This is a genomic window from Burkholderia sola (assembly GCF_905400185.1).
In the GTDB taxonomy this organism is placed as follows: Bacteria; Pseudomonadota; Gammaproteobacteria; order Burkholderiales; family Burkholderiaceae; genus Burkholderia; species Burkholderia sola.
The window spans coordinates 623,994-736,225 of sequence record NZ_FR989676.1 but is presented as its reverse complement, the minus strand read 5'-3'; the positions used below and the strand labels follow the sequence as shown (position 1 = coordinate 736,225).

The following is a 112,232-nucleotide window of genomic DNA, read 5'->3' as shown; positions in this document are numbered from 1 at the left end:
CGCGTACAGGTTGTCGAATGCGTCGCCTTCGCGGAACAGCGCTTCGCCGCGCTTGACCGGGCGCGCCGCGCAGATGACCGACTCGAGGCGGCTGAGCGCTTCGGGCGCCAGGCCCTGCGGCATGCACAGGTGCCGCATCGCGCACGACGAGCAGTGTGCGGCCTGGCGGGGAGCCCAGCTACCGGTATGGGGCGCGGCGGCGGGGCGGGTGGCGACGGGCGTCAGCATGATCGTTTACTCCGGCATTGGATCGACGAAATCATTGTCCCACCGCAAGTTGCCGCTGTCGGGTGACAAAACGTCGCGACCGGCCGCGCGTGCCGAACGCCGCTCAGGCAGCCGGCTCGTCCGCGCTGGCGGCCGTCGGGATCAGCAGCACCGGCAGCGTCGCGTGGCGCACGCATTGTTCGGCGATGCTGCCGAGCACGAGGCGGCGGAAGCCGCGGCGGCCGTGCGTGCCGAGCACGAGCAGATCGGCGCCGAACGCTTTCGCGCCGTCGAGGATCAGCGACGACACGTCGTTGAGCGACGTCGCTTCGTTCAGCCGCGTTTCGCCTTTCACGCCGGCGGCCTGCATCAGCTTCGCGAAATCCTGCGCGAGCGCGTTGCCCTGCGCGACGAGCTGATCGCGCAGCACGGACGGATCGTAGCCGGGCACGTTGTAGTAGATCGCGGCGTTCTCGACGACGTAGAACGGCTGCAGCTCCGCGCCGTGCGATTTCGCGAGCGCCAGCGCGGCATCGAACGCATGGCGGGACGTGTCGCTGCCGTCGACGGCAACCAGAATTCGCTTGTACATAGTGTCTCCGAGTGGCGGGTTGAAACGAAGTCGGCCGGATGGCCGATCGGGGTGGGCAATACGCAACGCTGCGAGGCAGGGTAAACCAACGGTCGCGATCGTGCAGCGAGGCGCCTGCCGGGCCGTGCGACCGCGCTGTCGCTGTCTGTGCCGGCCCTGCGTGGCCATGCGCGCAACGCGTGCTGCATCGCGCGATGGGTGTCGTATGGTTCGGCTGCGTCGTCGGCGAAAACGCATGCGCGCGCATCGACCCGGCCCGGCAACCATGCCGATGCGCCGTACGTCTCGCCATTGAATCGCAATCGCGCCGTGACGCGATGACTTCGGTCAACGCATGCGCGTCGACACGATGCACGGCATGCATGATTGCGAATCCCGATACCAATACGCGGAATCGTTCACTGCTGCATTGTGCGAACGAGTCCCGGCCCGCGCTCCGGTCGCGCGCGGATGCACCGCCATCGATCACCGTCATCGACCGATCGCGATTCCCAATCGAACGATCGATTCAAACGCCGCGCCGGCTATCCTGGCACAACGGTCAACTCGATCACGCGCGCCGGCCGGCGGCCGTGGCCGGGCCAATACGCGCTGCCGTACATCCGGTGAACGGGACCGAACGGCGTGTCGCCTGCAGACGGCGCGTCGAAGCCTTTCTCGATCACCCTGTAGCCGGCGCGTAGCGCGAACGCCGGATGGTTGCCGTCGGGGCGACTGTCGAATCCGGCCAAACCGTCGCCGGCTTCCGGCATCGCATTGACGAGCGATGCGTTGCTGCGCGTGATCTGGTCGGGCGAGATCGGCCCGACGCCGGCGAGGCGCGACGCTTCGCGGTGCTTGCCGTCGGTGTCGACCGTGCTGTCGTGCGTGTCGTCGTTGTCGAGTTCGATGCTGCGCGGATGCGCACCCCGTGTTTGAGCGGACGATTCCATCGCGGCTCTCCTGGCGGCGACACGCTCCGGATCGAAGCAAATCCCGTTCCGGGCACGACGGGAAAAGGCGCGCGGGCGATCGCCGCGGTCGCGCGACGCGCACTGATTTGTCATGATTTATTTCAGCTAGAAGACGCGTTTTCTACAGAGTATGATTCTTTTCCTGCGAAGCGGCGACAGGGGATGAAGTCTCGCCGCCTCTGCCCGCGCCGGGGCGCCGCAGCACCCTTAAAGACGGGTAGCGAACAACAAAGCAAGGGACTAGAGGTGGCGGACTCATGCAAGCGACTACTGCCTTCACGCATCGCGGTTATCTGTTGAATTGCGCGCCCGCACGCGCCAGTGACGGTTCGTTCAAGCCCTACGTCGTGATCTCCCGATCGAGCGACGGGGAACTCGTGGCGAACCGGTTTTTTCCGATCGAGCTCCAGTTCAACGACGAAGGCGACGCGATCGCGCACGCGCGCGACTGGGCCGTGCGCTGGATCGACGCGAGCAGCATCGCGATGTGACGCCGTCGCCCGCGAGCAGCGTCGGCCGTCCGGCCGATCCCCGGGGGCGCCGCTCCCGGACAAAAAACGCGGTAATCTTGCGGAACCCGTCACTTTATTAGCGGCCGCGCAACCGCGCTCGGCTGTCTGCATTGGCCTATGTCGACATCACCCGCCCGTCAGTGGGGCCTCGAAGAAATCGTCGCCGGCTTGCGCGAGTCGCGCGAGGAACTCCATCGCACGCGCCATCCGCGCGGCATCCGCGAGCTGCCGTCGCGCGATGCAATCTGCAAGATTGTGACCGGCCTGCGCGCGTCGATGTTTCCGACGCACTACGGTGCGCCCGACCTGACCGACGAAAGCGTCGACTACTACGTCGGCCACACGCTCGAAAGCACGCTGCGCGTGTTGTCCGAGCAGATTCGCCGCGCGCTGCCGTTCCTGCCCGAGCATGTCGACACGCCGTTCGCCGAGCTCGACGAACGCGCGTTCGAGATCGCGCGCGAGTTCGGCCGGCAGTTGCCGGCGATCCGCGCGCTGCTCGTCAGCGACATCCAGGCCGCGTACGCGGGCGATCCGGCCGCGCAGCACATCACCGAGATCCTGCTGTGCTACCCCGGCGTGTTCGCGATGATGCACCATCGGCTCGCGCACGCGCTGCACCAGCTTGGCGTGCCGTTGCTCGCGCGGTTCATCAATGAAATCGCGCACTCGGCCACCGGCATCGACATTCATCCGGGCGCGCAGATCGGCCCGAGCTTCTTCATCGACCACGGCACCGGTGTCGTGATCGGCGAAACCGCGATCATCGGCGAACGCGTGCGCGTGTACCAGGCCGTCACGCTCGGCGCGAAAAGTTTCCCGGCGGATGGCGAAGGCGCGCTGGTGAAGGGCAATGCGCGGCACCCGATCGTCGAGGATGACGTGGTGATCTACGCGGGCGCGACGATTCTCGGCCGCGTGACGATCGGGCGCGGCTCGGTGATCGGCGGCAACGTGTGGCTCACGCACAGCGTGCCGCCCGGCACGAGCGTCGCGCAGGGCAAGGTTCGCGAGGGCGGGAGCGCGGAGAAGCCGTAACGTGGCGGCGGGCGAATGCGCGGGGGTGGTTCTGCACAACGCGGCGCACGACGCGTAATGGATCGGCGGCCGGCCCGCCGTCGGGCGTTATCGGGCGTGAGCGGCGCGAAGCTTGTTCGACCCGTCGCACGAAGGCGGCGCGCAGCCGCCTTCGTTCATCGAAGCGTCAGTGCTTGCCGTCCGGCGAGCGGTGCTTGTACAGCACGTCCTGATCGACGCGGATCAGGTTCTGGCCCGCATCGACGACGAAATCCACGCCGTTGTACGCATTGCCCGTCAGCAACAGGATCGCGCTCGCGACGTCGTCGGGGCCCGCGATGCGCGCGAGCGGCGTCGATGCGCGGCTCGCGTGTTCGAAGTCGGCCTGCGTCTGGTCGTCGCTCGGCAGCATCAGCCCCGGGAACACCGCATTCACGCGCAACACCGGCGCGGACGACAGCGCGAGCATCTGCGTGAGGTTGCCGAGCGCGGCCTTCGCGACCGTGTAGCTGAAATGGTCGCGGTGAAAGTTTTCCTTGATCTTCTGGTCGACCACGTTCACGACGACGCCCTGCGTGCCGGCCGCGCGGGCCCGCTCGTAGAACGCGCGCGTGAGCAGGATCGGCGCGCGGCAGTTGACGGCCCACGCGTGGTCGAACGCCGCGAGATCGAAGCTCGGGAAATGGTCCTGCCAGAACACCGACGCGTTGTTGACCAGCACGTCGAGGCGCCCGAAGCGCGCATACACCTGGTCGATCAGCGCGGTGATCTGCGCGGCATCGGACAGGTCGGCCTGCAGCGCGACCGAATCGTGCCCGCGTTCGGCGATCGTTCGCGCAGCGGCCTGCGCGGCATCGGCCGAACGGTCGTAGTGCACCGCGGTGCGATAGCCGTGCGCGGCGAAATACTCGGCGAACGCGCGCCCGGCCCGGCGCGCGGCGCCGGTCACGAGCACGACCGGCGCGTGCGCCGTTTGCTTCGTCTGCTCCATCAGGTATTCGTCAGGTTGACCGAGGAAGGATTCGCGACGATCGACAGGAATTCGCGACGCGTCGACGGATCGGTGCGGAACGTACCGAGCATGCGCGACGTGACCATCTCGACGCCCGGCTTGTGCACGCCGCGCGTCGAGATGCACTGGTGCGCGGCTTCGAGGATCACGCCGACGCCCTTCGGCTGCAGCACGTCGAACAGCGTGTCGGCGATCTGCACGGTCATCTTTTCCTGGATCTGCAGGCGCTTCGCGAATGCGTCGACGAGGCGCGCGAGCTTCGAAATGCCGACGACGCGATGGTTCGGCAGATACGCGACGTGCGCGCGGCCGATGATCGGCACCATGTGATGCTCGCAGTAGCTCTCGAAGCGGATGTCCTTCAGCACGATCATTTCGTCGTAGCCGTCGACCTCGCTGAACGTGCGCGCGAGGATGTCGCGCGGCTCCAGCGCATAGCCGGCGAAGAACTGCTCGTAGGCGCGCACGACGCGTGCGGGCGTGTCGAGCAAGCCTTCGCGCGCGGGATCGTCGCCGGCCCAGCGCAACAGCACGCGGACGGCGTCTTCTGCTTCTTCACGGCTCGGCCGCGAGGCGACCGGCTCGGGCTGTGTGGTTTTCTTTCCCTTACCCATGTAGTGGCTCCATCGAAGGCCGCCTGCGGCGGCCGATATCCGGCCATTGTTTCATGCTTTCGCCGGTCGTGTGTGCGGGCCGCCGCGCCCGCTTCTTTACTTCGGCCATTCGTCCTGCTCGTCGTTGAACAGCGACGCGACGACGCCGCGCAGCCATGCGGTGCGCGGATCGTTGTGGTACTTGCGATGCCAGTGCTGTTTCAGGTCGAAGCGCGGCAGCGCGAGCGGCGGCTCGACGGGCACGATGAACGCGTGCTCGGCCGCGTACGCATAGCCGATCGCATGCGGCACCGTCGCGATCAGGTCGGTGCGGCTCAGGATGAACGGCAGACTCATGAAGTGCGGCGTTTCGAGCACCGCGCGGCGCTGCATGCGCTGCTTCGCCAGATATTTCTCGAGCACCTCCTGGCTGCGGCCTTCGGCGCGCACGACGGCGTGGCCGCACGTGAGGAACTGCTCGACCGTGAACGGCGGCGTCTGCTCGAACGGATGGCCGCGCCGCATCAGGCAGACGAACCGGTGCGTGAACAGCCGCTGCTGGAAGAAGTTGTTGCCGTCGAGATCGGGGAAGTAGCCGACCGCGAGATCGATCGACCCGGCTTCGAGGCCGCGTCCGACTTCGTCGTGCGCGAGCGAGACCGAACGCAGGTTCGCGTGCGGCGCAAGCGTCGCGAACGCCTGCAGCAGCTTCGGCAGGAACACGATCTCGCCGACGTCGGACAGCGCGATCGAGAACGTATGCGTGCTCGCGGCCGGGTCGAAGTCGTGCGGCGCGACGAGGCCGCGCTCGATCTGCGCGAGCGCGTCGCGGGCGGCCGGCAGCAGCGCGAGCGCGCGCGGCGTCGGCTCCATCCCGCGCGACGTGCGCACGAACAGCGGATCGCCGAAGTATTCGCGCAGCCGGCCGAGCGCCGTGCTCACGCGCGGCTGGCTCACGCCGAGCAGGTCGCCCGCGCGGCTGACGTTGCGCGTGTCGTCGAGTGCGACGAGGTAGGGAATCAGGTTCAGGTCGAGCGGGTCCATCGCCGGGGCCGGTATCTTCAAAACGTATACAACATATCTCCTGAATCGCGTTGCCGCATAGTCGGGAAAGCGCTCAAATGTGTTCCATTATTCGAACCAAAGTTCTGGAGACGAACAATGCGCACCCAAGTCGCGATCATCGGCGCCGGTCCGTCCGGCCTTCTGCTTTCCCACCTGCTGCGCCTGCAAGGCGTCGATTCCATCCTCGTCGAAGCGCGCTCGCGCGAATACTGCGAGAACCGCATCCGCGCCGGTGTGCTGGAGCAGGGCACGGTCGACACGCTGAACGAAGCCGGCCTCGGCGACCGGATGCGCCGCGAAGGGCTCGAACATCACGGCATCGAGCTGCTGTTCGATGGCCAGCGCCACCGCATCGACCTGTCCGAACTGACCGGCGGGCGCGCGATCACCGTCTACAGCCAGCATGAAGTCGTGCGCGACCTGATCGCGGCCGGCGTCGAGCACGGCCATCAGATGCACTTCGAAGTGAGCGACGTCGCGCTGCACGACGTCGAAAGCGAGCACCCGTTCGTCACGTTCAAGCACGCGGACGGCCGCGCGGACCGCATCGACTGCGATTACATCGCCGGCTGCGACGGCTTCCACGGCATCGCACGCCAGACGATTCCCGCCGAGCGGCTGAACACGTTCGAGCGCGTCTACCCGTTCGCGTGGCTCGGCATCCTCGCTGACGCGGCGCCGTCGCTCGACGAGCTCGTGTATGCGCATCACGACAACGGTTTCGCGTTGTTCTCGATGCGCTCGCCGACGGTCACGCGCCTGTACCTGCAGTGCAAGCCGGATGAAGACCTCGCCGAATGGTCCGACGCGCGGATCTGGGACGAACTGCACACGCGTTTCTCGAACGACACCGGCTGGACGCCGACCGAGGGCCGGATCACGCAGAAGAGCGTGACGCCGATGCGCAGCTTCGTGTCGGAGACGATGCAGCACGGCCGCCTGTTCCTCGCCGGCGACGCCGCGCACATCGTGCCGCCGACCGGCGCGAAGGGGATGAACCTCGCGGTGGCCGACGTCCGCGCGCTGTCGCGCGCGCTCGGCGCGCGCTACCGGACGGGCGACGCGACGCCGCTCGAGCGCTATTCGGCGACCTGCCTCGAACGCGTGTGGCGCGCCGAGCACTTTTCTTACTTCATGACGAACATGCTGCATGCGTCGCCGGACGACTCCCCGTTCGTCAATCGCCTGAAGTTTGCCGAGCTGAAATACGTGACGCGTTCGCGGGCCGCCGCGCAGTCGCTCGCCGAAAACTACGTCGGCTTGCCGTTCGACGACGCGACGCCCCCCGAGCGAACCCGCCTTGACAACGCGCTGTGCGCGACTCTATGATCGGCCATCGTTCGCTAATCGAATCAAGGTTCGAATAGCGAACAAAAGCCGAGGGTCGACGAAGGCCTCCGGCGCGGCACGCGGCACGCGCGTGTCCCCTCGACAGGCCGCGCACGAGCCGCGGGTTCGCATCAGGAAGAGACATGGTCAACAAGATTTTCGAATCGCTTCAGTCGGCGGTTGCCGACGTCCACGATGGCGCGACAATCATGATCGGCGGCTTCGGCACGGCCGGCATGCCGTCCGAGCTGATCGACGCGCTGATCGAACAGGGCGCGCGCGACCTGACGATCGTCAACAACAACGCGGGCAACGGCGAGACGGGTCTCGCGGCGCTGCTGAAGGCGAAGCAGGTGCGCAAGATCATCTGCTCGTTCCCGCGCCAGAGCGACTCGCAGGTGTTCGACGCGCTGTACCGTGCGGGCGAGATCGAGCTGGAGCTCGTGCCGCAGGGCAACCTCGCGGAGCGCATCCGCGCGGCGGGCGCCGGCATCGGCGGCTTCTTCACGCCGACGGGCTACGGCACCAAGCTTGCGGAAGGCAAGGAAACGCGCGTGATCGACGGCAAGCCGTACGTGTTCGAGACGCCGATCCACGCCGATTTCGCGCTCGTGAAGGCGTACAAGGGCGATCGCTGGGGCAACCTCGTGTATCGCAAGACCGCGCGCAACTTCGGGCCGATCATGGCCAGCGCGGCGAAGGTCGCGATCGTCCAGGTGTCGGAAGTCGTGCCGCTCGGCGGGCTGAACCCGGAACACATCGTGACGCCGGGCATTTTCGTGCAGCGGATCGTCGAGGTGCCGCAGGCCGCGCACGCGGCCGAGCTGGCCGCCGAACACGCTGCATCGCAAGCCGCCTGACCGCCTGGAGGAAAACCGACATGAAACGACTGACCCGCGATGAAATGGCCAAGCGCGTCGCCCAGGACATCCCCGAAGGCGCGTACGTGAACCTCGGCATCGGCGTGCCGACGCTGGTGGCGAACCACCTTGACCCGAGCAAGGAGATCTTCCTGCACAGCGAGAACGGCCTGCTCGGCATGGGCCCGGCGCCCGCGCCCGGCGAGGAAGACGACGAGCTGATCAACGCCGGCAAGCAGCACGTGACGCTGCTCACCGGCGGCGCGTATTTCCACCACTCGGATTCGTTCGCGATGATGCGCGGCGGCCACCTCGACTACTGCGTGCTCGGCGCGTTCCAGGTATCGGCGAACGGCGACCTCGCGAACTGGCATACGGGTGCGCCCGATGCGATTCCGGCCGTCGGCGGCGCGATGGACCTCGCGATCGGCGCGAAGCAGGTGTTCGTGATGATGGAGCACCTGACGAAGCAGGGCGAGAGCAAGATCGTCGCGCAGTGCTCGTATCCGGTCACCGGCGTGCAATGCGTGAGCCGTATCTATACGGATCTCGCCGTGCTCGACGTGACGGCCGATGGCCTCGCGGTGAGCGAGATCTTCACCGACCTGTCGTTCGACGAGTTGCAGAAGCTGACCGGCGTGCCGCTGATCGACGCGACGCAGAAGGCAGCCGCCTGAACGGCAAGCGTGCCGGTGCGCGCTTTCGTGCGCACGCCGGCACGCTTGGGTAGACAATAGGCGCACGCCGTTTCCCCATTCCGATGCCATGCTCGAAGACAGCGCCCGCCTGACCTCCCTGATCTGCGGCACCGAGCCGCTCAACCGGATCTGGTCGCCTCGCGCGACGATCCAGCGGATGCTCGACGTCGAGGCCGCGCTCGCGCGCGCGCTCGCCGCGCAGCGAGTGATTCCCGCCACCGCGGTCGCGCCGATCGAACGCGCGTGCGACGCCGGCCGGCTCGACGCCGATGCGCTCGCGCACGGCGCGGCGCTCGGCGGCAATCTCGCGATTCCGCTCGTCAAGCAACTCACCGCGCAAGTGAAGGCCGACGACCCCGAGGCCGCGAAGTTCGTGCACTGGGGCGCGACGAGCCAGGACATCATCGATACCGCGACCGTGCTGCAGTTGCGCGACACGCTCGACGTGCTCGAATCGCTGCTCGACGAAGCCTGCGCGTCGCTCGCGGCGCTCGCGCGCACGCACCGCGCGACGCCGATGATCGGCCGCACGTGGCTGCAGCAGGCGCTGCCGATCACGCTCGGCCTCAAATTCGCCCAATGGCTCGATGCGCTGCTGCGCCATCGCGCGCGCTTCGTCGAGTTGCGCGAGCGCGCGCTCGTGCTGCAGTTCGGCGGCGCGGCCGGCACGCTCGCGAGCCTGCGCGAGCATGCGGCCGGCGTGAGCGCCGCGCTCGCGGCCGACCTGAAGCTCGCGTTGCCGGCCGTGCCGTGGCATACGCAGCGTGACCGCATCGCGGAAGCCGCGTCGTGCTTCGGGATGCTGACCGGCACGCTCGGCAAGATCGCACGCGACGTGTCGTTGCAGATGCAGACCGAAGTGGGCGAGCTCGGCGAACCGGCGGCCGCCGGCAAGGGCGGCTCGTCGACGATGCCGCACAAGCGCAACCCGGTCGGCTGCGCGGCCGTGCTGACGGCCGCCGTGCGTGCGCCGAACTTCGTCGCGACCGTGTTCGCGGGGATGGTGCAGGAGCACGAGCGCGCCCTCGGCGGCTGGCAGGCCGAATGGGATGCGCTGCCCGATCTCGCGCGCCTGACGGGCGGCGCGCTCGCGCAGATCGCGCAGATCGTCGCGGGCCTCGACGTCAATACCGACCGCCTCGCCGCGAACCTCGACCTGACGCACGGGCTGATCCTCGGCGAAGCCGTGATGCTCGCACTCGGCGACAAGATCGGCCGGCTCGATGCGCACCACGTCGTCGAGCATGCGTCGAAGGAAGCCGTGCGCACCGGGGCGACGCTGTTCGACGTGCTCGCCGCCGATGCGACCGTGTCGGCCCACCTGTCGCGCGACGCGCTCGCGCGGCTGCTCGATCCCGCCCTTTACGTCGGCGAGGCACAGGCCTACGTCGACGCCGTGCTCGCGCTGCACGCGGGCGCGAAACAACCAGGAGAACATTGATGCCTTTCGCCACTGTCAACGGCGTGAAACTGCATTACCGGATCGACCGTGCCGCACGCGACGACGCGCCGTGGCTCGTCTTCTCGAACTCGCTCGGCGCCGACCTGCAGATGTGGGCGCCGCAGATTCGCCCGCTCACGCAGCACTTCAATATCCTGCGCTACGACACGCGCGGCCACGGCCATTCCGACGCGCCGGCCGGTTCGTACACGATCGAACAGCTGGCCGGCGACGTGATCGGCCTGCTCGACCACGTCGGCATCGACTGCGCGCATTTCTGCGGGATCTCGATGGGTGGATTGACGGGCGCCGCGCTCGCCGCGCGCTACCCGTCGCGCATCGTGCGCGCGGTGCTGTCGAATACCTCGGCCAAGATCGGCTCGCCGGAAGTGTGGGCGCCGCGTGCGCAGAAGGCGCGCGCAGAAGGGATGGCCGCGCTCGCCGACGCCGTGCTGCCGCGCTGGTTCACCGACGCATTCGTCGACCGCGAGCCGCGCCTGTTCGACGCGATCCGCGACACCTTCGTGCATACCGACAAGGACGGCTACGCGGCGAACTGCGACGCGCTGAACGCGGCCGACCTGCGCGAGGAAGTGAAGGGCATCGCACTGCCGGTGCTTGTCGTGACCGGCGCGAAGGACATGTCGACGCCGCCCGATCAGGGCCGCGCGCTCGCCGCCGCGATTCCCGGTGCGCTGCACGTCGAATTCGACGCCGCGCACATTTCGAACATCGAGTGCACCGACGGTTTCAACCGCGCGCTGCTCGATTTCCTGACTGCGTGAGGCACCGGCGATGGACGACCAGGAACGTTATGAAGCAGGGATGAAGGTGCGTCGCGCGGTGCTTGGCGACGCGCACGTCGACCGTTCGCTCGAGAATCGTACCGAAGTGACGGAGGAATTTCAGAACCTGATCACGCGCTATGCGTGGGGCGAGATCTGGACACGCGACGGCCTGCCGCGCCATACGCGCAGCCTGCTGACCATCGCGATGATGGTCGCGCTGAACCGCGGCGAGGAGCTGGCGCTGCACCTGCGCGCCGCGCGCAACAACGGCGTGACGCGCGACGAGATCAAGGAAGTGCTGCTGCAGACCGCGATCTATTGCGGCGTGCCGGCCGCGAATTCCGCGTTCCATCTCGCGGACAAGATCTTCAAGGAACAAGATGGGGCCGGTTAAGTGCTGGCGGTAATCTGATCGATTGGCCCGCCGAGGTTGGCGGGCCGTCGTCGATGAAGAACGCGCCGGCAGCGAATCGGTGCGTGAACGAAGGAAAGGCGCGGCCACGAGGCCGCGCTTGTTGCATCTATATCAATGTTGGATGCGACCGGATCGAGCGCTGACGCGCCCACGCCGGCCGACAAGGAGACAAGCGATGAATCGCACACCCGTGGTCGATGTCCAGACCTTCATCAACGAGCAGCCGTTCGGCGGCTTTCAATGGCTCGTATTCCTCATGTGTTTCGTGATCGTGCTGCTCGACGGCTTCGATACGGCCGCGATCGGCTTCATCGCGCCGTCGCTGCTCGGCGAATGGAACCTCACGAAGCCCGATCTCGCGCCGGTGCTCAGCGCCGCGCTGTTCGGCCTGGCGTGCGGCGCGCTCGTGTCGGGCCCGCTGTCCGACCGGCTCGGCCGCCGCTCGCTGCTGCTCGGTTCAGTGTTCCTGTTCGGGGTCGCATGCCTGATGTCCGCGTTCTCGAACACGATCGGACACCTGACGATCCTGCGCTTCATCACCGGCGTCGGGCTCGGCGCAGCGATGCCGAACGCGGTCACGATGATGGGCGAGTTCTGCCCGGACAAGCGCCGCGCGACCGTGATCAACCTGATGTTCTGCGGCTTTCCGCTCGGCGCCGCGTTCGGCGGTTTCCTGGCCGCATGGATGATTCCGCATTTCGGCTGGCGCAGCGTGCTGATGCTCGGCGGCGTGACGCCGCTGCTGCTCGGCGTGCTGTTGCTGCTGAAGATGCCGGAATCGGTGCGCTTCATGGTCGCGAGCGGCCGGTCCATCGACAAGATCCGCGCCACGCTCGCACGGATCTCGCGCGACGCGCTGAACGCCGGCTCGTTCGTGCTGACCGAAGCCGCGCCGCAGACCGGCGGCAAGGGCCTCGGCGTCGTGCTGTCGCGCTCGTACCTCGTCGGCTCGGTGATGCTGTGGCTCGCATACTTCATGGGCCTCGTGATCTTCTACGCGTCGATCAACTGGATGCCGATTCTGCTGAAGGATGCGGGCCTGACGCCGAAGAGCGCGACGCTGATCTCCGCGCTGTTCCCGCTCGGCGGCGTGGGCGCGGTGCTGTGCGGCGTGCTGATGGACCGCTTCAACGCGAACCGCGTGATCGCCGTGTGCTACGCGCTGACGGCTGTGAGCGTATATGCGATCGGGCAGGCGGCCGGCAACGTCGGGTTGCTGGTGCTGGTCGTGTTCGTGGCCGGCGTGCTGATGAATACCGCGCAATCGTCGATGCCGGCGCTGGCCGCCGCGTTCTATCCGACCGAAGGGCGCGGCACGGGCGTCGCATGGATGCTCGGCGTCGGTCGTTTCGGCGGGATCGCGGGGTCGTTCCTCGTCGCCGAACTGACGCGCCGGCACTTCTCGTTCGCGGGCGTGTTCGCGACGATTGCCGTCGCGGGCGTGCTGGCCTGCGCTGCGCTACTGATCAAGCAGATGGCGCGGCCGCATGGCGTCGCGCAGCCGGCAGGCAAGATCGAGTCGCTCGGGCATTGAGCGGCGTACGGGCCGGTGCGGTGCGCCGGCCCAGTGCATGACGGATTCGGGTCGGTTGCAAGCCAATCGACCGACGCACGACAGCAGACCGGGCCGCCTTCGCGGCCCGTCGGCATTCCGGCCGTCGCACCGTTACTCCTCCGCGTCGTGTTCCTTGACGAAGTTGCGCAGATACGCGCGCAACGCGGCTTCCCGGCTGCGATGATCGTCGTGGTTCGCGGCGCCCATTTCCTCCTCGTCGCCGAACAGCGTCGGCGGCGCGCAGTAAGTGCCGACTTCGATGTTCTCGCGCAGCACGCGGATGTCGTGCGTGAGCGGGTGATACTCGGCGATCCAGTGCATGCCCTCGATGTGCTCGCCCGCTCTCAGCATTGGCTTCATCAGCAATCTCCATGCAGAGCAGCGGTGCAACCGCCGAAGCGGTCGCACGCGCCCGTACCGAAAGGGTACGCCTGCCGCACGCGAAGCTCAACGGGCGCGCTTGTGAGCGCTTACTGCGGCAGCAGATGGGCGACGAGCGGGTACAGCGACAGGATCAGCAGCACGGCCATCGTCACGTTGAAGATGCGCAGCGCGCGGGGATTCGACAGGAAGCGCCGCAAGCCGAGGCCGAATGCCGCCCACAGGCAGATGCACGGGAAGCCGATCAGGATGAACACGACGGACATCCATGCGGCGTTCATCCCGTAGTCGGCGGACAGCTGGACCGTCGTCGCGGCGGTCAGCACCATCATCCACGCTTTCGGATTGACCCACTGGAACGCGGCGGCTTCGATGAACGTCATCGGCCGCGGCTTGGCGCCGTGCGCCTTCACTTCGCCCGACGTGCCGATGCGCCACGCGAGGTACAGCAGATAGGCGACGCTCGCGGCTTCGAGGATCGTGTACAGCAGCGGCAGGCGCTTGAACGCCTCGCCGAGGCCGAAGCCGACGCAGAGCATCAGGATCGCGACGCCGATGCTGATGCCGAACAGGTGCGGCATCGTGCGGCGGAAACCGAAGTTGACGCCGGACGCGAGCAGCATCGTGTTGTTCGGGCCAGGCGTGATCGACGTGACGAGCGCGAACAGCATGCCGGCCGGCAGCGCGCTGAGGGTGAGGAATTCCATCGCGGATTCTCCATTTGTGTTCGAGGCTGGGATGGAGTCAGTGTAGCGACGGTTTTCTGTACAGTACCGGTACAGTTTGCTTGGCGGATGCCGGTACGGGGAGGGAGGGCGCTAGGGTGACGTGCTCAACACGTGTTGTTTCTCAAAAAAGATGTCCGCAGTCTCAATATATTGTCTTTGAATAAAAGACGGCAACCTATGTGTTGCGGATGAGATTAGACTCGCTCCGCAGGAACTCGCGGGTCAATATTTGGTGGGATGGGATTTTGACGCAATATTAGATCGACACCCGGAGCAGCTGCGCCAGCACCTTACGTAGTTGCAACACAACGCAGCACGGGGTGCAGAATCTGCAAGTACAATTGTGAATTCTCGAACTTACTTCGTCGACTTTCTCGCATTCCCATGCTGATTTCGAGCCTAACAATGCCGCCCGAAGCCTTCGCGCATCTCGGACTGCAAAAAATACATATGACACGCTTAGGTCGATTTGTCGCGATCGCAGGCAAGAACGGCGCAGGGAAGTCTAGACTACTTCGCGGCTTGGAATCGGTCGTGTCAGCGCGTACAGCCGAGCGCCTCGGAGACCCTCAGGGATGTCTTCGAGATGCGATGTCCTGGCAAGCGAATATTGATGCGAAGCCTCAAGCAGAGCACGTTCCCGCTTGGCAGGCGCAGGTAGATGTTCACACTTTTGCATATGCTGCGTGCACGGAATTTGTCCAATCACCAGAAGCGGAGGCGTTTCGCCTCCTGAATTTTGTACCAAAAGTACTGGAACTGGATGATCCTCGAAAGAAGGCTTTCGGCGATATTGCGACGCGATCGAAAGATGCAACTAGCATTGGACACCGTGAGTTTCATACCACTGCACTGTTCTACATTCAGAATCTCATTAGCGAGTACCATGATGTAACTCACCAGCACTTCGGTGGAAGCGAAGATGAGAAGCTTAGAATCGAAGCGAGGCATGCTTCCTTTCAGGAACTCATCACACATATGCTTGGTGAGCCGATCCGTCGACAAGTAGGCACCGGCTATCCGATGATATTTGGGCTTCTTCTGGGAGACGCGCAACTCTCAGATGGCCAGAAGGTCATGCTGCAGCTATGTGTTGCCCTTCACTCGCAGGAGCAGAACCTCGAACGAACCGTCTTGGTCTTCGACGAGCCGGAGAACCACTTGCATCCGTCAGCCGTGGTTGACGTCGTGAAAGCTGTGTATGAAAGAACGACGACGACGCAGATTTGGGTTGCCACACATTCCGTCCCGTTGCTGGCGTATATGTCGCGGATTGATCCCATGTGTCTCTGGTACATGGAGAAGGGGGCGATCTCTCATGCTGGAAAAAATCCCGAAATCGTTCTAGGAAGCCTACTCGGTGGCGAAGACGGAATATCCGAACTTCGGGCATTCACTAACCTGCCAGTAGAACTTGCGTCAGTCCGCTACGCTAGCGAAAGCTTGCTCCCTCCACAAGTGATCGCTGGAGGAGAGGGTGACCCTCAGGTCACACAAATTCAAAGACAACTTGCACTCCTGAAGCGCGACTTGGCGTTGCCGATCTTGGACTTTGGAGCTGGCCGAGGAAGGCTGCTGGAGGGGCTGGCAGCGCTGATTGAGGACGCGAGTGGCGTGGTTCGTGACACCCTTGACTACTATGCGTTCGATGAGTACAGAGACAGTCACGATGACTGCGCTGCGGTCATATCGGAGCATTTTGGAACGGATGAGCGTCTGTTCCATAAGCAAGACGACTTTTTCGCCGTAAAGGACAAAGGTAGCATATCAGTTGTTGTGTTGACCAACGTTCTTCATGAAATACCGCCGAGAGTGTGGGTGGGCCTTTTTGGTGCAGGGTCACTGATTTACGAGAGCCTCGCCGACGATGGCTATGTTCTCATCGTAGAGGACGAACGGATTCCGATTGGCGAAAAAGCGCACGAGAATGGGTTCCTTGTTTTGGACACGGTGCATCTAAAGACCATGTTTGGCGCTACAGAGAAAGATATTTCTGAGAAGCGATTCGTCGCCGACGACGCACGCGGAGACGGAAGACTCAAGGCGCATCTGATTTCCAAAATCTTGCTTTCCAATGTATCGACCGTGGGCGTCAAGAAGGCGATCGAGGAGTTGCGCAATACTGCGAAGCGGGAAATCAAGAGTCTCAGGTCTAAGGATCCAACGTACAAGAACGGTCAGCTCCATGGATTCTGGACGCAGCAGTTCGCGAATGCAGCGTTGACGTTGGACGAATAGAGACGGCTTCCATCTGTTACGCGCGGTCGCTTTGCGTAGGGTATAGGTAGGACCGGATGGTGGCCATGCATTTGCTCGTAATGGCCTTCCTGAGTGTGTTCGGCTACAAGCGCCAGCAATGCAAAGCGGAGGCGTTTGCCTATGCGGCGTCCATGGTTCAAAACCCTGCGTGCTGGTCAATCGTGAGCTGGCTGCCACGGCACGACCTGGCTACGACCAAGGCAGTCCGTCAAATGGTAGAGAACATTGCGCCGTACTTGCCGGCCGGTTCCACCGTCAATCTAGTCGGATTCCGATGATCGTCATTAACGCGGGCCGCGGATGTCGGCGTCCGGACTGAAATGCAACAGACAGGTGGTGTGTTTTGCCACAGACACCTGCGTTCATCGCGGCATCATTCCGGTTCGTGACGGCTTGCTCGAGATCAAGGCGAAGCGCTCCAGGTTGTAAGCGATGTCTACGAGGTGCAACGCAAAAATAAAAGATGCCGGGCACGATCCGACCGCGGCGGTGCGCCACGCCAGCGGCACCGTGCCGTCCCGCCGGAAGCTGGCAAGGGTAATGGCGGCCCAGGCCAACAGGGGGATGATGCCCACGTTCTCCACGGCCCGGATGAAGAGCGAGAGTCGCCCGCGGGTCTGAGCGACAACATCGATGACGTAGCACTCGGTTTCGGTTGTGTGATGAGTCAACCTTGTTCCGTTCGTGTCTTGGGTCTTCCATCCTCAGCATCATGGGGCCGCCACGAAATTGCGGCGAACTGGCTGAATGAAATGAGCAGCTTGCTCGATGTCGGAGGACGAAATTCCCAAAGACAGCTCTTCCGAGAATTTTGTGGCCCAAGGACATCTTTTCTGAGACGACTCCGGTCGGCTTGTCTCAAAAAAGTTGTCCAAGTCATTAATTTATATAGGGTGCAAAAAACACCCTTTCTGCGAGCCCGCAAGTGTGTCGCCTCGCCGGTGTGAGCGGCTCGCGGGTGGTATCAGCTATATTCAGCGGATTCTTATCCTCACGGTATCCGTTCAATGGAATCAACACGCAAGACAGTGTGCGTCGTCGCGCCCGCAGGTGTGCCCGATCCGCAAGGAATAGCGCGCGGCATCGCGCTCGTCGAAAGCTGGGGCTTCAAGGTCACGACGGGCGCGCATCTCGGCAATCGGTACCGCTATTTTGCCGGTACCGCCGAGGAGCGCGCGGACGACCTGCGGCGCGCCTTGATGGATCCGTCAATCGATATCGTCTGGCTCGCGCGAGGGGGATTCGGTTGCGCGCATCTGCTCGAGCGCCTGCCCGACGAGATCGCGACGCCGAAGACGATCGTCGGTTTTTCCGACGCGACGTCGCTATTCTGCGCGCTTGCAGACCGGCCCGGCGTGCGCTTGTTGCATGGTCCGACATTCCACAGCCTGGCGACCAAGGTCGACGACGCGACGCGTGCCGACATGCGCGCCGTGCTGACCGGTGGCAAACGCGCACCGCTGAGCCTGCGGCATGTGTCCGGCGCCCCTGATGCGGTGCGGGGACGTCTGTGCGGCGGCAACGTGACGGTGCTCGCGAGCGTCGCGGGTACACGCTGGTCGCTTCGCTCACGCGATGCGATCGTACTGCTGGAAGACGTGACGGAATTCGGCTACCGGCTCGACCGCAGCCTGACGCAACTGCGTCTGAGCGGCGCGTTCGACGGGGCCCGCGCGTTCGTGCTCGGGCAGTTCACGCGCTGCCCGATCCCGGATGGCGCGGATTTCACGCTCGAGCAGATGCTTGTCGACGTGCTGGGCGGCTTCGGCCTGCCGATCTACTCGGGTCTGCCGATCGGACATGAACACCGCAACATCACTTGGCAATACGGCAACCAGGCTGCCATCGAGAACGGCGCGATCCGGTTCGTCGCGTAGCGTCGAATCTAGAAGGACGGGAACGCGCGTCCGCAGTCCCAATCTGTTGTCTTTGAATTGATGATGAAAACGCCTCGAAATAATCTGCTTTAACCGCCGCAATTTTTGGAGTTTTACGTCTGCCCCTTACCCCTCGCCGTACCCCTCCCTCCGCCGGAATCCCGCCAGACGAACGCAACCAGATCCACTTCGACCGCAGCGTATCGAGGCAGCCGGAATGCACTGAGTGACGTTCTTGCGTGCACGCCCGCTTCGCCGAACACGGAATGCACCACCTCCGACGCGCCATCGGCGACGGCACTGTGTTCTTCGAATTCAGGATCGCTTTGCATATAGACGCCGAGGCGCGGAACGGCCCGGACCCGCTCGAGGGTGCCGAGCGACCGTTGTAACAGCGCGATGCAGCGAGCGGCACAGATCATCGCGCCGCGCCGACCGCTGTCCACCGACACGTCCGATCCGATCAAACCGCGAACGGCGATTTCGCCGTTGAGCTTCGGAATTTGTCCACTGACGAAGATCTGGTTGTCACAGCGCACGAGCGGCGCGTACCGCCCGGCCGCACCAAAATCCTCGTCCACGGCGAGTCCCAGCGCATCGGCAATGCCGCGGAATATCGCGTCCCGGTTCATGTCGATCGTCTCCGTTTCGTCGTCCGGCATCGCGGTATTCATTGATACACCGGCGGAGACTCGCGGGACGTGTCCGTCGAATGCGCGATCGCGTGGCCGCCATACGCAACAGCCGCCGCGTCCCAGCCGACGTCGATGTGCGACGCCATGACCTGCAGGTCGCGCCAGTGACGTTGTGCAGGATGGGCGTCGAATGCCACGGCGGTGCCCATGCTGCCGATCAGTCGCCGGATCGCGTCGACGCAAAGCTGTGCGATGAACGCGCGATCACGCCTGATGCGGACCGTCTCGGCAGGCGACACCGCGCGTCGCGCGATGCCGGCCGTGTGCAAGGTGCGGACCAGCGCGTCGTAGAGACGACCGGCGCAGGCGAGCTCCGCGTCGCTTTTCGCGATGTGCCCGCAAAGCACCGCGTCGCCGCTTCTACCGCGGCTGCGGAGCGTATCGATGCAGTGCCGGTATGCGCCCTGTGCGCAGCCCAGAATCGGTCCGATGATCCACGTCGTGCTGTACGGGATGAGCGGCACGTCGTACAGATACGCGTCGGGATGCAGGTCGGCGCCGGCGGGATGCGGGCCAAAATAGTTCGAGCGAGCGAACACCCACTCGTCCGACACGTACAGCTTGTCGAATGCAATATCCCTGGAGCCTGTCGCGCGCATGCCGGACACGTGCCACGTGTCGAGCACACGGACGTCTTCGCGTCGAACCACGACCTTGAAGATCTCCTGGGCCTCCGGTGCGTCCGTCCCGCCGAGTCGTGCCGAGACGATTACCCAGGTTGCGTGATCGATGCCCGAGCTGTAGCGCCAGATGCCGTTCAACCGGAATCCGCTGCCGTCCCTGACGAACGTGCCGTTCTGAACCGTGGCCGTCGCGAACAGCTGTCGCGGCCCGTTCGCGAAGATGATGTCCTGACAGGCGGCGGGCAGGCGCGCCGCAGTCGTCACATGTCCGCCGACGACACTCAACATCCAGGCCGTGGACGCGCATGCGGTGGCCGCGAGCCGGGCAGCTTCGACGAGTGTCGGGAAGTCCTGCTGCAATCCGCCGTAGCGGCGCGGCGTCAGCAGGTGGAGGAGCCCGGTATCGTGCAGTTCGGCGATGGTCTCGGGCGACAGGCGCGCGAGCTGATCGGCCGCCTGTGCGCGAGCCTGCCAGTGCGGGAGCAGTTGTTCGATGCGTCGTCCGATCTGCGTGCGCTCGAGTTCGAGCCCGTCCACGCATGACCGGATCGTATCCATTGCCGGCAAGTCATCATGCAGCTGCATCACGTCGCGTCTCCTCGCGGCCCGGCTACTCTGCGCGGTACGGGGTGCTCGAAGCAGAACACGGGCTCGATGCAGGGTTCGCCGAGCAGCGAGACGAATGCCTCGATCGATCGTGCGTCGTTGGAGGCGACGAACTCGTGAAAATTCGTCCCGTTCCAGAGCAGATAGACATGTTCGAATTGCTCGTGAATCGACGCGACGAGCGTATCGAACGTCACCTGCCCGTTTTGCATCTGCGACAGCATCTGGTTGCGCTTCCAGTCGATTTCCTCGCGGCTGAAGTAATGGCGCTTGTGCAGTTCGTCCTTGACGCGTTCGCGCTTGTCATACTCGTCGAGCGAATCGCAGTTGAGCTTCTCGAGGAAGAAGATCAATCCGTTCGGTTTGAGCAGGCGCGCGACGTGACGAATCTGGTCCGCGCGATCCACGCCATAGAACTGAAATGCGGCAGTCTCGTAGATGTAGTCGAACGTGCCGGAGAAGCGGTCGAGGCGCGCATGTTCGCGGAACAGCCGAGGGGTGACGTGGGCGAATGCCTGCGGGTGGAACGCCGAGAAGTCGTGATTGGCGAACCGGTTGAACGTCGTTTCGTTGGCCGGATTGGGCGAGTTCGTGAACGTGCGGATCAGGCCGTTCGATCGTTTTGCCAGCGTTCTGCCGTTGGTGCCGTCGAAGGCATCGACCTCGTAAAACTCGAAGTGCTGATCCGCGTGCTGCCTGCGACGTTCGGAATACCGCGTGAGCGCGACGCCGACGCGCGACATTTCCTCCAGTATGGCTGGCACGCTGGCAAGGAAATGCGTGAACAGCGGCCCGGCTTCGGCGACCATCAGGTCGTGATAGGCAAGCACGTCCGGATCGCGCAGCAAATGGCGGATGCGGCTCGCGACCGATTGCTTCGGCACCTGCGTCGCGCCCGTCGCCAGGCTGTGAAAATAACTTGCCATCCGGATCATCGGCGCGCTTTCCAGGTACTGCTCCGCGCCGTCCTCGATTCCGCTTGACGTCATGGTTGACCTCTTTGCATGTGGTATCAGTTCAAACCCTGGGCGGACGCCTTGCCGCCGAACGTTCTTGGCAGTGCTCGCAGAAAGTCGATGCTTGCCGGAACCGCAGCGGAATCCAGATGGCGGCGACAATGATCGAGCAGTTCGATTGCATTGGCCGCAGATGTCGCAGCGGGAACGACATAGGCTTTGGGGACGTGTGCGCCGTCGGATCGGGAAACCGGTACGACGAGCGCCTCCGCAACGGATTCGTGGTCGAGCAATACCCGCTCGACGGCGCGCGGATTCACCGGCACGCCGTCTCGATCGAACAGGTCGCCTTTCCTGCATTGAAAGAACAGGAATCCTTCCTCGTCCATCGCGAACAGATCACCGGTCATGAACACGCGCGATTCACCGAAACATCCTTTGCGAATGACGCGGGCGGTATCGCTTTCGCGCTCCCAGTATTTCTCCATCAGCAGATCGCCGGCTACCGCCAGTTCACCGACCTGCCAGGGCTGGACCACGAGCGCATCGTCGTTGCCGACGAGGTAGGTCCTGATGCCCGGAATGGCTTTGCCGACTGAGCCGATACGTCTATCGAGTTCGGCGGGCGGCAGGTAGGCGATGCGTTTGCACTCGGTCGAACCGTAGTTGCAGTAGATCAGGACAGCCGGTAGCGCACGCCTGAGCAGGCGAATGTACTTGCCGGGCAACGCCTGTCCACTGGTCGAGACATACCGCAGCGATTGCAGTCTCGAGGCAGGCAGGTCGCCCGATTCGCACAGACGGAAAAGCGCCGGCGGAAAGACGTGCAGGCCGGTTACGCCGTGTCGCTCAATGATGTCGACGATGGCGGCGCCCGACGCGGGCAACGCCGTCTCGACCACGGCACGGCCCCCGAACAGCAGCGGCATGACCGTGTTGTAAAAGCCGTAGTCCGAACTCAAGCCCGGGGAGAAACTGAGCACGATGTCGCGTTCGCTATTGGCGAGATAGCCGGAGACGGAGCGGAATGCGGCAATCATGTTCCGGTGCGTGACGAGCACGCCCTTCGAATCGCCGGTCGAGCCGGATGTGTAGAAGATCGTTGCGGCGTCATCCACGGAGGGATTGACCGCTTCGGATGCGCCGTCGGTCGCGAAGCAGACGACATAGTCCGACAGGTCGCCGCGGGTCGCGTCGATTGTGACCGCGCGATGACGGGACGCGATGCGCGGCGAGGTCGATCGCGATGCCACGAGCGCGCTGGCGCCGCAATCCGCGATCTGCTGCTCCAGTTCGGCGGTGTCGATCGTGTGCCTGATGCATGCCAGGATGCATCCCGCCTTCAGGATGCCGAATGCAGCCGCCACCGCATGCACGGACATCTCCGAATAGAGCGCGACGCGCGCGCCGGCGGGAATGCCGAGACGGTGAAGCGTATCGGCTATCGTCGACATCACGTCCAGCAATTCGCCGTAGGTTGCCGAACGTCCGTCGACCGCCAGCGCGATTTTGTCTCGCCGGCTGCTCGCGCTGCGCTCGAAGTATGTCGGGAGTCGTTCGATCATGGCATCAGCCTTCATGCGAGGACGCCGAGGCCGACGAGGGGCCGTGGTCTTTTCGAATGCGGGGCGCGAGCGAGACCAGCAACCCGAGGCAACCCATGCACACGGACAGCACCATGATCACCGTGTCTGGTCCGAAACGCGTCGAGAACACGCCTACCGCGACGCCCGCGAGCGGCTGTGTCATGTTGTTGAGGAGGATGACGACGCCCGTCGTCTTGCCGTAGTCACGCGCGGGGATGATCTTCTGCCGCGTGCTCCGGATGTACACGTTGAACATCTTGTCGAACCCGACGATCAGCAGGAAGCCGAAAACGTACCCCGCAATTCCCGGGCTGGCTGCCGCGATAACGCCGCCGACACAGATCGAACCGAAGCCGACGAGGCCGAGGATGCGCCGCGGGACATGCAACCTCGCCGTCATCAGCAGAATCGCGATCGTCACGCACGCGCCTGCCGTTTGCAGTCCTGCGTAATAGCGTCCGCTTTCGTGATGAAAGCCGGTGACCATCGCGGCGGATGTCGCGAGCGTGACGCCGATCACGAGGTTCTCCGCGGCAGCCAGCATGATGACGGACTTGAGGCCCGGGAGATGGACGACGTGAGACAAGGCCGTCCTGATCGGCTTGAACCAGGTGCCGTGCGTGCCTTCCGGCATCACGAATTCGAACGCGCTGGCCTTTTGCCAATAGGCGAGCGCGACGTCGGCCGTGACGAACAGCACGGCGGCGGCCGCGACGACGAATTCCCAGCGCCACCAGGACAGCAGGATCGCCGCGAGCATGGGGCCGAGCACCAGGCCAAGCTGGTCGGCCAATTGCGAATACGACAGCACTTTTTCGAAGCGATGGCTGCTGAATATCTGCGGCAGCATCACCTCGCGCGCAACGATGCCCTGACTCGTCAGCATGCCGCACAACGCGGACAGCGCGATCAGCCATCCGATGCCGCCGACGAGGTCGTAGGCGGCGACGCCCGCGACGCATACCGCCGCGCGGAGAATCTGACTGACGCGCATCAGCTTCGTGGGCGAATACCGGTCGCAAAGCGCGCCTAGAAACGGGAAGCACAGGTATCTCGGCAGTGTTTCGAGCGAAAACGCGATGCCCGACCAGGACACGCGTCCTGTCATCTGAAAGATGACCAGCGGCACGAGAAACAACAGAATCTGGTCGGCGAGGCGGGCAAGGAAAAGCGAATGGAAAAAGGCTTGATGCTGGGCGCGCACGAACGGTCACCTTTCTTTTGCGCGGAGCACGCGATGCATGCGCGCTCCTGCGGACGTTGCCGGGAGGGCTGCTACCCCGGGGCCTCCCGGAATGAGCGTATCGAGCCTTAGTAAGCGGATGCTTCTGCAGACGCCAGGTTATGCCGTTCGTGTCCCTTGAGCGGGGGATTGAAGACGCTGACAAGCACTAGATCCCCGTCTTTGCCGCCGCGCAGGTAATGCTGGTCGTGCTGATCGAGCACGTAGAGGGTGCCCGGGCGGATCGGAAAGACGTTCCCGTTCATGTCCTCGACCTCGCCTTCGCCCGCAATGCAATAACAGGCTTCGAGATGGTTGCGGTATTGCAGTAGCGATTCCGTACCCGCACGCACCACCGTATGGCACACGCCGTATCCCATGCCGTCCTTTTCCGTCAACAAGCGATGGCTTGTGCCGGATCCCCATTCGACAAGCAGTCCATCTTTTTCGACATCTCTCAGGTTCCTGACGAACATATTCGCACTCCTTTCTTTTATGTAAGAAATTATTGTCCTGCTCTCGGTGGAAGCGAAGCCACGAAAAAGCAAGCCAGTGCCCGTAACAGGATGGCCGGCTAAATCATGTAGTTTTTCAACATTAACCGCTGGCGGCGTAGCTGGTCAAGCGCGGAATATGAGGGAATTTATGGTGATTACGTAAATCTGTCTTGATGGTGTTGGGGGCTGCGCTGGAGAGGGGCGATGTAGTTTTTCTACATATCCGTGGGTTGCCTGACTTTCAAAGCTGTCTTGATGAGGGGTGTTTTCATAGTTTGGGAAGGGTTGAATGTTCTATCTTCGATGGATGTATTAAACCCGGCATTTTTGCGAGTCGCGTGATCCTCTAATTATCGAATTGATCGCTGATCACGACCCGGCTACAACTACCCGCCCTGCGCCGCCTCAATCCTTGCACTTATGCTGCGGCAGTACCCAAAGCATCCGCCCGACCGCTTCGGCCTGATTCCGCGAATGGGTCTTTTCATAGATCGCCCGCAATTGAGTACGCACCGTCGCTAGCGACACACCCGCGCTGGCCGCACACTCATCAGGCGTCTTGCCGTTGATCAGTGCCTCAGCCACCGCCGCTTCGGCGCTCGACAAACCGAACGACTGCCGCAACTGTTGTGCGACGACGAGCGGCGCCGCGCCGCGTCGCCTGACCGTGACCAGCAGCGTCGCATCGCCGAACGTCGCATGGAGCGCCTGTCCGGACAGCGCCGCGATGCTGAGAAAAACTTCATGCGCGGCCACCAGCGTGCCCGAAAGCGCAACGCTCTCGCTCTTGCGAGTCTTCGCGACACGTGTCAACGCCGCCTTGAGTGCATCGTTCTGCGGCGCGCTCGTCGCGCTCAGGTAGCCGTTCTCGAGCTTGAGGCAGGTGGTGACGCGCAGCATCGACTCTGCCGCCCGGTTGACGAAGACGACATGCGCGTGCCTGTCCAGCGCAAAGACGGAGAGGCCCAGCTCCTCCATCAGTTCGGCGCCGAGCGTGGCGTCGCGATGCAGCACGCGCGCGTCTCGCCACAGGTTGATCGAGCGTTGCAGATGCCCGGCCATACCGGTCAGCGTCGCGCGTTCCTCCGGCGAATACGGCGCGCGGCCATGCGCTCGCAGTAGCCCGAGCAGAATGTTGTCGCTGCCGGGGCGCGCGAAGCGAATCCCCATCAGGTAGCGAAATCCCGACGGAATCTGAAAGTCCTGGAAGAACTCGCTGCGTTCGACGTCGCGGTCGGTGAGGTGATCCTGACAGCAAACGAATTCGCCGAGCGGCGCGTTCTCGACGAAGCCGCGGCGTGGATCGAGCGCACCGTAATACTGGTCGTAGCGGGCGATGATCTCGTCGAATTCCGCGCGCGGCGAATAGATCGAGAATTGCGGGGCATTGCGCGCGGCGTCCCAACTGAACATGTGAAAAACGTTTGCGCCGAGCGATTCGGATACCCGATGAAAAACTTCGAGAAAACCGTCCGGCTGCAGCGCGGCCTCATAGAGGTCCCCGATGAGTTGGTCCCGTTGCATGCTTCCCCCGTCGCTTCGCGATCTTCGTATGTGGTTTTTGTCTGACGATATTGCTTCGAATACCGAATTTTCAGGATTTTTTTCAGGCTAACACAGGTTGTTTGCGTTTCATGCGGTGTTATTTGCCGATTTTCATCCACGTGAATGATGATCGCGAAAATCGGCTTTGCGAGAATCCCTGCCATCCAGCGTGCATGAGCGGTGCATATGACACGCATCAACCAGAAGGATGTCGGGGGAAACGCAATGAAACTCACGCCTGTCGTATCCGGTATTGCAGCGCTCGTCCTGTCGGCTTGCGGTGGTAGCGACAGTTCTTCGCCACCGCCCGGGCAGCCGGCGGCTCAGACGGTCAGCGGCGTCGCGGCGGCCGGCGCTGCGATGCAGGCCGCCACCGTGAAGCTGGTCGATGCGAACGGCAAGACGGTCGACTGCCCGGCCGATGCGTCAACCGGCGCGTTTCATTGCGCGGTGACCGGCTTGACCGCGCCTTTTGCGTTGTCCGCATACGGCAACGTCGCCGATTCGCAGGCCACGTTGATCGCGCTCAGCGCCACGGCGGGCACGCAGACGATCAACATCACGCCGATCACGAACGCGATCGCGGCCACGATCGTCGGCGGCGACCCGACGAAGCTGCTGGCCGACACTGGTTTGCTGCAAAGCAAGGTCACGGCCCAGGCCGTTGCCGGCACGGTGCAGGCGTATTCGACGGTGTTGGCCGACCTGCTCGCCGCCACCGGCAATACGGGCGTCGACCTGATTTCCGGCCCGTTGACCGCAGGTGCGCCGGGGCTCGACCGGTTGCTCGACCAAGTGAAGATCAACGTGCTGCCGGATGGCGGCATCCAGATCAGCTCGGTGGCGGGCGCGTCCAGCGATACGCCGGTGCAGCTTCAGCTCGCGCCCGGCGTCGCGCCGCAGGCGAGCGACAAGGCCAGCCTGCCTGCTGCCGCGACGATCAATGGCGCGGTGGTGTCGAACCTGCCGAGCGCCAGCGATCTGGCGGCATTGCAGCGCGCGCTCAACCAGTGTTTCGCCGGGTCGACCGGCGCTGCGCGCACGGGCGGCAGCGTATCGGCGTGCGGCCAGATCTTCGTCGACGATGTCGCGTCCGGCGCGCTGAATGCAGGCGTGCCCGCCGCGTATCTGAACAACGGGATGTCGGTCGACCAGGAGTTCGGTGCGCCGGCCGGCGGCACGCCGGGCATCGTGGCCGACGATGCGATGAACAACGCCAGCTTCAGCCTGCCGGAAGTCATCCGCGTCGTCGCGAGCGACACGATGTGGATCAAGCTCGCGTGGACCCGCAGCGACGGCATTCGCGACGGCATGCAGCAACACGTGCAGCTCGCGGTGCGGCCGGGCAGTCTCGCGAATGGCGATACCGGCTGGCGCGTGATCGGCAACCAGCGCGCGGTATTGAGCAAGGTCAACGCGAACGCGCAGAAGTGGGACTGGTTGAACCCGGCCAATCCGTCGACGGGCACCAACGCGTTCGTCGATTCGCTCAACCTGCAGGTGGGCGCCGTCGACGCGTCCGGCACCGCGGTGGACTTCGCGATCGTCAACGGCCCCGGCTTGCGCAACGGCGTGTTTCTCCAGCCGTCGAGCGGCACCTGCGACACGCTGAACATCCGCGCGCAGATCGCCAGCGGGCAGACGCCGGCGCAGCTCGCCGCACTGGCGAAAAGTGCGCAGTGCCGCAACAACTTCCGCCTGGCCGGCGTCGCGCAGGACCCGGCGAACCAGGGCTTGTTCACGTGGCCCGGCGACGCACCGCGCAACAATACCGCGTGGGCGAAGCCGCAACTGAGCGCCGCCGAGCTGGCCGACATCAAGCCGTTCAGCGCCTATACGATCGACGTCTACCAGAACGGCAACACGTCGACGCCGGCCAGGCACTACACGGTGCGCTTGCGCACGCCGTCGCCGTCGCCCGATGCGCTGCGTCAGTACGCGTGGCACGACCTCGCGCAGTCCACGCGCGACAAGCTGACGCCGGGCTCTGCCGCCACGTTCGCGGGCGGCGCGACCTTCCCGCTGGCGTGGACGTCGAAAGCGGGGCTGCCGTTCGTCAAGCGCGGCAACGTGCAGATTCGCGCAACCGCGACCGGGCAGACAACGGCGACGTTCGTCAACGGTACTGCATCGGCGCCGCTCGTCCAGCCGGGTGCGGCGGTGACGCTCAACGTGCCGGGCGATCAGGGCGTCGCGTTCCCGTCGGTGGCCGGCTGGGGCGGCAACACGGACTTCTCGTTCGTGAGCCTGAGCTGGTCCGATCCGGGCGACACGGCTTTCACCGAGTCTTTCGAGTACGACCGGTAACGGGCAGCCGGGCCGATGCGTGCGGCGAACGCGCGGCCGGCGGGACGATTCGCGATCCCGTCGGCGCGTTTCCGCTCGCCGGCCTTGGCGTGATGGCGGAGCCCATCCGTGCGCCCACACGGCATGGACGGGTATCGGGATGTCGGCGGATGAGCCGCTGCGGCGCATGCCCCGGCGACGATGCGCGCTACCAGGCCGCCGCCACCCGTGCCTTCAGACACTTGAACCCCAGCCTCACGGCGCCGACCCCGCCCGCGACCGGAATCCGCGGCAACAGAAACGGATCGTCGTTCGCACCGGCACATCCGCGCCGGGTCGTCGTCGCATTGCCGTAACCGGCAGCGATGACCTGATCGCGCACGCGCGCATCCAGATCACCGTACGGATAGCAGAACGATTCGACGCATTGGCCGCTCAGCCTTTCGAGTTTCCGCTTCGATTCGGTGAGCTGAAAGTCCGAGACAGGCGACGGCACATACGACAGCGCGACGTGATCGAGCGTATGCGAGCCGATTTCATGACCGTGATCGCGCCACGCGAGCATGTCCGCGCACGTCATCAGCGGCGAACGCGCAGTCGGCGCGCCTGCGTCCCAGTCGTTCGCGCCGCCGAACCGGCCGGCGACGAAGTAGCACGTCGCGGTGAACCCGAGCGCGTCGAGCACGGGCATTGCATGCGTGAGCACATTGAGAAAGCCGTCGTCGAACGAAATGCCGAAGACCTTGCCCTGCCGCTCCCCGCGCAGGTACGGCTGCAGCTCGCGCACGCTCAGGCCGCGATAGCCGAGCCGCCTGAACAGCGTCATCTGGCGGCGGAACGCGTCGGGCGCGACGCTCAGGCCGCGCAGCCGGTCGGTCGGCGGCGGCAGCGGGCGGATCTGGTGATACATCAGGATCGGATAGCGTGAGGTGCGCGCAAGCATGGGTGGATCGCAGGAAGGCGGGATTAAACGGCCTTGCGGAAAATCCGCAGGGTCTTGAAGTCGCACTCCTGCGTGCGCAGGTCCCAGTACTTCTTCCAGATATTCATGGCCATTTCGTGGTTCTCAACGGGGTCACCCAGCGCGACGGGTTGTGTCGAACCGATTTCTGATAGACGGAGAGGGTCGCGTCGATGAACGCATCGAACGAGAATTCGCGGCGGCCTTTCAGCCGCGCGCTGCGCCCCATCGCCCGGATGCAACCGGGCGCCTGCACGATCGCGCGCAGGATCGCTTCGATCGCCGCGGGCTCGCGCGGCGGGACGACCCAGCCGTCCACGCCCGGTTCGACGTTTTCGGGCAGCCCGCCCACCCGCGTCACGATCGCGGGGCAGCCGAGCGACATCGCTTCGCGGCATGCATACGACAGGCTCTCGTGGTACGACAGCACGAACGACACGTCGATGATCGAGAACGGCGCCCGCACATCGTCGAGCCGCCCGGTGAACGCGGTGCGCGACGCCATGCCGTGCCGCGCGAGCTGCTCGCGCTGCTCGCGGGACGGCTCCGCGCCGACCAGCAGCACGCGAAACCGCTCGCGCTCGGCTTCGGGCAGGCGGCCGAGCGCCGCGATCAGGTCCATCCAGCCTTTTTCGGGCGCGGTGCCGGCGCTGCTGCCCAGCACGATCGCGTCCGCGCCGGATGCCCCGAACCGCGCGATCTTGCGGCGGCGGATCTCGTCGGCCGCCAGTCGTTCGGCAGCCGGCCGGCGCACGCCGTGCTTGACCACGGTGACGTTTCCGTACGGCGAGCGCAGCGCGAGCATGCTCGCGACGTAGTCGCTGACCGCGATCGTATGGTCGGTGGCGAGCCGCGCGCGCAGCAGGTTGCCGAAACTGTCGGCGCGATAGGTATTGTGCTTGGTCAGCACGACCGCGGGCCGATACCGGCAGCCGAGCAGCGCGAGCATCACCTGCCGGTGATCGGCGGACCCGTTCACGTGGATCACGTCGAAGCGCTCGCCGGCGATCCGCTGGCGCAGCCGCAGAATCTCCCGGCACAGCCGGTTCCAGCGCGGCTTGAATTCCATGTCGAAGATCGCCACGTCGGGACTGTCCTGCAGGAGTCGCGACAGGCGGCTGCCTTCCGGCGACGCCACGGTCACGCGATGATGGCGGCTCATCGCGACCGCGAGATCGCGGACGTAGGTGTCCTGGCCGCCGCCGTAATCGCCGTGGAAGTTGGTGTACAGAATGTTCATCACGATGCCGCTTTTTTTCGGTCATTCATTTCGAAGGATTGCTGATGAAATGAATGACTCGACCTGATGGAAGCAATGACGTGAACGCGGTGCCGCGTTTCCGGCTCGAGATTGCGTGTTGGCGTCAAGCGCCGGCGTCAACGCGAATCATTTCCAAATATTACAGATCGGTTACGTGTCGTAGTGTCGATGTCTGCGCATCTTTGTGAGAATGTGTCGCGATCGCTGCGTCGCGTCGCGTCGTGCGCGACGAGACTCCTTTCCCGACGACATCAGGACGCAAATCAACCGGCGCGGCTTTCGGAATTGAAAGCTGGTGCGCCATTTGCGTTAGAATGCCCCCCCTGTCCGCCCGGGTGACCGCCGGAGACCGCCCGCAGCGGACAGATCGCCGGCATGTCGACACAGGTTTCGATTCGCAGCCGGACGCGAATGATTGGCCCGCCGTTAGCAACATACGCTTTGTAATTTGGACGACTAATGAAGAAGAAACACAACATTACCAAGTACATCGTTGTCGCGATGATGCTTGGTATTGCCGTGGGTTACGCGTGCCATAGCGCGTTTCCCGACCCGAAGATGGCGAAGGAAGTCGCCGGCTACGTATCGCTGCTGTCCGACATATTCCTGCGCTTGATCAAGATGATCATCGCGCCGCTGGTGTTTGCGACGCTGACCGTCGGCATCGCGCAGATGGGCGATGGCGGCGCGGTGGGCCGCGTGGGCGTCAAGGCGTTCGGCTGGTTCGTCATCGCGTCGTTCACGTCGCTGCTGCTCGGCCTGCTGACCGCGACGATCCTGCAGCCGGGCAGCCACCTGAGCCTGCCGCTGCCGCCGTCCGATGCGGCGCTCAACCTGAAGACGGGCGCGTTCACGCTGAAGGATTTCGTCGTGCACCTGGTGCCGAAGTCGATCGCCGAGGCGATGGCGAACAACGAAATCCTGCAGATCGTCGTGTTCTCGATCTTCTTCGGCACCGCGCTGTCCGCGCTCGGCGAAGCGGGCAAGCGCCTGACCGGCGTGATCGACGATCTCGCGCAGGTGATGCTGAAGGTGACGGGCGCGGTGATGGGGTTCGCGCCGGTCGCGGTGTTCGCGGCGCTGGCGTCGACGATCACGACCGAAGGGCTCGGCATCCTGCTCACGTTCGCGAAGTTCATGGCAAGCTTCTATCTGGCGCTCGCGTTGCTGTGGGCCGTGCTGACGCTCGCCGGCGTGACGTTCCTCGGCAAGCGCGCGTTCACGCTGCTCCGGCTGATTCGCGAGCCGTTCCTGCTGTCGTTCGCGACGGCCAGCTCCGAGGCCGCATATCCGAAGCTGCTGGACGCACTCGACCGTTTCGGCGTGAACCGCAAGATCTCGAGCTTCGTGCTGCCGATCGGCTATTCGTTCAACCTCGACGGCTCGATGATGTACTGCACGTTCGCGGTGCTGTTCATCGCACAGGTGTACGGCATCCATCTGCCGCTCGGCACGCAGATCACGATGCTGCTGATGCTGATGGTGACGTCGAAGGGGATGGCCGGCGTGCCGCGCGCGTCGCTGGTCGTGATCGCGGCGACGCTCAACCAGTTCAACCTGCCCGAAGCCGGGTTGCTGCTGATCATGGGCGTCGACATGTTCCTCGACATGGGGCGCTCGGCCACCAACGCGGTCGGCAACTCGATCGCGGCGGCCGTGGTCGCGAAATGGGAGGGGCAGCTCGACGCGCCGCGCGACGACGACGAATCGGACGGCGCGCGCGTAGCCGAAGTGAAGGTGCGTGAAACGTCGGCATGATGCACTGCAACGCGGCGGTGCAACGCCGCGTTGCCCGACCCGCGACACATGATATGCGTCGGCCTGGATTCGATACGGATTCAGGCTGGCGATTTGCGTTGGGCGCAGTAGCTTTTTCGATACTTCCGAAATGGCATTCGCCGTTTCAATTGATCGACGTCAAATTGGCGGCGATATTCCGTCAGGCAAGTGCCTGATTTTCCCGATTCCCGATCCGCCGCGGAAGTGACCATTCACTGACGCATAGTCGCGCTCGTCGCAAGCGCGGGCGATTCGCAATTTTTTTCGATTTATATAACGCTATTCTCGCCCTGCGCATTTTCGAATGCATGCCGTACGTCATACCGACCGCGCCGGATGATTCGGGGAAGAATTTACATCTCGCGGACTTCAAGCCATCTGGCCGGCCGATCCCTTATGTGAATGTTTGCCCCGTTCAGGAGAGCATCCGTCATGGTCGCCAGACAACGAATCCGGGCCGCGCTTGTCGCCGCGGCAATCGCCGCATTTGCGCCTCCTACGCACGCAGCCAACACCACCGACTGGATCGCGAACACGTACGGCACGCTCGCGGCGCACGTCGGCAACGTCGCGCGCGCGATGTGGGTCGCGCCCGAAGGCGTGATCTACACCGCATCGATGTGGGACGAGGATGAAGGCGGCGTCGCGATCTACCAGAACGGCAAGAGCCTCGGCTCGATCGGCGCGCATTCGGAATTCCAGGGCAGCGCGATCACCGGCAATGCAACGTCGCTGTTCGTCGCGCTGCAGCCGGGCAAGACGTATGGCAGCGGCGCGGTGGGGCGCTACAACCGCGCGACCAAGTATCGCGACCTCGTGATCCAGATCAGCGCGGCGACCAACCAGCCGCGCATCGACGTCGTCACCGGGCTCGCGACGGCCGGCTCGCTGCTCTATGCGAGCGACTTCTACGGCAATCGCGTGCGCGTGTTCACGACCGATGGCGTGTGGCAGCGGGATATCGCCGTGTCGGCGCCGGGCGCGCTCGCGGTGGACGGCGCGGGCAACGTGTGGGTCGCGCAGAAAAGCGCCGGCTCGATCGTCGGCTTCAGCCCGACCGGCGCGCTGCTCAATACGATCCGGATGCCGGCCGGCTCGCATCCGTCGGCGCTGTATGTCGATGCGGCGGCCGGACAATTGCTGGTGGGCGACGAAGGCCCCGACCAGAACATCAAGCGTTATTCGATCTCGGGCCGGCCGGCGCTCGCCGGCACGTTCGGTGTGCGCGGCGGCTATCTCGACACGACGACGGGCATCAAGGGCCAGGTCGGCGCGCAACGCTTCACGCGCATCGCCGGGATCGGCAAGGACACCGGCGGCAACCTCTACGTGCTCAACAACCCGTGGGGCGGCAGCTGGGATCTCGGCCGCAACGGCGCGACCGACATTCATGCGTACGGCAGCAGCGGCAACTTGCGCTGGACGCTGCAGTCGCTGAACTTCGAAGGCATCGCCGCGCCGGACCCGGTCACGGACGGCGCGCTGTTCTACGGCGGCACGCACATCTACAGCGGCAGCGCGGGCGGCAAGTTCGTCGCGAACACCGTCGATCCGTTCACGTATCCGTCGGACCCGCGCATCAACATGAGCGACACGCAGCGTGACGAACACTTCGGGCTGCTCACGTCGGTCGGTGCGAACCGGATTCTCGTCGCGGCCGGCCAGAACCCGCCGGTCTTCTACTTCTATCACTTCAACGCGGCGAACGGTTACGTCGCGATTCCGGACGGCTCGATTCCGGGCCCCGCGTTCAATACCACGCAGCGCGTGACGGGCGGCTTCAGCGTCGACAGCCAGGGCGGCGTATGGGCCGGGCTCGACAAGACCGGCGCGATCACGCATTACCCGCTGACCGGCTTCGACGCGAACGGCAAGCCGTCGTGGGGGCCGGGCGTCGCGACCCGCATTCCGGCCAGCATCCTGCCGCTCACGCGCATCGTCTATCTCGCGGACAGCGACACGATGGTGCTCGCGCAGGGCGCGGTCGGGACCAACGACTGGACGTCGATCGGCACGCGCATCGAGGTGTATCACGGCTGGCGCGCGGGCAACACGACGAAGCCGGACCCGGTGATCACGCTGCCGCACAGCGGCGCGAAATCGATCGACGCGGCGGGCAACCACCTGTTCGTCGGCTACTGGTTCAGCAGCAGCGGGCCGCTGTGGCCGAACGTCGACGCGTTCAACCTCAACACCGGCAATCTCGACACGACGCTGGTCAACGCGAGCCCCGCGACCGTCGATACCAGCAGCGCGATCGATGCGATGTACAGCATCCGCGCGTACCGCCGCTCGAACGGCGAATACGTGGTGATGAAGAACAACGTGAAGGGGAACAGCATCACCGTGTACCGGTGGACGCCGTGACGGTTTGAACATGCGGCCGCCTTGGGCAGCGGCCGTAGTCGCGAAGTCGTGAAAGCAATCGTGCGCGCAATCGATGCGATTCCGCGGGATTGTTGCGCAACGCGCACGCAATGAACCGCGGGCACCATGCGCGCGGCGCCGTGTCGGACCCGCTTCCCGAACCTCCCGACGTGGAAATGCGGTTCCGTGCACAATGGCAGCGACTCCCGCAGACGGTGTGCGGGCGTGCACGATGAACCGGCGCGGCTACCCCTGCCGCGTTTCTTATGCTCGAAGCGACCCAACCGATGAAGATGAAAACGACACCGAATCGCCTGTTGACGATCGTCGCGCTGGCCGGCGCACTGAGCGGCGCTGCCCACGCGCAGACGGCGGCGACCGTCGCGACCGTCAACGGCACGCCGATCACGCAGGCCGACGTCGATACGCTGCTGCGCGCGTCCGGGCAGCCCGATTCGCCGCAGATCCGTCAGGCGATCAAGAATCAGCTGATCACGCGCGTGCTGGTTCAGCAGGCGGCCGAGAAGGCAAACTACGCGGACAAGCCCGAGGTCAAGGCGGCGATGCAGCAGGCGAAGGTGACGGCCGAGGTGCAGCTGTACCTGCGCGACAACGTGAAGCCGGAGCCGGTCACCGACGAGCAGGTCAAGGCGCGCTACGACGAACTCGTCGCGGCGCTCGGCAAGAACGAGTACAAGCCGCGCGTGATCGTCGTCAAGGATCCGGTGGCGGCGGCGACCGTGCTGAGCGAGCTGAAAGCGGGCAAGTCGTTCGACGGGCTGGCGCGCCAGTACAGCCTGGCGCCGAGCCGCGATACCGGCGGCGAGCTGCCGTGGGTGAGCTTCAACACGCCGGCCGCGGAAGGCAAGACGGCCGGGCTGCCGCTGCCGGTCGCGCAGGCGCTCGAGAAACTGCCGGTCGGCGCGGTGACGAAGGATTCGATTCCGGTCGATGGCGCGCGCGCGATCGTGAAGCTGGATGCGAAGCGGCCGACGCAGGTGCCGGGTTTCGAAACCGCGAAGCCGACGCTTCAGCAGCAGTTGCAGGCGATCGCGGCCGAGAAGGCGAGTGCGCAGATGATCGGCAATCTGCTGAGGGACGCGAAGATCACGCAGTAACGGTAATGCGGCGGTGTCGAATCGCCGCGCGTCACGCGCGCCAGATCATGTTCGCGCTGGTGTCGGTCTCCGACGCGACGCGGAAGCCGAGTCGTTCGTAGAGTCGCCGCGCCGGATTGCCGTGCAGCACGCTGAGCGACACCGGCACGTGCGCGCGTGCGGCGTTGGTCAGCAATGCGTGCAGCACGGCCTCGCCGATTCCGTGGCCCTGGCGCGCGGGAAGGATCTGGATCTGATGGACGTGCCATTCGCCGGCGTCGCGCGTCACCTTCAGCAGGCCGATCGCGTCGGCGCCTTCGCAGACGATCATCGCATCGTCGAAGTTCGTGCGGATGCGCCGGTCGTGCGCGTCATCGTCGGTCGGCGCGCCGACGCGCTGCAGGTGCTCGGTCATCGTCAGTCGACGGAGCGTCAGCAGGAACGGGAGATCTTCCTGGGAAGCAGCACGCAGATGGATCGCCGGTTTCATGAGTGATGAACGGTTGCGTCGGGCGCGAGGCCACGGCGTGGATCACAGGCCCGACAACGGAATCTGCAGGCCGGCCGGGCGATGTTCGAGGACATCGGTGACCTCGTATTCGGTTTTTGCGCCGTCCGAAGTTTGCCACTGTTGCATACGGACATTGCACAACAGCACGTCACCCTTGCTGAAACTGATCTGGCTGTTGTTCACGCGCGACAGGAAGCCGGCATCGGAGATCGTCGCGTGAATCGTCGACGTGCCGTCGTACAGTCGCCACTTGTTATCGTCCTTGAACGCGAGCGACACGATCGAGAACGCCATCTTGCGATGTTCGTCGAGCAGAAGCGCATCGGTTGGCTCCGGCGCGCGAAACCATGCGATCTCGTTGCGGGCGACCGTCTCGTACACCTCGGTGTCGGTGCCGGCCGCGAAAATCTCGATGCCTTCGCGCGCGAGCGGTGCCAGCACTTGCGCGGTGGCACGGCGAACGCGGACGTCGCGCAGCAGCGTGAGCACGGGCAGGTCGATTTCGAGTGTGTCGCCGTCGACGTCCAGCACGGCGGTGTGGTCCTGCATCCGCACATGCGTGATTTCGCGTCCGCGCAGCCATTTGAGGACGGCGAACAGCCCCTTCCTCGCGTTGGGTGCGGCAATGCCGAGCGCGGTCAGGATCGTGACCGCATTGGCGAGCGCCGTGCCTTCGTTGCCGCTCAGCATGTCGCGCATGCGGCCGAGCAGCGACGTCGCGAGCGTGAAGTCGATGCCGAAGCTGCCGGTCTTGAAGCTGCCGCGCACGTTGACCTGCGGCCGCACCCGATCGCCGCATAGTGCGCGCGTCGACGCGTCGAGCAAAGCGCCGAACGCGAGCAGCGCGGGCGCGAGTTCGCGCACATCCATCTCGGACGAATCGAGCGTGGGCCCGTCGTACGTCACGCGAAATCGGCTCATCGCGTCGAAGGGGCCGATTTCGGCCGGGGCGGTACTGTTTCCATTGCGTGCTGTCATGTCGAGTGCTGGCAGGAGAGGGGGACGATACCCGAAACGAACGCTTCCGGATGCCCTTCATGTTGAACGCGAATGACTGTTTGCAGGCGATTTGGCCGTCTGGACAAGACGGTTTTTCGACAGGTCCCGATAGCGCCCGGCAAGCAACGAACTTGTCCGGTCCCGTGCATGCGGTGAACGCAGCGATGGCGCCGAGGAGGGCGCGGCGGGATCCGGATGCGAATCCATTTCCGGTTGCTGCGACCATGAATCAGTTGGAAGCGCGGTGCACGCAGATCGAGGCAATGCAACGCCAATTGAACGGTGAGCAATTCCTCGCCGTGCGGGAAAAAGGCTAGCCCCGAAAGAAGGGTCGCGCGATCGTGCGGCTCCCGGCGAGTTCGATCAATCGTACTCGACACGGGATGCGAAGGCCGGATATTGCCGAGCCATGTCCTGCAGGCAGTTGCGCATCAGCCTCGCGTCGCGCGGAAAGCGGCGTTCGAATTCCGACCAGCCTTTCAGCCGAAGAATGAGCGGCATATCGACCAGCGCGGTAATGGCGTCCCGGAACGCATCCCAGTTTCTTCCATACCAATCCGGGAAACTCAACTGCTTCATCAGCCGCACGTGCAACTGTTCAGTCGATTCGATATCGTCGAGCTCGATTTCCACCCGCGTGTCGCGTGCCATCATGTTCTCCGACGGACCGGTCGCGAAACATTCAATTCATTTCGCGCGCCGTACCGAGCATCATAGCGCGCGCTTCCGGCGGCCGCGCAATCCGCTCCCGGACCGCCGGCGCCGCCAGGCACGTCGCGACGGCCTCGTACCCCGGCGCGCCGGGGTAAGGCGCCACGCGCGCAGGCGGGCTGTGATTGGCCGGGCACAACAGGATGGTTTCGTCGGGGCCGACCGCCGCGAGATCGAGGATCGCCGCCGAGCGCGTCAGCACGAACAGCGGCCGCATGCCGGCGGCCGCGCATGCGCGCAGATGCGCGATCAACGCGTGTTGCGTGGCCTGATCGAGATCCTGTTCGATCATGTCGACAATCAGTACGCGCGGACCTGCCGCTTCGACGCTGACGAGCAGCGCGGTCAGCGCCGCCGACGGCGTCGCGCCGTTGCCGGCGAGCAACGCCGCGGTGCGGTCGACGCGCGACTTCAGTTCCGGATCGGCACGCAATGCATCGAATGCCGCGGCACAGTCGTCGTCCAGCCGATCGAGGCCGACGAACACGGCGCCCGGCAACGCATCGGCCAGCCGAAGCGCGAGCCGCGTCTTGCCGCTCCCGAGCGAACCGATGATGTAGTTCAACGGCCGGATATCGCGACACTCGAACCGTTCGCCGCCCCACGGCCACGGCAGGTCGAACGCGACGCCCGCGCTGCCAGGGTCGACCAGCCGGGTGAGTTCGCCGTCTGTCGGCATCCGTCCCCGTGCCAGGCCGGCACGCATCGCGCGCACGCTGTCGAGCTTGCCAACGAGATCCTGAATCCCGCGATCGAGCGCCGCTTCGTGAGCAGCCAGCGCGGCATCGAGACTGCGCGCGTCGCCGCCGAGCACGTTCGCTATCTGCGCGAGACCGAGGCCGAGCTTGCGCAGCGCCGCGATGTCGGCGGCGCGGGCGAGATCGTCCGGGCCGTACGCGCGGTATCCGGCCGGCGTCCGTTCGGGCATGACGAGGCCGTGCCGCTCGTACAGCCGTAGCGCCTTGATCGAGATGCCGAGCCGCGCGGCGGCGGCCGATGCGTTCAAGCGGAGTGTGTCCGTACCCATCCGTCACCTCTTTGCTGTCGATTCGTTGCGGTCAGCATAAAGGCAGTCCCAAGGGTCGGGTCAAGCGCGATCGCTCCAACGCTCAGTCGCCGGCCGCGAACTCGTCGCGCAGCGCGCGATACAACCGTCGATAGCGCGCGAGCCGGCCCGCCAGCAGATCGACCGACGCGGGATCGGGCGCGACCGTCTCCGTGACGGGCGGCGCGACACAGACTTCTTCCAGGCTGTCGTCCGTCGCCGCCAGTCGCGCGAGCCGCGCGGCGCCGAGTGCCGCGCCGACCGCGCCATCCGCATGGCGCTGCATCGCGAGCCCGGTCGCATTCGCGCACAACCGCGCCCAGAACGCGCTTTTCGAGCCGCCGCCGATGAACGACACCGCGTCGAGCGTCGTGCCGGCCGCGCGTAGCGCGCCGTAGCCGTCGGCCATCGCGAACGCGACGCCTTCCATGACCGCATACGCGAGATCGTCCGCATCGTGTTCGTTCGACAGCCCGAAGAACACGCCGCGCGCATGCGCGTCGTTGTGCGGCGTACGCTCGCCGCCGAGATACGGCAGGAACAGCGGCGCGCGAGCTGGATCGGCGTGCTCGGCGCGGGCGGCCAGCACGCCGGGCGTCGTGCCGTGCGCGCGCGCGAGCCAGTCGAGGCTCGCGGCCGCCGACAGGATCACGCTCATCTGGTGCCAGCGCCCTTCCACGCAGTGGCAGAACGCGTGCACGGCCGCGTCCGGGTTCGGCGCGAAGCGGTCGTTGCCCGCGAACAGCACGCCCGACGTGCCGAGCGACAGGAAGCCGCTGCCGGCGCCCGTGACGCCCATGCCGATCGCGGACGCCGCGTTGTCGCCGGCGCCGCCGGCGATCGTCACGGGCCCGGCGATCCCCCATTCGCGCCGCAGCGCGTCGCGCAACTGCGCGGCGGCCGCGTTGCCTTCGACGAGGCGCGGCATCTGCGCGCGCGACAGCTCGGTCGCGGCAAGCATCCGGTCGGACCAGTCGCGGCGCGCGCAGTCGAGCCACAGCGTGCCCGACGCGTCGGACATATCGGACACGAATTCGCCGGACAGGCGCCAGATCAGGTAGTCCTTCGGCAGCAGCACCTTGTGCACCGCACGAAACACGGCCGGCTCGTATTTCGCGAGCCACAGCAGCTTCGGTGCGGTGAAGCCGGGCATCGCCATGTTGCCGGTGATCGCGCGCGATTCCGGCACCAGCGCCTCGAGTTCCACGCATTCGGTACCGGCGCGCGTGTCGTTCCACAGGATCGCGGGGCGCAGCACCTGGTCCGCGCGGTCGATCAGCGTCGCGCCGTGCATCTGCCCGGACAGCGCGATGCCGCGCAGCGCGGCGAAGCCGGCCGGATGCGCGGCGCGCACCGACGCGATCGCGTCGAGCATCGCGTGCCACCACGCCTGGGGGCTTTGTTCGGACCAGTGCGGACGCGGCCGGCTGATCGACAGGCTGGCCGAGCCGGTCGCGAGGGGGACCGATCGGGAATCGGTGAGCAGAACCTTGACCTCGGACGTGCCGAGATCGATGCCGAGATATGTCACGTATGAAGCATCCTGTCTGGGGCGCGCGGCGGCACGCGTCGCGGGGGCGGCGCGTCGTCGCGGCCGTGCGGTTCGTTGAGCCGGTGCAGCGCGCGGAACTTCGACGGCGGCACCTGCTTCATCGCGAGAAACTGACGGTTGAAGTTCGACAGGTTGTTGAAGCCAACCCGGTAGCAGATGTCGGTCACCGTCAGGTCGGAAAACATCAGCAGCTCGCACGCCTCGTTGATGCGCAACCGGTTCAGGTAGCGCACGAACGACGAGCCGGTGTGACGCCGGAAAAACCGCGTGAAGGTGCTGACGCTCATGCCGGCGAACGCGGCGACGTCGGTTTCGCGCAGCATGCCGGGCAGGTTCTGCTGCAGGTACGACAGCACCTGGTTGATCGTCGACGACATGTAGTGCTGCGCGTCGCTGCGGTAGCCGGGCCCCGCGAGCACGCGCCGCTCGCGGCACGACGACAGCCGGTCGAACAGCGACATCAGGATCTCGACGCGCCGGCAGCCGTGCGCGTCAGCGAGTTCGAGCATCAGCGGCGCGACCTCGACGCCCACGCGGTCGGGAAACTGCACGCCGCGCGCCGCGTCGTCGATCAGGTCGATCACCGGCTGCAGCTCGCTGAACGCGCCGACCATCTTTTCGATCGCATCGCGCGAGAACTGCAGCACGACGTCGCGCGACGGTACGCGTTCGCCGTCGGCGAGCTCGCTGACCCAGTTGTGCGGCAGGTTCGGCCCGGTGACGATCAGGTTGCCGGGCCCGAAGTCGCCGATGTGGTCGCCGACGAACACCTTGCCGCGCGACGCCTGGATCAGGTGAATCTCGTACTCGGGATGGAAGTGCCACTTCGCGACCGAATGCGGATAGTCGTGGACCCACGCGCGGAACGATTCGTCGCGGTGGGTGGGAACGATCTCGAGATCCGGGTTCATCGTGTGCTCCGTCGGGGCGTGCCGGCGCGCTACGGACGGGACATCGACCAGCTCGTCGCGGCAGGCGGCGTGGCGCGCGTCGCGGCCGCCGGCGGCACCGCGTGCGCGATCGGGTTCGGGTCCGGCAGCGTGACGTTGCGCTCGGTGCCGGCGTCGAACAGATGCAGCGCTTCTTCGTCGAAGCGAAACGCTACCACGGCGCCCGGCGCCGGGGCCATCGGGGCCGGCACGAGGGCCGCGCACGGCTGGCCGCGCCAGTCCAGCGTGACGAGCGCCTCGGCGCCGAGCAACTCGACGAGCTCGACCGTGCCGGTCAGCGCGAGCGTGCCCGGGGGCGGATCGCCTTCCGCGACGAGCCGCAGGTGATTCGGTCGGATCGCGGCCTTGACCTGCTGGCCGTGCTGCAGCCGCGCGAAGCGCGACGACGCGAGCGGCCAGCGCGCGCCGTTGCAGTCGACCCACACGTTCGCGCCGACCCGCTCGATCGTGCCGTCCGCGAAGTTCATCGCAGGCGTGCCGACGAACCCGGCCGCGAACACCGTGTGCGGCTGGCCGTACAGTTCGGCCGGCGTGCCGATCTGCTCGATGTGGCCGCCGCGCATCAGCACGACGCGATCGGCGAGCGTCATCGCTTCGAGCTGATCGTGCGTGACGTACAGCGTGGTCGTCTTCAGTTGCCGATGCAGCCGCTTGATGTCGCCGCGCAACTGCGTGCGCAGCTTCGCGTCGAGGTTGGACAGCGGCTCGTCGAACAGGAACACGGCCGGCGTCTTGATCATCGCGCGCGCGATCGCCGCGCGCTGCTGCTGGCCGCCCGACATCGCGCGCGGGCGGCGGTCGAGCAGCGCGTCGAGGCTCAGGGTGCGCGCGACGTCGCGCACGCGGCGGTCGATCTCGTCGGCCGGCACCTTCAGCCGCCGCAGGCCGAACGCGATGTTGTCGTACACCGTCATGTGCGGGTACAGCGCATAGTTCTGGAACACCATCGCGACATTGCGCTCGCGCGACGGCAGGTCGTTGACGACCGCGTCGCCGATCACGAGCTCGCCGCCGGTGATCGCCTCGAGGCCCGCGATCATCCGCAGCATCGTCGACTTGCCGCAGCCGGACGGGCCGAGCAGCACGATGAATTCGCCGTCGGCGATCTCGAGGTCGAGCGGATGCAGCACGGCGGGGCCGCCGTCGTAGTGCTTCGACAAACCTTTGCAGGTGATCTGGGCCATGGCTCAATCCATTTCGATCTGAATCTTGACGTCGCGCGGGTGGCCGCTCGCCGCTTCCTCGAACGCGCGCACGCCTTCGGAAAACGGGAACGTGCGCGAGATGAACGGCTTCACGTCGATCGCGCCGGACGCGATCAGCGCGAGCGCGCGCGGAAAGATGTTCGCGTAGCGGAATACCGATTCGATGCGGCCTTCCTTCGCTTGCAGCGCGACCACGTCGAGCGGCACCGGCGCGACCGGCATCCCGATCAGCACCGCGCAGCCGCCCGGGCACATCAGGCCGACGAGGCCCGCGTACGCGTTCGTGCTGCCGCTCGCCTCGAACACGACGTCCGCGCCCCAGCCGCCGGATGCCTCGGCCACCGCGTCGGCCAGCGGCCGCGTACGCACGTCGACGGTCGTGACGGCCGGGTTGTCGGCGAACAGCGCGAGCTTGTCCGGCACGACGTCGGCGAGGATCACGCGCGCGGCGCCGCCGGCGAGCGCGGCGAGCGCCGTCATCGCGCCGATCGTGCCCGCGCCGATCACGACCGCGAGATCGCCCGGCTTCATCGCCGCCTTCTTCGCGGCCTGCAGGCCGATCGACAGCGGCTCGACGATCGCGCCTTCGGCGAACGACACGTTGTCGGGCAACCGGTACGTGAACGCGGCCGGATGCACGACGAACGGCGTCAGGCAGCCGTGGATGGGCGGCGTCGCCCAGAAGCGCACGTCGGGATCGAGGTTGTAGAGCCCGCGCAGCGTCGCGGGCGAATCGAGGCGCGGTACGCCGGGCTCCATGCACACGCGGTCGCCGACGCGCAGGTGCGTGACGCCGGAGCCGGTCTCGACGACGGTGCCGGACGCTTCGTGGCCGAGCACCATCGGCGCGTCGACGCGGAACGGGCCGATCCCGCCGTGCACGTAGTAATGCACGTCGCTGCCGCAGACGCCGACCGTATGCACCTTGATCCGGACGTCGCCGGGGCCGACCGCTTGCGGCAGGTCGATGTCGCGCAGCGCGAGTTCGCGTGTGCGTTCGAGGACGAGTGCTTTCAACGTGTTCTCCTTATTTTCCCTTGACGATCGAATTGAGCAGCCGGCTCAGCATGCCGACGAAGACGAGCGGCGGCAGCGCGAGCAGCACCGTCGACGCGTTGATCACGCCCCACGGCACTTCCTGCCCGAGCGACGTGAACGCGGACGCGACCACCGGCAGCGTCGCGCTGCGCGACGACGTGAGCGCGAGCGCGATCATCAGTTCGTTCCACACCAGCACGAAGCTGAACACGATGCCGCCGAGCAGCGTGCTCGCGCACACCGGCAGCGCGATGTGCCAGAACACCGCGTACGGGCCGTAGCCGTCGAGCGCGGCGGCTTCCTCGATCTCGCGCGGCAGCCGGCGGAACACGGGAATCGATAGCCACGTGATGGTCGACAGCGTGACGAGCAGGTACGTGACGATCATCGACAGCTTCGTGTCGTACAGCCCGAGATCGACCCAGATCGCGATCAGCGGCAGCGCGACCGCGACGGGCGGCAGGAAGCGCAGCGACAGCAGGAAGAACTGGATGTCGCGCTTGCCGCGCACCGGATAGCGCGCGATCGCATACGCGGCCGGCACGCCGAGCACCGCGCCGATCAGCACGGCCGCGCCGACGATCGCGATGCTGTTGCCGAGCCCGATCAGCACCTCGGGGCTCGACAGCACCTGCTCGTAGTTTGCGAGCGTCGGCGTGAAGAAGAAGCGCGGCACGGGCGTGACGATGTCGAGCAGGTGCTTGAGCGAATTGAGCACGGCCCAGAACAGCGGGAACGCGGCGACGAGCAGGATCGCGCCGGCGATCGCGACGGTGGAAACGGCGGCGGCACCGCGCCGGGCCATCAGTCGTCCCATTTGTTGACCCTCTTCCAGATGAGCGTGAACACGAGCGTGGTCGCGACCATCATCAGCACGGCCATGCCCGACGCATACGACACCTTGCCGGCGAGGCCGATGCCCTGCTGGTACGCGTAGAGATCGAGCGTCTCGGTCGCGATGCCCGGGCCGCCCTTCGTCATCACGTAGATCAGGTCGAACGAGCGCAGCGACTCGACCATCTTGATGAACACGAGGCTCACGAGCGGCGCCTTCAGCATCGGCAGCGCGATGTACGCATGCACCTGCCACGTCGTCGCGTAGTCGAGCCGCGCGGCTTCGAGCGGCTCGGGCGGCAGCGTCTCCAGCAGCTTCAGGATCACGACCGCGAAGAACAACCCCCACTGCCACACGTCGACGAGCGCGACCGCGTATAGCGCGAGATGCGGATCGGCGAGAAACGCGGTGTGTTCGACGCCGAGCGCGCCGAGCAGCCAGCTCAGGATGCCGGTGAGCGGCGCATACATGAACTTCCAGATGAACGCGGCCGACACGCGCGGCAGCAGCACCGGCATGATCAGCACCAGCGACGCGAAGCGGCGCCAGCGGCCGTGCACGCGCTCGAACAGGAACACCGCGAGCGCGATCCCGACCAGCACCGCGCCCGCGACCGTGACGACTTCCCACAGCACCGACACCTCGATCGCGTTCAGGAAGCGCCGGTCCGACGCGAGCCGCACGAAGTTGCGCAGGCCGACGAATTCGCTGTCCGGGTAGCGCAGCACGCGGTTGCGCAGCGCGAGGTTGATCGCGGCGATCGTCGGGACGAGGCTCAGGACCGCGAGCAGCGCGAGCGTCGGCGCGAGGAACACCCACGGCAGGCTCGTGCGGTCGCGGCGCGCGCGGCCGCGCCGGGTCGACGGTGCGGGAGAGGCCGGGCGGACGCCGAGCGCACGTCCGCCGGCGCCGTCATTTGCGAGCGCCATGTTCGAGCGCGTCCTTCGCATACTGGTCCGCGTCGTCGAGTGTGCCGCGGATATCCGTCTGCGTGCCGGTGAACACCTGTTCGAGCGCGATGCCGAGGTTGTCGCCGATATCCGGCCACTGCGGCGTACGCCAGATCGTCACCTGCGTGACGGGATTCGTGTCGTTCAGGCCGGCCTGGATCTGCGGCGCGACGTGCTGCTTGAAGTACGGGCTGCCGATCGTGCTCGAGCGGTTGTAGTCGCTGAACACGCCGTTGCGTAGCCGCGCCTGTTCCTGATCCTTGCTGGTCGCCCATGCGATGAAGCGGCCGGCGGCCATCCGCGTGCAGTCGTCCTTCGCGCCGACCGCCGAGATCGCGAAGCCGTGGCCATACGCGGCCGACGGCAGCGGTGCGGGCGGCCGCGTGTAGCCGACCTTGCCGGCCACGCTCGACTTGCTCGTATCCTCCATCCAGTCCGCGAACGGCGTCGATTCGATCATGAACGCGACCTTGCCCGAGCGAAACGCTTCGAGCGCGTTGCTCCAGTCGTAGGTCGCCGAACCCGGCGGCGCGTACTTGAACAGGTCGCTGTAGAGCTGCGTGGCCTTCACCGCGCCCGGCGAATTGAACGCGGGCTGGCCGCCCTTGTCGGTCCATGTGCCACCCATGCCGAGCATGAACGGCGACCAGCGCCACACGTTCATCCCCGAGCCGCGCTGGCCGCGCGCGACCCAGCCGTACAGCTTCGGCGGCGCGTTGAGCTGCTTGATCGCGGCGACGAGCTGGTCGAGCGTCTTCGGCACCGGAATGTGCGCGGCGTCGAGCAGGTCACGGCGATAGAACAGGAAGTCGCCGCCGCCGATCAGCGGCGCGAAGTACGCGACGCCGTTGTAGCTCGCGACCGCGCGGCGGCCGGGCAGGAAGTCGTCGTAGTCGTAGTCCTTCGGGTAGTACTTGAGGAGCGGCACGATCCAGTTGGCCGACGCGAATTCGGCGACGTTCGCCTCGTCGACGTAGTAGATCTGGTAGGAACCCGCGCCAGTCGACGCGTCGAGCCGCGATTTCGCGCGGCGGTCGTTCTCGCCGAAATAGCTGATCTCGACCTTCGTGCCGTTCTTCTTTTCGTAGTCGGCCAGCGACTTTTCCATTACCGACAGGCCGAGGCTCTTCTGCGCGAGCACCCGAAGGGTCGGCACTTTGCAGGTTTGCGCGGCCACGATGCCCGGCAGACAGGCGCCGAGCAGCACGCCGGCTGCGACGATTCGCATCTTGTTCACCCGTGTCTCCTTGATTCTGCTTGTTCGAATGCCACCGATGGCGGCAGGAACAATGGTGTGACGCGGGCGAGGCGATCACCACATCAAAAGAGTTCGGGAACCGATACTTTTTGCTCAGGGTTGGTCGTGCGATGCACAAAATGTGGTGGTCGGGCGCAAACCGCGCGCGTCAGCGGCGAGGCTCGCGCGTTACGCCGCGAAGCGCTCGCCTTCGGGCGTCGGCACGAGATCGTCGGGCCACTGCACCTCGAACCGCGTGCCGCCCGCGCCGGTCGGCAGGCACAGCGCTTCGCCGCGATGGGCATGCGCGATCGCCGCGACGACGGCGAGCCCGAGGCCGGTGCCGCCGGGTTGCGACTCGTCGACGCGCCGGAACGCCTGGAACACGTGCGGCGCGAACTCGGCCGGGATGCCGGGGCCGTCGTCCTCGACGCGCAGCCGGCACATGCCGTCTTCGATGCGCGTCTGGATCCGGATCGCGCCGGGCGCCGCATGGCGGCGCGCGTTCTCCAGCAGTGCGAGCAACGCCTGGCGGATGCGGACCGGGTCGCAGCGCATGCGCCGCGGGTCGAGATCGAGTTCCGGATGCTGGCCGGCGGCCTGCAGCGCGTGCGCGAACACGTCGACCACCGCGCGCACGTCGGCGGCGAGATCGGTGTCGCGGATCTCGATGCTCAGGTGGCCGCTGTCGGCGAGGCTGACCACGCGCAGATCCTCGATCAGACGCGTCAGCCCTTCGACCTGTGCGAGCAGGCTGCGGTACAGCGCGTCGCTCGGCGTGAACACGCCTTCGGCGAGCCCCTGCAAGCGGCCGCGCAGGACGGTCACCGGCGTGCGCAGTTCGTGCGCGATCGCCGCGTTCCAGAAGGTTTGCTCGTCGGTCACGCGCTGCAGCTCGCTCGCGAGCGCGTTGAAGTTGTCGGCGAGGAGCGCTGCCTCCTTCAACGAACGGTCGCCGGCGACCGCGCGCGCGCCGAGATCGCCGCGCGCGACGCGGCGGATGCTGTCCGTCACCGAATTCAGCGGCACGAGGATGCGGCGCGACAGGTTGATCGCGACGATGACCGCGATCAGCAGGCCGACCAGTGTGGTCGAGGTGATCCACACCCACTCCGGCCCGCTCGGGAGCCAGCTTTCCGGCTTGAACGACTCCGGCGAGTACTGGTACAGCAGGTAGTAGAACGCGTAGGCCGTCACGACGATCAGCACCGTGACGCCGAAGGCGATCGCGCCCATCGTCAGCGCGATCTGGCGGCTCAGGCCGTCTAGTCTCACTCGCCGCTCCACAGTTTGTAGCCGACGCCGCGCACGCTGGCCGGCACGCCCGCGACGCCGAGATCGTCGAGTTTCTTGCGCAGCTTGCTGACGTGGCTGTCGACCGTGCGCTCCAGCGCATCGCCTTCCGGCAGGCAGGTCGCCATCAGCTCGGCGCGGCTGAACACGCGGCGCGGCGCGCGCGCGAGTTGCGCGAGCAGCTTGAATTCGGTGAGCGTCAGCACGAGCGTGTGGCGCGCGCCGTCGACTTCGACCGTCGCTTCGTGGTGCTCGAGATCGATCTCGAACGGCGCGGCGCGCAGCACGCGCTGCTCTTCCTGGCGCGAGCCGGCCATCGACCGGCGCAGCACCGCCTGCGCGCGCGCGACGACTTCGGCGGGGTTGAACGGCTTGACCACGTAGTCGTCGGCGCCGATGCGCAGCCCGGTCAGCTTGTCGATGTCCTGGTCGAGCGCGGTCAGCATGATGACGGGCGTGTCGCCGCGGTGGCGGATCTCGGCGAGCACCTTCCAGCCGTCGACGTGCGGCATCTGCACGTCGAGCAACACGAGGTCCGGCTTCAGCGACAGGTGGAGTTCGAGCGCGCGGCGGCCGTCGGCGGCGTGCACGGTGCGCAGGCCGTTGCGCGCGAAATAGGCGGTCAGGATCTCGGCGATCTCGGGTTCGTCTTCGGCGATGAGGATGAGCGCTTGCGCGCCTTGGCCGGCGCCGGGAGATGAGGGAAATTCGGGCATGGCCACTCGTTCGGATTCAGCGGGGTTCCATCGAATCGCCATACTACCGTACGGCCAAATCCATCGAATGAAGACGAACGGGGCGCGCGCGTTGACGCGCAAGGCGCTCTGTTGCGCGATGCAGATGGATTATCCGGTGACGCACCCGCACATCGGCGAGACGTTGTGTTCGCAAGAAATGGCGCACCTGATCATGCGCCGCACCTGTGCGTGTCCGTGGATGGCTGGACCGCAAGCGAGCGGACGCCCAAGTAAGCGTACGCGATGCCGTCGCGTTTTCCTTTACGGCTTACTTTCGCGTGTAAAGAAGTCACGGCGGCAGATCGGAAGTCGATCGGAACGCGCGTGCCCATGCAGCGGCACGCGCGGCCGTGTTCAGATGCGACCGAGCAGCACCAGTATCACGACAATGACGACGATCAGCCCGACGGTCCCCGATGGCCAGTAACCCCAGCTTCGGCTGTGCGGCCATGCAGGAAATGCTCCGATGAGCAGCAGAATCAGAACGATGATGAGGATCGTACCGAGCATCGCATCCCTCCAGAATTTATTCGACACGGTGTGCGCTGTCGCAATTCGCGTGCCGCGACGTGGGGACAGATGAAACCGGCGCAAGCGCATCGTATGAATCCGCGTAATTCATGCGATGAATACTGTTGGATTCAGAAAATAAATTTCAAAAATGCAGGCCCGGTCGCTATGCTGGGCCTTCGTTTTCCTCAGGCGAGCGCAATGGCTGAACTCTTTCTGGTACGGCATGGGCAGGCGTCGTTCGGCACCGACGACTACGACCGGCTGTCCGCGGCGGGCGACCAGCAGGGCGTGTGGCTCGGCGAATACTTCGCGCGGCAGGGCCTGACGTTCGACCGCGTGATCTGCGGCACGATGAACCGCCATGCGCAGACGGTCGCCGCGATTCTGCGCGGGATGGGCCGCGAAGGCGTCGTGGTCGATCGCCATCCGGGTCTGAACGAATACGATTTCCACGGGCTGTTCGCGGCAGCCGCCAGCGACTATCCGGAGATCGCGCGGCTTGCGGCCGGCTCGATGAAGGAACACTTCCGCGCGCTCCGGCAGGTGCTGCAGCTGTGGACCGAGGACAAGCTCGGCGAGGCGGCCCCCGAAACCTGGACCCATTTCCAGCAGCGTGTGGCCGACGCGCGCGCGGCGATCCGCGAGGGCGGCGGCCAGCGCGTGCTCGCGGTGAGTTCCGGCGGCCCGATCGCGGTCACCGTGCAGCAGGTGCTCGCCGCGCCGCCGTCGAGCGCGATCGCGCTGAACCTGCAGATCCGCAACAGCAGTCTTTCGCAGTTTTTCTTCAACGCCGACGCGTTTCACCTCGCGTCGTTCAACGGCATCCCGCATCTGGAGGACCCCGAACGACACGCGCTGCGCACCTACGGCTGACCCACGAACGATCGCGACGATGACGAATCCTTCCCAGCAACTCGACGTAGCCCGCCTTACGCGCTATCTGGAAACCCACGTGCCGGGCTTCGAAGGCCCGGTCGACACGGAGAAGTTTGCCGGCGGCCAGTCGAATCCGACTTTCCTGCTGAATGCGAAGAGCGGCCGCTACGTGCTGCGCCGCCAGCCGCCGGGCGAGCTGCTGAAGTCCGCGCACGCGGTCGACCGCGAATTCCGCGTGCTCACCGCGCTGTCGGGCACCGCGGTGCCGGTCGCGCACCCGTATCACCTCTGCGTTGACCGCGACGTGATCGGCAGCCTGTTCTACGTGATGAGTTTCGAGGACGGCCGGATCTTCTGGGACCCCGCGCTGCCGGAACTGCCGAAGGCCGAGCGCGCGACCTGCTACGACGCGCTGCTGCAGACGATGGCCGCGCTGCACGACGTCGATGTCGACGCGGTGGGCCTCGCCGACTACGGCCGGCCGGGCAACTACTTCGAGCGGCAGATCGGCGTGTGGACGAAGCAGTATCGCGCGGCCGAAACCGGGCGCCTCGACGCGATGGAGACGCTGATCGACTGGCTGCCGAAGGCATGCCCCGAGGACACGGGCCGGCCGGCGCTGGTGCACGGCGACTTCCGGATCGACAACCTGATGTTCGCGCGGGACGGCTATCGCGTGCAGGCCGTGCTCGACTGGGAACTGTCGACGCTCGGCAACCCGCTCGCCGATCTCGCGTATTTCTGCATGTGCCTGCGGCTACCGTCCGGCGGCCAGGTGCGCGGGCTCGCGGGCCAGGATCGTGCCGAACTCGGCATTCCGGACGAAGCGGCGATCGTCGCGCGCTACTGCGAACTGCGCGGCATCGCGCCGATCCGCGACTGGCATTTCTACCTCGCCTTCAGTTTCTTCCGGCTAGCGGCGATCGCGCAGGGCGTGAAGGCGCGCGCGTTGCAGGGCAACGCATCGAGCGAGCAGGCGCTGCGCGTCGGCGAAATGGCCGGCCGGCTGGCCGAACTGGCCGTCGGCGTGATCGACGCGCATCGCTGATATCGCCACGCGGCGACACGACAACTCAATCAATGGAGGAGCACAGCAACATGGCAACGAATCTGTTCGACCTGACGGGCAAGATCGCGCTGGTGACAGGCGCGAGCCGCGGCATCGGCGAGGAAATCGCCAAGCTGCTCGCGGAGCAGGGCGCGTACGTGATCGTGTCGAGCCGCAAGCTCGACGACTGCCAGGCCGTGGCCGACGCGATCGTCGCGGCGGGCGGCCGCGCCGAGGCGCTGGCGTGCCACGTCGGGCGCCTGGAGGACATCGCCGCGACGTTCGAGCACATCCGCGGCAAGCACGGCCGCCTCGACATCCTCGTGAACAACGCGGCCGCGAACCCGTTTTTCGGGCACATCCTCGATACCGATCTCGCCGCGTACGAGAAGACCGTCGACGTGAACATCCGCGGCTACTTCTTCATGTCGGTCGAAGCCGGCAAGCTGATGAAGACACACGGCGGCGGCGCGATCGTCAACACGGCATCGGTGAATGCGCTGCAGCCGGGCGACCGGCAAGGCATCTACTCGATCACGAAGGCGGCCGTCGTCAACATGACGAAGGCGTTCGCGAAGGAATGCGGGCCGCTCGGCATCCGCGTGAACGCGTTGCTGCCGGGGCTCACGAAGACGAAGTTCGCGGGCGCGCTGTTCGCGGACAAGGACATCTACGACGCGTGGATGACGAAGATCCCGCTGCGCCGCCACGCGGAGCCGCGCGAAATGGCCGGCACCGTGCTGTATCTCGTGTCGGACGCGGCGAGCTACACGAACGGCGAATGCATCGTCGTCGACGGTGGCCTGACGATCTGAGCGCACGATGAGACTCGACAGCTACGCCGGCCAGGCCGTGATGATCACCGGCGCCGCGAGCGGCTTCGGCGCGCTGCTCGCGAGCGAGCTCGCCGCGATGGGTGCGCGGCTCGCGCTCGGCGACCTGAACGGCGATGCGCTCGAACGCGTGGCCGCGCCGCTGCGCGCGGCCGGCGCCGACGTCGTCGCGCGGCACTGCGACGTGCGCGTCGAAACGGACGTCGCATCGCTGGTGCATGAGGCCGTCGCGCGCTTCGGGCGGCTCGACGTCGGCATCAACAACGCGGGCATCGCCCCGCCGATGAAGGCGCTGATCGACACCGACGAAGCCGATCTCGACCTGAGCTTCGCGGTGAATGCAAAAGGCGTGTTCTTCGGGATGAAGCACCAGATCCGCCAGATGCTCGCGCAGCGCGAGGGCGTGATCCTGAACGTCGCGTCGATGGCCGGGCTCGGCGGCGCGCCGAAGCTGGCCGCGTATGCGGCGTCGAAACATGCGGTGGTCGGGCTCACGAAGACGGCCGCGCTCGAATACGCGCGCCACGGCATCCGCGTGAACGCGGTGTGCCCGTTCTACAGCACGACGTCGATGGTTACCGACAGCGAGATCGGCGAGCGCCAGGATTTTCTGGCGCAGGGCTCGCCGATGAAGCGGCTCGGCCGGCCCGACGAAATCGTCGCGACGATGCTGATGCTGTGCGCGCAGGAAAACACGTATCTGACCGGGCAGGCCGTCGCCGTTGACGGCGGCGTCTCGGCCTTCTGAACCGAACGAACGGAATACGGAATCTCGAGGAGTCGATCATGGACTTTGGCTACACCCCGAAAGTGGAAGCACTGCGCGAACGCGTGAGCGCATTCATGGATGCGCACATCGTGCCGCGTATCCGCCAGTGGAACGAAGAGGTGCACGCCGGCAAGTATCCGGTGTCGTTCATGGAGGAACTGAAGGAGCGCGCGAAAGCGGAGGGGCTGTGGAACCTGTTCCTGCCGCACCTGAAGGACGACGAGCCGGGCACGGGCCTGACGAACCTCGAATACGCGCCGCTCGCCGAAATCATGGGGCGCGTGAGCTGGGCGTCGGAAGTGTTCAACTGCAATGCGCCGGACACCGGCAACATGGAGCTGCTGCACATGTTCGCGACGCCCGAGCAGCGCGAACAGTGGCTGCTGCCGCTGCTGCGCGGCGAAATCCGCTCGGCGTTCGCGATGACGGAGCCCGACGTCGCGTCGTCGGATGCGACCAACATCACGACGCGCATCGAGCGCGCGGGCGACGAGTACGTGATCAACGGCCGCAAGTGGTTCATCACGAACGCCGCGCATCCGAACTGCAAGATCTTCATCGTGATGGGCAAGACCGATCCCGACGCCGAATCGCACCAGCAGCAGAGCATGATCCTCGTGCCGCGCGACACGCCGGGCGTGACGGTCGTGCGCAACATCACGGTGGTCAATCACCACGCGCCGGAAGGGCACTGCGAGATCACGTTCGACAACGTGCGCGTGCCGGCGCGCAACCTGCTCGGTGAGGAAGGCAGCGGCTTCGCGCTCGCGCAGGCGCGCCTCGGGCCGGGCCGCATTCACCACTGCATGCGCTCGATCGGCGCGGCCGAGCTGGCGCTGGCGCTGATGGTCGACCGCGCGCAGTCGCGCGTCGCGTTCGGCAAGCCGCTGAACCGGCACGGCACCGTCGGCGAATGGATCGCGCGCTCGCGTATCGAGATCGACCAGGCACGCCTGCTGGTGCTGAAGGCCGCGTGGATGATCGACAAGGTCGGCGCGAAGGCCGCGCGCAAGGAGATCTCGATGATCAAGGCGCTCGTGCCGACCGTTTATACGGACGTGTGCGATCGCGCGATGCAGGTATTCGGCGCAGCGGGCCTGAGCCCCGATACGCCGCTCGCCGACCTGTGGACCTGGGGCCGCGCGCTGCGCTTCGCCGACGGCCCGGACGAGGTCCACCTGCAGGCGATCGCGCGGATGGAGATCAAGGGCGGCGAACCCGGTGCGACCGCGCCGTACCTGACGCCGCCGCCGCGCGGCTGAGCGGGGCGACATGGACGAACGAATGGCGCCCGCCGTAAGATCTCGGCAAGGAGATCCGGCGATGCGCCTTTCGAAGATTGATCTGAACCTGTTCGTCGTATTCGAGGCGATCTACAACAAGCGCAACCTGACGCGCGCGGCCGAGGTGCTGAACCTCACGCAGCCGGCCGTCAGCAACGCGCTGGCGCGGCTGCGCAAGACGCTGAACGATCCGCTGTTCGTCAGCACGCCGGCCGGGATGATGCCGACGCCGATGGCCGAGAACATCGTCGGCCGCGTGCGCGAGGCGCTGCAACTGCTCGATTCGAGCGCGCACGAAGGCGACGTGTTCGATCCGGCTTCGTCCGAGCGCGTGTTCCGGCTCAGCATGAGCGACCTGACCGAAGCGCTGCTGCTGCCGGCGCTCGGCGAGCTGCTACAGACGCATGCGCCCGGCATGCACGTGCGCAGCTACACGATGGACCGCCGCGAGGTCGCGACCGCGCTCGCGAACGGCTCGGTCGACATCGCGATCGACGCGCCGCTGATCGGCGATCCGCATCTGCACCAGGCGCTGCTCGTGCAGGACCGCTACGCGTGCATGATCCGCGACGATCATCCGTTCAAGGGCGACACGCTGACCCTGGACGACTACCTGTCGATGGGGCACATCCACGTATCGAGCCGCCGCAAGGGCAGCGGGCACGTCGACGCGGAACTGACGCGGCTCGGGCTGCGCCGCAACATCCAGATGCGCGTGCAGCACTACATGGTCGCGCCGCTGATCGCGATGCGCGGCGATCTCGCGCTGACGGCGCCGCTGCGGCTGCTGCAGCGCTATCCGGCGCGCATTCTGGAACTGCCGTTCGAGATGCCGGGACTCGACTACTTCTGCTACTGGCATCGCAGCGCCGATCAGGATCAGGGCAGCCAGTGGCTGCGCGGGCAGTTGATGGCGCTGATGGGCGGGATCGGCGAGGTGCGGTGAACGGTGGGGCGTGCGCGTCGCAAGTTCGCCCGCGCTTGCCGGCTCGATGGCTCAATACGAATCGTCGTCGAAGCGCGACGCTGCGGGCCGGCGCTTCAGGTCCTTCAGCCAGTCGCGGACCCTGTCCGGATCGTCGAACTCGCGCAGCGCGACGGTCAGGTCGTGGTTGCTGCGCTGCATGCCGGCAATGTCGCGCGTCAGCATGCGCATCACCGTATCGGGCGCGACCTTGGTGGACGACGCGATGCCGTAGGTTCGCCTGAAATCGTTCTCGACGTGCCCGATCTCCTGGTCGAGCTCGCGGAGCTGTTCCTCCAGGATGCCGTTGTAGTGCGTCAGCCGCGCTTCGCTCAGGCCGTCGATCGCGCGCCGGTCGATCTGTTCGATCTCCAGTTGCAGCTCCAGCAAGTGCAGGAGGTTGCCTTTCGCATACGCGTGGTTGACACGCTGCATCAGCACGGTCTTGCGCGCCTGTTCCTCGGGATCGGTTTCGCGATCGGGATGCAGCGCGCTGGCGAGCTTGCGATAGACGTCGCGGAGCGACTTGCTCGATTCGGCCTGCTCGGCTTCGCGTCGCGCCTGCGCGGCCGATTGCCGGGGCGCTTTCTTGCGCTTCGCGCGCTGGGCTTCGCGGGCCTCGTGGGCGGCCATGTCGCGCTTGTACTGTTCGTCGAATTCGGCTTGGATGCGGGCGGCGAGTTCGTCGGGCGACAGCGTGTCGAGATCGTCCGCTGGTTCGGCGGCGGGTTCCGTTTCCGGTTCCGGTTCCGGCTTCGTCCGTGCGGAGGCCGTCGCTGCGGCGCCGTCGTCGTCGTCGGACGGGCAGTGCCGGTTGTAGATGATTTTCAACGTCGCGTCGTCGCTGACGCCGAGCAAGTCGCGCGCCATGTCGGCGATCAGCGCGGATAGCGCGCGCTGCTCGGCTTTGCTCAGACCTTTCTGCAGGAACGCGTCGTCGAGCAGGTTGAGCAACCGGATTCGCAACGCCGTCGACGCCTGTTCGAGCGGCAGCAGCGCGTCGACGAACTTTTTCTGGAAGGCCGGCATGACCGCGTCCCATGCGCCGAGCCGCTCGCGCCGCGCCTCGATCTGCTCGACGAGCGCATTGAAGGTTTGCTGGGCTTTCGACAGGCTGGCTGTCTCGTGGCCGGGTGCGATGGCGACCGCGGCACCGCGACGTGCGGTCATGATGAGTGTCCTCCGGCCGCGGCGGGACGCGCGGCAGGCCGGTATTTTAGCCGGACGGGCGACGCGCGTTCCGGACGGCGATGCGTCGATGCCGATGCGTTACAGCACGGCCATCGACTCCGTCATGTTCTGCTTCATATAGTCGAGGAAGCGCTTCTGGAACAGCATCGTGTGTTCGTGCGCGGCCCGCTCGGCGGCATCGGCGTCGCGTCGCGCAATCGCATCGATCAGTTCGTCGTGGTCGCGACCCAGCTTCGCGGCCGTCGGCGAACTGACGGTGAAGTCGAAATGCAGGTGAAGCAGGCGCTGCCCTTCGCCGAGCAGTCGTTCGTAGTAGCCGACGAAGTACGGGTTGTTCGCGGCGTGGGCGATCGCCATGTGGAGCGCCTTGTTGGTTTCCGACATCGCCTGAAAGTCGCCGCTATCGACGGCGGCCATATAGACGTCGTCGGCCTTGCGGATTTTCGCGAGATCGGCTTCGGAGCGCTGCGTGGCTGCGAGCCGTGTGACCGCGCGCTGGATCAGGTCGAGCGCCGAGATGTATTTCGGGAATTCCTCGATCTCGAACGGCGTGACGAGCGTCGTGCGGTTCGGCAGGATCGTGACGAGCCCTTCGCTGCTCAGCCGTGCGATGGCGTCGCGCACCGGCGAACGCGACAGGCCGAACTGCGCGGCCAGCGAGATTTCGTCGAGCTGCACGCCCGGCTTCAGCTTCAGCGTCAGGATCTGCTTGCGCAATTCCTCATACACGTACCGCCCGCCGTGCCGGCGGCCGCCCCCTTCGGTTTCAACGGCCTCTTTGCTCATCTCGCTACCCTTCCTGTAATCGGCCCGGTTCGCCGGGCGCGCTCTGGAGTTTAGCATTGCGTCCTCACGTGCCCGACGCGGCCGACGGCCCGAATCCGTCGCCCCACGTGTCGCTGAGCATGAACCCGGCGGCGAGCGGATCGTCGGGGTCGACGCCGAGCTGCTGGAACCCGAATACCCATGCGCGTCCGGTCACGCGCGGCAGCACGGCCGGCCGGCCGCCCACTTCGGTCGTGCCGAGCAGCTCGATGCGGAATTCGCCGCCGATCGTCGACCGCGACGTAAGGACGTCGCCGACCGCCACGCGTCCGCGCGCGGCGAGCGTCGCCAGATTGGCCGAGCTGCCGGTTCCGCACGGCGAGCGGTCGACGCGGCCAGGCGGCAGCGTCGTGCAGGTCTGATAGACCGTATCGTCGACGCGGTTGCGGAACATCACGTACGCAACCTCGTCGATCTCCGGGAACAGCGGATGCCGAACGGCGACCTGCCGGTTGATGATCTCCTTGAGCCGCACGCCATGCGTCGCGAGTTGCCGCGCGTTGCCCGGCGCGATGTCGAGTCCGATCTGGCCGACGTCGACGAGCGCGTAGTACACGCCGCCGAATGCGATGTCGACCTTGATCGTGCCGAACGCCGGCATGTGGATGTCGACGTCCAGCTGTTCGACGAACGCCGGTACCATGTCGAGCGACACGCCGACGCAGCGGCCGTCGCGGCATGCGGCCCGAGCGGTGACGAGCCCGGCCGGCGTGTCGAGCACGACGGTGGTCTCGGGCTCCTGCATCGGCACCATGCCGAGTTCGAGCAGCGCGGTCACGACGCAGATGCAGTTGCTGCCCGACATCGGGTGTGCCCTGTCGGCCTGCAGCACGATGAAGCCGGCGTGCGCGTCCGGCCGCGTCGGCGGCAGCAGCAGGTTGACCGACATCTGCAGGCAGCCGCGTGGTTCGAGCACGACCAGGCGCCGCAGGCTATCGTCGGTCTCGTTGATGTGGTTCATCTTGTCGAGCATGGTCTTGCCCGGCACGTCGAGGACGCCGCCGGTGACGACCTTGCCGACCTCGCCCTCGCAATGCACGTCGACGAGCTGCAGCGTTTTGTTCCAGCGCATGATCGATTCACCTTCTGCTTACTTGAGGTACCAGCCCCACGGCTTGTCGCTGTCGTAGCGCGTGATCTGCTTGATTTCCAGGTAATTGTTCAGGCCCCACTCGCCGAGTTCGCGCCCGATTCCGCTCTGCTTGTAGCCGCCCCACGGCGCCTCCGTGAACGTCGGCTGCGAGCAGTTGATCCATACGATACCCGCGCGCATCGCGCGTGCCACGCGCTCGCAGCGCGGCAGGTCGGCCGACATCACGGCTGCCGCGAGACCAAAGCGCGAATCGTTGGCCGAGCGAATCGCTTCGTCTTCCGTATCGAACGGCCGCACGCACACGACCGGCCCGAAAATTTCCTCGCGCCAGATCCAGCTGTCTTCCGGCACGTCGGAGAACACGGCGGGCTCGATGAAGTAGCCGCGCTCGAGATGCGCGGGTCGGCCGCCGCCCGTCACGAGGCGTGCGCCTTCCTCCCGGCCGCGCGCGATGGCTTCCCGTACCTTGTCGTATTGCCCGCGGCTCACGAGCGGGCCGAGCAGCACGCCGTCGTCGCGACCGTTGCCGATCGTGATCTTGCGTGCTTCCTGCGCGAGCCGCTCGACGAGCGGCGCGTACAGCGAGCGTTCGACGAGCACGCGCGACGTGGCTGAACACACTTCGCCCTGATTCCAGAAGATGCCGAACAGGATCCATTCGACGGCCGCTTCGAGGTCGCTGTCGCCGAACACGATGAACGGCGACTTGCCGCCCAGTTCGAGGCTCACGTTCTTGATGTCGCGTGCGGCGGCCTGCATGATCCGGCTGCCGGTCGGCACGCTGCCGGTGAACGCGAGCTTGTCGATGCCCGGATGCTCGGCGAGCGGCGCACCGGCGTCCGCGCCGAGGCCGGTGACGACGTTCAGCACGCCGGCCGGCAGCCCGGCCGCGTCGGCGATGCCGGCCAGTTCCAGCGCGGTCAGCGGCGTCAGTTCGGACGGCTTCAGCACCATCGTGCAGCCGGCCGCGAGCGCGGGCGCGACCTTCCATGCGGCCATCAGCAGCGGGAAATTCCACGGGATGATCGCGCCGGCCACGCCGATCGGCTCCTTGCGGACGACTGTACTGAAACGCTCGTCCGCAAGCGGCACCGGCGTTTCGGCGCTCCCGTCGAGCTGCTCGGCGAGCCCGGCATAAAAGTCGAAGCAACCGGCCGCATCACCGAGATCCCAGAGGGCCTCGGACAGCGGCTTGCCGTTGTCGCGCACTTCCAGCTCGGCGAGTTCGGGCAGGCGGTCGCGGATGCCTTGCGCGATCGCGCGCAGCACGACGGCGCGCTGCGTGCCGGTCATGCGCGGCCACGGGCCGTTGTCGAACGCGCGGCGCGCGGCGTTGACCGCGGCGTCGATGTCCTCGGCGGTGGCGGCGGCCACTTTCGCGACCACGGTTTCGTCGCCCGGATCGAGCGTGTCGAAGGTACGGCCCTGAACGGGCGCCACCCAGCGGCCGTCGATGAAAAGTCGTTCGTAGGATTGCATGAGGCGTCTCGTAGGTCAGGCGAATCGATAAGCGCTGAATGGCGACAGGTCCTGCCGCGTCGGGCGGCCGGCCGTGAGATCGCCGACCAGGCGGCCCGTGGTTGCGCCGAGCGTGAGGCCGAGCTGGCCGTGGCCGAATGCCATGATCACGTTCGACAGCCGTTTCGACCGGTCGATCACCGGTTTCGTGTCGGGTAGGAACGGCCGATAGCCGACGCCGTATTCGACGCGAGCGGTCTGCAACTCGGGCAGGATGCGTTTGGCCTTCTCCAGGATGATGTCCGCTCGCCGGAAGTTCGGCGCCGCATCGCGGCCCGCGAACTCGATGGTGCCGCCGATCTGCAATCCGCGCGTCATCGGGCTGAAGCAGAAGCCGCCGTCCGCATAGATCACGGAGTGACGGAATTCGACCCCCGGGTCGGCGAGTAGTGCCTGGTAGCCGGCGATACCCGCGAGCGGCACGCGCACGCCGAGCGGGCCGAAGAACTTTCGCGAACCGTTTCCGGCCGCGACGATCACGTGATCGGCCGCGATGCGCTCGCCATTGACCAGTGTCACACCGGTCGCACGTCCGTCGGCTTCGTCGATGCGCGCGGCGTTCGCGCGAATGCGGCGTCCGCCTTGCGCCTCGAAGCTGGCGGTGAGCGCCGCAATGAAGCCTTCGGTATCGTTGACCGCGCGCCAGTCGGGAAACAGCAGCCCGTGCTGGAACCTGCCTGCGAGCGCGGGTTCGAGATCGCCGATGTCGACGGCCGTCAGCCGCTGCGATGAGAAGCCGAGCGACTGCCGCAGTTCGAGATGCGGCAGTTCGTGCGCGATGCCGGCGGGATCGTCGAATACTTCGAGCACCGGGCGCTGGCCGAGCAGCGCGCGATCGCCGCATGCGTCGAGCAGCGGCGCGTAGTCGGAATAGACGTCGTGCGTGAGCGTCGCCATGGCCTGCGCGATCGATACGATCTTCGCGTGACGGGCCGACGTGACGAACCGGAAGAACCACGGCAGGATGCCCGGCAGCGCGCCGGGTCGCAGCGCGAGCGGCCCCTTCTGGTCCATCAGCCAGCGCGGCACCTTCATCAGGATGCCTGGCTTCGACAGCGGGATCACCTCGCTGACCGCCATCTGGCCGCAGCTCCATTTCGCGGTGCTGTCGCCTGGCGCGGCCGGATCGATCAGCGCGACCGCACGACTGTCGCGCTGCAGATAGAGCGCGCAGCACACGCCGACGATTCCGCCGCCGATCACGACGGCGGTTTCCTGGCGGGCCGTAGCGGGCGCCGCGGGCGCATGTTGTCGCGGGATCGCATTCAATTGACGAACTCCTGCAGGCTGAAGCCGTGCGCATACGGTTGGGACGAATCCACACGATACTGCGCGCGCCCGGTGACCCATGCGCGTCCTTCAATGCTCGGCCGCACCGCGTCGAGCCCGCTGTCCAGACGTGCGACCGACTCCACGCGGCCGATGAAGCGGCTGCCGATCAGGCTCTCATGACAATACGCATCACCGGCCTTCAGCCAGCCGCGCGCGAAGCGCTGTGCGACGCGGGCCGAGCTGCCGGTGCCGCACGGCGAACGATCGACAAGGCTGTCGCCGGCGATCACCACCGCGCGCCCGTCTGCATCGGCCGCGATCGGCTTGCCTGTCCACATGCAATGCCGCACCCCGCGAATCGCGGGATGATCGGGGTGCACGACGTCGAGCGACGCGTTCACCGCGCGTTGCACGTCGCGGCCCCACGCCAGCAGTTCGCCCGGCGTGAAATGCTCGCAGCCGGGGAAGTTCGGCTGGACCTCGACGATCGGATAGAAGTTGCCGCCGTATGCGATATCGACGGCCAGCGTGCCGAGCGCGGGAACGTCGATCTCGACGTCGCGCGCGAGCAGGAAGCTCGGCACGTTGGTGAAGCGCACCGAGCTCACGCGGGCGCCGTCCATCTCGTAGCGCGCGACGATCTGCCCGGCCGGTACGTCGACCGTGACCGTGCCCGGCTGCTTCGGCACGACGAGCCGCTCCTCGATCGCGAAAGCGATCGAGCCGATCGTGGCATGGCCGCACATCGGCAGGCAGCCTGACGTCTCGATGAACAGCAGGCTGCAATCCGCGTTGTCGCTGACCGGCGGATAGAGGAGCGTGCCCGACATGTGCGCATGGCCGCGCGGCTCCAGCATCAGCGTGCGGCGCACCCAATCGTGATGCGCGACGAAGTCCTCGCGGCGTGCGTTCATCGTCGCACCCTGCACTGCCGGTGCACCGTCGATGACCATGCGTACCGGCATGCCCTCGGTATGGCCTTCGATACAGGTGAAGCTGTGAATCGTCATGTTGAGGTTCCTCGGTCGGCGCACCGACACCATGCCGCACGGTGCCGGTGCGCGTACGCGTTACGCCTGCGATGCCTCGAAGATCGCGCGGAACTCGGCCTTCTCCCGATCGGTCAGCGGCTGCAGCGGCATGCGTGCGTTGCCGACCTTGAAGCCGGCGAGCTCGCAGCCGTACTTCACCTTCTGGATGAACTTGCCCGACTCCATGCTCGCCATTACCGGGAACAGCGAGCGCATCACGTTCTGCGCACCGGCGATGTCGCCGGCCGAGAACTTGTCGTGGAAGCTCACGACCTGTTTCGCGAAGCAGTTCGCGGGCCCGCAGATCCAGCTCGTCGCGCCCCACAGGAAGAAGTCGAGCGCCTGGTCGTCGGAGCCGCACGACAGTTGATAGTGATCGCGGTACTTGCCGCCGATCTCGATCGCGCGCAGCAGGTTGCCGCTGCTTTCCTTGATGCCGATCACGCGCGGATGATCCTTGAACGCGTCGAGTACGCCGAAGCCGACCTCGACGTTCGTGCGCACCGGGTAGTTGTACAGGATCACGTTCACGTCCGTCACGGCCGCGAGAATTGCGTCGTAGTGGCCGATCAGCTCGTCCTGCGACGGCAGCGCGTAGTACGGCGGCGCGATCAGGATGTTCGTGTAACCGGCATCGCGCGCCTGGCGAACCTGCTCGACTACTTCGCGCGTCGACGAACCGTTCGCGCCGGCGATCAGCGTGCCGCGGCTGCCTACCACTTCGCGCACCGTCTTCATCACCGCGCGGCGCTCGTCGTTGGCAAGCGCATAGTATTCGCCGGTCGAACCGAGCGGCACGAAGCCGCTGACGCCTGCGGCGAGCTGATATTCGAGGATCGACGCGAGCGTGTCGTGATCGACCGCGCCCGATGCATCGAACGGCGTGACGAGGGCGGGCAGAATGCCTTTCAGTTGCATGAGATTTCTCCGGCTTGAGGAAAGCGTTGCGAGTTAGTAGGCATAGCGCCTGAGCATCCTGGACTCCACTACGCCGACCAGGCGGGTCAGCGGAAAGGCGACGAGGAAATAGATGACGGCGACCGTCGTCAGAAACTCGACGGGCCGTGCGGTGCTGTTCGACACGTTCTGACCGACGAACATCAGGTCGGCGATGCCCACCGATGAAATGAGCGCGCTCTCCTTGAACAGGCTCACGACGTTCGACAGCAGCGGGGGAATCGCACGCAGCAGCGCCTGCGGAAAAATCACATAGACGATCTTCACGTGCGGCGACAGGCTGAGTGCGATGCACGCGTCGTGCTGCTCGCCGGCGATCGACTTCAGCGACCCGCGAAACGTCTCGCTCGTGATCGCGGCCATGTACAGCGTCAGCGAGATCAGTACCGACAGGTACGGCGGGATCGGCAAGCGCAGCACGACCGGAAAGCAGAAGAACACCCAGAACAGCTGGATCAGAAGCGGCGTGCCGCGGAAGAATTCGACGAATGCGACGACCGGCCCGCGCAGCCAGCGCGACGGCGACATTCGCAACAGGCTCAGCACGAAGCCGAGCAAGCTGCCGACGAGCGCGCACGTCGCGGTGAACGCCAGCGTCAATCCGAGGCCCTTTGCGAGTACGAGCCAGTACGGCCAGACGATGGAAAAATCGAGATTCACGACGGACTCCTCAGCGCTGGACGGCGACGTCCTGGCGGCGCTCGATGACGTTGACGAGTTTTGCGATCGGCAGCGACAGCGCGAAATACACGAGCGCGACGACCGAATAGGTTTCGAGCGGCCGGTACGCTTCGGTCGCGATGCTCTTCGCGACGTACATCAGGTCGCCCACGGCGACGATCGCGACCAGCGCGCTTTGCTGCAAGCTGCCGATACCGTTGGTCAGCAGTACGGGCATCGCGCTGCGCAGCGCCTGCGGCAGCACGACGAAGATCGTGCGCTGCCACGGCCGCAGGCCGAGCGCGACCGCCGCATCGAGATGTTCCTTCGGCACTGCCTGCACCCCGGCGCGATAGGCTTCCGCATTGAACGCAGTCAGATTCAAGCCAAGCGCGAGCACGCCCATCGTGATCGGGTCGATGAACACGTCGACCATCATCGGAATGCAGTAGAAGAACCAGATGATCTGCAGCAGCGCAGGCGTGCAACGGAAGAATTCGATGAAGAGCTGGGCGGGCCAGCGCACCAGGAGCCAGCGGCTCATCGCGAGCAGGCACAGCACGAAACCGAGCACGAGGCCCATCGCGTTCGCGGCGATGGCGAGCACAACGGTGACCTTCAATCCGTCGAGCAGTGTACCGACGCTGCCGGCGAGGAAGCTGAAATCGAAGTGGTAGTTCATGGCTTCGGCCTCAGTCGAGATGCAGCACTTTCTCGAGGAACTCGCGCGTGCGGGACTCCTTCGGACATTTGAAGATCTGATCCGGCGTGCCTTGCTCGACGATCTTGCCGTTCGCGCAGAACACGACGCGCGTTGCGATGTCACGCGCGAAGTGCATGTCGTGCGTGACGATGATCATCGCCATCTTCTGCTCGGCGAGCTGCAGCATCACGTTCTGTACTTCGACGACCATCTCCGGATCGAGCGCGGACGTCACTTCGTCGAACAGCATCAGCTTCGGTTCGAGCATCAGCGCGCGCGCGATCGCCACGCGCTGCTTCTGGCCGCCGGACAGTTGGCTCGGGTATGCATGCAGCTTGCTTTCGAGGCCCAGGCGCGCGAGATACGTGCGTGCGCGCTCGGTTGCCTCCGCCTTCGACAGCCCACCGACGCGTACCGGCGCAAGGATCAGGTTGCCGAGCACCGACAGGTGCGGAAACAGCGTGTAGTGCTGGAACACCATGCCGACCTGTTTCTGCAGCTTCGCATCGATGCGCCAGCCGCCGCGCGCGTCGCCGCCGCGGATGTACGGTGCGCCCTGGAACGCGATTTCGCCGCGCTGGATGCCTTCGAGGCCCATCATCACGCGCAGCAGCGAGCTCTTGCCGCTACCGCTCGGACCGATGATCACGAGCCGGTCGTCGGCGCGCATGTCGAGATTCATGTCGTCCATCACGACGAGGTTCGGGCCGTACGCCTTGTGCACGTCGCGCAGCCGCACGAAATCACCGTCCGGTGCGGACGCGGCGAAGCGCGTGGTCGAAAGGGGATGCATGGCCGACCTGACGGCCGTCGTTTGAGGCGACAACATGACAGTCTCTCCAGCGGCGCCCGATGTCGGCGCGCAATGTGCAAATCGGAATATCGACACCCGGCGGCATCCGCCGGGCCCGTCGGCGCGGTCGGCGTTTATTTGCCCGGCACGAGCATCGCCTGCACGGACGTCTTGATCAGGCGGTTCACCGCGCCCGACTTGATCTGTTGCGACAGGTAGTCGTTGAGGGTGTCGAGGTCGGCTTTCGGCGTGTCCTTGCGCAGGCCGAACGCCACTTCCTGCTGCGCGAGCGGCGGCGCGGGGTTGAAGCTGGCTGCCCAATCCGGGTGCGCCTCGGTCAGCAGCATGTTGGTGATGTTCGCGTCGGCGAGCAGGTCGGCACGCTTCGAGATCAGCGACAGGCGAGTCTCGTCGTTGCCCGGCAGCCGCATGATCCGCGCCTGTTTCAGTTCCGCCGAAATCGCCTTGTCCTGCGACGTGCCGGACATCACTGCGACCGTCACGTTCGGCTTGTCGATATCGGCGATGGAGCGAAGGTTCTTCGGCACGCGCGGGTTGTTCTTGTTGTAGACGAACGAGACGTTGTAGTCGGTCGCCGGCGCGGAGAACGCGACGGCCTTTTCACGCTCGGGCGTGTCGTTCAGCGCGAGCGACAGGTCCCACTTGTCCGATTGCAGGCCGGCCACGATGTTGTCCCAGCTCGTATCGACGAATTCGACCTTCACCTTCAGCACGTTCTGCCCGAAATCGCGGCACAGATCCGAGAAGAAGCCGCTGTAGGCGCCCGTTTTCGGGTCGCGCATCACATACGGCGGCGCGACGGCGGCGCCGCAGCGCAGGACGCCCGCCTTTTTCACGGCGGCCCAGGCGTCGGGCCCGGCGGCATGCGACGGCGCGGTGGCGACGAGCGATGCCGCGACCGTGCTGCACGCGACGATTTGACGGGTGAAACGAGACAGTCGATTCATGGTGACCTCACTTGAGATGGGTAAACCCGTATGCCTTCTGCTTTCCACACACTAATGTGTGTTTTATTGTGTGCAGCGTTGTGTGCATATTAGAGGGGCAAAAATCAGCGTGTCAACGGGAAGTTGTGCTGGGAGGCGGTCGGGTTTTCCCAGGGGCGCGTGCGGAGGCGCGGGGAGGGACGAGCGGAGAAAGCGGGGCGACGCGGGGCCGAGGACGGCTACGCGAGGATGGGAAGAGGAAGCGCAGGGATTGGCTGCGGGCCGGTCGTTCCCGCCGTAGTCATTCGCTGAACGAGCGACTTTCGCGCAAACGCTCCGTTGGTACGACGGAGCGCGGCCACTTGATTCGATTGAAGTGATATCCGGCCGTCATTCAACACGTTTTTCAGGACGCGCGCCGCCTGCGCCATAGCGCAGGCCGTCGATAAACAGCGCCACCAATCTCCGGGCGTCCGGTGGCTTGGGGCATTCGAGCGGGCCGCACAGGGCTCCCACCGCGCACAAGAGTTCATCCGCCTGGATGCCTGCGCGAAGTTCCCCCGCGGCGATCGCATCATCGAGGAGTGTCTGAACGACGGGGCGAAGTCGCTGCAGGAAGTAGGATGCGGCACGCGAACCGGTCCGCCTGGCATTGCTCGGCGCGGACGGCCCGAGCGGGACCTTCTCGAACGCGGACGGCCCACTCCCCTGGTGAGGTGGCCGTACGGGACATGAAGAAGGTGGGTCAACGGCCCGCTTTGCACCATCATGTGACGAGATGCAAATGCGGCGGCGGACCCCGTGACGTCCGATGCCTGCCGAAGCGCAACTCCCGCGACCGGCGCTCGATGGACACAACGGCAGGTCGCGCCCGCCCCGCCGGCCGGCGACACGTTAGCGCTTCACCGCCGCAACCGCCGGCGCACCCGAGAACGTGCCCGGTGCGCCGGTCGAGCCGTAAGCGGCTTCGCTGCGCTTGTGTTCGGCGAGGCGCTTCGCGGCCAGGCGTTCCTGCGCGGCGACGATGTCGTCCGGGTAGTTGTCGCCGTCGCCGGTCGACGGGTTGTAGCCGACGGATTCGAGGTCGAGCAACTCCTGGCGCACTTGCGCACGGGTGAGCGTCGAGTGCGATGCCTGTGCGTACGACACGGTCGGTGCGGCGAGCAGAGCGGTAGCGGCGACGGCGGCGATGGTAACGATGATCGATTTCACGATTTCCTCAGACAGTTTCGTTGCGGTTCGGCGCCGCTGCGGCAGGCCGGACCGATGGAGCAAGTTTAGGAACCCGGAACGGCCGGATAAACGGCGATTCCTGGCGAGCCGTGTTCCGGAACGCGCGAGAGTGAGCGACGCGCATGCCGCGGCGATCACGCATCCGCGGTGGCCGCGACAGCGCCTTGCGCATGGACGATGCCCGACGGGCGCGGCGCGGCCAGCGACGGCAGCCGGAAGCGCGCGGCCGCGAGATCGACGAACGCCCGCACCTTGCCGGGCAGGAATTCGCGGCCCGGATACACGAGCGACACGGTGACGCCGTCGTTCACGATCCGGTAATCGTCGAGCACGCGCATCAGCGTGCCGATGCGCAGGTCGCTCGCGACCACGTACTCGGGCAGCAGCGCGATGCCGCTGCCGGCGAGCGCGAGCTGGCGCTGCATCAGCGTGCTGTTCACCGTGATCGGTGCGTCGAGCGCGATCGTATCGATCGTGCCGTTCGGGCCGGCCCAGCGATGCGTGCGGGCGCCGGTCGCGAGACCGACGATCCGGTGCGCGGCCAGATCGACCGGCCGGCGTGGCGCGGCCGCGTCCAGCAGATAGCCGGGCGACGCGACGGCGACGAGCGACGCATGAGCGAGCGTGCGCGACACGACCGAAACCGACGTGATCATCGTGTCGGCGACGATGCCGGCGTCGAAGCCGCCGCCGAGCAGGTCGACTTCCGATTCGGTCAACGTGATGTGCAGCGACACGTCCGAATGGCGCGACTGGTAGTCGGCGAACAGGCCGGCGAGTTCCGGCGACATCGCGCTGTGCAGCACGACGACGTTCAGGTCGCCGGCGATCTGGCTCGACTCCTGCGTGGCGCGCGTTTCGATTTCGGCGAGGTCCATCAACAGCGCGCGGCATCCTTCCGCGTAGCGGACGCCGATCTCGGTGAGCACCGTCTTGCGCGTCGAGCGTTGCAGCAGCTTGACGCCCAGGTGCGATTCGAGATCGCCGACATAGCGCGTCACCAGCGACGGCGACAGATTCAGCTGGTTGGCCGCATGCGAGAAATGGTGCGTGTCCGCAACCTTGAGAAAGACCCGCATCGCACTGAACAGATGGTTCACGACGGTTCCTGGTGGAAGGCGTTGGAGAGAAGCGTGGCCCGCCGGTCACGGTGCCGGCGGACCGGGCGTCGCGTGTGCGTTCAACTGCCGAAGTAGACGTTGCAGAAGCTCACCGGGCCGACGCAGTCCGATTCCGGCGTGGACGGGTCGTTCGCCGGCGCGGCGCGAAGCGGCACGACGGCCTTCGTCGCGGCGGCGGCATGGGCGACGTTGGCGTCGTCCGATCGCGCGGCGAGTTGTGCGGTGTACGCGGGTGCCGCGACTTGCGATGCTTGCTGAACAGTCGACGGGGCCGGCCGCTGTTGTGCGTGGGCGCTGACGGCAACGCCGGAGAGTGCGATGAATGCGATTGCGAGAGGGGTAAGGACAGGCTTGAACATTTAGGATTCCGATAATGAAAGTGCGTATTTTTTCAGATCGATCCGGTATGCCGGAGTGGTCGAGTCGTCTTGTCGATGGCCGGGGAGTGTGTCGGACTTTCCGTCGAATCGTTGAACCGCCGAAGCGGGTCGACGTCATGCGAAAGGCGGGTGCGGTGCGACAAGGGCGCCGGGGCGCTCGACGCCGGGATTCGGCGCGACCGATTCACCTGGAATCGATAGTGAAAGAATGCAGGAAAACCCTGATCGCGTCCAAGGCGAATTTCCGATGCTGTCGATAAGGCAAAGCGATGATTCGTTGGGTTCGGCCTCGAAATCGATGATTTTGGAATGCGAATAAAATTGAAACGGCCGCGCGCAAGCAACCCGGCCGTCGCGTCAAGCGCGAGCAGGGGCGAAGCGGTTGTGTGGTGAATCCGTCGCGTCGTGCGTCGTTGCACGACGTCAGGATCAAGCCGAATCGCGTGCCGTCAGCGTACGCAGCGACGACAGGCTGCCGTGCTCGAGCATCTCGCGCACCAGCGCGGCGAAGGCCGTCGATGCGACGGTGCGATAGGCGCCCTTGCGGCGCAGCAGCGCGACGGTTCGCACCGGAAACGGCGGATCGAGCGGGACGTACTGCAGGTCGCGATGTTCGAACTCGATGGTGCCGGGCAGGATCGTCGCGATCTTGCCGCGACTGACGACCTTCAGCACCGCGCTGATCGAATTCGCCTGCAGCGCAACGTTCGGTTGCATGTCGTACGACTGGAAATAGCTGTCGATGTAGAAGCGCGACACGAAGCTGGTGGTCAGCAATGCGAGCGGGATGTCGGCGAGCTGCGCCGGCGTGACGGGCTCGCGTTGCGCGGTCAGCGGATGCGAGCGGCCGACCACCAGCATTAGCCGCTCGGGAAACAGCGCTTCGGCTTCGATCTCGTCGGCGCGCACGTCGACGAACCCGAACGCGAGATCGACCTGGTCGTCGCCGAGCGCCGTCTCCACCGCATCGAGCGACATCTCGGTCATCTCGATCACGATTCCCGGATGGCGTTCGTGGAACTGCTCGATGACGGGCGCGACGAGATATTCGGTGAAGGTCGGCGTGAAGCCGATCCGCAGCTTGCCGCGCGACAGGTCGTGCACGTCGTGGAGCGCGCGTTGCGCGGTGAGCAGGTCGTTGTGCGCGCGGCGCACGTAGTCGAGGTAGACGCTGCCGAAATCGGTGAGCTGGACCATGCGGCCGCTGCGGTCGAACAGTTGCGCACCGAGTTCGTCTTCGAGCTGGCGCACCTTTTGCGACAGCGCCGATTGCGACACGCTGAGCGCTTCGGCCGCGCGCGTGAAATTGCGGTGCTCGTCGATCGCGAGCAGATAGCTGATGTTGCGAAGCAGCGGGCTGCGTTGGGTGAACTTCATTTTTCGCGGGATGGGGCGCGGGTCCGGTATCCCGCCATTATGCGCCGGTGGCGGAAGGGCCGTTCGCGCTGGCGCCAGGCATCCGGCGATGAGGTCGTGGTCCGTCATTGCCAGCCGCCTCCGAGCGCCAGGAACGTCGCGATCTGGCCGTTGTTCACGTCCTGCCGGGCCGCCGCGACGGCCGTTTCGGCGGCGAGCCACGTACGTTGCGTATCGAGCGCCGCGAGGCCGCCCACGCGGCCGCCGCGCCGCAGTTCGTCGGTCCGCTCCATCACGTCGCGGGCAGCGTCACGCGACGCTTCGAGGCGCTGCAGGCGGTCGAGTGCGCCGGCATAGGTCTCGAGCGAAGTTTCGGTTTCGCGCAGCGCGGTGAGCACGGTCGCGTCGAAATGCGCGAGACTCGCGCGGCTGTCGGCCTGCGCGGCGGCGATGCGATCGCGGATCGTGCTGCGATGGAGATCCCACGTGACCATCGGACCGATTGCGAAGCGGTTCGTCAGCGGCGTGAAGAACGCGGCGGCGCCGCCCGTCGAACCGATGCTCGCGCCCAGCTTGATGTCCGGATAGAGCGCGGCCGTTTCGACGCCGATCCGTGCCGTCGACGCGGCCAGCCGGCGCTCGGCCGCGCGCACGTCGGGCCGGCGCTTCAGCAGCGCGCGCCCGTCGCCGGTCGGCAGCGGCGTGGACAGCGCTAGCGGCGTGCGGCATGCAAGCAATGCACGGTCGTAGTTTTCCGGCGGCTGGCCGGCCAGCGTCGCGAGACGGAACGCCGCGTTCAGGCGGCGCGCCTGCAGCGGCGCGAGCAACGCGCGACTGTTCTCGATGCCGCCTTGGTCGCGTTGCTGTTCGAACGTCGGCGTGCGGCCGAGCGCGATCAACTGACGGGTCAGCGCGAGGCGGCGCTGCTGGACCGCGATCGCACGCTGCAGCACGTCGATCTGGTTGCCGGCGTTGCACAGGTCCGAGTAGGCGCGCGTGACTTCGGCCGCCACGTTCACGCGCACGAGATCGCGGGCCGCGACGACGGCTTCGTTGTCCGCGAATGCGGCCTCGATGCCGCGCCGGATGCCGCCGAACAGGTCGAGGTCGTAGCTCATCGTAAGTCCCATGTTGTAGATCTCGTGACGAGGCGGTTGGACATGCGACAGCACCGACGCGGCCGATTGCTGCGTGTAGTTCGTCGACGCGTCCGCCGCGATGCCCGGCTCGCGCGCGGTACGCGTCGCCGCGAGCAACGCGTTGCTGCGTTCGAGATTGGCCTGGGCCGCGCGCAGGTCGACGTTGCTGGCGAGCGCCTTCTCGACGAGCCCGTCGAGCACCGGATCGTCGAACAGGCGCCACCAGTGATCGGGCAGCGGATCGCTCGACGCGACCGATGCGCCCGCAACGAATGTGCCGTTCGCGACCGACGCATTCACGAGCGCGTTCGACGGCACGCGATAGTCGGGGCCCACCTCCGCGCAGGCGCCGAGCGCGATGCACAGCGCGGCGATGGCGATCGTACGCAGGCTCACCATGGCAGGCTCCTGTGCACCGTGACGTCGCCCGCGCGGGGATGGATCTCGACCGACGCGGTCTGGCCGGGCACGAGCCGCACGCCGGCCGGCACCGAATCGATGACGACGCGCACCGGGATGCGCTGCGCGAGCCGCACCCACGTGAACGCCGGGTTCACGTTCGCGAGCTGCGCATCGCCGCCCGCGCGTTCGCGATCCTCGACCCCGCCGGCGATGCTCTGCACGTGGCCGCGGATTTCGCTCGCGACGCCCATCAGGTAGATGCTGGCCGGATCGCCGACATGGATGGCCGGCAGCTTGGTTTCCTCGAAGTAGCCTTCGATGCGCAGCGACGTGTCGTTCACGAGCGCCATCGCGCCCTTGCCCGCATTGAGGTAGACGCCCGGCAGCAGGCCGACGTTGGTCACCGTGCCGTCGACCGGCGCGCGCACCAGCGTGCGTTCGAGATTCAGCGCGGCGAGGTTGCGTGCGGAGCGCGCCTGCGCGAGCGCCGCGCGCAGCTTCTCGACGCGCGTCGCGCCCTGCTGCGTCGATTCTTCGGCGACGACGTCAGGCATCGCGCGATTGCGGCGGTCCTCACGCATCGCTTCGTCGAGTTCGGCCTGGTCGCTCGCGACGTTCGCGTCGGCTTGCTGGAGCGCGATCCGGTAGCGCGACGGATCGATCACGAGCAGCACCTGGCCCTTCGTCACTTTCTGGTTGTCGTGCACGCGCACGTCGGTGACGAGGCCGCTGACGTCGGGTGCGATCGGCACCACGTCGGCGCGCACCTTGCCGTCGCGCGTGAGCGGCTCGATCTGGTAGCGAATCCACAGGCCGTAGATCGCGCCGAGAATGGCGACGAGGATCGCGACCGTCAGGGCGGTGCGCAACAGGGGAATGATTTGCTTCATGTTCAGGAAAGGAGCCGGTACGGGAAATACGCGTCGGCGAGACGGGCGATGCCCCACCACAGCAGAAAGAAGGTCGCCAGTTCGAGCAGCGCCGGTTGCCAGAGCAGCACGCGCAGCGGCAGGCGCAGCAGCACGCCGCGCAGCAGGAACGTGACGGTCAGCGCGACGACCGCCCACGCCAGCGCGGACGGCAGATAGATGCCGAAAATGTGGATTTCTTCGATCATCGCGTCGTCCCTTCGACGAGTTGCACATGCGGGAACAGGTTGCAGCGCATGCCGACGAGCGCGAGCAGCGTTGCGTCGTCGCGGCCGGTCGTGTTGCGCGCGGCCGCGCCGATCGCCTGGTTCAGCGTGCGCATCAGCGACGCGGTGGCGGGAACCGGATGGTGCGCGTCGGCGCGGGCGCGATACAGGGCCGACACGGCCGCGAGCGCCGCTTCGATCGCGTCGCGCGTGGGCCCGTCGCCGCTCGCGAGGCCCTGCCGCACCTGGATGATGTTGCGGCCGATGCGCAGGTCGCTCAGCCCGTCGACCGCATGCAGTGCGTCGCCCGGATTCGCGAATGCCATGCGCGCGGCCACCTGGCCGAGCCGGTCGACCGCGCGCGCGGTCCAGGCGGGCGCATCGAGCGGCCGGTGCGGATCGGCCATCTGTGCAAGATCGGCCCAGTTCTGGCGCACGATCCGGTAAGCCGTCCAGCGTGTGCTGGCCGAACGGAACAGTTTGGTCACGACGAGCGTCGTGACGATGCCGCCGACCTGCGCGAGCCCGGTATTGAGGAACAGCGCGAAATCGGCCTGGAAACGATCGAGAAAACCCATGGCGACGATGAAGCAGGAGAACATCGGAAGGGCGCGCGCGGTGCGCGCCGGATCGGCCTGGATGTAGCCCATCCAGATGAAGGCGGGCGCGAGCGTCAGGATCAGCATTCCGGCGCCGTCGACCCGCGGCAGGATCACGAACAGGTACAGCGCGGCCAGCGGAAAGGTGGCGAGCGTCGCGGCGAGGTAGCGGCCGATCGCCGGCGCGGGATCGTCCTGCGCCGCGAACGAACAGGTGACGAGCGCGGCGAAGGCGGCGGTCGCCGATCCGTTCGGCCAGGCGAGCAGGATCCACACCGCGCAATAGAGAATGATCGCGGTGGTGGTCGCGGCGCCGGCGAGCAGCGCGAGACCGTGATCGCGCGACAGCCGGAAGCGGCGCATGCCGTCGGCCGGCGGCAGGTGGCGTTCGAGCTCGGCGTCGCTTTCCGCGAAGGTGCGCACCAGCCCGCGTGCCGCGTGCAGCGTGTCGATGAAATCGGCGGTGCGGTCGAACAGGTTCGCGGCCAGCAGCGACGTCCAGGTCGGATCGACCAGGCGTTCGGCCGCGAGCGCGCGGCAGCGTGCGGCGAGGCCGACGTCGAGCGCTTCGCCGACCTCCTGCGAGGCGTTCAGGTCGTCGATCACGGCTTCGACCAGCGCGGCCGTTTCCGCGTCGACCGCATTCAGCGAACGCAACTGGTCGAGCCGGTTCGCGGCGGCCGATGCGACCGACAGCAACGCCGCAAGGCGATGCTGCAGTGCCGTGACCGTATCGCGCGTCGCGAGCGCGAAGCGCTGGTCGAACGGCAGCGTCGTCGCGATCATGCCGAGCTCGGTGACGTCGGCCGCGAGCTTGCGGCGATGCTCGTGCTCGAGCCGCGTGTGATGCGTGCCGAACGCGTTGGCAGTCCAGCGGCACGCATCGCCGAGAAACGACAGCGCGCGCTCGTGGATCACCGGCCGGCTGTTCGCGGGCTTCAGCAGCATGTGCGTGATCGTCACGCACAGGATCGCCACCGTCATTTCCTCGACGCGCGACACCGCGGTGATGAAGATGTTGGCCGGATCGTCGAGATACGGAAAGCAGATCACGGCCGAGCTGAACGCCGCCATCTGGAACAGAAACGCGCGCGGCGTGCGGTCGAGCACCGCGAGATAGATGCAGAAGCCGATCCACAGCGCGAGGCACAGCACGAGCAGCACCGGCGAGTTCTGCAGATTGGGTGCGACCGCAACGGTCACCACCGCACCCGCCGCGATGCCCGCGAGCCGATAGATCGTCTTCGGACGGAATGCGCCGGCCATCGGCTGCGCGGTCACGTAGACGGTCAGCAGCGCCCACCACGGGCGCGGGAAGCTGACCGTGAATGAGATCAGCAGCACGAGCGCGGCCGCGATAAAAGTGCTGATCGAGAAAAGGAGTTTTCGCGGATCGATGGAGAATGGGTCGCGCGGCCGAAGCGGCGCGACAGTGGCTTGCGACACGTCGGGTTCCTCTGGCGAAACGGGCGAAGGGGGTATTGCGGCGGCGGCGCGCTACGGCGTCGGGGGCGGCGTGCCGTGCGTGAGCTCGTGCGGCGCCGGTCGGCGGCACGCGCGAAGCGGGAGGAGGGCAGGCTGTGTGGAAAGAAGCGACCACACGAAACGGGATGTTCTGGCAGGCATGTCAAGCACGAGTGCGCGCCTTTTCCTTTTTATTCAAGCGCATGGCCACGCGTTGGGGGACGACGGGCGCCACGGAAACTCGGTACGAAGGATCAGGGTTTCATTCGATTGCGATGGACGAAATTGTGCGCTGCGGCGCGCGCGGCGTCCAAGTCGGATTTCCGACCGGGGCAATCGGTTTTACTTATCGTGCGGCATGCGGGCGCGCGCGAATGCCGATCGATGCCGTCATGGATCGATCGGCGGAACAATGGCCGACGCGCGACGCGCTGCCCGAAGAGAATCGGTTGCATGCGCAACCGGATTGGGCGGGATGAGGGCCGTCAGTCGCCGAACAACTGCCCCTGCCCGGAGATCACGCGTTCGAAATCGTCGCGCAGGAACGGCAGGATCGCATCGGCGACGGGCTGAAGCTGGCGGCTCAGGTAGAAAGCATAGTCGATCGGCGAGCGCATCGTTTCAAGCGGCTCGGGGCCGGCCGTCGTCATCACGTAGCTGATCCAGCCGCCGCGCTGATACTGCAGCGGCCGGCCTTGCGCATGATTGAACTCGTCGGCGATGCGCGCCGCGCGCACGTGGGGCGGCACGTTCCGTTCGTATTCGCGCAGCGGCCGGCGCACGCGCTTGCGGTACACGAGCTGATCGTCGAATTCGCCGGCCAGCGTGCGGCGTACGTAGTCGCGAATGAAATCCTGGTACGGTTCGAGCCTGAACACGCGCCGGTACAACTCGCGCTGGAATTGCTGCGCGAGCGGCGTCCAGTCGGTGCGCACCGTTTCGAGCCCCTTGAACACGAGGTCCTCGCCGCCGTCGGCCGTCGCCGCGAGGCCGGCGTACCGCTTCTTGCTGCCTTCTTCCGCACCGCGCACGGTCGGCATCAGGAAGCGGCGGTAATGCCGCTCGTATTGCAGCTCCAGCGCGCTGTCGAGTCCGAACTGTTCGCGCAGGTGCGCTTGCCACCAGCGATTCACGTGTTCGACGAGCGCACGGCCCTTCGCGCCGGCTTCGTCGTCGTCATGCGCGCGGCCGAGCCACACGAACGTCGAATCGGTATCGCCGTAAATCACTTCGTAACCCTGAGCTTCGATCAGTTGACGCGTGCGGTGCATGATCTCGTGGCCGCGCATCGTGATCGACGACGCGAGGCGCGGGTCGAAGAAGCGGCAGCCCGTCGAGCCGAGCACGCCGTAAAACGAATTCATGATGATCTTCAGCGCCTGCGACAGCGGTGCGTTGCGCTGCCGCTTCGCGTCGTCGCGGCCTTCCCACACGCGCCGCACGATGTCGGGCAGGCAGTGCGCGGTGCGCGAGAAACGCGCGCCGAGAAAACCGGGCACCGATGCGTCGTCGCCGGGATGCGCGAGCCCCTCGATCAGGCCGACCGGATCGATCAGGAACGTGCGGATGATCGACGGATAGAGGCTCTTGTAGTCGAACACGAGCACCGAGTCGTACAGCCCGGGGCGCGAATCCATCACGAAGCCGCCGGGGCTGTTCTGCCCCGTCACGTCGCCGAGGTTCGGCGCGACATAGCCGAGTCGATGCATGCGCGGCAGGTACAGGTGCGTGAACGCCGCGACCGACCCGCCGGTGCGATCGGCAGCCAGCCCCGTGACGCTCGCGCGTTCGAGCGCGAAGGACAGCAGGTCGGCCTTGTCGAAGATGCGCGTGACGAGCTCGCAATCCTTCAGGTTGTAGCGCGCGAGCGCGGGCTTGTCGTGATCGAAGCGGCGCTGGATCTCGTCCATCCGCTGGTACGGATTGTCGATCGACTTGCCTTCGCCGAGCAGCGATTGCGACACGTATTCGAGGCTGAACGACGGGAAGGTCCACGTCGCGGATTTCAGCATGTCGATGCCGTCGAGGATCAGCCGGCCGGCCGCGCCCGCGAAGAAGTGGTCGGGCTGCTGACCGTGCGCGCGCCAGTCGAGCACGCTGCCGCCGCGCCCGAGTTTCAGCGGCACGCCGTATTGCTCCGCGTGCGCGTGCAGGATGCGCAGGTCGAACTGCACGAGATTCCAGCCGATCACCGCGTCGGGCTCGTGCTCGTCGAACCAGTCGTTGAGCCGCGCGAGCATCGTGGCGCGGCTGTCGCAGTAGTCGAGGTTGAAGTCCAAGGCGCCTGCGCTGCCGCTTGCGTCGCCGTTCGGCGGCCCGAGCATGTAGACCTGTCGTTGCCCGCAGCCTTCGAGCGCGATCGAGTACAACTCGCCGTGGACGCTGGTTTCGATGTCGAGCGACACGCAGCGCAGCGCCGGGCGATAGCCGGTTGCGGGCTTCAGCTCGCCGCCGGTGAGCGTGCCGTCGGGGCCGGGTTGCCCGCGAAACTGCACGCACGCCGTGATGAAGCGCTCCATCGCGTAGCGGTCGGGCGGCTGCACGTCGGCTTCGTAGACGTCGACACCGGCGGCGGCGAGCCGCTTCTGCAGCCCGGACAGATGGCGATAGCGCTTGCAATAGAGGCCGACGACGGGGCGCTGCCGGAAGTCGCGCAGCGCGAGCGGGCGCAACTCGGCTTCGCGCTCGCCGGCCAGCGTGCGTTCGGCGAGCGCCTGCTGTTCGGCCGGAATGAACGCGACGGCTTCCTGCGGGCGCAACCGTACGCGGCGCGGACCGTGTTCGGTTGCCAGCCAGAACTCGATCTCGATGCCGGATGCGGTGTCCCGCCAGTGGCGGGTGAGGATGAAACCCTGCTCGAACGCCGTCAAAACGCTTGCTCGTCGTGGATGCTCAGGCGGCGGATTTTAGCGCCTGGAAGCGCTTCGCGCCGGCGGCGGCCATCTGGCATCAGGTGGCAGGAAGGCGGAGCGCGACGCGCCATCCCGTCTGGGCCGCATCGATCGGCTGCAGCAACCAGCGGCGCGCGGCGATCGTATTGCGCTTCTGCGTGACGTATTCGTCTACCGCGAGTTCAAGGGTATCGTCGCCGACGCGGGACAGTGTCGCGGCGGCGCCGGAGCCGTCCGCGAATTCGATGACGGCGGGATGCGGCTGGGCGGTGCGCGGCGCATCGCGGTCGAGCGTCACGATGCTGCCCGGGTAGAGGTGCGAATGGTTTGTCCGCAGCAGGACGGCAGTGGGCATGAAAAGCGCTCCGGAAAACGCCGGCCTGGGCGACGTGAGCCGGCTTCCGGAGCCTACATGAAGGTGAGCGTTTGCGGGATCATGGCTGGCAGACGCCAGGATGTGCGGTGCCTGAGGCCAGACTCGAACCGGCGCCCCCTCAAACATGCCCCTCATGCTCGATCGCCCGTCCCGGCGACGAGCGCGCGGCGACCTGCATCGGCACCCCCGACACCCTCGCCGCCCGCTTCGCCCACATCGCCGTCAGAATCGGCACGAGAATCGCCGTCACGAGGCACGCGGTTGCGACGATCGCCGTCGCCGCCGGCACCATCGGCTTGAACTTCGGGATCATCTCGCCGATGATCGCCGGGTTCGCGACCGCGGCGCCGGCCGTCGACGACGCGGCCAGCCCGGCCGTCCCGTTGCCGCCGCCCAGGAACTTGTCCGCCAGAATCAACGGCACGCCCGTCACGACGATCACCGCGAGCCCGAGCGCGATACCCGGCAGCCCGCTCTTCGCGATCACGTTCAGATCGATGCCGTTGCCGAGCGCGAAGCCGAAGAACGGGATCAGCGGATGGACGCAGCGCCCGAACAAGTCGCGCAGCTGCACATCGAGATTGCCGAGCGTGAAGCCGATCAGGAATGGCAGCACCGCGCCGACGAAAAGCCGCGTCTCGAACACCGCGACGCCGGCCGCGCCGAGAATCAGCATGCTGACGAGCGGCCCCGATTCGATCGACATCAACACGAACGCACCGGCTTCTTCCTTGGTGCCGTATTGCTGCATCACGGCCGCATAGAGGCCGCCGTTGGTCATGTCCATCGACGTCGTGATCGCGAGCAGCGACAGGCCCGCGAACAGGCCCGTGCGGATACCGTCGTCGGGGATGAACCGCGCGGCGATCAGCGTCGCGAGCCATGCGACCACGATCTTCGTCGCGAGCAGCGTGCCCGATTTGCGCAGCACGACGCCCGTCGCGCGCAGGTCGATCGTCGCGCCCATGCAGAAGAACCAGACGGCGAGGATCGGCACCGTGCCCGCGATCAGGCCGTTGGTGAACGAGCCGAAGTACTTCCCGGCGTTCGGGGCGAACGTGTGCACGCACGCGCCCAGCAGCATCGGGACCAGCATGAGCCCGCCCGGAATGCGGTCGATGGCCTGTTTCAGCTTCACGTCTCCTCCGTGGACGTCGATGCGTCCCGTTGTCGAATGATGTCTGCTGACTGACTATAGGACATGATTCGGAACGGTGGTCCGTTTTTATGCGTTTCGATGGTCGTCGTATCATCCGGAAGCGACGACCGTCGCGCAGGATTGAGCGAGTGCCGGCCGCGAACCGGCAAACCGAGAAAACGATAGGGCGTAGCGGGCGAATGATGAAGATGAAAACGACGATGCGCATCGGCATCGCGATGCTGGTGCTCGGTGCGAGCGTGGGCGCGAACGGCGCGCACGCAAAGAGCGCGGTCGATTGCGGGAAGCTCGACGCGGCCACGAGCGGCCCGGACGACAACTTCCGGCCGCCGGCGTCCGGCACGGTCGTCGGCACGGGGCGCGCGTATTTCTACTCTGCGCCCGACGCGCAGTGCATCACGAAGCGTACCTTCATCGTTCCTGGCGATTCGGTGACCGTCTACAAGTCGCACGGGCGCTGGTACAACATCATGTACGTGAACGGCAAGACCGGCGACGACGTCGAAGGATGGGTCGAGCAGGATCGCGTGCGCGTCGGCGGTCAATACGGCGCGCAGTAGTCGCCTTCGGCGTCGCCGCTACACCGTCGCCCATGCGACGTCGCGCTTCAGGTTCTTCGCGCGCAGCGGCCGCTGGTACAGGTATCCCTGCGCGTACTGGATCCCGACCGCATGCAGCGCGCGATGCTGGGTTTCCGTCTCCACGCCTTCCGCGACGATCTTCATGCCGTAGTGGTGCGCGACGGTCGCGATCCCTTCGATCAGCTTCGCGCTGCCGCTGTCCAGTTGCGAGACGAACTGTCGATCGATCTTCACGTAGTCGAAAGGGAAGCGCGACAGCATGTCGAGATTGCTGTGATGCGTGCCGAAATCGTCGATCGCGAACTTCGCGCCTTTGGATCGCAGCGCCTGGAAGATCTCGGTGGTGCGCGCGTTCTTCTCGAGCAGGATGCGCTCGGTGACTTCGAGCACCAGCGTGAAGCCGGGCGGCAGCGCGCGGATCGTTTCCTCGACGACGGCCACGAACCGCGCGCGCTCGAGATCCCGCGGCGCCACGTTCACGGCGATGCGCAGCGGCGCGGACGGCGTCAGCGCGGTCAGCTCGGACACCGCCGTGCGCAACACGAATTCGGTGACCTTCGGCAGCAGCGTGCTCGATTCCACCTGCGGGATGAACACGGCCGGGCTGATGGCCCCCCACTTCGGATGGTGCCAGCGCAGCAGCGCCTCGACGCCGACCGTCCTGCGCGTCTGCACGTCGACGATCGGCTGGTATACGACATGGAATTCGTTGCGCCTGAGCGCGTGGCGCACGGCCTTCAGCAACAGCCGCCGCGGCGCCATCGCGAGCAGGTAGGCGGCCATCACGAGGCTGTCGGCCAGCAGGACGATCGTCGCGCAAATCAGCCGGTCGTGGCGCTGGACCTGTGACGCGTAGCGCGCCGATGCGACGACCGACACCTTGAACGGCCAGCGCTGCGACGCAATCGTGCTGCCGCCCGTGGGGCCGGCGTCCGTGTCCGGCGCGAACGTCCCGTGCTGATCGAGGCGGCCCGACCCCGCGATCGACAGCGTGGCCGTTTCCGCCCCGTTGGCGGTGCCGAGGGCGAGCGCGTCGGCCACGTAGTCGCCTTCGATCAGGTACAGGACGCCCGCGCCGCGCGCAGTGGCGCGGAATGCGTACAGCACCGGAATGCCGCGCTGGAACGCCGTCTGGCGCAGCAGCGTGACGGTCATCGATCCCGGTTCGGGCTCGCGCGCATACTTGACGAGCGGCACGTCGATCGAGCCGAGCGCCGACGAACATATGACGCGGCCGTCGTTCACCAGCGCGACCGCACGCAGATAGCGCAGGCGAGTGCCCACTTCGGCCAGCGTCCGGAACACCGTCGCGCACGGCTGTCCGACCAGCGCGGTCAGCTCGTCCGCGTGGCGGAGGCGCACGCCGTCCAGGATGCGGTCCACGGAAGCCACGATGTCGTGGGCCACGGCGCGCTCATGCGCGGTGACGGTATCGCGGGCGTAGCGGTCGGCCAGCACGATCGCGAACGCGGGCACGAGCACGCAAATGATCACGGCGGCGAAAAGGACGACGCGCGGCCACGCGCCGCCGAAAAGATGCGTCGAGCCGGGCGGGAGCGCCCGTAATCCCGCGGTTGCCTTTGGTGTTGTACGCATGGCGTGGCAAGTCGAACCGGTCGGTGCGCCGACGGCGCGCAAGCCGCATGCCTGATTCGGACCATGCGGCTTGCGCGCCGGTTTCGGGACGCCGATCGAGTCGGGCGTCGCGACGGCATCCGCTCGGCCAGTCGCGATCAGCCATTCATCTGGCAGCATTCCTTAAGAACATGCGCACATTCGGCATGTATCTCGATGTAACGTACCGAAAAAAGCCCCGGCCGCACGGTGCGTGCAGCCGGGACAAAAGACACCGTCTCTTGGCACGAGGATGGTGCGTGGCAAGTATAAGATGCGGCGCGCCATTACGTAATATCGTTGTCTAAAAATTGATGATGTTTCGGGATTGCGTCTCGAAAAGAAACATTTCAATAGGGCGCCGTGGTCGGCAATTTGCCGCCAGCGCGTCAAACCGGAGCGTTGCGATGAAAGAAAATGCCACACCGACGGTCATCGTGACCGATGGCGCCGCCGCGGCGGACGGCGGTTCGCTGTGGATCCGGATTTCGGTGGACGGGGAGGCCCGCGACTATTCGCTCGATCGCGCGCTCGCGTCGCGTGGTACGCCGCGTTACGACAGCATCCGCGGCGCGCACGGCGTGCTGTCGGAAAGAGAGCGACGGGAATTGCGGGGGTTGCTGGCGCGCATCGCCGACCCCGCGATGTGGGCCGGCATCGTCGGCACGTTCATCCAGGTGCTGACGCGCCCCGACGAGCCATGAACGATGCGGTGCCGGCGGCGCGTCAGAAGTCGTTGCGCATCTTGTGGAGCAGGCCGCTGGGCGACTGGTGCGTGTCCACGGCGGTGAGGACATCGGTCACGAACCACGGCAGGTTCAACTGCGTATCGGAATCGCCGACGCAGACGCGGATCGGCGGCGCGCTGGACGGCGAATGGGCGCCTTGCGCGGCATCCCGCGACGGCACGCAATTTTTCGCGTAGGCCTGAACCGGAACCGGCGCGATGCCGGAGGACGCACCGGCGAAGGCCGGCGCGGACACGCCGATGGTGGCAAACAGGGTCAGGGCAGCGGCAAGGGCGACGCGTTTCATGAGGGTTCTCCGGCGATGCACGTTCGACCATGCGAGCCGCCGTGAGTTCGTGGGCGCAACATGCGAGTCACTTCCCCGAACAGACTGCTGGCCGCGTACAATGCCGGCCGTCCGCGTCTGCCGCTCGCCGCAGGCCGCACCACTGCCGCGGCGACTCGCCGCACGGGTGTCGTTCCACGCATGTATATTGTCGCCGTGCATCGATCGGCCGGCGATATCGCGCCGCTTCGTTTGCACGTCTCTGTGCGCGCGCACTGCCAACCCGCCCGAGCGCGGTGCTCGCGGCGAAGCGTCCAGAGCAATTACAAGAACCAGAGAGCGTTCCGAGCCCGCCCATGAGCGATACCGAAGTCGTTTTTCAAATAACCGCGGACGATCTCGTCCACGCCTACCGCCTGCATCTTTGGCGCAGGTACAACTGGAAATACCTGCTCAAGTCATTTGCGATCGGTGCGATCGTGTACATCGTCCTGCTGGTCGGCGGCGTCCGGATAGCAAGCGGACATTTTCCGGAATGGCGCTATGTCTGGATGGCCGCGGGAATCGCGGCTGTCGTCGCGATCGGCGTGCCCATCCTGAATCATCTGATACTGCCGCGCGCAGGTCGCAAGATTTACGACCAGCAAAGGACGCTTCATCAGGTTCACACGGTCATTTTCCAAGGCGACCGGTTCATTGTCGAAACGCCGACTTCGCGCGACGAAATTCACTACGCGGATCTCATTCACTGGAGCGAGGATCGTCAAATGATCCTGCTGTATCAGTCATCGGTGATGTTCCGCGTGGTACCGAAGCGCGTGCTGAACGACGGACAAGTGGCATTCCTGTATCGAGTGCTGCTTCAGAACGGCGTGCACAAAGTCTAGCGGGCCGTGGCCGGACGGCCTGCGCCGTCCGGGTTTCAACGCGCGCTTGCGGCCAGGAGGCCCCGCGCATCCCATCACTGATACCCGTAACACTGCTTCAACCCCGCGTAGTCGTAGAAGTGGCTGTCCGGCGCGATCTTCGCGCCGTCGCACGCGGCCTGGAAATCCGTCTCGCGCTCGTTGTACAGCATCTTCACGATGAGGCGCGATCCGTTGCGATAGACATCCCACTGCATGTTCGCGGCCATCGGCGACACCTGGTCGCCGCGCCACGGATTGTTCGCATACGTGTACGTCTGCGCCTGAGGCGTCGGCACGAACACGTTCTTCAGGTTCATGATCGACGCGAACGGAATCACGATCTCCGCATGCGTGAAGCGCAGCTTCGCGGCGTGCGTCAGGTCGCCGCGCGCGATCGCGTCGACTTCGCCGAAGAAATCGTCCTGCAGCACCTTCGCCATCCGGTACGTCACCGGGTTCGCTTCCTGGATGCCGGGCCCCTTCTGATAGTAGTCCTCGGCATCCTGCAGATACGCGAGATACTGCGCCTGCTCCGCGCCGATGTACTTTTCCATCGTGACGCCGCCGGTTTCCGCGGTCATGGCCGGCGCCACCTGCAGCAGGTTGTACAGCACGTTCACCGCATCGACGGCGGTCGCGATCTTCGTCTTGCCGTCGCCTTTCAGCGTGTTGGTGAACTTGCCATCCGTCGACGTGAACGCATAGGTGCCGGTGTTCGCGAATGTGTAGCCGTCGGCGCCGAGCTTCGCGATGAAGGCCGGCGACACGAGCGCGGACAGCACCGTTTGCGCGACGTCGGCGGCCTGCGGCGCGGCCTTGATCGCCTTCAGCTTCGCGGCCACCGTCGCGTCGTTTGCATAGGTCTGGTACGCCTGGCTCGCCTGATAGGTCGCGTAGTACGGATCGCTCGTGTCGGTCACGAGATCGGTGGCCGGCTTCAGCGAATGGAAATACAGCAGGAAGCGGTTGGTGCCGGCCGGCTGCGCGACCGGTGCGCTCGCCGGATAGCCGGCCGGCGCGGCCGGCAGCGTGATGGCCGGCGCCAGCGCCGGCTGCGCGGCAACCAGTGCCGCCGAGAAATACGTCGAACTGTCGACCGCGCGATCCTGACCCGAGTTGACGACGACCACCTGCCGGTTGCCCGCCGCGAACAGCGCGGGTAGCCGCTGCGCGAGACGCGCGGCAAGTTGCTGATGTTCGCGGATGCCGGTTTGCGTGAGGTTGCCGTACCCGGGTGTCGAGATGCCCTGTACGCCGTAGCCGAGCAGCGCATTGGCCTTCATCATCGCGTACGTGTCGGCCTTGAGCTGCACGCCGAGCGGCGTCAGCGCGCCGTCGGCCTCGGCCTTGACCAGCATCGCGTAGATCGCGCCGTCGTATTTGAAGCCCGACAGCCCGCGCGAGCCATGACGGGCGACGAGTTCGGTATAGACGGGCGCGTAGCCGGCCGGCGGCGCTTCGTACGTCGCGGCGTCCTGCTGCGGGCGGTACGGCGTCTTCGTCTGGTAGTAGGTCGCGGGTGCCGGAGTCGGCGTGGGCTGAGGTTGCGGCTGCGGTGCGGGCGCCGTGCCGTTGTTGTCGGCCGACGTGGCGGGCGGCGTCGAGTCATCCCCGCCGCAAGCGGCGAGCAACAGGCAGGCAATCGCGAGGGCGGTGGTGGTGCGGGTCGGGCGTGTCATCGTGGCGGGCAACGGACGGCACGATGCGCATGCGCGTCGCGCCGTCTCCGGGGCAATGTGGTCGAACCCCGAAGTGTTGCAAGCGACTTTGACAGCAGAATGTCAGAATGCGGTCGGACAATTGTCGGATTGCCGCCGAATCGACGATGATGGCCGGCCACGGCCGGCCCGTGTGCGGGCGTTCAGTGCAGCCCGGCCGATGCGATCGAGCGCACCGTATCGGTGATGTTCACGCAGCGCGACAGCCCGAAATGCTCGGCTTCACGGCGTTCCGGTTCGCTGCTCGCGATCCCGACCGCGCGCTCGCGCGGCACGCCGAGCGCTTGTAGCGCGACATCGAACGGATGCTGATTCGATCGGGAGTCCTGTTGATTGGTGTCCGTGACGACGACCGAGAAGCGGTCGAGGTTCGCGCGGCCGAACTGGCCTTCGAACATGTCGTTGAGCCGCGCGGCCGGCAGCGTCGTGACGAGGCCGAGCCGATAGCCTTCTTCCGATGCGCGGTCGAGCCACTGGATGATTGCATCGCGCTGATGGCGCGACTCTCGCGAATCCGGGGTTGCTTCGATCTGGGCGAATGCTGCGTCGAGACGGGTGACGATGGCTTCGATGACCACGGTGATTCCTTTTCAGAAACGTGATGATCCGTTCGCCGACGGGAATGCCACACACCTTAGCGTCGATCCGGAAAACGCGACCAATTAATATTTTTAGCCGACTCATACGATTCGACTAATGAATGGGGCGGCAAGCCAGAGCGGGCGCGGGCTGTGTGTCGCGCGGCATGCCCCGCATGAATGGAATCGTGTCGACGGCGTTCAACGTGATGCACCAGCGTGGCGCGCATGGTGAATGCATCGAGCATATGCATATAAAAAAACGACATATCGAGCGATGCCGGCCCGATATGCCGCGTTGCGATGCCGTGCGCGAACAGGTGCGATCAGTGCAGCTTGATCGACGGCTGGTTACGGCTTTGCAGCCAGTGGCTCAGCGACTGGAACAGCGCGCGCTTCGCGCCGACCACGCTGAACAGGTGCTTGCGATACAGGAACTTGTACAGCCCGATCGCCGCGAGCCCGTCGACGATCAGCGAGCGCGAGCGCACGCCGATGTCCGCCTGGTACACGGCGCCCGCCTGCCCGAGCGACACGACGGTGCCCGCGTCGTGGAACGTGAAGCCGGCCACCGGCTTGCCGGCGATGCGGCGCGCGAACGCGTTGACCAGATACACGGCCTGCTGGTGCGCGACTTGCGCACGCGGCGGCAGGCACCCGCTTGCACCGGTCGACGGGCACGCGGCGCAGTCGCCGAACGCGTACACGTGCGGATCGTCGGGCGTCTGCAGCGTGTCGGTCACGATCACCTGATTCGACCGGTTGAGCGCGATGTCGCCGATGTTTCGCAGCATCGCGGGGCCCGCGACGCCGGCCGCCCAGATCGTGATGTCGCTCGCGAGGCGTTCGCCGGTCGCCGTCGTCACGGCGTCCGCGCCGACTTCCGCCACGCGCGTGTCGGTCAGCACGTCGACGTTCAGCGCGCGCAGTTGCGCGTGCATCTTGCCGGACAGCCGTTCGTCGAGCGCCGGCAGGATGCGCGGGCCGCCTTCGATCAGCCGGATGTGCACGTCGCGCGCGGACACCAGCGCCTTGAAGCGGTACGTCGTCAATTGCTGGATCGCGTGCCGCAGCGCTGCGGCCAGTTCGACGCCCGTCGCGCCCGCGCCGATCACGTTGATGCAGATCGGCGCCACGCGCCGCGCGGGCTGCTGCTCGGCGACGTGATTCGCCTTCGTGCAGGCGGCAAGGAACTTGCGGCGGAAATCCTCGGCCTGGTCGAGGTTTTCGAGGGGCAGCGCATGGCGCTCGGCGCCCGGCACATTGAAGAAGTTCGTCACGCTGCCGACCGCCAGCACGAGATCGTCATAGTCCAGCGAGCGCTGCGGCAGGATTTCCGTGCCGTCCGCATCGTGCACGGCCGCGATCGTCGCCGTGCGCGCCGCGCGGTCGACCCACTGCAGCGCGCCCTGCACGAAGCGGAAGCCGTGGCGCTTCGCCTGCGCTGCGTATTCGATCGTGTGGGACGCCGGATCGCGATGGCCCGATGCGGCTTCGTGCAGCAGCGGCTTCCAGAAGTGCGTCGGATAGCGGTCGACGAGCACGATCTCGGCCTGCCCGCGGCGTCCGATCGTATCGCCGAGACGCGTCGCGAGCTGCAGGCCGCCGGCGCCGCCGCCGACGATCACGATGTGCGGCAGGCGCGGTGCGCGGTCCATTGCAAGGGTGGGCGTGGTGTTGTCCATGTTGGGCTCCCGCTGAATGACGATTCGGATGACATTGCTCAAGAACCGACGATATAGTTTCGTACCCAGTCGAACAATTTAATGTTTATAAGCGACTCATATGTATTCACTTATAGGAAAGACCGCGACGTTCCGGCAGTTGAAGGCGCTGGACATGATCGCGCGGCTCGGCAGCGTGTCGCGCGCGGCCGAGGAGCTGAACCTGACGCAGCCGGCCGTGTCGCTGCAGGTTCGCCTGCTCGAAGAGGCCGTGGGCGCCGCGTTGTTGCAGCGGGTGGGACGCGGCGTGCAGCTGACCGCCGCCGGCGAGATCGTGGCGCGCTACGCGCGCGAGATCCTGCACCTGTGGAGCGAGGCCGGCGACGAAGTGGCCGCGCTGACCGGCGATCTCGGCGGCACGCTGCGGATCGGCGCGATCACGACGGCCGAATACCTGATCCCGCCGCTGCTCGTCAAATTCACCGCGACGCGTCCGCACGTGAAGACGTATTTCAAGGTCGGCAACCGCGACGACATCATCCGTATGCTGGCGACGCATGAAATCGATCTCGCGGTGATGGGCAGCGCGCCGAAGGAGCTGCGCACGCACGCGGTCGAGTTCGCGAAGCACCCGATGGTGTTCGTCGCGGCGCCCGGCCATCCGCTGATGCAGCGCAAGCGCGTCGCGCTGAAGGATCTCGAATCCGCGCACCTGCTCGTGCGCGAACGCGGCGCGGGTACGCGCTCGACCGTCGAGAGCCTGTTCAAGAACGCGGGCTATCGCTTTCATGTCGGATCCGAACTGTCCAGCAACGAGGCAATCAAGCAGATGGCTGAAGCGGGCCTCGGCGTCGCCTTCCTGTCGTTGCACGCGTGTGCGCTCGAACTGCGCACCGGGCTGCTCGGGCAATTGCCGTTTCCCGGCAACCCGATCGAGCGCGAATGGTATGTCGTCACGCTCGCCGACCGGCGGATCTCGCAGGTGACGGGGCTGTTCCGCGACTTCCTGATCAAGCAGGGCGCGCCGGTGATCGACGGCGCGACGGTGGCGTCGCACGAGCGGCGGCGCAAATAGATGGAGTGTATCGACCGGCCGGTCAGACGAGCCCGAAGTCGTCGTTACTGTCGGGAATCGACGCGAGCAGCCGTTCGAGCCGGTACCAGCCGACGACGCGCAGGCACCACATGGCGATGGCGGTGCGGCGGTTGCGGGAGTCGGGGCCGGATGGAGCGCGAGCGGCGGAAGGCGAGGGCGCGATGAACGTCGCGCGTAGCGGGCAGTAATGGGGCATGACGGGGCTCCGTAGGTGTCGGATGAGGCGATCGTAGGCTTCGCGGCGCCCGCCGGCGCGCACGCAAGGATCGTCCCGAGCAGAAACGGATGATCTTTTTCTGCTTGATTCGGCGGCGGCCGCGCAGGGCCGGCACGCCGGCCCGAAACGCGTCACAATGCGCGTTCGGCACCTGATCTGGTGGAGACCATCAATGAGCGATCCGATTCCTGCCGCGCCGACGGACAACGGCGTCCCCGTCAGCCTGCGCTCCAGCCGCGGGCTCGGCTGGCGCGGCTTCGGCGCGTCGCTGCTGGAAATTCGCGCGGGCACGTACCGGATTCCGGCGGCCGAGCATCATCGGATCGGCGTGCATATCGGCGCGCCGGTGCGCGCGGATTGCGTGTGCGACGGCGAGCGCGTGTCGCGCATCCAGGCGCACGGCGACGTCGACGTGATTCCGGCCGGCCTGCCCGGCCAGTGGACCGACAGCGCCGACTGCCGGATCCTGCACATCGCGCTCAGCGACACGTTCGTGCGGCGCACCGTCGAACAGCTCGAACTGAAGCCGTCGCGCGCGCAGATCCGCCGGCGGCTGCAGGTGCGCGACCCGCGGCTGCAGCACATCGCGTGGGCGATGGCCGCCGAACTCGAAGCGGAAGACGCATCCGATCCGCTCTACGCGGAAAGCCTGTGCACGGCGCTCGTCGCGCGACTGGTCGACGGCCAGCCGGCGTTTCGCGAACGCCGGCGCACGCTGGCGCCGAAGGCCGCGGCGCGCGTGATCGACTATGTCGAGGCGAATCTCGACCGGCGCATGACGCTGGCCGAACTCGCGGCGCTCGTGTCGATCAGCGTGCCGCATTTCAAGGTGCTGTTCCGCGAAACGCTCGGGATGCCCGTGCACCAGTACGTCGTGCGGCGCCGGGTGGAGCGCGCGAAGGCGCTGCTGCTCGAAGGCCGGCTCAGCATCAGCCAGATCGCGCTGGAAGCCGGGTTTGCGCATCAGAGCCACATGGCGAACTGGATGAACCGCGTGCTTGGCGCAACGCCGACGGAGATCGCGCGGTCGGGTGCGCGGGGCGGGTTGCGGCTTGCCTATGACGGCGAGGATGGCACGAAGCCTCCACGTCGCTAGCGCGCGCGGACAGACGCGCGGGCCGTACCCGCGCTCGCATCCCGTCATCCTTTCCTGCTCGATTCATCCCTCCGTGCGCGCCTTTCCGGTCGCGCCTGCCGACAATCACAGCACTTTCATCCCCCAGGAGCGAATCGTGTTCGTGATCTTCGGAGCATCCGGCAACGTCGGCCTGTCGACCGTGACGATCTTGCGCAACGCAGGCCATTCCGTGCGCGCGGTGCTGCGCGACGCACGCCATAGCGAACGTTTCGTGCAGCTTGGCTGCGAAGTCGCGATCGCGGACCTGACGGACGCGAATGCGATCGCCGCGGCGATCGACGGCGCGCAGGCCGTGCAGATGCTGTGCCCGGTGCCGGCCGCCGATCTCGATCCGGCCGCGACGATGACACGGACGATCGATGCAGCGACCGCCGCGCTCGCCGCCAACCCGCCGCCGGCGCTGCTCGCGTTGTCGGACTACGGCGCGGAGCTTGATGGCAATACGGGTATCACGCGTCTGTTTCATGACTTCGAGAAACGGCTGAAGACGATCCCGACGCAATTGACGGTGCTGCGCTCGGCCGAGCATCTGCAGAACTGGGCGCGCGTGCTGCCGGTCGCGCTCGGCACCGGCGTGCTGCCGAGCTTTCACCATCCGGTCGACAAGGTATTTCCGACGGTCTGGGCGCCCGATGTGGGCGTCGTCGCGGCACGGCTGCTGCTCGATGCACCGGAAGGCGGGAGCGCGCCGCGCATCGTCAGCGTCGAAGGGCCGCGTCGCGTGAGCGTGACCGCGATTGCGAATACGTTGGGCGCGGCGGCGGGCCGCGCGATCGTCGCGCGCGAGCTGCCGCGCGACACGTGGAACGCGACACTGCTGCGCGCAGGGCTCAGCGAGCGTCATGCACAGCTGATCGTCGATCTGTACGACGTGCACAACGCCGGGCGGATCGATGTCGAGGCCGACGTGTCGGAGCGGGTGTACGGGACGACGACGCTGGAGGAAGCGCTTGCGCAACTGGTGCGCAAGCATGCGCGTTGAGTGAAGGGGGCGCGGCGCGCATCACGCGGGCCTGCGCATCTTGTTCAACACCCCATACGCCACCGACCCGATCACGATCCCCCAGAACGCCGACCCGAGCCCGAGCCACGTCATCCCCGACGCGGTCGCGAGGAACGTGATCACCGACGCTTCGCGATGGTTCTCATCCTCGAAGATTCCATGCACGTTCGCGCCGATTGCACCGATCAGTGCGAGCCCCGCGAGAATCGCGACGAACGCCTTCGGCAGCGCGAAGAACAGCGTGACGATCGTGCCCGCGAAGAGCCCGCCGATCAGGTAGAACGCGCCGTTCGCGAGCCCGGCGACGTACCGCCGCGCGGGATCCTCGTGCGCGTCCTTGCCGGTGCAGAGCGCCGCGGTAATCGCCGCGACGACGATCGTGATTCCGCCGAAGCATGCGACCACCAGCGACATCACGCTGGTCGCCGTGATGATCGGGCGCGCCGGCGTGTGATAGCCGGACACGCGCAGGATCGTCATCCCCGGCAGGAACTGTCCGGTGAGGCTGACGACGACGAGCGGCAGCGCGAGGCTGAGCGTCGTGCCGAGCGTCCATTCGGGTGCGATGAAGATCGGCCGTGCGAGGCTCGGCGACACGTTGCCGAGATCCGTCATCCCGAGCAGTGTCGCGAGCGCGGCGCCCGTCAGCAGCACGAGCACGATGCTGTAGCGCGGCAGCAGCTGCTTGAAGATCACGTACGCCGCGATCATCCCGAAACCGAGCACCGGCTGCGCGGTCGCGGCGGAGAACGCATGCATGCCGAACGGCAACAGGATGCCGGCCATCATGCCGCAGGCGATGCCCCGCGGGATGTGGCGCACGAGCCGGTCGAAATAGCCGGACACGCCGATCGCCAGGATGATCAGCGCGGCCGTGATGTAAGCGCCGACGGCCTGGTTGAGCGTCAGTTGCGGAAACAGGCCGACGAGCAGCGCAGTGCCCGGCGCCGACCACGCGGTGACGACGGGCACCTTCAGCTTCCAGCTCGCGAACAGCCCTGACACGCCCGCGCCGATCGAGATCGCCCAGACCCACGACGACATCATGTCGTTGGACGCATGCGCGGCCTGCGAAGCCTGGAAGAAGATCGCGAGCGGGCCCGCGTAGGAAATCAGGACCGCGAGGAAGCCTGCGGTGATCGCGGAAACGGACCAGTCGTTGCCGAGCGCGCGGATCGCGCCGGGTGGGGTGTTGGGTTGCATCGTCGTCGGGGAAGGCGGCGCGCGGCCGTGCGGCGGAGCCGGGACGAATGATGGTCGGAAGCCCCGGATGAGCCGCCATTCTGCGCATTGCCGACGCAATTGGCAATTCGCGGACGACGATCGGCGTTGTCGGATTTTCGTAAGGATCGGTGCCGAAACGCGGAAACTTCTGACATTACGTACTGATCTGCAACACCCAGTCGACCACCGCCACCTTGATCCCGCTGCCCGTCGACAGCGATGCCGTACCCTCGTCGAACGGATGCACGGGCGGATCGGTCGGCGTCCACGCATGGCGCGCGAGCAGCGCGCGATACCCGCCGCGGATCACGAAGCCGCCGCATTTCTTCGCATACGCGTCGCGCCGCATCCGATACGCATGCGGCAGGTCGTACCACGGCAGCTTCGGCAGGTCGTGATGGACGAGGTGATAGTTGTTGTTCAGGTACAGCAGTCGCATCGCGAAGCCGGCTTCGTTGATCGCGATGCGCGCCTTCGGATGCGGCGCGGCACGATGCTCGTACAGCGAGCGGATCATCGCGAGCGACAGCGCGGGCCACGTGACGGCCAGCAGGTAGTACCACCACGGCACGCCGATCGCCCATTGCAGCCACGCGAGCAGCGCGGCCACGCAGGCAACGTGAGTCAACCACATCGGCAGATAACGAAAGTCGCCTCGCCGGAACGCGGCGAACGCATCGCGGAACGTCGCCGCGATGGCGAGCGGCGGCCCGACGACGATGCGTCCGATGAAAGTCTTGCGCGCGACCGTCAGCGCCCGGCGCCAGCGCGGCAGCCGCGCCCAGCGTTCACGCGTGACGTAGTTCGTTTCGGGATCGATGCCCGGCACGGTCAGGTCTTCGTCGCGGTGATGCTCGAGGTGCGTGTCGCGATACAGCGTGTACGGATACCAGACCGTCAGCGGCGGATAGCCGAGCAGCTTGTTCACGAACGCGGAACGCGTCGGGTGGCCGTGCAGCAGCTCGTGCTGCAGCGACAGGTGCCACGCGCCGAGCAGGATCAGCGGCGGCGTCGCGGCGACGAGCGACAGGTGTCCGTCGCGCACGAGCAGCAGCACGGCGAGCCAGCCGCCGTAGATGACCACGACCAGCAGCCAGGTCGGCCACTCGGTGCGGGCGGTGAAGCGGGCGTCGAGCGCGGCGATCGCGCGCGCGTGGTCGACGTCGAAGTATTCGGCCATGGCGTTGAGGCAGGATGGATCGGGCAGTGCGGGGAACGAGCGATGGAACCGGGGCGCTCGGCCCGGGTGCGCTGGTGTCTCGCGGATCACGGTCGGCCCGCCCGGCATCGCGCACTACGGCGCGCCGGCAGGCATTCGAACGGTACCGAGGCGGCGCGGCTACGCCAACCAATCGATTCGCATTTGCTTATCGCGTTGCGGCCGATAAGCATCCGGGCCGCCGCCGACGCGTAAAATCCCCGCATGAAACCCTGCATGAAACCCTGGATCGCAGTCCTGCCAATGTACAACGTGACGCCGCGCCACGCCGTGCTGTGGCGCGCGCTGCTGCGCGATGCGCTCGATGCGTTCGTGAACGCGGGCGGGCCTGCCGACGTCATGCTGCCCGACGCGCCGTTCGACGACCTGCAGGCGCTGTGGCGGCGCGACGATCTGCTGCTGTCGCAGACCTGCGGCTATCCGTACCGGATGCTCGGCTTGCGCGACGTCGTGCGATTGGTTGCAACCCCGATTTTCGACGCGGACGGTTGCGACGGTGCGCGCTACAGCAGCGTGCTGGTCGTGTCGGCGCGCGTGCATGCGGGCGGCGCGACGACGCTCGCTGCCTGCCGCGGGTTGCGGGCCGCCTTCAACGGCGAGGATTCGCACAGCGGGATGAACGCCTTCCGGCACGCGGTCGCGCCGCATGCGCACGACGGACGGTTCTTCGGCTCGGTCACGCCGTTCGGGTCGCACCTGAACGTGCTGCGTGCGCTGGCATCGGGAGAAGCCGATTGCGCGGCGATCGACTGCGTGACGTTCGCGTATGTGCGCGACGCGTTGCCCGATCTGCTGAAGGACATCCGGATCATCGGCGCGACGGCATCCGCGCCGGGCTTGCCGTTCGTCGCATCGCGGGCGTTGACGGACACGCAGGTGGGCGCGTTGCAGGAGGGGCTCGATCGCGCGGTCGCCGCGGATGCGGAGCGGGCCCGCGTGCTGAGGCTGAAGGGGTTCGACCGGCTGGCGCCGGCCGACTACGACACGATTGCGCGGTTCGCGCAGGCAGCCGCCGCGCACGGCTATCCCGAACTCGCCTGACGCGGGGCGGCGCGCGGCGGTGCGGCGACCACCCCGCGCCGCAGCCCGCTTACTCCTCGTCCATCAAGCGGACCTTGACCCGCTTGCCCTTGATCTTGCCCGCATTGAGCTTGCGCAGCGCGTCGCGCGCGACGCCGCGCTCGATCGCGACATAGGTCGAGAACTCGGTCACGTTGATCTTGCCGATCTGTTTGCCGTCGAACCCGGCGTCGCCGGTCAGCGCGCCGAGCACGTCGCCCGGGCGGATCTTGTCCTTGCGCCCGCCGAGGATCTGCAGCGTTTCCATCGGCGGCAGCAGCACGCTGTCGTCCGCCGGCTTCAGCTCGGCGAGCGGATGCCATTCGACCTCGCGCTTCTGCGCCTGTTCGATCGCGCCGACGCGGCCCATCTCGTCCATGCTCGCGAGGCTCAGCGCCCAGCCGTCCTGATCCGCGCGGCCCGTGCGGCCGATGCGGTGCACGTGCACTTCCGGGTCGGGCGTCACGTCGACGTTGATCACCGCCTGGAGCTGCGCGATGTCGAGCCCGCGCGCCGCGACGTCGGTCGCCACCAGCACCGAGCAACTGCGGTTCGCGAACTGGATCAGCACCTGGTCGCGCTCGCGCTGGTCGAGCTCGCCGTGCAGCGCGAGCGCGTGGAAGCCCTGCGCGTGCAGCACGTCGAGCAGGTCGCGGCACTGCTGCTTGGTGTTGCAGAACGCGATCGTGCTCACCGGCCGGTAGTGATTCAGCAACTGGCCGACCGCATGCAGCCGCTCGTCCTCGGTCACTTCATAAAAGCGCTGGCGGATCTTGCTGTCGTCGTGGCGTTCCGCGAGCTTGATTTCCTTCGGATTGCGCAGGAACTGCTGGCTCAGCTTCGCGATGCCGTCCGGATAGGTCGCGGAGAACAGCAGCGTCTGGCGCGTCGTCGGGCACATCCGCGCGACCTTCGCGATGTCGTCGAAGAAGCCCATGTCGAGCATCCGGTCGGCTTCGTCGAGCACCAGCGTGTTCAGCGCGTCGAGCTTCAGGTTGCCGCGATCGAGGTGATCCATGATGCGGCCCGGCGTGCCGACGACGATATGCGCGCCGTGCTCGAGGCTTTGCGCCTGCGGGCGCATCGGCGTGCCGCCGCACAGCGTCAGCACCTTCACGTTCTCCTCGGCGCGTGCGAGGCGGCGCACTTCCTGCGCGACCTGGTCGGCGAGCTCGCGCGTCGGGCATAGGATCATCGCCTGCACGTCGAAGCTGCGCACGTCGAGGCGCGCGAGCAGCGCGAGCGAGAACGCCGCGGTCTTGCCGCTGCCCGTCTTCGCCTGCGCGATCAGGTCCTGGCCGGCCAGCGCGATCGGCAGGCTCGCGGCCTGGATCGGCGTCATGTCGACATAGCCGAGCTGCGCGAGGTTCGCGAGCGTGGCGGGCGTCAGCGGCAGCGCGCTGAACGGCGTGGCGGTCGGTTGGGTCAAGACAGGTCTCCGAGGTAGGGGCGGCCTTCCATCTGCTCGTAGACGACGTTGCCTTCGTCGTCCTCGAAACGTTCGAGATAGTTGCGGGCGCCACATAGCGGGCAGCGGAACAGCAGCCCCTGGCCTTCGTCCTTGATGACGACGTCGGACTGTTCCCACTGCGTGCCGCAGCTCTGGTTTCGGCAGGTAAACACGGTCTTTCTCCAGCTGAATTCGGTTGATGGCGCGCCCGGGCGGGCGCGGCCACGGCGGGCGGCGCTCGCGCGGCTCGGGCGCGGGCCGCACCGGCGGTGGCTCGGGTTGTGTCGATGCGGGTGATGGATCGGGCGGCGACGCGGTCGCGCGTGCCGCAATTCTAGCGGAAGCCGGTGCCTCCGCCCGGCGCGCACCAGGAAAAACGGCCGCCCCGGAGGGCGGCCGTGTCGGGCGGCATAACGGTGCCGCGGGTGCCGCGCGCGGTGTTGCGCGGCGTCGGGCGCGTTACAGCGCCATGTCGGTCGACGCCTTCGCCGGGCGGGCCGGTGCGGCGCCGGTGGCCTGCGACGGCACGCCGAGGTCGATCTTCGGCGGCGGCGACAGTTGCAGCACGTCGGCGGTGTACGTCCATTCCTCGACGACCTTCGCCGGGCTGTCGTTCAGCTTGGTGCCGTAGCTCGGCACGATCTGGCGAATCTTCTGCTGCCACTCGGGCGTCGCGACCTTGTCCTTGAACACCTTCTTCATCAGGTTCAGCATGATCGGCGCGGCCGTCGACGCACCCGGCGACGCGCCGAGCAGGCCCGCGATGCTGCCGTCCTGCGATGCGACGATCTCGGTGCCGAGCTTCAGCACGCCACCCTTGACCGGGTCGCGCTTGATGATCTGCACGCGCTGGCCGGCCTGCCACAGGCGCCAGTCTTCCTTCTTCGCGTTCGGGAAGTATTCCTTCAGCGCGTTGAAGCGGTCGTCGTCGGTCAGCATCAACTGGCCGGCGAGGTACTGCACCAGCGGGAATTCGTCGACGCCCACGCGCATCATCGGCGCGACGTTGTGCAGGTTGGTGCTCTTCGCGAGGTCGAAATACGAGCCGTTCTTCAGGAACTTGGTCGAGAACGTCGCGAACGGCCCGAACAGGATGATCTTCTTGCCGTCGATAATTCGCGTGTCGAGGTGCGGCACCGACATCGGCGGCGAGCCGACCGACGCCTTGCCGTAGGCCTTCGCGAGGTGCTGCTTCACGACTTCGGGGTTGTCGGTCACGAGGAACGAGCCGCCGACCGGGAACGCGCCGTAGTCCTTCGCTTCGGGGATGCCCGACGCCTGCAGCAGATGCAGCGCACCGCCGCCCGCGCCGATGAACACGAACTTCGCGTCGACCGACTGCGCCGGTTCGTCGGAATGCAGCTTGACCCACGACACGTGCCACGTGCCGTCGGCGTTGCGCGAGATCTCGCGCACTTCGCTCGACAGCGACAGCGTGAAGTTCGGCTGCGTCTTCAGGTAGCCGACGAACTGGCGCGTGATCTCGCCGAAGTTCACGTCGGTGCCGATCGGCGTCCACGTCGCGGCCACCTTCTGGCTGCGGTCGCGACCTTCCATCATCAGCGGCACCCATTGCTTGATCTGGTCGTAGTCTTCCGAATACTGCATCCCGCGGAACAGCGGGCTCGCCTGCAGTGCTTCGTAGCGCTTCTTCAGGAAGCGGACGTTGTCGTCGCCCCACACGAAGCTCATGTGCGGCGTCGAGTTGATGAACGAGTGCGGGTTCTTCAGCACGCCTTGCTTCACCTGCCAGGCCCAGAACTGACGCGAGATCTGGAACGATTCGTTGATCTCGATCGCCTTCGAGATGTCGACCTTGCCGTCCGCCTTCTCCGGCGTGTAGTTCAGCTCGGCGAGCGCCGAATGGCCGGTGCCGGCGTTGTTCCAGCCGTTCGAGCTTTCCAGAGCGACGCCGTCGAGGCGCTCGACCATCGTCATCGACCAGTCGGGCTGGAGTTCGTGCAGCCAGACGCCGAGCGTCGAGCTCATGATGCCGCCGCCCACCAGCAGGACATCGACCTTCTTCGTATCGGCGGCGTGCGCGGACGTTGTCGCGATGCACAGCGCGAGCGCCGACAGTATTACCCGTAACGTTTTGATCACAGCAGATCCCTTTTTCAACTTGGATGCATCGGTTTGCCATGCCGCCCGGCGTGCGGTTCCGTTGCGCCGAAACACGGGTCCGGAGATCCGGATCGCGAATCCGGAATTCCGGACCGGCGCTGCGCGCCGTTGCATTTGCGCACGCGAAGCCATTCGGAAGGACACCTTCGGATCGGCTTCCCGAGAGCAGGCAAGCGCCTGCGTCGCGACGGTGTGCCACGCGCCGGGGCTCTGGCGGCAAGCCTGAGCGGACGGCGCTTCAGGCTGCGTTGACCGAGGCCGCGCGCGACGCGTTTTGCGGGGGCGGGGTGGCAAGGGGCGCGTAATATAACCGAACTCGGACAATGTGTCGCAGACGACGAATATCCCTGTTTTCGTGGGGTTTTTTGTGCGTCCGGGTTTCCGGAATGACGGTGCGCGACGCGGGAAAATCGATGCGGATCAGCAGGGCGGAATGGGTGTGATGGACATGCTGCTACACCGGGACGAATACGCAGGCCATCGCGGCGGCAAACGACGCGGCGGGAGAGTAACGTTTCATCGGGTCCTTACGAAACGCGCACGCGCGCATCGTCCGCACGGCGCTCCGCATCGTGCACGATATGCAATTCCCGCGTGCGGATCGGCAGCGCGCAGTCCGCATCGGCGAGCGTCTTGCGGACCTGGCGCGCGAGGCGCCAGCGCAGCGCCCAGAACGTGTCGGTATGCGTCCACACGCGCATGTTCGCGACGGCGGTGCTGTCGTCGAAGCGCATCACCATCACGTCCGGCGCGGGGTCCTCCAGCACGTCGGGATCGGCCGCGGCCAGCGCACGCAGCGCTTCGAGCGCGCGCTCGATATCGTCATGCACGGACACTTCCACTTCGAGATCGAGGCGGCGCGTCGGGTTGCGCGTGTAGTTGCGGATCGCGCTGCCCCACAGCGCGCTGTTCGGCACGTATTCGCAGATGCCGTCCGGCTTCGTGAGGCGCGTCATGAAGAGCCCGACCTCGTCGACGGTGCCCGCGACGCCCGAGCCGCCGTCGATGTAGTCGCCGACCTTGAACGGCCGCAGCAGCAGAAGCATGATGCCGGCGGCGATGTTCTGCATCGTGCCTTGCAGCGCGAGCCCGATGGCGAGGCCGGCCGCGCCGAGCACCGCGACGATGCTCGCGGTTTCGATGCCGAGTTGCGACAGCGCGCCGACGATCGCGACGATGCGGATGCCCCACACCGCGACGTCGCAGAGGATCGGCCGCAGCGTGTCGTCGACGCGCTCCTTGTTCGAGAGCAGCCGGTTCAGCCAGTTGCCGACGCGCTTCGACAGCCACCAGCCTGCTACGAGCAGCGCCAGGCCGGCGGACAGCTTGATGGAGAGGGTGGACAACGCGTTCCACAGGAACGTCCAGCGTTCCGGATGAAGATGATCGAGAAACATGACGGGATTCCGGTTTTGAAGACAGGTTGCGCGGCGTATGACACGCCGGCAGCGTTCGACTGTACACGGAGCACGGTGGTTCGCGCGAATCCCTGCCGGACCGCGTGCGCCGATTTCATACTCGTACTAAGAGAAGATTCGAAAAAATAGGATTGGTCCTATTTGGCTCATTGGGACGCGCCGATACACTCGCTTTCACGCTGCCGGATCGCGACGATCGACTGTTTGCGATGCTGGCTGTTCCCGGCCCTTTCCCCGGCCGTTTTCCGGTTTTTCATCGATAGATAGCGAGTGATGACGTCATGCGGTTAGACCTGCGTTTCCGTCTCGCACGCGACCAAGGTCAATCCGCCCGACGCGGTGTCCGCTGTTCCCCGCTTCACCGCGTGCTGCTGCGTGGGGCCATTGCGGCGGCTTGCGTGGCCGGCGTACAGGGCGCGACAGCGCAGGCGGTTCGCGACGCCGAGCCGTTCGCGCTTCCGGCGGCTGACGCCACGGACCTTGGCGACGTGCCTTTTTTCAATGCCGCCCGCACGACGTGGGGTGGCCTGCGTGCGGCGTCCGCGGCACCGCTCGACGTCGCCTACACGTCGCATGCGATGAACGTGTCGACCGGCGGCGCGCACGACGATCCGGTTGCGCGCTTCGGTGCATGCGTCGCGTATCGCGTGTTGTGCGACACCGCGCGCGACGCGGTCGAGCGCGGCTATGCATCGCGCTTCGATTACGGTCTGGCCTCGGCGCTGCCCGCGACGGGCGCGCAGCCGGCGTTCGCGCGAGGCGCGGTCGATCTGGCATCCGCCGAGCCGTTCACGCTCGCGCAGCCGGATCGCGGCACGCGCGCCGGCGCGATCGTCGGCAGCCTGCGCGCGTCGCTGGCGCGCGCCGATCTGCCGACCGGCGTCGCCGAGCAGATCGTCCGCATGCTGGCCGGGCGCGTCGATCCGAAGCAGCGCGGCGCGGATGGCGATACGTTCCGCGTGGCATTCGAGCCCGACCACGACGCAGTGCGGCCGGGCCGCGCACGCGTGACGGCGCTCGACGTCCGCTTTCGTGGGCAGCGCGTCGCGGCCGTGTGGTTCGCGCCGCAGGCCGGCTCGCCGGGCGCCTATTACGAACTCGACGGCATGCCGCTTGCCGGCACGCGCTTCGCGATGCCGGTCGCCGCGACGCGCATCAGCTCGCAATTCGGCACGCGCGTGCATCCGGTGAGCGGGGCGCGTCACGTGCATTCGGGCGTCGATCTCGCGGCGCCCGCAGGCCGCGCCGTGCATGCGTCGGAGCGCGGCGTCGTGACGTTCATCGGCACCGAGCCGAACGGCTACGGCAAGTACGTGGTGATTGGGCATGACGGCGGCTATGCGTCGTACTACGCGCACCTGTCGGCGTTCGAGCCGACGCTGCGCACCGGCGCGCGCGTCGTGCGCGGTCAACGCGTCGGCGCGGTCGGCAGCACGGGCACGGCGACCGGCCCGCATCTGCACTTCGAGGTTCGCCGGCATGCCCGCCTCGTCGATCCAATCGAACTCGTGCATGCAGCCAAGGCGGCGAAACTGAAGGGCGCGCAGCGCGTGGCGTTCAACCGCGTGGCGCGTGACGCGCGCACTCAATTGGCGTCGGCCGCGTTCGCGCAGCCCGTGGCGATGTCGACGGCTGTCGCGCCGCAGGCGGGGTGATCGGTGCGGGGCTGCGCTTGCAGAGGGCCGAGGCACACCGGCCAATCGCCACGCCGGGCGGCGTGGCGACGACCGTCAGGCTCCTGCGGTTCAACCCAGCGGCCAGTTCAGGATCGCGATGCCGTCGTTGTAGTCGCCGTCGCCGCCATCTTCCGAGCCGACCAGCCCGAAGTAGGTCTTCTTGAAGATATCGACCTGACGCGAGCCGATCTTCGACGGCTTGCCGTTCGCCGTCACGACCACGCGAACCTTCCCCTTGCCCGAGTTCACGATCTGCGTGTTCAGGTTCGCGTCCTGCGTGCCGGCGCCCTGGAACGTCGCGGCCGGTTTCGGGTTGTCGTCGACGAAGACCTCGATCGTCTGCTGCGCGGACGAATTGACCAGCGCGGTCACGCCGAACGCGATGTTCGGCGGCAGGTTGAAGACGCCGTCGCGTTCGCCGCCGCCGGTCGGCACGGGCTCCGGCTGCACGGGTTGCGGCGTCGCTTTCGAGAAGTAATTGACCACCGCGCCGACGCCGAACTTCGCCGCGGCGCCGGGCAACACGCCCGGCGCGCCGGCCCACGTCACCGTGCACGCGACGACCTGCCCGGCCGCATCGGTTTTCACCTTGTTCTGCCAGCTGCCGACGTCGAAGCTGTACGGGATCGTCGCGATATCGACGAATACGTCGTACTGCGGCAGTTTCTCGACGAGCTGCGTGGTCATGAACTGACGCATCCGGTCGAGCACGGCCTGATCGCCGCTGGCCTGCACGGCGGTGGCGTCGTTGCCCGCGAGTTGCAGCAGTGCGTACAGATCGTCGTGGGTAAAGGGTTGTGACATGTCGTCCTCGTGTTGATGGAAAGTCTCGCGCCGCGCGGCCGGTGAACGGATTGCACCGGGCCGCGCGCGGCGCCGAGCGTGGAACGTGGGACTGCAAATGACTGCTCGAACGATTCGCAATGCAGGGCGGGCCGGTCGCCGTTGCGATGTTTCGCGACCGCCGCCGCTCAGCCGCTCAGCCGCTCAGCCGCTCAGCCGCTCAGCCGAGCGGCCAGTTCAGGAACACGATGCCGTCGTTGTAGTCGTCGTCGGCACCGTCTTCCGAGCCGACGATCCCGAAGTACGACTTCTTGAAAATGTCGACCTGCCGCGAGCCCAGGCGCGACGGCTTGCCGTTCGCCATCACGATCACGCGCACGCGGCCCTTGCCGGAGTCGAGCACCTTCGTGCCGAGGTTCTGGTCCTGCACGCCGGCGCCCTTGAACGTCGCCGCGGGTTTCGGGTCGTCGTCGATGTAGATGTCGATCGTCTGGTCGTTCGCCGCGTTGGTGAGCGCGGTGACGCCGAACTTGATGTTCGGCGGGAGGTTGAACGTGCCGTCACGTTCGCCGCCGCCGCCGATGTTGCCCGATCCGCCGCCACCGGTTTCGCCGCCCTGATTGCCGCCGCCTTGCGACGACGACTGCGCGGCCGTTTCCCCGATCGCGGACAGGCTCGCGTACGAATCGATATGCATCGCGCTGCCGCGCACGCTTTTCCACTGGCCCTTCACGAACGTGACGCCGCTGCCGACGTCGATCGTCGCGACGAGCGTGAACGGCATGCGCCCGGTGCTTTCGGGCACCTTCGACGAATAGGTGAAGCAGCCGTCCGCGACGACGCCCTTGTCGGTCGCGATCGCGAAATAGATGCCGGGGAAGTTGTTGCCGGTCGCGTAAGGCGTCGGCACGTTGAGGGTGACCTGCAGTTTCCCGTCGCGAATCCCGGCCTTCGCAATGTCGATATACAGGCCCGGGATGTCGACGTAACTTTCCGACGTCGCGACGGGCGCGCTGACGATCGAAGCGGAAAGAAGCGGCATGGATGTCTCCGGTGATGAGGCGGTTTGTTCTGGATGGGGCGCGAGGGTCCGCGGAACCCGGCGCAAACCCGCCGGCCGCCATGGAAGCGGCCGGCAGCGGGCGACCGTCGATCGCGCGTCAGGTCAGCCGATCGGCCACTGGAGCACGACGATTCCGTCGTTGTAGTCGCTGTCGTGGCCGTCTTCCGACACGACGATCCCGAAGTTGACCGTGAACGGCGAGCCGTCCGATTTCTTGCCGTTGATCGGCGCGAGGCGCGCGTCGGTCGCCGACTTCTTGCCGTTCACCGACACTTCGAAACGGATCTTGCCGTTGCCGGAATTCAGCGTGGCTTCGCGCGGGCCGTCGCGCGTCGTCAGCTTGTGATACGCGGCGGGTTCCTGGCTGTCGCCGATAAACAGCTTGATGTGCTGTTGCTCGGCTGCATTCGCGAAGAAAATCGCGCGGAAATCGGTATTCGGCGGAATCGAAAACTCGCCGGCGCGATTGGATGACGTTTGAGAGTCGGCCATGCTTGCCTCCTGATAGGTATTGGATAAGGCGCGAGCCTTGTCGCGCAAACGTTTGCCGTTTGAAACGCGACGTACAAAGCATGGCGAAAAATAAATAAAAAAATATTCGGGCGAGAATGGTTATTGTTCATTAAATCGAAAGGCGGCGCTAATCGATTTACTGAAATGTGATTAATGAAGGGGATTTCGATATATTCGATGAACTATATCGATGCGTGTATCGATTTCCTGAATGATGCGCGAGCGCGCAACGCGAAGCGAGAGAGGGGGGCGCAATCGGACTTCGGAGCAGACGCTCGGCGTTCGCATATGGCAGCGTTTCGTTTCAACATCGACATCTCGGTCGTGGCCGCGCCCACCGGCCACCGTCGAACGCCCGCGCCGCAGCCCGATCGCAAGGGAGGGGTGTGCGGCGACCGGCGAAGAGGATGGACCGACTCACTCCGAACATGAATAGGGCCTCACCGGCGCCGCACCCGTGAAGCATATCGACGACGGACGCCGTCGCCTATCGGACGAGACTGATTCTGCGTCAACGCGCGTATCGCGGGATCGGGCGGGACGGAAGGCGCAGCCGTCCCCGGTTGACAGCCGTGGTCACCCTGTGATTTGATGCCGGCCATGCACGCCGCCGAGTTCCTCTTCTCGCTACGACTACTAGCCCGCTTCTCCGGGCTGGGTCTGCGGCTGCGCGCTTTCCATCTGCTTCGTTCCTGAAGCGCCAGATTTTCCCCGCATCACCGACCTGGCCCCGGTTGTCGACCGGCGCCTGAGTTCGTCTTTTTTCCGTCATCACTCCGCTCCGTCCCGGTCGCTCAACCGTCAAGGCCGTCGTTCGCCGTACCGCTTTGCCGTTGTGCCGTTTTCTTGCCGTTTTTACCGCTGCGCGCGCGGCCGGCTCTTGCCGCCGATGGCCGCCGCGCCGCGCTTCACCGACAAACAGACCGAGGACCGACATCATGATGCTGAAGAACCCCGCGACGAAATACCGACCGTTCACGCCCGTCAACCTGCCCGACCGCACGTGGCCGTCGCGCACGATCACGCAGGCGCCGATCTGGATGAGCACCGACCTGCGCGACGGCAACCAGGCGCTGTTCGAACCGATGGACGCCGCGCGCAAGATGCGGATGTTCAAGACGCTGGTCGCGATCGGCTTCAAGGAGATCGAGGTCGCATTCCCGTCCGCGTCCGAAACCGATTTCAACTTCGTCCGCGAGCTGATCGAGGGCGGTCACATTCCCGACGACGTGACGATCGAAGTGCTGACGCAGGCGCGCGACGACCTGATCGAGCGCACCTTCGCATCGCTGCGCGGTGCGAAGCGCGCAATCGTGCACCTGTACAACGCGACCGCGCCGGAATTCCGCAAGATCGTGTTCGGCCTCGATCGCGATGGCGTGAAGCAGCTCGCGGTGAACGCGGCGCGCACGATCAAGCGCTGCGCCGATGCGGCGACCGACACGCAATTCACGCTGCAGTACAGCCCGGAAACGTTCACGGCGACCGAACTCGATTTCGCGAAGGAAGTCTGCGATGCGGTGTTCGACGTATGGCAGCCGACGCCCGAGCGCAAGTCGATCGTGAACCTGCCGGCCACGGTGGAAATCGGAACACCGAATTACTATGCGGACCAGATCGAATGGATGCACCGGAATCTCGCGCGCCGCGATTCGCTGATCCTGTCCGTCCACCCGCACAACGACCGCGGCACCGCGGTCGCGGCGGCCGAGCTCGCGGTGATGGCGGGCGCCGACCGGATCGAGGGCTGCCTGTTCGGCAACGGCGAACGCACGGGCAACGTCGACCTCGTGACGCTCGCGCTGAACCTGTACACGCAGGGCGTCGATCCGGGCCTCGATTTCTCGCGGATCAACGAAATCGCGCGTACGTCCGAGGAATGCACGCAGTTGCCGATTCACCCGCGCCATCCGTATGTCGGCGATCTCGTGTTCACTGCGTTCTCCGGTTCGCACCAGGACGCGATCAAGAAGGGCTTCGCGGTTCAGCGCGCCGACGCCGTATGGGAAATGCCGTACCTGCCGATCGATCCGAACGACCTCGGTCGCACGTACGATTCGATCATTCGCGTGAACAGCCAGTCGGGCAAGGGCGGTATCGCGTACCTGCTCGAACAGGGCTACGGCGTCGCGCTGCCGCGCCGCATGCAGGTCGATTTCAGCGCGGCCGTGCAGCGCCTGACCGACGACAGCGGGCACGAAGTGACGAGCGCGCAGATCTGGTCGCTGTTCCAGCAGGAATACGTCGAAAGCGATACGCCGCTGCGCTATGTCGGCCATGAGCTGACCGAACGCGACGGCCGCGAGACGATCGTGCTGACCGCGGACGTGCACGGCGAGCGCCGCGTGCTGCGCGGCGAGGGCAACGGCCCGCTCGACGCGCTGATGCATGCGCTGCACACGCCGCTGCGGATCCAGCATTACGAGGAACGCGCGCTGTCGCAGGGCGCCGATGCGAAGGCGATCGCGATCGCCGAGCTGGCCGGCACGGGTGTGCGCGGCAGTGCGTTCGGGGTGGGCGTCGATGCGAACCTGACGACCGCGTCGATTCGTGCGGTGATCAGCGGTGTGAACCGCGCGTATGCGCGTGCGGATCAGGTTGCGCAGGCAACGTTCTTTGACGCGGAGCGCGCGGTGACGGCCGTGGCGTAACTGCGGCAGGGGCGGTCGCGCCGGAATTCTCCGGTGCGGCCGCGTCGCCGACAGGGCGCTGCATGGCCCGCCGAGTGCCGCCTGTAGCGCCTGCTTCATGAAGTCCACCCAAGCGCGCGTTTTCGCATCGAGATGCCGGCGCGGCGGGTACACCAGCCGGGGTAGGCCGCTGCCGTTTGTGACGGCAGCAGTTTTTCTTTTTGTGTCGAGCGTGTGCAGCAGTTATCGTTCGAACTTCACTTACCTGGCTCAGAGGGCATCGCCAATGGGCCATTGAAGGAGGAAGCCAACGATGACCAAGGCTCGCGGTACAAGCGTTTACGAGGATCGGTACGTGCTGGTGCGGCACACCGCGGCGGACACTGCACGCCTGCTCGCGGATTCGGCCGTCAAGGCTGCGTACGATCAGTTGGAGGAAGAATTCGCCGCGCTCCGTGCGCTGCTTTCGCAGAATCAGCCTGGTCCGATTGGCTGTAACAATCCGCCACGTTAAATTGATCGGGTGTGGCGGCGCCGGAGCCGCTTCGGCGGCGGCCGTTGGGCCCGGCTGTAGTCATGCTATGTAATTCGATAGCACCTACTCCTGACGCTGCCTCATGCGAGCGCTGATGCGCTTCCGGCTGCAACACACTTCTTTAAGCCGTGCTCCGGCCCGTCAGACCGAAACCGTGATGCCCGCCGGCCCAGATCCCCCCGCCGGCCGCACCACGATCTCCACATGCTGGCCGAACGACGCCAGCGTCAGCATCAGTTGGTCCAGCGTCACGTTCCGGAGCCGCTCGCGCTGTTCGGGGGTGACGACCGGCCGGGCCATTTCGGAGAGCGCTGCAGCCTCTTCTTCGGTCAGGCCGCGCGACACCATCAGCGCATTGAGCTTCAGTACGAGGACGGACTTGGCCGTCAGTTCACCGACGTCGTAGTAGTCGAAATCGTCCGGCACCTTGTCGGTGCGTTGATTCGATGCGTCGTAGTTCATTACGCTTCCTCCGTCATCATCGAAAGGCGCCGCTGCTGCCCGGTTCCGCGATCGATATCGGGGAGTCCCGCGCTCTCGACCGAAGCGCAATCCGCGTCGTCCATCGGCGTGATCACCAGCCGCTTGTGCGACACCTCGATTCGCAGGCGCTGCTCGGGATCGAAGCCTGCTGCCTCGATCCACCGGCCGGACAGCTTCATCCACACACACACATGACAGGCGGCGCCATGTCGGTGAGCCGGATGTGCGGCACGATGCGGCCAGATTGAAGAGACGAGCGAGGGGAGACAAAACAATCGCGGAAATACGTCGGTGCGTTATGATTCGCGCCAGCCATGGTTAACTCTCCTGTGTGGAGTTGGTTATGGTCAGCGGCCTGCAGGTGCTGTTTCACCTACGGGCCGCGCTCGTTTACGCAGCGAGTTTCGAGCGCCATTCCATTACATGCATCGCATGCCGAAGCAGCCCGAGACGCTTCGCGAAAACGTGCAACCACTGTAGCGGAGAACATCCGGCGTCAGGCACCGGTCATGTACGAATTCATCGGCATTGGCCATTTGGCCGATGCTTCGAATGCTTGCTGCACAACGATTCCGCGACATTCGCATTGGCTGGACGCATCGCCACGTCATGGACGATGTGTCAGAAAGCGTTTCAGAGAGGGCTTCGATCAGCCGGCCGCGTACCGCACGAGTATCTCGTTCATCACGCGCCGTTGCTGTGTTCGCCGTGGCACGTGTCGACGTATCGCGGCAATTGAACGGTCGACCGACGAGGCGAGGGCGCGAGGGGGCGACGCAGGGGCCGTACGGGAGGCGCTGTCCGTTCGACTGCACGGGCGCGGGTAGGACCAGGCCGACTGTCGTTTCGGACCGAGACACCGGCCGTATGGTGGCGAGCCGGCGCGCGCGGCAACACGTGTTCGATATCACGCCTCGTTTTGACCGACAGACCGCCCCGGCGATGCCATGCCTCGGCATCGCTTCCCCTATTTCCATATTTCGACTATTATAGAAATATGGAAACGAACGAAACCATTGCCGCCCTCGCGGCGCTCGCACATGAATCCCGCCTCGCGGTCTTTCGCGCGCTCGTGCAGGCCGGGCCGCAAGGCATGCCGGCTGGCCAGATCGCCACGTTGCTCGCCGTGCCGCCGTCCTCGCTGTCCTTTCACCTGAAAGAGCTGGCGCACGCGCAGCTCGTGACGAGCTACCAGGACGGCCGCTTCGTGTTCTATTGCCCGAACTTCGACACGATGAACGGGCTGCTCGGCTATCTCACGGAGAACTGTTGCGGCGGCAATCCATGCTCGCCGGTGTCCGGCTGCTCGCCTTCCGCAAAAATCGACCGCTCCCGTCAATCCTGACGCGCATTCGCGTGCCCGCCCATGACCACGAACGTCCTGATCCTCTGCACCCACAACTCGGCGCGCAGCGTGCTGGCCCAGGGCATGCTCAATCACTGGGCCGCGAAGCTCGGCAAGGATGTGCGCGCCTACAGCGCCGGCAGCGCGCCGAGCGGCCGTCTGAATCCGTACGCGCTGGAGGCGCTGACGCATGCCGGTGTCGACGTCAGCGGCTATCGCAGCAAAAGCTGGGACGAATTCGTCGGCGACGGCGCGCCCGAGATGCGCGTCGTCATCACGGTCTGTGACAGCGCGGCGTCCGAGACGTGCCCGTACTGGCCCGGCAGCCCGGTCAAAGTGCATTGGGGCTACGCCGATCCGTCGAACGCGACGGGCGGCGAAGCAGGCAAGCGTCTCGCCTTCGAACTGACTCGGCAAGCGATCGGCTATCGAATGCTGCAGTTGCTGGCGCTGCCGCTCGATCGCATGAGCGACGACGCACTTCACGCGGCGCTGATCGAGATTGCACAACACTGACCGCGCGCAGCGCGATGTGCGCGAAACGAGCGGCCGCTCATGACTTCAAGACGGAACCTCGTCCGATGAATACGCCCAACGTCGCGCCGCCCGGTACGGCGGTCACGCAACCCGCCATCAACTTCTTCGAACGCTACCTGACCGTATGGGTGGCGCTGTGCATCGTCGCGGGCATTGCCTTCGGCCAGGCGCTGCCCGGCCTGTTTCACGCGATTGGCCGGATGGTGTACGCGCAGGTCAATCTGCCGGTCGGGCTGCTGATCTGGGTGATGATCGTGCCGATGCTGGTGAAGGTCGACTTCGGCGCGCTGCACGAGGTGCGTCAGCACGTGAAGGGCATCGGCGTCACGCTCGTCGTGAACTGGCTCGTCAAGCCGTTCTCGATGGCGTTCCTCGGCTGGCTGTTCATCCGCCATCTGTTTGCACCGCTGTTGCCGGCGGATCAGCTCGACAGCTATATCGCCGGGCTGATCCTGCTGGCTGCCGCGCCGTGCACGGCGATGGTGTTCGTGTGGAGCCGGCTGACAGGCGGCGATCCGCTCTTCACGCTGTCGCAGGTCGCGCTGAACGACAGCATCATGGTGATCGCGTTCGCGCCGCTGGTCGGCCTGCTGCTGGGGATGTCGGCCATCACGGTGCCGTGGGCGACGCTGCTCACGTCAGTCGTGCTCTACATCGTCATTCCGGTGATCGTCGCGCAGATCCTGCGCAAGCGGTTGCTCGCGAAGGGTCAGGCCGCGTTCGATGCTGCGATGACGCAGATCGGCCCATGGTCGATCGCCGCGCTGCTGGCCACGCTCGTGCTGCTGTTCGCGTTCCAGGGTGAAGCGATCCTGAAGCAGCCGCTGGTGATCGCGCTGCTCGCGGTGCCGATCCTGATCCAGGTGTTCTTCAATTCCGCGCTCGCCTACTGGCTCAATCGCGCGGTCGGCGAAAAGCATGACATCGCGTGCCCGTCGGCGCTGATCGGCGCATCCAACTTTTTCGAGCTGGCGGTCGCGGCCGCGATCAGCCTGTTCGGTTTCCATTCCGGCGCAGCGCTGGCCACCGTCGTCGGCGTGCTGATCGAGGTGCCGGTGATGTTGCTGGTCGTGCGCATCGTCAACCGGTCGAAGGGCTGGTACGAGCGCCGGGCTCGAGATCACGAGAGAAGCGCCCCATGACCGACTCCCTGAAAGACCTGCCGCAACTCGACGCCACGCTGTTCCGCGTGCCGGACGCCACGCAACTGCGGCCTGCCGCGCCATCGACCCATCCGCCTCGGCTCCTGCTCCTGTACGGGTCGCTGCGCGAGCGTTCGTTCAGCCGCTTGCTGGTCGAGGAAGCTGCACGCCTGCTCACGGCGATGGGCGCCGAGGTACGCGTGTTCAATCCGAGCGGATTGCCGCTGCCGGACGATGCGCCGGAGAGCCATCCGAAAGTGGTCGAGCTGCGTGAGCACGTGATGTGGTCGGAAGGCATGGCGTGGTGCTCGCCGGAGCGGCACGGCGCGATGACCGGCATCATGAAAGCGCAGATCGACTGGATTCCGCTGTCGACGGGCGCCGTGTGGCCGACGCAAGGCAAGACGCTTGCGGTGATGCAGGTGAGCGGCGGCTCGCAGTCGTTCAACGCGGTGAACCAGATGCGCGTGCTCGGGCGCTGGATGCGCATGCTGACCATCCCGAACCAGTCGTCGGTGGCCAAGGCGTTCATGGAATTCGACGAAGCGGGGCGGATGAGACCGTCCGCGTATTTCGACCGCGTGGTGGACGTGATGGAGGAACTGGTGAAGTTCACGCTGCTGACGCGCGACGTCGGCCCCTATCTGGTCGACCGGTACAGCGAGCGCAAGGAAAGCGCGGAGGCGCTGTCACAGCGGGTCAATCAGCGCAGCATCTGAGATCGTTGACGAGCCGGGGGCGACGTCGCCCGCCGCGCATGCGGCCTTACGCGTGCCCGTCGAATTGTCCGGCGCTCAGCAAAATCAGACTCGACTGATTTCCATCCCGACTCAGATTCCCGACAATTCAGTTTCTGCGGCCCGGCATACACCGTGTGCCGGATCATGGAGACATCTCCTTTTTGCGGCCGGTCTTCTCGACTGGCCGCTTTTTTATTCCCGTTCGCTACCGGAGAGCACGATCGCGATGCAGCTCGACCGCCTGATCCCTGAAATCCTGTTCGGCTTCACGGGCCTGATCGGCATCATCAATCCATTCGGCATGGCGTTCGTGTTTCTCGAACGCACGCAATCGCTGACCGAAGCCGAGCGCGCGGTGCTGTCGAAGCAGATCGCGACGAACGTGTTCTTCACGCTGCTCGTGATCTTTTTCGTTGGCGCGCCGGTACTGAACTTCTTCGGAATCTCGATGGAGGCGCTGCGCATCGGCGGCGGCCTGGCGGTGGCGGTGGCCGGCTGGTCGATGCTGAATGCGCCTGACGTACCGGCCGGCGGCGATGTCGCCGCGCACGGCGACGATCTGCCGAAGCTGATGTCGCGCGCGTTCTTTCCGCTGACGGTCCCGCTGACCATCGGCCCCGGCTCGATCGCGGCCGGCATCGCGCTGCATGCGAACCGTGCGCATACGGCGAGCGATTACGTGTTGTCGGGCATCGTGTCGGTGGCGGTCGCGGCGCTCGTCGCGTTCACGATCTGGCAGATCTACAGCCGCGCGACGACGCTCGCGCGCTATCTCGGCAGCGAAGGGACGAAGGTCGCGATGCGCGTGTCCGCGTTCCTGCTGCTGTGCGTGGGCGTGCAGATCATGCTGACGGGACTCGCCGCGTTCGTGCAGATGCTGGGCGGGCAGGCGGGGTGACCGATGGCATAGGCGCCGACCGTTCGTGCATGAAGTGTTTGCTCTCTATAACTGAGTAAGGTGATAAAATTGGTGCGTTATCGCATCAATTTTGATGGAGGTAGGCAATGCGAACCACGGTCACTATCGACGACGATCTCTACACGAAGGCCCTCCAAATGGCCGAGCCCGGAATGGATAAGGCGGACTTGTTCAGGGAGGCAATCAAGACGTTTGTACGTGTCCAGGCCGCCAAACGCCTGGCAGCACTGGGCGGATCCATGTCCGGCATGGCAGATATTCCGCGACGTCGCCAGGAACCGGAATCGCAATGAATGTGTTGATTGACACGTCAGTCTGGGTTGATCACTTTCGAAACAGAAATCAGACACTTTTCGAGCTGCTTGCGCTCGATGCCGTACTGATGCATCCGATGGTGCTGGGTGAACTTGCTTGCGGGACGCCGCCGGCGCCACGACTGCGAACGCTGAACGACCTCGGATTGCTTCAGGAATGCAATCAGGCC

The 112,232-nt window shown here is 66.0% G+C and carries 113 protein-coding genes (2 of these 113 cut by a window edge); 41 read left to right on the top strand and 72 right to left on the bottom strand.

What is annotated here, in order from left to right; translation table 11 throughout:
• From fnr to KR541_RS19860, 3 genes are all read right to left on the bottom strand, one after another.
• A protein-coding gene (fnr, locus tag KR541_RS19870; RefSeq protein ID WP_050017192.1) for a fumarate/nitrate reduction transcriptional regulator Fnr crosses the window boundary here: on the bottom strand, positions 1 to 228 show its 5' end (the start). It extends 519 nt beyond the left edge of the window; the window shows 228 of its 747 coding nt (coding positions 1–228); its start codon is at positions 226 to 228; its stop codon lies beyond the left edge, outside the window.
• Between the two features lie 103 nt (positions 229 to 331).
• Positions 332 to 799, bottom strand: a complete 468-nt coding sequence (locus KR541_RS19865; RefSeq protein ID WP_050017191.1) for a universal stress protein — start codon at positions 797 to 799, stop codon at positions 332 to 334.
• A 524-nt stretch (positions 800 to 1,323) separates the two neighbouring features.
• The gene (locus tag KR541_RS19860; RefSeq protein WP_050017189.1) at positions 1,324 to 1,731 is read right to left on the bottom strand and encodes a DUF3005 domain-containing protein; all 408 of its coding nucleotides are present in this window, start codon (positions 1,729 to 1,731) and stop codon (positions 1,324 to 1,326) included.
• Between the two features lie 278 nt (positions 1,732 to 2,009).
• On the opposite strand from KR541_RS19860, the gene KR541_RS19855 reads away from it, so the two are divergent.
• Complete coding sequence (locus KR541_RS19855; RefSeq protein ID WP_050017188.1) at positions 2,010 to 2,243, top strand: hypothetical protein; 234 nt, start codon at positions 2,010 to 2,012, stop codon at positions 2,241 to 2,243.
• Positions 2,244 to 2,381: 138 nt separating this feature from the next.
• Positions 2,382 to 3,302 carry a serine O-acetyltransferase EpsC gene (gene epsC, locus KR541_RS19850; protein WP_050017187.1) on the top strand — a complete coding sequence of 307 codons (921 nt, stop codon included), beginning with the start codon at positions 2,382 to 2,384 and terminating at the stop codon, positions 3,300 to 3,302.
• Between the two features lie 166 nt (positions 3,303 to 3,468).
• On the opposite strand, the gene KR541_RS19845 is transcribed toward epsC, so the two are convergent.
• From KR541_RS19845 to KR541_RS19835, 3 genes are all read right to left on the bottom strand, one after another.
• Positions 3,469 to 4,272 (bottom strand): SDR family oxidoreductase, encoded by an 804-nt coding sequence (locus tag KR541_RS19845; RefSeq protein WP_050017186.1) that lies wholly within the window; start codon positions 4,270 to 4,272, stop codon positions 3,469 to 3,471.
• Positions 4,272 to 4,907: a GTP cyclohydrolase I FolE gene (gene folE / locus KR541_RS19840; protein WP_050017185.1), complete on the bottom strand. Its 636-nt coding sequence runs from the start codon at positions 4,905 to 4,907 to the stop codon at positions 4,272 to 4,274. The genes KR541_RS19845 and folE overlap by 1 nt, the downstream gene beginning before the upstream one ends.
• A 96-nt stretch (positions 4,908 to 5,003) precedes the next feature.
• Entirely contained in the window at positions 5,004 to 5,930 is a 927-nt protein-coding gene (locus KR541_RS19835) for a LysR family transcriptional regulator (protein WP_050017184.1), read from the bottom strand.
• A 117-nt stretch (positions 5,931 to 6,047) separates the two neighbouring features.
• On the opposite strand from KR541_RS19835, the gene pobA reads away from it, so the two are divergent.
• The 7 genes from pobA to KR541_RS19800 all read left to right on the top strand — a co-directional run bounded on the left by pobA (position 6,048) and on the right by KR541_RS19800 (position 13,016).
• Positions 6,048 to 7,280 carry a 4-hydroxybenzoate 3-monooxygenase gene (gene pobA / locus KR541_RS19830; protein ID WP_050017183.1) on the top strand — a complete coding sequence of 411 codons (1,233 nt, stop codon included), beginning with the start codon at positions 6,048 to 6,050 and terminating at the stop codon, positions 7,278 to 7,280.
• Positions 7,281 to 7,423: 143 nt separating this feature from the next.
• Positions 7,424 to 8,140 (top strand): 3-oxoacid CoA-transferase subunit A, encoded by a 717-nt coding sequence (locus KR541_RS19825; RefSeq protein ID WP_006480132.1) that lies wholly within the window; start codon positions 7,424 to 7,426, stop codon positions 8,138 to 8,140.
• 20 nt (positions 8,141 to 8,160) lie between these two features.
• Positions 8,161 to 8,817: a CoA transferase subunit B gene (locus KR541_RS19820; RefSeq protein WP_006482308.1), complete on the top strand. Its 657-nt coding sequence runs from the start codon at positions 8,161 to 8,163 to the stop codon at positions 8,815 to 8,817.
• 88 nt (positions 8,818 to 8,905) lie between these two features.
• Complete coding sequence (locus KR541_RS19815; RefSeq protein WP_050017182.1) at positions 8,906 to 10,279, top strand: 3-carboxy-cis,cis-muconate cycloisomerase; 1,374 nt, start codon at positions 8,906 to 8,908, stop codon at positions 10,277 to 10,279.
• Entirely contained in the window at positions 10,279 to 11,064 is a 786-nt protein-coding gene (gene pcaD, locus KR541_RS19810) for a 3-oxoadipate enol-lactonase (protein ID WP_050017181.1), read from the top strand. The genes KR541_RS19815 and pcaD overlap by 1 nt, the downstream gene beginning before the upstream one ends.
• A 10-nt stretch (positions 11,065 to 11,074) precedes the next feature.
• A complete protein-coding gene (gene pcaC, locus KR541_RS19805; protein WP_050017180.1) occupies positions 11,075 to 11,461 on the top strand; it encodes a 4-carboxymuconolactone decarboxylase in 387 nt (128 codons plus the stop codon).
• A 196-nt stretch (positions 11,462 to 11,657) separates the two neighbouring features.
• On the top strand, positions 11,658 to 13,016 hold the full coding sequence (locus KR541_RS19800) for an MFS transporter (RefSeq protein ID WP_050017179.1): 1,359 nt from the start codon (positions 11,658 to 11,660) through the stop codon (positions 13,014 to 13,016).
• A 132-nt stretch (positions 13,017 to 13,148) separates the two neighbouring features.
• Here the strand turns inward: KR541_RS19800 and KR541_RS19795 are convergent, their stop codons facing one another.
• Together KR541_RS19795 and KR541_RS19790 are read right to left on the bottom strand one after the other, a co-directional pair.
• Entirely contained in the window at positions 13,149 to 13,397 is a 249-nt protein-coding gene (locus tag KR541_RS19795; RefSeq protein ID WP_050017178.1) for a hypothetical protein, read from the bottom strand.
• Positions 13,398 to 13,507: 110 nt separating this feature from the next.
• Positions 13,508 to 14,125: a LysE family translocator gene (locus tag KR541_RS19790; RefSeq protein ID WP_089493017.1), complete on the bottom strand. Its 618-nt coding sequence runs from the start codon at positions 14,123 to 14,125 to the stop codon at positions 13,508 to 13,510.
• 612 nt (positions 14,126 to 14,737) lie between these two features.
• Here KR541_RS19790 and KR541_RS19785 point away from each other — a divergent pair.
• Both KR541_RS19785 and KR541_RS19780 read left to right on the top strand, forming a co-directional pair.
• Complete coding sequence (locus KR541_RS19785; RefSeq protein WP_235356290.1) at positions 14,738 to 16,384, top strand: AAA family ATPase; 1,647 nt, start codon at positions 14,738 to 14,740, stop codon at positions 16,382 to 16,384.
• Between the two features lie 65 nt (positions 16,385 to 16,449).
• Positions 16,450 to 16,683, top strand: a complete 234-nt coding sequence (locus KR541_RS19780; RefSeq protein ID WP_050017174.1) for a hypothetical protein — start codon at positions 16,450 to 16,452, stop codon at positions 16,681 to 16,683.
• 84 nt (positions 16,684 to 16,767) lie between these two features.
• On the opposite strand, the gene KR541_RS19775 is transcribed toward KR541_RS19780, so the two are convergent.
• Entirely contained in the window at positions 16,768 to 17,076 is a 309-nt protein-coding gene (locus tag KR541_RS19775) for a hypothetical protein (protein WP_050017173.1), read from the bottom strand.
• Positions 17,077 to 17,412: 336 nt separating this feature from the next.
• Between KR541_RS19775 and KR541_RS19770 the strand changes: the two genes are divergently transcribed.
• Entirely contained in the window at positions 17,413 to 18,282 is an 870-nt protein-coding gene (locus KR541_RS19770) for a S66 peptidase family protein (protein ID WP_204383975.1), read from the top strand.
• A 113-nt stretch (positions 18,283 to 18,395) separates the two neighbouring features.
• On the opposite strand, the gene KR541_RS19765 is transcribed toward KR541_RS19770, so the two are convergent.
• From KR541_RS19765 to KR541_RS19735, 7 genes are all read right to left on the bottom strand, one after another.
• A complete protein-coding gene (locus KR541_RS19765; RefSeq protein WP_089489956.1) occupies positions 18,396 to 18,956 on the bottom strand; it encodes a RidA family protein in 561 nt (186 codons plus the stop codon).
• Complete coding sequence (locus KR541_RS19760; protein ID WP_080334366.1) at positions 18,953 to 20,185, bottom strand: acyl-CoA dehydrogenase family protein; 1,233 nt, start codon at positions 20,183 to 20,185, stop codon at positions 18,953 to 18,955. Before KR541_RS19760 ends, KR541_RS19765 begins: the two co-directional genes overlap by 4 nt.
• A complete protein-coding gene (locus KR541_RS19755) occupies positions 20,185 to 21,324 on the bottom strand; it encodes a class I SAM-dependent methyltransferase (protein ID WP_244138032.1) in 1,140 nt (379 codons plus the stop codon). The genes KR541_RS19760 and KR541_RS19755 overlap by 1 nt, the downstream gene beginning before the upstream one ends.
• Complete coding sequence (locus KR541_RS19750; protein WP_216089743.1) at positions 21,219 to 22,742, bottom strand: class I adenylate-forming enzyme family protein; 1,524 nt, start codon at positions 22,740 to 22,742, stop codon at positions 21,219 to 21,221. Before KR541_RS19750 ends, KR541_RS19755 begins: the two co-directional genes overlap by 106 nt.
• Positions 22,732 to 23,952 (bottom strand): MFS transporter, encoded by a 1,221-nt coding sequence (locus KR541_RS19745; protein WP_089489957.1) that lies wholly within the window; start codon positions 23,950 to 23,952, stop codon positions 22,732 to 22,734. The genes KR541_RS19750 and KR541_RS19745 overlap by 11 nt, the downstream gene beginning before the upstream one ends.
• Before the next feature lie 107 nt (positions 23,953 to 24,059).
• Positions 24,060 to 24,446: an ectoine synthase gene (locus tag KR541_RS19740; protein WP_050017168.1), complete on the bottom strand. Its 387-nt coding sequence runs from the start codon at positions 24,444 to 24,446 to the stop codon at positions 24,060 to 24,062.
• A 426-nt stretch (positions 24,447 to 24,872) separates the two neighbouring features.
• On the bottom strand, positions 24,873 to 25,991 hold the full coding sequence (locus tag KR541_RS19735) for a helix-turn-helix transcriptional regulator (protein ID WP_050017167.1): 1,119 nt from the start codon (positions 25,989 to 25,991) through the stop codon (positions 24,873 to 24,875).
• A 246-nt stretch (positions 25,992 to 26,237) separates the two neighbouring features.
• Between KR541_RS19735 and KR541_RS19730 the strand changes: the two genes are divergently transcribed.
• A complete protein-coding gene (locus KR541_RS19730; RefSeq protein ID WP_050017166.1) occupies positions 26,238 to 28,319 on the top strand; it encodes a hypothetical protein in 2,082 nt (693 codons plus the stop codon).
• Positions 28,320 to 28,506: 187 nt separating this feature from the next.
• Here the strand turns inward: KR541_RS19730 and KR541_RS19725 are convergent, their stop codons facing one another.
• Positions 28,507 to 29,241, bottom strand: a complete 735-nt coding sequence (locus tag KR541_RS19725; protein WP_050017165.1) for a polysaccharide deacetylase family protein — start codon at positions 29,239 to 29,241, stop codon at positions 28,507 to 28,509.
• A gap of 103 nt (positions 29,242 to 29,344) precedes the next feature.
• Positions 29,345 to 30,499 (bottom strand): glycosyltransferase, encoded by a 1,155-nt coding sequence (locus tag KR541_RS19720; RefSeq protein ID WP_060733715.1) that lies wholly within the window; start codon positions 30,497 to 30,499, stop codon positions 29,345 to 29,347.
• Positions 30,500 to 30,979: 480 nt separating this feature from the next.
• Here KR541_RS19720 and KR541_RS19715 point away from each other — a divergent pair, with 480 nt between their 5' ends.
• The 3 genes from KR541_RS19715 to KR541_RS19705 all read left to right on the top strand — a co-directional run bounded on the left by KR541_RS19715 (position 30,980) and on the right by KR541_RS19705 (position 35,784).
• A complete protein-coding gene (locus KR541_RS19715) occupies positions 30,980 to 32,278 on the top strand; it encodes a dicarboxylate/amino acid:cation symporter (RefSeq protein ID WP_050017156.1) in 1,299 nt (432 codons plus the stop codon).
• Between the two features lie 453 nt (positions 32,279 to 32,731).
• Complete coding sequence (locus KR541_RS19710) at positions 32,732 to 34,666, top strand: SMP-30/gluconolactonase/LRE family protein (protein ID WP_050017155.1); 1,935 nt, start codon at positions 32,732 to 32,734, stop codon at positions 34,664 to 34,666.
• 287 nt (positions 34,667 to 34,953) lie between these two features.
• Positions 34,954 to 35,784, top strand: coding sequence for a peptidylprolyl isomerase (locus tag KR541_RS19705; RefSeq protein WP_176016748.1), 831 nt, complete (start codon positions 34,954 to 34,956; stop codon positions 35,782 to 35,784).
• A 31-nt stretch (positions 35,785 to 35,815) separates the two neighbouring features.
• On the opposite strand, the gene KR541_RS19700 is transcribed toward KR541_RS19705, so the two are convergent.
• Entirely contained in the window at positions 35,816 to 36,253 is a 438-nt protein-coding gene (locus tag KR541_RS19700) for a GNAT family N-acetyltransferase (RefSeq protein WP_089489961.1), read from the bottom strand.
• Between the two features lie 42 nt (positions 36,254 to 36,295).
• Positions 36,296 to 37,252: an LAPAL motif-containing putative phage structural protein gene (locus KR541_RS19695; RefSeq protein ID WP_050017153.1), complete on the bottom strand. Its 957-nt coding sequence runs from the start codon at positions 37,250 to 37,252 to the stop codon at positions 36,296 to 36,298.
• 59 nt (positions 37,253 to 37,311) lie between these two features.
• Between KR541_RS19695 and KR541_RS19690 the strand changes: the two genes are divergently transcribed.
• Positions 37,312 to 37,590 (top strand): hypothetical protein, encoded by a 279-nt coding sequence (locus KR541_RS19690; RefSeq protein WP_143328923.1) that lies wholly within the window; start codon positions 37,312 to 37,314, stop codon positions 37,588 to 37,590.
• Between the two features lie 46 nt (positions 37,591 to 37,636).
• On the opposite strand, the gene KR541_RS19685 is transcribed toward KR541_RS19690, so the two are convergent.
• The 12 genes from KR541_RS19685 to KR541_RS19630 all read right to left on the bottom strand — a co-directional run bounded on the left by KR541_RS19685 (position 37,637) and on the right by KR541_RS19630 (position 49,336).
• Positions 37,637 to 37,924: a barstar family protein gene (locus KR541_RS19685; protein ID WP_050017163.1), complete on the bottom strand. Its 288-nt coding sequence runs from the start codon at positions 37,922 to 37,924 to the stop codon at positions 37,637 to 37,639.
• Between the two features lie 31 nt (positions 37,925 to 37,955).
• A complete protein-coding gene (locus tag KR541_RS19680; protein WP_204383979.1) occupies positions 37,956 to 39,011 on the bottom strand; it encodes a MerR family transcriptional regulator in 1,056 nt (351 codons plus the stop codon).
• Positions 39,012 to 39,093: 82 nt separating this feature from the next.
• Positions 39,094 to 40,560 carry a xylulokinase gene (gene xylB / locus KR541_RS19675; RefSeq protein WP_050017151.1) on the bottom strand — a complete coding sequence of 489 codons (1,467 nt, stop codon included), beginning with the start codon at positions 40,558 to 40,560 and terminating at the stop codon, positions 39,094 to 39,096.
• Positions 40,557 to 41,492 carry an AraC family transcriptional regulator gene (locus KR541_RS19670; protein ID WP_050017150.1) on the bottom strand — a complete coding sequence of 312 codons (936 nt, stop codon included), beginning with the start codon at positions 41,490 to 41,492 and terminating at the stop codon, positions 40,557 to 40,559. Before KR541_RS19670 ends, xylB begins: the two co-directional genes overlap by 4 nt.
• A 29-nt stretch (positions 41,493 to 41,521) precedes the next feature.
• Complete coding sequence (locus KR541_RS19665; RefSeq protein ID WP_124631466.1) at positions 41,522 to 42,715, bottom strand: ABC transporter ATP-binding protein; 1,194 nt, start codon at positions 42,713 to 42,715, stop codon at positions 41,522 to 41,524.
• 3 nt (positions 42,716 to 42,718) lie between these two features.
• A complete protein-coding gene (locus KR541_RS19660) occupies positions 42,719 to 43,753 on the bottom strand; it encodes an NAD(P)-dependent alcohol dehydrogenase (protein ID WP_050017148.1) in 1,035 nt (344 codons plus the stop codon).
• A gap of 10 nt (positions 43,754 to 43,763) precedes the next feature.
• On the bottom strand, positions 43,764 to 44,591 hold the full coding sequence (locus KR541_RS19655) for a carbohydrate ABC transporter permease (RefSeq protein ID WP_050017147.1): 828 nt from the start codon (positions 44,589 to 44,591) through the stop codon (positions 43,764 to 43,766).
• Positions 44,579 to 45,538 (bottom strand): carbohydrate ABC transporter permease, encoded by a 960-nt coding sequence (locus KR541_RS19650; RefSeq protein WP_239468949.1) that lies wholly within the window; start codon positions 45,536 to 45,538, stop codon positions 44,579 to 44,581. Before KR541_RS19650 ends, KR541_RS19655 begins: the two co-directional genes overlap by 13 nt.
• Entirely contained in the window at positions 45,522 to 46,787 is a 1,266-nt protein-coding gene (locus KR541_RS19645; protein ID WP_245170284.1) for an ABC transporter substrate-binding protein, read from the bottom strand. Before KR541_RS19645 ends, KR541_RS19650 begins: the two co-directional genes overlap by 17 nt.
• A 198-nt stretch (positions 46,788 to 46,985) precedes the next feature.
• On the bottom strand, positions 46,986 to 48,071 hold the full coding sequence (locus KR541_RS19640; protein WP_089489966.1) for an ATP-binding protein: 1,086 nt from the start codon (positions 48,069 to 48,071) through the stop codon (positions 46,986 to 46,988).
• Positions 48,068 to 48,805, bottom strand: coding sequence for a response regulator (locus KR541_RS19635; RefSeq protein WP_050017144.1), 738 nt, complete (start codon positions 48,803 to 48,805; stop codon positions 48,068 to 48,070). Before KR541_RS19635 ends, KR541_RS19640 begins: the two co-directional genes overlap by 4 nt.
• A 375-nt stretch (positions 48,806 to 49,180) precedes the next feature.
• Positions 49,181 to 49,336 carry a DUF3309 family protein gene (locus KR541_RS19630; RefSeq protein ID WP_006483086.1) on the bottom strand — a complete coding sequence of 52 codons (156 nt, stop codon included), beginning with the start codon at positions 49,334 to 49,336 and terminating at the stop codon, positions 49,181 to 49,183.
• Positions 49,337 to 49,537: 201 nt separating this feature from the next.
• On the opposite strand from KR541_RS19630, the gene KR541_RS19625 reads away from it, so the two are divergent.
• The 6 genes from KR541_RS19625 to KR541_RS19600 all read left to right on the top strand — a co-directional run bounded on the left by KR541_RS19625 (position 49,538) and on the right by KR541_RS19600 (position 55,094).
• Positions 49,538 to 50,212 carry a histidine phosphatase family protein gene (locus KR541_RS19625; protein WP_216089742.1) on the top strand — a complete coding sequence of 225 codons (675 nt, stop codon included), beginning with the start codon at positions 49,538 to 49,540 and terminating at the stop codon, positions 50,210 to 50,212.
• A 19-nt stretch (positions 50,213 to 50,231) separates the two neighbouring features.
• Positions 50,232 to 51,263, top strand: a complete 1,032-nt coding sequence (locus KR541_RS19620; RefSeq protein ID WP_050017142.1) for a phosphotransferase — start codon at positions 50,232 to 50,234, stop codon at positions 51,261 to 51,263.
• Positions 51,264 to 51,313: 50 nt separating this feature from the next.
• Positions 51,314 to 52,078, top strand: a complete 765-nt coding sequence (locus tag KR541_RS19615; protein ID WP_216089741.1) for an SDR family oxidoreductase — start codon at positions 51,314 to 51,316, stop codon at positions 52,076 to 52,078.
• A 7-nt stretch (positions 52,079 to 52,085) separates the two neighbouring features.
• Entirely contained in the window at positions 52,086 to 52,844 is a 759-nt protein-coding gene (locus KR541_RS19610; protein WP_216089740.1) for an SDR family NAD(P)-dependent oxidoreductase, read from the top strand.
• A 38-nt stretch (positions 52,845 to 52,882) separates the two neighbouring features.
• On the top strand, positions 52,883 to 54,127 hold the full coding sequence (locus KR541_RS19605; RefSeq protein ID WP_124680316.1) for an acyl-CoA dehydrogenase family protein: 1,245 nt from the start codon (positions 52,883 to 52,885) through the stop codon (positions 54,125 to 54,127).
• 61 nt (positions 54,128 to 54,188) lie between these two features.
• Positions 54,189 to 55,094, top strand: a complete 906-nt coding sequence (locus KR541_RS19600) for a LysR family transcriptional regulator (protein ID WP_050017138.1) — start codon at positions 54,189 to 54,191, stop codon at positions 55,092 to 55,094.
• 51 nt (positions 55,095 to 55,145) lie between these two features.
• Here KR541_RS19600 and KR541_RS19595 read toward each other — a convergent pair whose 3' ends face one another.
• From KR541_RS19595 to KR541_RS19505, 20 genes are all read right to left on the bottom strand, one after another.
• Complete coding sequence (locus KR541_RS19595) at positions 55,146 to 56,282, bottom strand: J domain-containing protein (protein WP_216089739.1); 1,137 nt, start codon at positions 56,280 to 56,282, stop codon at positions 55,146 to 55,148.
• A 99-nt stretch (positions 56,283 to 56,381) separates the two neighbouring features.
• A complete protein-coding gene (locus tag KR541_RS19590) occupies positions 56,382 to 57,089 on the bottom strand; it encodes a GntR family transcriptional regulator (RefSeq protein WP_200891638.1) in 708 nt (235 codons plus the stop codon).
• A 64-nt stretch (positions 57,090 to 57,153) separates the two neighbouring features.
• On the bottom strand, positions 57,154 to 58,200 hold the full coding sequence (locus KR541_RS19585) for a proline racemase family protein (protein ID WP_050017136.1): 1,047 nt from the start codon (positions 58,198 to 58,200) through the stop codon (positions 57,154 to 57,156).
• Positions 58,201 to 58,218: 18 nt separating this feature from the next.
• Positions 58,219 to 59,700, bottom strand: a complete 1,482-nt coding sequence (locus tag KR541_RS19580) for an aldehyde dehydrogenase family protein (protein ID WP_050017135.1) — start codon at positions 59,698 to 59,700, stop codon at positions 58,219 to 58,221.
• Between the two features lie 15 nt (positions 59,701 to 59,715).
• On the bottom strand, positions 59,716 to 61,008 hold the full coding sequence (locus KR541_RS19575; RefSeq protein ID WP_200891637.1) for an NAD(P)/FAD-dependent oxidoreductase: 1,293 nt from the start codon (positions 61,006 to 61,008) through the stop codon (positions 59,716 to 59,718).
• Positions 61,005 to 62,021, bottom strand: a complete 1,017-nt coding sequence (locus KR541_RS19570) for a 4-hydroxyproline epimerase (RefSeq protein WP_050017134.1) — start codon at positions 62,019 to 62,021, stop codon at positions 61,005 to 61,007. The genes KR541_RS19575 and KR541_RS19570 overlap by 4 nt, the downstream gene beginning before the upstream one ends.
• 60 nt (positions 62,022 to 62,081) lie before the next feature.
• A complete protein-coding gene (locus KR541_RS19565) occupies positions 62,082 to 62,960 on the bottom strand; it encodes a dihydrodipicolinate synthase family protein (protein WP_050017133.1) in 879 nt (292 codons plus the stop codon).
• Positions 62,961 to 62,993: 33 nt separating this feature from the next.
• On the bottom strand, positions 62,994 to 63,659 hold the full coding sequence (locus KR541_RS19560; protein WP_050017132.1) for an amino acid ABC transporter permease: 666 nt from the start codon (positions 63,657 to 63,659) through the stop codon (positions 62,994 to 62,996).
• 10 nt (positions 63,660 to 63,669) lie between these two features.
• Positions 63,670 to 64,341: an amino acid ABC transporter permease gene (locus KR541_RS19555; protein ID WP_050017131.1), complete on the bottom strand. Its 672-nt coding sequence runs from the start codon at positions 64,339 to 64,341 to the stop codon at positions 63,670 to 63,672.
• 10 nt (positions 64,342 to 64,351) lie between these two features.
• Positions 64,352 to 65,191, bottom strand: a complete 840-nt coding sequence (locus KR541_RS19550) for an amino acid ABC transporter ATP-binding protein (RefSeq protein WP_050017130.1) — start codon at positions 65,189 to 65,191, stop codon at positions 64,352 to 64,354.
• A 98-nt stretch (positions 65,192 to 65,289) separates the two neighbouring features.
• Positions 65,290 to 66,123: a substrate-binding periplasmic protein gene (locus KR541_RS19545; protein WP_050017129.1), complete on the bottom strand. Its 834-nt coding sequence runs from the start codon at positions 66,121 to 66,123 to the stop codon at positions 65,290 to 65,292.
• Between the two features lie 369 nt (positions 66,124 to 66,492).
• Entirely contained in the window at positions 66,493 to 66,960 is a 468-nt protein-coding gene (locus KR541_RS37050) for an SbtR family transcriptional regulator (protein ID WP_414590645.1), read from the bottom strand.
• Positions 66,961 to 66,996: 36 nt separating this feature from the next.
• Positions 66,997 to 67,314, bottom strand: coding sequence for a DUF4148 domain-containing protein (locus KR541_RS19540; RefSeq protein ID WP_050017159.1), 318 nt, complete (start codon positions 67,312 to 67,314; stop codon positions 66,997 to 66,999).
• 155 nt (positions 67,315 to 67,469) lie between these two features.
• Positions 67,470 to 68,435, bottom strand: coding sequence for a LysR family transcriptional regulator (locus KR541_RS19535; RefSeq protein WP_162838129.1), 966 nt, complete (start codon positions 68,433 to 68,435; stop codon positions 67,470 to 67,472).
• An 80-nt stretch (positions 68,436 to 68,515) separates the two neighbouring features.
• Positions 68,516 to 68,815 carry a hypothetical protein gene (locus KR541_RS19530; RefSeq protein WP_050017128.1) on the bottom strand — a complete coding sequence of 100 codons (300 nt, stop codon included), beginning with the start codon at positions 68,813 to 68,815 and terminating at the stop codon, positions 68,516 to 68,518.
• Between the two features lie 450 nt (positions 68,816 to 69,265).
• A complete protein-coding gene (gene cynR, locus KR541_RS19525) occupies positions 69,266 to 70,213 on the bottom strand; it encodes a transcriptional regulator CynR (protein WP_200891636.1) in 948 nt (315 codons plus the stop codon).
• A 104-nt stretch (positions 70,214 to 70,317) separates the two neighbouring features.
• Entirely contained in the window at positions 70,318 to 71,730 is a 1,413-nt protein-coding gene (locus KR541_RS19520; protein ID WP_050017126.1) for an efflux transporter outer membrane subunit, read from the bottom strand.
• Complete coding sequence (locus tag KR541_RS19515; RefSeq protein ID WP_050017125.1) at positions 71,724 to 72,623, bottom strand: efflux RND transporter periplasmic adaptor subunit; 900 nt, start codon at positions 72,621 to 72,623, stop codon at positions 71,724 to 71,726. The genes KR541_RS19520 and KR541_RS19515 overlap by 7 nt, the downstream gene beginning before the upstream one ends.
• Positions 72,624 to 72,625: 2 nt before the next feature.
• Positions 72,626 to 72,850 carry a DUF1656 domain-containing protein gene (locus KR541_RS19510; RefSeq protein ID WP_050017124.1) on the bottom strand — a complete coding sequence of 75 codons (225 nt, stop codon included), beginning with the start codon at positions 72,848 to 72,850 and terminating at the stop codon, positions 72,626 to 72,628.
• Positions 72,847 to 74,913 (bottom strand): FUSC family protein, encoded by a 2,067-nt coding sequence (locus KR541_RS19505; protein ID WP_050017123.1) that lies wholly within the window; start codon positions 74,911 to 74,913, stop codon positions 72,847 to 72,849. Before KR541_RS19505 ends, KR541_RS19510 begins: the two co-directional genes overlap by 4 nt.
• A gap of 164 nt (positions 74,914 to 75,077) precedes the next feature.
• Here KR541_RS19505 and KR541_RS19500 point away from each other — a divergent pair, with 164 nt between their 5' ends.
• Positions 75,078 to 75,410, top strand: coding sequence for a hypothetical protein (locus KR541_RS19500; RefSeq protein ID WP_150123360.1), 333 nt, complete (start codon positions 75,078 to 75,080; stop codon positions 75,408 to 75,410).
• A gap of 6 nt (positions 75,411 to 75,416) precedes the next feature.
• Here the strand turns inward: KR541_RS19500 and KR541_RS19495 are convergent, their stop codons facing one another.
• The 3 genes from KR541_RS19495 to kdgT all read right to left on the bottom strand — a co-directional run bounded on the left by KR541_RS19495 (position 75,417) and on the right by kdgT (position 79,336).
• A complete protein-coding gene (locus KR541_RS19495) occupies positions 75,417 to 77,801 on the bottom strand; it encodes a DNA polymerase II (protein WP_216089738.1) in 2,385 nt (794 codons plus the stop codon).
• A gap of 79 nt (positions 77,802 to 77,880) precedes the next feature.
• A complete protein-coding gene (locus tag KR541_RS19490; RefSeq protein ID WP_050017120.1) occupies positions 77,881 to 78,177 on the bottom strand; it encodes a hypothetical protein in 297 nt (98 codons plus the stop codon).
• 139 nt (positions 78,178 to 78,316) lie between these two features.
• The gene (gene kdgT, locus KR541_RS19485; RefSeq protein ID WP_050017119.1) at positions 78,317 to 79,336 is read right to left on the bottom strand and encodes a 2-keto-3-deoxygluconate transporter; all 1,020 of its coding nucleotides are present in this window, start codon (positions 79,334 to 79,336) and stop codon (positions 78,317 to 78,319) included.
• 209 nt (positions 79,337 to 79,545) lie between these two features.
• On the opposite strand from kdgT, the gene KR541_RS19480 reads away from it, so the two are divergent.
• A complete protein-coding gene (locus tag KR541_RS19480; protein ID WP_089490025.1) occupies positions 79,546 to 79,917 on the top strand; it encodes a hypothetical protein in 372 nt (123 codons plus the stop codon).
• An 18-nt stretch (positions 79,918 to 79,935) separates the two neighbouring features.
• On the opposite strand, the gene KR541_RS19475 is transcribed toward KR541_RS19480, so the two are convergent.
• Positions 79,936 to 81,534 (bottom strand): EAL domain-containing protein, encoded by a 1,599-nt coding sequence (locus KR541_RS19475; protein WP_050017118.1) that lies wholly within the window; start codon positions 81,532 to 81,534, stop codon positions 79,936 to 79,938.
• Positions 81,535 to 81,959: 425 nt separating this feature from the next.
• On the opposite strand from KR541_RS19475, the gene KR541_RS19470 reads away from it, so the two are divergent.
• Positions 81,960 to 82,256 carry a hypothetical protein gene (locus KR541_RS19470; RefSeq protein ID WP_050017117.1) on the top strand — a complete coding sequence of 99 codons (297 nt, stop codon included), beginning with the start codon at positions 81,960 to 81,962 and terminating at the stop codon, positions 82,254 to 82,256.
• A 22-nt stretch (positions 82,257 to 82,278) separates the two neighbouring features.
• Here KR541_RS19470 and KR541_RS19465 read toward each other — a convergent pair whose 3' ends face one another.
• Positions 82,279 to 82,587, bottom strand: a complete 309-nt coding sequence (locus KR541_RS19465; RefSeq protein ID WP_050017116.1) for a hypothetical protein — start codon at positions 82,585 to 82,587, stop codon at positions 82,279 to 82,281.
• A 335-nt stretch (positions 82,588 to 82,922) separates the two neighbouring features.
• Between KR541_RS19465 and KR541_RS19460 the strand changes: the two genes are divergently transcribed.
• Positions 82,923 to 83,453: a YcxB family protein gene (locus KR541_RS19460; RefSeq protein WP_089489973.1), complete on the top strand. Its 531-nt coding sequence runs from the start codon at positions 82,923 to 82,925 to the stop codon at positions 83,451 to 83,453.
• 74 nt (positions 83,454 to 83,527) lie between these two features.
• Here the strand turns inward: KR541_RS19460 and KR541_RS19455 are convergent, their stop codons facing one another.
• The 3 genes from KR541_RS19455 to KR541_RS19445 all read right to left on the bottom strand — a co-directional run bounded on the left by KR541_RS19455 (position 83,528) and on the right by KR541_RS19445 (position 87,455).
• Positions 83,528 to 85,153 carry a histidine-type phosphatase gene (locus KR541_RS19455; protein ID WP_176016733.1) on the bottom strand — a complete coding sequence of 542 codons (1,626 nt, stop codon included), beginning with the start codon at positions 85,151 to 85,153 and terminating at the stop codon, positions 83,528 to 83,530.
• 182 nt (positions 85,154 to 85,335) lie between these two features.
• Entirely contained in the window at positions 85,336 to 85,770 is a 435-nt protein-coding gene (locus KR541_RS19450; RefSeq protein ID WP_050017113.1) for an HAD family hydrolase, read from the bottom strand.
• 326 nt (positions 85,771 to 86,096) lie between these two features.
• Positions 86,097 to 87,455 (bottom strand): NAD(P)/FAD-dependent oxidoreductase, encoded by a 1,359-nt coding sequence (locus KR541_RS19445; RefSeq protein WP_050017112.1) that lies wholly within the window; start codon positions 87,453 to 87,455, stop codon positions 86,097 to 86,099.
• Between the two features lie 100 nt (positions 87,456 to 87,555).
• On the opposite strand from KR541_RS19445, the gene KR541_RS19440 reads away from it, so the two are divergent.
• Positions 87,556 to 88,509 carry a LysR family transcriptional regulator gene (locus tag KR541_RS19440; protein ID WP_034203040.1) on the top strand — a complete coding sequence of 318 codons (954 nt, stop codon included), beginning with the start codon at positions 87,556 to 87,558 and terminating at the stop codon, positions 88,507 to 88,509.
• 22 nt (positions 88,510 to 88,531) lie between these two features.
• Here the strand turns inward: KR541_RS19440 and KR541_RS19435 are convergent, their stop codons facing one another.
• Complete coding sequence (locus KR541_RS19435) at positions 88,532 to 88,726, bottom strand: hypothetical protein (protein ID WP_050017111.1); 195 nt, start codon at positions 88,724 to 88,726, stop codon at positions 88,532 to 88,534.
• A gap of 193 nt (positions 88,727 to 88,919) precedes the next feature.
• On the opposite strand from KR541_RS19435, the gene KR541_RS19430 reads away from it, so the two are divergent.
• Both KR541_RS19430 and KR541_RS19425 read left to right on the top strand, forming a co-directional pair.
• Entirely contained in the window at positions 88,920 to 89,843 is a 924-nt protein-coding gene (locus KR541_RS19430; RefSeq protein ID WP_050017110.1) for an AraC family transcriptional regulator, read from the top strand.
• A 136-nt stretch (positions 89,844 to 89,979) separates the two neighbouring features.
• Positions 89,980 to 90,867 (top strand): NmrA family NAD(P)-binding protein, encoded by an 888-nt coding sequence (locus KR541_RS19425; RefSeq protein ID WP_050017109.1) that lies wholly within the window; start codon positions 89,980 to 89,982, stop codon positions 90,865 to 90,867.
• A gap of 21 nt (positions 90,868 to 90,888) precedes the next feature.
• On the opposite strand, the gene KR541_RS19420 is transcribed toward KR541_RS19425, so the two are convergent.
• Together KR541_RS19420 and KR541_RS19415 are read right to left on the bottom strand one after the other, a co-directional pair.
• Positions 90,889 to 92,091, bottom strand: coding sequence for a benzoate/H(+) symporter BenE family transporter (locus KR541_RS19420; protein WP_089489977.1), 1,203 nt, complete (start codon positions 92,089 to 92,091; stop codon positions 90,889 to 90,891).
• 175 nt (positions 92,092 to 92,266) lie between these two features.
• A complete protein-coding gene (locus KR541_RS19415; protein WP_050017107.1) occupies positions 92,267 to 93,292 on the bottom strand; it encodes a fatty acid desaturase in 1,026 nt (341 codons plus the stop codon).
• Between the two features lie 255 nt (positions 93,293 to 93,547).
• On the opposite strand from KR541_RS19415, the gene KR541_RS19410 reads away from it, so the two are divergent.
• Positions 93,548 to 94,372 carry a phosphate/phosphite/phosphonate ABC transporter substrate-binding protein gene (locus KR541_RS19410; RefSeq protein ID WP_050017105.1) on the top strand — a complete coding sequence of 275 codons (825 nt, stop codon included), beginning with the start codon at positions 93,548 to 93,550 and terminating at the stop codon, positions 94,370 to 94,372.
• A 49-nt stretch (positions 94,373 to 94,421) separates the two neighbouring features.
• Here the strand turns inward: KR541_RS19410 and dbpA are convergent, their stop codons facing one another.
• From dbpA to KR541_RS19390, 4 genes are all read right to left on the bottom strand, one after another.
• Entirely contained in the window at positions 94,422 to 95,819 is a 1,398-nt protein-coding gene (gene dbpA, locus KR541_RS19405) for an ATP-dependent RNA helicase DbpA (RefSeq protein WP_050017104.1), read from the bottom strand.
• Positions 95,816 to 96,013 carry a hypothetical protein gene (locus KR541_RS19400; protein WP_006483193.1) on the bottom strand — a complete coding sequence of 66 codons (198 nt, stop codon included), beginning with the start codon at positions 96,011 to 96,013 and terminating at the stop codon, positions 95,816 to 95,818. The genes dbpA and KR541_RS19400 overlap by 4 nt, the downstream gene beginning before the upstream one ends.
• Before the next feature lie 286 nt (positions 96,014 to 96,299).
• Positions 96,300 to 97,943 carry a malate dehydrogenase (quinone) gene (gene mqo / locus KR541_RS19395; protein WP_050017102.1) on the bottom strand — a complete coding sequence of 548 codons (1,644 nt, stop codon included), beginning with the start codon at positions 97,941 to 97,943 and terminating at the stop codon, positions 96,300 to 96,302.
• 548 nt (positions 97,944 to 98,491) lie between these two features.
• Entirely contained in the window at positions 98,492 to 99,361 is an 870-nt protein-coding gene (locus KR541_RS19390) for a mechanosensitive ion channel family protein (RefSeq protein WP_050017101.1), read from the bottom strand.
• 302 nt (positions 99,362 to 99,663) lie between these two features.
• On the opposite strand from KR541_RS19390, the gene KR541_RS19385 reads away from it, so the two are divergent.
• On the top strand, positions 99,664 to 101,037 hold the full coding sequence (locus KR541_RS19385; protein WP_216089737.1) for a M23 family metallopeptidase: 1,374 nt from the start codon (positions 99,664 to 99,666) through the stop codon (positions 101,035 to 101,037).
• Positions 101,038 to 101,127: 90 nt separating this feature from the next.
• On the opposite strand, the gene KR541_RS19380 is transcribed toward KR541_RS19385, so the two are convergent.
• The 3 genes from KR541_RS19380 to KR541_RS19370 form a co-directional block, all read right to left on the bottom strand.
• Positions 101,128 to 101,862: a fucose-binding lectin II gene (locus tag KR541_RS19380; RefSeq protein ID WP_050017098.1), complete on the bottom strand. Its 735-nt coding sequence runs from the start codon at positions 101,860 to 101,862 to the stop codon at positions 101,128 to 101,130.
• Between the two features lie 199 nt (positions 101,863 to 102,061).
• On the bottom strand, positions 102,062 to 102,883 hold the full coding sequence (locus tag KR541_RS19375) for a fucose-binding lectin II (RefSeq protein ID WP_089489980.1): 822 nt from the start codon (positions 102,881 to 102,883) through the stop codon (positions 102,062 to 102,064).
• 123 nt (positions 102,884 to 103,006) lie between these two features.
• On the bottom strand, positions 103,007 to 103,396 hold the full coding sequence (locus KR541_RS19370) for a fucose-binding lectin II (RefSeq protein ID WP_050017095.1): 390 nt from the start codon (positions 103,394 to 103,396) through the stop codon (positions 103,007 to 103,009).
• A gap of 962 nt (positions 103,397 to 104,358) precedes the next feature.
• Between KR541_RS19370 and leuA the strand changes: the two genes are divergently transcribed.
• Together leuA and KR541_RS19360 are read left to right on the top strand one after the other, a co-directional pair.
• Complete coding sequence (leuA, locus tag KR541_RS19365; protein ID WP_176016765.1) at positions 104,359 to 106,068, top strand: 2-isopropylmalate synthase; 1,710 nt, start codon at positions 104,359 to 104,361, stop codon at positions 106,066 to 106,068.
• 292 nt (positions 106,069 to 106,360) lie between these two features.
• Positions 106,361 to 106,561, top strand: a complete 201-nt coding sequence (locus KR541_RS19360; RefSeq protein ID WP_176016725.1) for a hypothetical protein — start codon at positions 106,361 to 106,363, stop codon at positions 106,559 to 106,561.
• 162 nt (positions 106,562 to 106,723) lie between these two features.
• Here the strand turns inward: KR541_RS19360 and KR541_RS19355 are convergent, their stop codons facing one another.
• Positions 106,724 to 107,044, bottom strand: a complete 321-nt coding sequence (locus KR541_RS19355; RefSeq protein ID WP_124631449.1) for a helix-turn-helix domain-containing protein — start codon at positions 107,042 to 107,044, stop codon at positions 106,724 to 106,726.
• Positions 107,044 to 107,244 carry a SymE family type I addiction module toxin gene (locus KR541_RS19350; RefSeq protein ID WP_216089736.1) on the bottom strand — a complete coding sequence of 67 codons (201 nt, stop codon included), beginning with the start codon at positions 107,242 to 107,244 and terminating at the stop codon, positions 107,044 to 107,046. Before KR541_RS19350 ends, KR541_RS19355 begins: the two co-directional genes overlap by 1 nt.
• Before the next feature lie 818 nt (positions 107,245 to 108,062).
• On the opposite strand from KR541_RS19350, the gene KR541_RS19345 reads away from it, so the two are divergent.
• The 7 genes from KR541_RS19345 to KR541_RS19315 all read left to right on the top strand — a co-directional run.
• Complete coding sequence (locus tag KR541_RS19345) at positions 108,063 to 108,410, top strand: ArsR/SmtB family transcription factor (RefSeq protein WP_124631448.1); 348 nt, start codon at positions 108,063 to 108,065, stop codon at positions 108,408 to 108,410.
• A gap of 21 nt (positions 108,411 to 108,431) precedes the next feature.
• Positions 108,432 to 108,926, top strand: a complete 495-nt coding sequence (locus tag KR541_RS19340; RefSeq protein WP_050017912.1) for an arsenate reductase ArsC — start codon at positions 108,432 to 108,434, stop codon at positions 108,924 to 108,926.
• Positions 108,927 to 108,991: 65 nt separating this feature from the next.
• Entirely contained in the window at positions 108,992 to 110,089 is a 1,098-nt protein-coding gene (gene arsB / locus KR541_RS19335) for an ACR3 family arsenite efflux transporter (RefSeq protein WP_050017911.1), read from the top strand.
• Complete coding sequence (arsH, locus tag KR541_RS19330; protein ID WP_213346595.1) at positions 110,086 to 110,808, top strand: arsenical resistance protein ArsH; 723 nt, start codon at positions 110,086 to 110,088, stop codon at positions 110,806 to 110,808. The genes arsB and arsH overlap by 4 nt, the downstream gene beginning before the upstream one ends.
• Before the next feature lie 247 nt (positions 110,809 to 111,055).
• Positions 111,056 to 111,727: a MarC family protein gene (locus KR541_RS19325; RefSeq protein WP_089489986.1), complete on the top strand. Its 672-nt coding sequence runs from the start codon at positions 111,056 to 111,058 to the stop codon at positions 111,725 to 111,727.
• Between the two features lie 107 nt (positions 111,728 to 111,834).
• The gene (locus tag KR541_RS19320; RefSeq protein WP_089489987.1) at positions 111,835 to 112,041 is read left to right on the top strand and encodes a type II toxin-antitoxin system VapB family antitoxin; all 207 of its coding nucleotides are present in this window, start codon (positions 111,835 to 111,837) and stop codon (positions 112,039 to 112,041) included.
• Positions 112,038 to 112,232 carry the 5' portion of a type II toxin-antitoxin system VapC family toxin gene (locus KR541_RS19315; RefSeq protein WP_216089735.1) on the top strand. Its footprint extends 186 nt past the window's final position, so 195 of the gene's 381 nt are visible here — the first part of the coding sequence; it begins with the start codon at positions 112,038 to 112,040; its stop codon lies beyond the right edge, outside the window. Before KR541_RS19320 ends, KR541_RS19315 begins: the two co-directional genes overlap by 4 nt.

Bases quoted from the DNA above. Each gene is read 5' to 3' on its own strand.
- KR541_RS19865 (WP_050017191.1), bottom strand. From the start codon at position 799: ATGTACAAGCGAATTCTGGTTGCCGTCGACGGCAGCGACACGTCCCGC.
- KR541_RS19860 (WP_050017189.1), bottom strand. From the start codon at position 1,731: ATGGAATCGTCCGCTCAAACACGGGGTGCGCATCCGCGCAGCATCGAA.
- KR541_RS19855 (WP_050017188.1), top strand. From the start codon at position 2,010: ATGCAAGCGACTACTGCCTTCACGCATCGCGGTTATCTGTTGAATTGC.
- epsC (WP_050017187.1), top strand. From the start codon at position 2,382: ATGTCGACATCACCCGCCCGTCAGTGGGGCCTCGAAGAAATCGTCGCC.
- KR541_RS19845 (WP_050017186.1), bottom strand. From the start codon at position 4,272: ATGGAGCAGACGAAGCAAACGGCGCACGCGCCGGTCGTGCTCGTGACC.
- folE (WP_050017185.1), bottom strand. From the start codon at position 4,907: ATGGGTAAGGGAAAGAAAACCACACAGCCCGAGCCGGTCGCCTCGCGG.
- KR541_RS19835 (WP_050017184.1), bottom strand. From the start codon at position 5,930: ATGGACCCGCTCGACCTGAACCTGATTCCCTACCTCGTCGCACTCGAC.
- pobA (WP_050017183.1), top strand. From the start codon at position 6,048: ATGCGCACCCAAGTCGCGATCATCGGCGCCGGTCCGTCCGGCCTTCTG.
- KR541_RS19825 (WP_006480132.1), top strand. From the start codon at position 7,424: ATGGTCAACAAGATTTTCGAATCGCTTCAGTCGGCGGTTGCCGACGTC.
- KR541_RS19820 (WP_006482308.1), top strand. From the start codon at position 8,161: ATGAAACGACTGACCCGCGATGAAATGGCCAAGCGCGTCGCCCAGGAC.
- KR541_RS19815 (WP_050017182.1), top strand. From the start codon at position 8,906: ATGCTCGAAGACAGCGCCCGCCTGACCTCCCTGATCTGCGGCACCGAG.
- pcaD (WP_050017181.1), top strand. From the start codon at position 10,279: ATGCCTTTCGCCACTGTCAACGGCGTGAAACTGCATTACCGGATCGAC.
- pcaC (WP_050017180.1), top strand. From the start codon at position 11,075: ATGGACGACCAGGAACGTTATGAAGCAGGGATGAAGGTGCGTCGCGCG.
- KR541_RS19800 (WP_050017179.1), top strand. From the start codon at position 11,658: ATGAATCGCACACCCGTGGTCGATGTCCAGACCTTCATCAACGAGCAG.
- KR541_RS19795 (WP_050017178.1), bottom strand. From the start codon at position 13,397: ATGAAGCCAATGCTGAGAGCGGGCGAGCACATCGAGGGCATGCACTGG.
- KR541_RS19790 (WP_089493017.1), bottom strand. From the start codon at position 14,125: ATGGAATTCCTCACCCTCAGCGCGCTGCCGGCCGGCATGCTGTTCGCG.
- KR541_RS19785 (WP_235356290.1), top strand. From the start codon at position 14,738: ATGTCCTGGCAAGCGAATATTGATGCGAAGCCTCAAGCAGAGCACGTT.
- KR541_RS19780 (WP_050017174.1), top strand. From the start codon at position 16,450: ATGCATTTGCTCGTAATGGCCTTCCTGAGTGTGTTCGGCTACAAGCGC.
- KR541_RS19770 (WP_204383975.1), top strand. From the start codon at position 17,413: ATGGAATCAACACGCAAGACAGTGTGCGTCGTCGCGCCCGCAGGTGTG.
- KR541_RS19765 (WP_089489956.1), bottom strand. From the start codon at position 18,956: ATGAATACCGCGATGCCGGACGACGAAACGGAGACGATCGACATGAAC.
- KR541_RS19760 (WP_080334366.1), bottom strand. From the start codon at position 20,185: ATGCAGCTGCATGATGACTTGCCGGCAATGGATACGATCCGGTCATGC.
- KR541_RS19750 (WP_216089743.1), bottom strand. From the start codon at position 22,742: ATGAAGGCTGATGCCATGATCGAACGACTCCCGACATACTTCGAGCGC.
- KR541_RS19740 (WP_050017168.1), bottom strand. From the start codon at position 24,446: ATGTTCGTCAGGAACCTGAGAGATGTCGAAAAAGATGGACTGCTTGTC.
- KR541_RS19735 (WP_050017167.1), bottom strand. From the start codon at position 25,991: ATGCAACGGGACCAACTCATCGGGGACCTCTATGAGGCCGCGCTGCAG.
- KR541_RS19730 (WP_050017166.1), top strand. From the start codon at position 26,238: ATGAAACTCACGCCTGTCGTATCCGGTATTGCAGCGCTCGTCCTGTCG.
- KR541_RS19725 (WP_050017165.1), bottom strand. From the start codon at position 29,241: ATGCTTGCGCGCACCTCACGCTATCCGATCCTGATGTATCACCAGATC.
- KR541_RS19720 (WP_060733715.1), bottom strand. From the start codon at position 30,499: ATGAACATTCTGTACACCAACTTCCACGGCGATTACGGCGGCGGCCAG.
- KR541_RS19715 (WP_050017156.1), top strand. From the start codon at position 30,980: ATGAAGAAGAAACACAACATTACCAAGTACATCGTTGTCGCGATGATG.
- KR541_RS19710 (WP_050017155.1), top strand. From the start codon at position 32,732: ATGGTCGCCAGACAACGAATCCGGGCCGCGCTTGTCGCCGCGGCAATC.
- KR541_RS19705 (WP_176016748.1), top strand. From the start codon at position 34,954: ATGAAGATGAAAACGACACCGAATCGCCTGTTGACGATCGTCGCGCTG.
- KR541_RS19700 (WP_089489961.1), bottom strand. From the start codon at position 36,253: ATGAAACCGGCGATCCATCTGCGTGCTGCTTCCCAGGAAGATCTCCCG.
- KR541_RS19695 (WP_050017153.1), bottom strand. From the start codon at position 37,252: ATGACAGCACGCAATGGAAACAGTACCGCCCCGGCCGAAATCGGCCCC.
- KR541_RS19690 (WP_143328923.1), top strand. From the start codon at position 37,312: ATGTTGAACGCGAATGACTGTTTGCAGGCGATTTGGCCGTCTGGACAA.
- KR541_RS19685 (WP_050017163.1), bottom strand. From the start codon at position 37,924: ATGGCACGCGACACGCGGGTGGAAATCGAGCTCGACGATATCGAATCG.
- KR541_RS19680 (WP_204383979.1), bottom strand. From the start codon at position 39,011: ATGGGTACGGACACACTCCGCTTGAACGCATCGGCCGCCGCCGCGCGG.
- KR541_RS19670 (WP_050017150.1), bottom strand. From the start codon at position 41,492: ATGAACCCGGATCTCGAGATCGTTCCCACCCACCGCGACGAATCGTTC.
- KR541_RS19665 (WP_124631466.1), bottom strand. From the start codon at position 42,715: ATGGCCCAGATCACCTGCAAAGGTTTGTCGAAGCACTACGACGGCGGC.
- KR541_RS19655 (WP_050017147.1), bottom strand. From the start codon at position 44,591: ATGGGACGACTGATGGCCCGGCGCGGTGCCGCCGCCGTTTCCACCGTC.
- KR541_RS19650 (WP_239468949.1), bottom strand. From the start codon at position 45,538: ATGGCGCTCGCAAATGACGGCGCCGGCGGACGTGCGCTCGGCGTCCGC.
- KR541_RS19645 (WP_245170284.1), bottom strand. From the start codon at position 46,787: ATGCGAATCGTCGCAGCCGGCGTGCTGCTCGGCGCCTGTCTGCCGGGC.
- KR541_RS19635 (WP_050017144.1), bottom strand. From the start codon at position 48,805: ATGCCCGAATTTCCCTCATCTCCCGGCGCCGGCCAAGGCGCGCAAGCG.
- KR541_RS19630 (WP_006483086.1), bottom strand. From the start codon at position 49,336: ATGCTCGGTACGATCCTCATCATCGTTCTGATTCTGCTGCTCATCGGA.
- KR541_RS19625 (WP_216089742.1), top strand. From the start codon at position 49,538: ATGGCTGAACTCTTTCTGGTACGGCATGGGCAGGCGTCGTTCGGCACC.
- KR541_RS19620 (WP_050017142.1), top strand. From the start codon at position 50,232: ATGACGAATCCTTCCCAGCAACTCGACGTAGCCCGCCTTACGCGCTAT.
- KR541_RS19615 (WP_216089741.1), top strand. From the start codon at position 51,314: ATGGCAACGAATCTGTTCGACCTGACGGGCAAGATCGCGCTGGTGACA.
- KR541_RS19610 (WP_216089740.1), top strand. From the start codon at position 52,086: ATGAGACTCGACAGCTACGCCGGCCAGGCCGTGATGATCACCGGCGCC.
- KR541_RS19605 (WP_124680316.1), top strand. From the start codon at position 52,883: ATGGACTTTGGCTACACCCCGAAAGTGGAAGCACTGCGCGAACGCGTG.
- KR541_RS19600 (WP_050017138.1), top strand. From the start codon at position 54,189: ATGCGCCTTTCGAAGATTGATCTGAACCTGTTCGTCGTATTCGAGGCG.
- KR541_RS19595 (WP_216089739.1), bottom strand. From the start codon at position 56,282: ATGACCGCACGTCGCGGTGCCGCGGTCGCCATCGCACCCGGCCACGAG.
- KR541_RS19590 (WP_200891638.1), bottom strand. From the start codon at position 57,089: ATGAGCAAAGAGGCCGTTGAAACCGAAGGGGGCGGCCGCCGGCACGGC.
- KR541_RS19585 (WP_050017136.1), bottom strand. From the start codon at position 58,200: ATGCGCTGGAACAAAACGCTGCAGCTCGTCGACGTGCATTGCGAGGGC.
- KR541_RS19580 (WP_050017135.1), bottom strand. From the start codon at position 59,700: ATGCAATCCTACGAACGACTTTTCATCGACGGCCGCTGGGTGGCGCCC.
- KR541_RS19570 (WP_050017134.1), bottom strand. From the start codon at position 62,021: ATGACGATTCACAGCTTCACCTGTATCGAAGGCCATACCGAGGGCATG.
- KR541_RS19565 (WP_050017133.1), bottom strand. From the start codon at position 62,960: ATGCAACTGAAAGGCATTCTGCCCGCCCTCGTCACGCCGTTCGATGCA.
- KR541_RS19555 (WP_050017131.1), bottom strand. From the start codon at position 64,341: ATGAACTACCACTTCGATTTCAGCTTCCTCGCCGGCAGCGTCGGTACA.
- KR541_RS19550 (WP_050017130.1), bottom strand. From the start codon at position 65,191: ATGTTGTCGCCTCAAACGACGGCCGTCAGGTCGGCCATGCATCCCCTT.
- KR541_RS19545 (WP_050017129.1), bottom strand. From the start codon at position 66,123: ATGAATCGACTGTCTCGTTTCACCCGTCAAATCGTCGCGTGCAGCACG.
- KR541_RS19530 (WP_050017128.1), bottom strand. From the start codon at position 68,815: ATGTTCAAGCCTGTCCTTACCCCTCTCGCAATCGCATTCATCGCACTC.
- cynR (WP_200891636.1), bottom strand. From the start codon at position 70,213: ATGAAGTTCACCCAACGCAGCCCGCTGCTTCGCAACATCAGCTATCTG.
- KR541_RS19520 (WP_050017126.1), bottom strand. From the start codon at position 71,730: ATGGTGAGCCTGCGTACGATCGCCATCGCCGCGCTGTGCATCGCGCTC.
- KR541_RS19515 (WP_050017125.1), bottom strand. From the start codon at position 72,623: ATGAAGCAAATCATTCCCCTGTTGCGCACCGCCCTGACGGTCGCGATC.
- KR541_RS19510 (WP_050017124.1), bottom strand. From the start codon at position 72,850: ATGATCGAAGAAATCCACATTTTCGGCATCTATCTGCCGTCCGCGCTG.
- KR541_RS19500 (WP_150123360.1), top strand. From the start codon at position 75,078: ATGTTCTGGCAGGCATGTCAAGCACGAGTGCGCGCCTTTTCCTTTTTA.
- KR541_RS19490 (WP_050017120.1), bottom strand. From the start codon at position 78,177: ATGCCCACTGCCGTCCTGCTGCGGACAAACCATTCGCACCTCTACCCG.
- KR541_RS19480 (WP_089490025.1), top strand. From the start codon at position 79,546: ATGAAAACGACGATGCGCATCGGCATCGCGATGCTGGTGCTCGGTGCG.
- KR541_RS19475 (WP_050017118.1), bottom strand. From the start codon at position 81,534: ATGCGTACAACACCAAAGGCAACCGCGGGATTACGGGCGCTCCCGCCC.
- KR541_RS19470 (WP_050017117.1), top strand. From the start codon at position 81,960: ATGAAAGAAAATGCCACACCGACGGTCATCGTGACCGATGGCGCCGCC.
- KR541_RS19465 (WP_050017116.1), bottom strand. From the start codon at position 82,587: ATGAAACGCGTCGCCCTTGCCGCTGCCCTGACCCTGTTTGCCACCATC.
- KR541_RS19460 (WP_089489973.1), top strand. From the start codon at position 82,923: ATGAGCGATACCGAAGTCGTTTTTCAAATAACCGCGGACGATCTCGTC.
- KR541_RS19455 (WP_176016733.1), bottom strand. From the start codon at position 85,153: ATGACACGCCCGACCCGCACCACCACCGCCCTCGCGATTGCCTGCCTG.
- KR541_RS19445 (WP_050017112.1), bottom strand. From the start codon at position 87,455: ATGGACAACACCACGCCCACCCTTGCAATGGACCGCGCACCGCGCCTG.
- KR541_RS19440 (WP_034203040.1), top strand. From the start codon at position 87,556: ATGTATTCACTTATAGGAAAGACCGCGACGTTCCGGCAGTTGAAGGCG.
- KR541_RS19435 (WP_050017111.1), bottom strand. From the start codon at position 88,726: ATGCCCCATTACTGCCCGCTACGCGCGACGTTCATCGCGCCCTCGCCT.
- KR541_RS19430 (WP_050017110.1), top strand. From the start codon at position 88,920: ATGAGCGATCCGATTCCTGCCGCGCCGACGGACAACGGCGTCCCCGTC.
- KR541_RS19420 (WP_089489977.1), bottom strand. From the start codon at position 92,091: ATGCAACCCAACACCCCACCCGGCGCGATCCGCGCGCTCGGCAACGAC.
- KR541_RS19415 (WP_050017107.1), bottom strand. From the start codon at position 93,292: ATGGCCGAATACTTCGACGTCGACCACGCGCGCGCGATCGCCGCGCTC.
- KR541_RS19410 (WP_050017105.1), top strand. From the start codon at position 93,548: ATGAAACCCTGGATCGCAGTCCTGCCAATGTACAACGTGACGCCGCGC.
- KR541_RS19390 (WP_050017101.1), bottom strand. From the start codon at position 99,361: ATGTTTCTCGATCATCTTCATCCGGAACGCTGGACGTTCCTGTGGAAC.
- KR541_RS19385 (WP_216089737.1), top strand. From the start codon at position 99,664: ATGCGGTTAGACCTGCGTTTCCGTCTCGCACGCGACCAAGGTCAATCC.
- KR541_RS19380 (WP_050017098.1), bottom strand. From the start codon at position 101,862: ATGTCACAACCCTTTACCCACGACGATCTGTACGCACTGCTGCAACTC.
- KR541_RS19375 (WP_089489980.1), bottom strand. From the start codon at position 102,883: ATGCCGCTTCTTTCCGCTTCGATCGTCAGCGCGCCCGTCGCGACGTCG.
- KR541_RS19370 (WP_050017095.1), bottom strand. From the start codon at position 103,396: ATGGCCGACTCTCAAACGTCATCCAATCGCGCCGGCGAGTTTTCGATT.
- leuA (WP_176016765.1), top strand. From the start codon at position 104,359: ATGCTGAAGAACCCCGCGACGAAATACCGACCGTTCACGCCCGTCAAC.
- KR541_RS19360 (WP_176016725.1), top strand. From the start codon at position 106,361: ATGACCAAGGCTCGCGGTACAAGCGTTTACGAGGATCGGTACGTGCTG.
- KR541_RS19355 (WP_124631449.1), bottom strand. From the start codon at position 107,044: ATGAACTACGACGCATCGAATCAACGCACCGACAAGGTGCCGGACGAT.
- KR541_RS19350 (WP_216089736.1), bottom strand. From the start codon at position 107,244: ATGAAGCTGTCCGGCCGGTGGATCGAGGCAGCAGGCTTCGATCCCGAG.
- KR541_RS19345 (WP_124631448.1), top strand. From the start codon at position 108,063: ATGGAAACGAACGAAACCATTGCCGCCCTCGCGGCGCTCGCACATGAA.
- KR541_RS19340 (WP_050017912.1), top strand. From the start codon at position 108,432: ATGACCACGAACGTCCTGATCCTCTGCACCCACAACTCGGCGCGCAGC.
- arsB (WP_050017911.1), top strand. From the start codon at position 108,992: ATGAATACGCCCAACGTCGCGCCGCCCGGTACGGCGGTCACGCAACCC.
- arsH (WP_213346595.1), top strand. From the start codon at position 110,086: ATGACCGACTCCCTGAAAGACCTGCCGCAACTCGACGCCACGCTGTTC.
- KR541_RS19325 (WP_089489986.1), top strand. From the start codon at position 111,056: ATGCAGCTCGACCGCCTGATCCCTGAAATCCTGTTCGGCTTCACGGGC.
- KR541_RS19320 (WP_089489987.1), top strand. From the start codon at position 111,835: ATGCGAACCACGGTCACTATCGACGACGATCTCTACACGAAGGCCCTC.